Genomic DNA, 114,409 nt, shown 5'->3' on the forward strand with positions numbered 1-114,409 from the left:
GCAGGATGGCGCCGCGCAGCGTGAGCGGGTCCGGATCGGCCCAGGCGACCAGCGCGAACCCGGCCCCGGTGGTGACGACCCAGGCCAAAGGCGCCCACCACCAACCGCCAGGACCGGACCGCCGTAGCGGCGGCCCCGCCAAGGGGCGGGCAACGACGGGTATGGCGTGCGTTGTCACGCGGTCAGCGTCGCAACGCCGGAGTTCGGGCGCGGCGCGCACGGCAGCCCCTAAACCTTGCCCCGGGCAAAGCTTGACCTTTGCCCGGGGCTGCCGAGCGCACGAAAACCCCGCCTAGCGCACGAAGATCCGGCCTAGCGCACGAAGACCCGGCCCGCCACCCGTGCCGCCGCCCCGCCGTCGTCGAGCCGGCAGAAGCGCTCCTTGAAACTCCGGTACGGCCCGGCGTAGGCGGCCGCCACGCCGTCCAGCCCGGCCAGGGCGGCGGCCAGTTCCCCGGAGTCGCGCACCAGCGGCCCCGGCAGGTCGAAGCTGCTGTGGCACTCCAGGTCGGAGCCGAAGAACACCATGGGCCGGCCCGTCAGCGCGAAGTCGAACATCGCGGTGGAGTAGCCGGTGACCAGCACGTCAGCCGCCAGAAACAACTCCGCCATATCCGGAAATTTCGTGACATCGATGGCGGGCCCCACCTCGTCGTGTCCCCGCACCAGCACGACCGCGTCCGGCACCGCCTCGGCCAGGCCGGGATCGAACTCGTCCGCCAGGTACAACACCACCCGCCTGCCCTCCGGCACGCCGAGCTTGACCCGCGCGGCCCGCCCGCGCTCGTCCGCGCCGGGCGCCAGCAGCACGTCGTTGCGCGGCGACCCGCACTCCAGGACCTCGCCCGGGTAACGGAAGGCCCGGCGCAGCATGGGCGTGCTGAACGCATTGGGCGAGAGCAGGTAGTCCCACTGCCTGACGTCGGCGGCCAGCCGCGCGGACCCGGCGGCGTCCTCCGGCGGCGCGCCGTGCCAGGTCTGCAGGTACGTCTGGCCCGGCCGCTTGCGGAACCACGCGGGCAGCAGGCCGTCGGCCACGATGTAGCGGGCCGTGGCCAGCGCCTCGACGTGCGCCCTGCTGTCGCGCACCACCGAGCGCGCGCCCTCGGGTACGGCGAAGCGTCCCTCGCTGCGCACCCACACGAGGTCGAGCCTGCTGCCCGCCAGGTGCTCGAACAGGGCGCGCGGATCGCCGGCGCACCGCGTGCCCGCGCCGCTGTCGAAGACCACGCACGGGCGCAGGGGCTCGCGCCGCAACTTCGGGTAGACCGTGCGCTCCAGGACTCGGCGGGCGTATCGGCCGCGCTCGTCGTCGGCCAGCGCCTGCCGTACGCCGAGCAGCAGCGCGCCGGTCTCGCCCGGCCGCAGGTCGAACTCCAGGTCGTCGCGCACGTGCGCGGCGGGCAGGCAGCCGGGCCCGTCGACGACGACCGGGCGGCCGTTCCCGTCCAGCAGTTCCCAGACTCCGGTGGGCAGCCCGGCGGGATCCAGCTCGGCGCGGAACCGGTCGTCCTCCCACGTGACCGCGAACGGGCGGCAGTCCCCCTCGACCCGCCTGCGCACGCTCAGCCCGGTGGGCTCGCCGAGGTGGCGGCCGGTGAGCACCAGGCCGCCTCCTGCCGACCAGCGCGCGTCCACGATCACCGGCAGGCAGGGGCGCAGCAGGATGTCGGCGGCGCCGTACCGGCCGTGGGTGAGCACGGCCTCCCCTCCGGCGGCGCGCACGTGAACGGCGGAAAGGTCGTCGGCGGCCAGCGGGAAACGCTCCCCGCCCGCCTCGAACTGCAGGCCCCAGCGGCTCTCCTCGCCCTCCCACAGCAGGGGCTCGCCGAGCGGGCTCCGAGGCGGGTCGGCGAGCTCACCGACCGGAATCGTCACGGTGAAGCGCTGGTGCCGCTCGTCCTCGGCGACCAGCTCCAGCGCGCGGCGCACCTCGGCGCCGTCCCGCCTCCTGACCGCGACCAGCACCGGCGGCTCCGGGGCGGCGAACCGCTTGATCCACCCTTCGACCCGCACCCCCTCGTCCACGGTACGGCAGGCCGAGACGGCCGCCTTCGGCTTGCGCACCCGGATCTGGAAGCGCCCGGCCTCGGTGAACAACGGCCGGACCCAGCAGCGCTCGGCCACCGCGCGGGCGGCGGGCCGGTGTTCCCTCAGATCGGCCGGCGGACCGGTCGGGCCCTGCTTGTGCTGCCCCCCGGCGTTGACGGCCACGCGCAGCTCCCACACGCGCGTCTGCCAGCGCCCGCCGCTCTGCAGCTCCTTGGCGGCGACCTCGGCGCGGAACCCGGCCCAGTCGTGGCACACGCGGGACTGGCCGGAGGCGGCGGTGACGTCCGGGCGCCGCTCGCGGGTGAGCTTCAGGGGGATGCGCGCGCCTGAGCGGGTGTCCTGCAACCAGGCGCGCAGCCGGTCGCGCCGGCCCATCTCCAGCCGGTCGAGATAGGCGTGACCGGTGACGATCAGGCTCTCGCCCCGCCAGGCGACCGAGTCCACCTTGGCGCGCAGCGTCAGGTCGCGTTCGGCGCGGAAGAGGCCGTCGGGCAGCTTGACGCCGACCTCCGGCACGTCGTGGTACAGCCGCCGGCGCAGCAGGCCCCGGCGGACGATGCCCGGCGGCTCCTCGGCCGCGCCGGCCTTGAGCAGCGCGGCCAGCTCGCCCTCCCTGGCCAGCGTGAGCGCCAGCCGATGGGCGGCGCCGACCTCGGCGTAGACGGAGGCGTCCACCCGCCGCAGATATCCGGCGGCGAGCTCGAGCAGGTCCTCCCGCGGGACGGCGGCGAGCTCTTCCAGGATCAGCCGGATCTCGCCGAGCAGCACGGTCTTGTCGAAGGCGTTCTTCAGCTCGGGCGCCTCGGCCTCGAAGAAGCAGGCCGCGTGGTGCAGCCCGTCGATCCGGGCGCGCAGGTCGTCCGGGCGGCGGCGCCGGTAGTAGACGACCTCCCTGACCACGTCCACGCCCTGCGCCCGCACGTGGGCGCGCATGGTGAGGGGGATCTCCCCGCCCGGCCCCGGCGGCGCGACCTCCCAGGTGGCGCGGCGGAAGACCTTGTTCCACAGCGAGCGGTCCCACAGCAGGCGGTGGTCCTTGCCCACGTGCGTGCGGGTGCGGTTGGAGGTGAACAGCCCGGCCGGCAGCCACGAACGGCGCAGGCCCTCCACCCCGAACGTGCGCACGTCACCCGAGACCAGATCCGACCCCGTGCTCTCCAGCGAGCCGACGAGCAGGTCGTACGCCTGGGGCGGCAGCAGGTCGGCGCCGTCGGCGAAGGCGAGGTACTCCCCGCGGGCCAGGCGCGCGCCCGCGTCACGCGCCGGGCCGAGACCCTGGTTCTCCTGCTGGATGAGGCGGAAGCGGGAGTCGAGGGCGGCGACGTCCTTGGCGACGACGGCGCTCAGGTCCGTCGAGCCGTCGTCGACCATGACGACCTCGAAGTCGGTCAGTGTCTGCCGGGCGAGCGTGTCCAGGCAGCCCCGGAGCCACTGCTCCACGTTGTGGAAGGGGACGACGATGCTGATCTTCGGGGTGCCCATGGGTCCTAGCATCCTGAGCACACCGGTGGCGCGGCGCTCGCATCGCGATCACCCGGGACTACCGTTGCCGAGATTTGGCAACCGGTCCACGACCCGGGCGGCGGCATGGCCGTCCTCCAGCGGGCAGAACCTGTCCAGGAAGGCTTTGCCGTACCCCGCCCGCGCCTGCCTGACCGCCGCGGCCACCTCGGCCGTCGTGCCGGCCACCGGGCCCGGGACCTCGGCGGCGTAGTCGAGGTAGAGCCCGCGCACGTGGTCGCGGTAGTCGGCCAGGTCCGGGGCGAAGAACACCATCGGCCGGCCCGTCACGGCGAAGTCGAACATGGCCGCGGAGTAGTCCGTGACCAGCACGTCCGCCAGCGCCAGCAGGTGGGCCATCTCCGGGTAACCGGTGACGTCGATCGCGAAACCCGGCTGGCCCAGCGGCTGCGTCGTGCCCGCCGGCCGGGCGTGGGCGCGGACCAGGAGCACGTGGTCCCTGCCCAGCTCGGCGCGGAGCGCGGGCAGGTCCAGGCGCAGGTTCATCCGGTACAGCTCGCCCCGGCCGATCTCGTCGTCACGCCAGGTGGGCGCGTACAGCACCACCTTCTTGCCGGCCGGGACGCCGAGCCGTTCCCTGAGCCCTTCCGGCGGCGGCCGGAACAACTGGTCGTTGCGCGGCAGGCCGGTCTCGGCGATCTCGCCCCGGTAGTCGAAGCCGGCGCGGAAGATCCGGCTGGCGTACGGGCTGGGCGACACCAGCAGGTCCCACAGGGTCACGTCCCTGGCCAGGCGGCGGCCGTAGTCGATGGAGGCCAGGAAGGTGTGGCGCTTGACGTCGTGGCCGATCGTCTTCATCGGGGTGCCGTGCCACGTCTGCACGTACGTCTGCCCCTCGCGCTTGACGAACCACGCGGGCGCGCAGTCGTTGGCGACGATGAGCGCGGCGCGGGCCAGCGCGGCCACGTGCGCGGCGCTGTCGCTGAGCACCGTGCGCACGCCGGGCGGCGGCTCGAACTGGCCGTCCCTGGTGACCCAGACGCATTCGCGCCCGTCGCCCCTGCGCCGCAGCTCCTCGAAGACCGCCCGCGGGTCGTCCGAGCAGTGCCGTCCCTGCCACGACTCGAAGACGGCCAGGTTGAGCAGGGGCAGCGTGCGCAGCCGCGGATAGTCGTGCTCCAGCACCCGCTGCAGCGCCGCCTCACCGGACCCGGCCGCCAGACGCACCCGCAGCTCAGCCGCGTCGTCGCCGCCCGCCTGCAGGCACACGTCGTGCATGCCCACCGTGACCTCGCCCGCGGCCTCCCGCAACGCGCCCTGCGTGATCCGCACCCGCGCCCGGCCCTCGTCGGCCGGAGCGGTGAGGCGCCAGGTCCCCGAGGCCAGCGGGAGCTCCTCGCCGAAGACCGGCACGGCCCCCGGGCAGAACTCCACGGTGAACCACTGTCCCTCCCAGCTCGCCCGCAGCTCGTGCACGCCACCGCCGCCCGCGCGTTCCAGCCGGAAGGTGTACGGCCGGGCCGTACCGAGATAGCGGCCCCGGAGCCGGAGCGTCTGCCCGCCCGCCCATTCGGCGCCGAGGATGACGGGGCGGCGCTTCCGGTTGTCCACGGCGAGCACGCCCCACCGGTTGACGGTCAGCCAGCGTTCGCCGCCGGTGGTGGCGCCGGAGCTCTCGGCCCAGTCCTCGGCGGCGAACACCTTGAACCGCTCCTTGCCGTTCTCCAGCCACAGAGCGCCGGAGAAGGCGGTGCCGCCGGGGATGAACACCCGGAAGGCGCCGCGCGTGAACTCGACGGGCAGGCGGGCGGGGCTCTCGGCGGCGGTCAGCTCGGCGGTGCGCAGCGCGGTGTAGACGCGGCCGCGCACTTCGAGGCCGTCCAGCCGCTCGACGCAGCGCTCGGCGACCACCAGGACCGTGCGGGCGGTGATGATCAGGTTGCCCTTGCTCCTGCTGGCCTCGACCTTGGCCGACGGCGACAGCCAGTGGTTGAGGGCGTTGGCGGGCAGCACGCGCGCCTGCAGCGGCAGGGCGCGCTCGCTCCTGGCCCAGCCGTTGCGGACCTCGACCAGCACCTCCCAGGAAGCCTGGTGCGGCGGCGTCCACAGGCCGCTGACATCGATGTCGGCCGAGAATCCCGAGTCGTCGTAGACCCCGGCGGCGTGACCGTAGGCGTCGGTGACGTCCGGCCGGGCGACCCTGCGCACCGGCACCTCCACGCGCCTGCCGTCCGGCCCGCGCAGCCACATGCGGATCTTGGAGGCGCGGGCGTCGAGCCCGGCGAGGTAGGCGTGGCCGAGGATCCGGAACCCGGCGCCCTCGGCGAGCACCTGGTCCGCCCGCGCGATCAGCGACAACTCCGCCGAACGCATGCGAAACAGCCGCGACGGCGCCCCGCCGTGGCCGCGCAGCGGATGGTCGGCGTAGAAGCGGGTCCAGCCGCGCCTGATGCCGAAGGCCCGGCCGATGCGCCGGTCGGCCAGCAGGGTGGCCAGCTCGTCGCCGTCACGGGCCCGGACCAGGTGGTAGGCCAGCCGGTCCATCCACGGCAGTCCCATGTGGACCTGGCGCGGGATCGCCTCCAGCAGCGGCGCCACCTGGTCGAAGAACCTCGCGCGGTAGCCGCCGGCGTCCGCCCCGGCGAACTCGAACGCCTTGAGGAACGGCAGGAGGTCGCCGCTCAGCACGCCGCGGTCGTAGGAGGGCAGCAGCTCGGCGTGGTCGAGACGCAGGAACTCGCGCACGGTGCGCACGGTGGAGATCCGGTCCTCGAGATGGCCGGGTTCCAGGAGGGATCGTGTGCCGCAGTCCCGCTGCCGCCAGTGGTAGACCACGTCACTCAGCACGTCCACCGAGTCCGCGAGCACGTGGGCGGGGATCACGACCGGCGTGTCCTCGCAGAATCCCCGGGGGAAGGCGAGCCCGGCCGCCTCCCAGAACGCCCGCCGGTACACCTTGTTCCACACGGTGTGGTCGGTGAGCAGGGCGGGCAGGCGGCTGACGTGCGTGCGTTCGACGGTCTCGGCGAACATCTCGGCGTGCGCCGGAGAGCGCCAGGTGTTCGCCGCGTCGAACCAGCACACGTTGCCGCAGGCCAGATCCGACCCCGTGCGCTGCAGGCTGGCCACCAGCGTCGCGTACGCCTGCGGCGGCACCCAGTCGTCGCCGTCGGCGAAGGCCAGCAGGTCGCCGGCGGCCAGCGCGATCCCGGTGTTGCGCGCCTGCCCGGGGCCGCTCTGCTCCTGCTGGACCAGCGTGAAACGCCGGTCACGGGCGGCGAAGTCCTTGGCGATCACCGGGCTGAGGTCCGTCGAGCCGTCGTCGACGCAGACCACCTGAAGGTCGGCGAACTCCTGTGCCGCCAGCGAGGACAGGCAGTGCTCCAGATACGGCTCGACGTTGCGGAACGGCACGACAACACTGAGCACAGGCGCCACGAAGCTACCTCCCCGATGGACGTGCCCTTCAGCATGTCCAACGGCGGCGGACTCGCCTGCTCGGTTGGCCGGGAGCTACGGCAACGCAGACGATCAATTGACCATCCTCGGCAGGCGGCGGGCGGGACTTCCTCAATCTCGGAAATGTCCGGGACATGCCACACTTGCGGGGGTGACAGGGAGGTGGTGCCCGGTGGTCGGGCGTGGCGTGCTGATGGCTCTGGTGGTGTCGGGAGCCCTTCTCCCCGCGGTCCCCGCTCAGGCGGCGGCCAAGGCCGACTGCGCGAAGGTCAAGTGCCTGGCGCTGACCTTCGACGACGGTCCCGGGCAGCCGACGGCCCACCTGCTCACCACGCTCAGGAAGGCCAGGGCCAAGGCCACGTTCTTCGTCACCGGCAAACGGGTCGAGGAGCGGCCCGCCGTACTGAAGAAGGCCGTCGCCGACGGGCACGCCATCGGCAATCACACCTACGGCCACCCGTCGCTGACCGCGCTGAGCGACGACGAGATCAGCGCCGAGATCCAGTCGACGCAGGAGATCGTCCGCCGGGTCGCCGGGTTCCGGCCCGTGATGTTCCGCCCGCCGTACGGTGACACCGACGATCGCGTCCTGGGCCTCGCGGCGCGTGAGGGCCTGGCGCAGATCATGTGGACCGGCACCACGCTCGACTGGCAGTCCCGCGACCCCAAGAAGATCAAATCGGCGGTGCTCCGGCTGGCCAAGCGCAACGGCGTCATCCTGATGCACGACGTCGTCCCGGCGACCGCCAAGGCCATGCCGGAGATCATCAAGGAGCTGCGGAAGCGCGGCTACCACCTCGTCACCGTGCCTGAGCTGGCCGGTCGCGACAGGTTGGAGCCGGGGGCGGTATTTCCCTGATGTCCGGGTAGGTTGGCACCCTCTCACACCCTCACCGGCCTAAGGACTCATGCACCGGCTCCGATCCACGTTCCTCCCCATCCAGATCGTCCTGTTGTGCTGGTGGGCGGCCTTCTACCCCGGCCTGTTCAGCCGGGACTCGGTCCTCTACCTGAGCCATACCTTGGCGGGGCCGTGGATCAGCGACCACTCGGTGCTCTACGACTCGGTGGTCTGGGTCAGCGTGCGCACCACCGGCGACCTGGGCGCGGTCACGCTCCTGCAGACGACCGCGATGGCGCTGACCCTCACCTTCCTCGCCCGCGCCCTGATCGCCCTCGGGGCGCCCCGGCGCTCGACCAACGCCGTCGCCGTCCTCCTGCCGTTCCTGCCACCGTTCGGCGCCTTCGCCGTGGCGCTGTGGAAGGACGTCCCCTTCACGATCTGCGCCCTGGCGATCGCCGGCGTCTGCGCCCGCGTGGCCGCCGACCGCTCCCTCACGACCGGCCGGCTGTCCGCGCTTTTCACCCTGTTCGTCCTGCTCGGCCTCTTCCGGGCCAACGGCTTCCTCGTCGTGGCCGTCGCCGTCGCCGCCCTCATGCTCGTCGTGACCGTCATGAGAGTACGGCTGGCGCTCCTGGGCACCGCGGCCGCCGCCATCCCCCTGCTGCTCAGCAACCTGATCTTCCCCGTGATCGGAATCCAGGCGCCCAGCAAGACGTACGTCTACCACACCGCCTTCGGCGACCTGGCCGTCGCGTTCAGCCTGCGCCCCGACCTGTTCGACAACCGCGACCGCGCCATGCTGGCCACCGTGGCGCCCCTGAAACGCTGGGAACGCGGCGGCACCTGCCACACCATCAACCCGCTCATCTGGCGCGGCGACTTCAGCTGGCCACAGGCCGACGCCCACGCCACCGAACTGCTCACCCTGTGGCAGCGCATCCTCCTGAAGGAGCCCGGCCTCGTCATCAGCACCCGCCTGTGCAGAGGGGCCATCGCCTGGCAGCTCTGGGCCGACGACGCCGAAACCGGCGGCGACACCTACCGGTTCTCCCGGCGGCCCAACGCCGACACCTACATCGGCCCCGACCAGGTGCCCGACTACGCGGGTCGGGAGGTCTTCACCCTCCGCCCGCTCAACGAGGGCCTGCACACCGCCGCCTCGTGGTGGCTGGACGTCACGCTGAACAAGGCCGTGGACTGGCTGCTGTGGCGAGGAGCCCTGTGGGCCTACCTCTCGTACCTGACCGTGGCCCTGGCCGCATGGTCCCTCCGCAACCGGTACGTCCTGGGCGTGGCCGCCATCGTCCTCGGCCAGCAACTGGCCGTCCTGGCCAACATCTCCGCCCAGGACTTCCGGTACATGGCTCCGCCGATCTTCATCGGCATCATGCTGGTACCCCTCCTGATCTCGTCCTTCCGGTCGCGCCGTTGACCCCCTGGCCTGGCTGGTGGGTCAGCTCACGCTCTTGATCGGCAGGACGGACAGGGCGCCGCCCGCGGCGACCAGGGTGACGGCCACGTACAGGGCGTCGTAGCCGCCGAAGGTGGTCACGATGGTGCCGGAGGCCACGGGGGCGATGATGTTCGGCAGGGTCGCGGCGATGTTGATGACGCCCAGGTCCTTGCCGTAGCTGTCCTTGTCGGGCAGTACCTCGGAGATCAGCGCACCGTCCACGGCCATGAACGCGCCGAAGCCGACGGTCAGCAGGATGACGCTGATGGTCAGCCCGGCCACGCTGGGCAGGAAGAAGGGGATGATGGCCGAGCAGACGATGACGAGCCCGCCGGTCAGCACGATGGGTTTGCGCCTGCCGAGCCGATCCGACAGTGAGCCCGCGATCACGGTGGAGGCCAGGAAGCCGGGCAGCCCGGCCAGGCCGGTCAGCGGCACGATGTGCGCGGCCTCCTCCCGGGTGAGCCCGATGTAGTCCTGGGCGATGTAGAGGTTGAAGGAGTTGGTCATGGCGAAGCTGGCGAACAGCAGGAGCCGGCCCAGGAAGGCCCAGAAGAAGTCGGGGTGGCGCACCGGGTTGACCCAGAACGCCTTGGCGAAGGTCAGCGCCGAGAACGCGGGCCGGGCGGCGCGCCGGTTGTCGGCGCCGGGGTTGAGGACGACGAAGGCGACGATGACCAGCAGGATGACGCCGCCGATGGCGATGTAGCCGACGGGGATGCGGGAGGCGAAGGCGGAGGCCAGCAGGGGGCCGAGAAGCGCGGCCAGGATGGTGCCGAGTCCGATGAGCGCCGAGAAGCGTCCGCGTCGTTCGACGGGTACGCGGTCGGGCAGGATCGACGACAGCGGCCCCTGGTAGGCGTTGAAGCCGAACTGCAGCACCATGAAGGCGATGACGAGGCCGCCGATGGTGGCCGAGAGCGCCGCCGCGCACATGGCCGTCGCACCCACGACGGCGCCGACGAGCATCCAGGGGGTGCGGGCGCCGTAGCGGGTGCGGGTGCGGTCGGACAGGACGCCGACCAGGGGCTGGGCGATCATCGCGGCGACCGCGCTGAGCGCCTGGACGAAGCCGAGGTTCTCGACCTTGGCGCTGTCGTCGATGGCCTGGATCTGCAGGGGCAGGAAGTAGGCGGCGGCCGCGTAGGCGAGGGGCGCCGCCGCGCTCGCGTACGGGATGGTGCGGAACAGGCGTCGCATACCGGCCGCTTCGTCGACGGCGGGTACGGCGGGCGGCTGGGCGGGGGTGGCGGTCATGGCGGGCTAGATCCAGGCCACTTCGGTGGAACGCAGGAAGGTCAGCCCCCGCTGCTCCCACAGGCGGCCACTGGCCGCCAGCTGGGCTCGGGCCTGTGGCCAGGCGGGCGGCCGGCCGTACCAGGCGATCTCGGCGATGGCCGCCAGGCGCGGGAGCAGCATGACGGTCAGGTCGTCGAAGCTGCGCAGTGACTCGCTCCACACGGCCGCCTCCACGCCCGCCACGTTCTCCTGCGGCAGGCCGTACGCCGAGGGGGACCAGTCGGCGGCGTGGCGGACGGTGCGCGGCCGGTAGATGTGGCCGAGCCGCCCGGCGTGCTCCTGTTCGGCCGGGATGATCTGGCGCTCGTAGGGGCGATCCAGGTAGAGGTGCGACTGGGGTGAGAGCAGCACTCTGCCGCCCGCCTGGATGATCCGGTCCAGGTCGCCGGCCGAGGGGGCGAAGTGCTCGCGGATCTTGCCCAGCAGCTCGTCGGTCAAGCCCGCCGCGGCGAGGGCCGGGTTGCCCTCGGTGGAGGCGGGCAGGTCCATCATCGACGGATCGACCCACCATTGGGCCACGTCCCCGGGCTCCAGCCCGGCCCGCGCCGACTCCTGCCAGCCCAGCGGCTTCTTCCCGGCGGCCCGGATGACCTCGCGCGCCAGCCGTACGGCCTGGCGGAACAGCTCCTCGTCCATGCCGAACGCCTCGTCGCCGCCGAAGTGCACGTACGGGCCGTCGGTCAGGTGACACACCTCGGTCAGCACCCGGGTGATGAACGCCCGCGTGGCCTCGTCGCGGGGGTCCAGGGCGGCGAACGGCAGGCCGTCCCATCCGTGGGGGTCGCACGCGTTGGGCAGGGCGGGATCGGCGGCCAGGGCGGCGGCCGCGTGGCCGGGCAGGTCGATCTCCGGGACGATCACCACGTGCCGGGCGGCGGCGTGGCGTTGCAGGTCGGCGTACTCTTCGATCTTGTAGTGGGCGTGGCCGGCGGTCAGGTGGGGCAGGCCCGGGATCTCGATGCGCCAGCCCTCGTTGTCGGTCAGGTGCAGGTGCAGCACGTTGAGCCGGTGCAGGGCGGCCAGGTCGATGATCCGTTTGACCTCTGGCACGCTCCAGAAAGTGCGGGCGGTATCGAGCGACAGTCCGCGCCAGGCGTAGCGGGGGCCGCTCTCGATGACTCCGGGGTGGCCCGGCGTGCCGTACAGGGCGGCCTGAAGGGCGGCGCGGAAGACGCCTTGGGGGGTGCGGGCCTGGCAGGTGATCGCGCCGGGGGTGGACGTGATCCGGTAGCACTCGTCGGCGCCGCTTACGGCCACGCCCAGCGCGTCCGGCTGGAGGGTGACCTGGCCGAGTGTCAGGCGGAGGTCGGCGGACAGGGGCGGGTGTGGGTGGAGGAGTTCTGTCACCACGTCCGCGACGGGCTGAAGGGAAGGGTCCTCGGTGAGGATGCGGGGGTTGTGCATGGGGGCGCCTTCCGGTGGGGTGTGGCGCCTCAGCGTAACCGCGAAAACCTTGGACCTCAATGGTTTGCCTGGGGTGCGTGACGGACGGCGATCAAGCCGCTGGTGCGGCCTTGCTGACGAAGTCGGCTACCGATTCCGGCGCGATCTGCGGGTACCTGGCGTTGTCCAGGGTGTCGAACTTGCCCTTTCCGGTCACCATGCACCACTGGTACTGAAGAGCGACGTAGTCGAACGGGTTCTCGGTGCGGGCGGCCTGACGCCCGATCTCCGCCCGGAGTTCGTCGGCGGTGCCGAGGTGGCGCAGCCGCAGGGTACGGCCCGAGGCGCGCTGGACCGCGTCGTGGAACTGCCGCATCGACAGGACCTCACCGGCGAAACGCAGGGTGCCGGTGGCCTTCGGGTCGAGGGCGACCGCGGCGGTGTAGGCGGCGGCGTCCTGGACCGAGGTCACGTCCATTGGCTGGTCCGGGTCGCCCCAGTGGGCCACGGTGCCCTGCTCCCAGTCGACGAGCCCCATGAAGCCGAGCATCACCTCGTAGAACGCGCCGTTGAGGACCGACACGACGTCCAGACCGGTGCCGGCCCACGCGGTCCGGCTCTGCCGGCGCCAGTCGATCATGAAGTTGTCGCCGTCCTCCAGCTTGGTGATGTCGACGGCGAAATCGGAGGGGATGAAGCGTACGGCACCGGCCTTCTCGGCGGCGTGCGCCAGATTGGCCTGGCCGTCCACGATCACCTCGGGGCCGCCCTGCACGGCCGAGATGACGGTGGCGGCGTCGCCGACCGCCTCGGCCAGCGACTCGACGGGACCGGTGAGGTCGCCCTCGACCAGTTCCAGGCCACGTGCCCGCAGCGCAGCGAGCCCGGGCTTCCGGTCGCTGCCCGGCCGTACCAGGGCGCGTACCGGCGCACCACGGTCAAGGAGGGCGTTGACGATCTGGCCGCCGAGCATGCCGGTGGCGCCGGCCACAAGAATCTTGGGGGAATGGGGCATGTGCGTGACTCCTAGAGTTCGTTCACTTCTGGGGATCCGGTCAGGAGGGTCTTGTCTTGTCTTGTCGACGGAGGCGTGGGCGGTCTTCTCGAGCGGAAACCGTTGGCCGATCACCGGTGTGAGGTGACCGGCTGCGGCCAGGTGAGCGCCTCGGTCACCAGCGCTCGGGCGAGGACATCTGGCCGGGCTCGGAACGCTCCTCGATGATCAAGCTGGCCGGTGGCGCGAATTCACACAGCACGCTCCTTTCCATGCTGGAACGCTCCATTGGCGCCTCGACCACCGGCCCCGCCTGGCAGAGCGGGCCGGTGACCGGCTCATGTGTTCTTCTTGATCGCCGCGGCGAAAGCGGCGAGACCGGCGGCCAGATCCTCGATCTCGGCCGGGTCCCAGTCCTCGATGAGGGCGGCGACGGTACTCGCGCGCGCCTTCCAGAGTTCGCGGATGGCGAGCTTCCCCGCCCGCGTGACGCTCACCAACTGCGCCCGGCCGTCGTCCGGATCGGACTGCCGCTCGATGAATCCACGCGACTCCAGCCGCCTGGCCGGAGGTGAGAGCGTGGACTTGTCCACGTCCATCAGCTCGGCCAGGGCCGACAGGCGCACCGGAGCGTGCAGCGAGATCTGCGCGAGCACCGTGTAGTCCCCGAGCGACAACTCCAGCCCCGAGGCCGCCATGATCCGGCGCCGGGTGGACGGGGCGAACATCCAGTTGCCGACCGTGGCCAGTGCCGCCGACACCCGGCCGACCGCCTCTTCCCGGCTCTTCGACGCGCGTTCCATACCGCTACCATCCGCCCCATTGGTTGGTTGGACACAACCAACTATATGGACGGCAAGGGCTCCATGCAAGTGCATTCATTTCTGAAACTCGGTAGCCGTTCGGGCCCAGCTCTGCATACGTTCGGCCGCATGGCTGACGACTGCTTCGCGCATCCGCGACTCGCCGCGATCTACGACCCGCTCGACCCCGACCGCAGTGACCTCGACGCATACCTGCGCATGACAGGAGAGTTCGCGGCACGACGAGTGCTGGACATCGGCTGCGGCACAGGGGTGTTCGCCCTTCTCCTGGCCGAGCGCGGGATCGAGGTCGTCGGCGTGGATCCCGCCCGAGCGTCCATCGACGTCGCTCGGGCCAAACCGGGAAGTGCGCGAGTGCGCTGGATCTGCGGTGACGCGACAGACCTGCCACCGCTGCAGGTTGACCTCGCGACGATGACGGCGAACGTCGCCCAGGCCATCGCCGATCCGCAGACCTGGCAGAAGACGCTACAGGGAGCCTGGGAAGCACTGCGGCCTGGCGGGCGGCTGGTCTTCGAGACACGCGATCCGGCCAGACGCGCCTGGGAGGAGTGGACTCGCGAGAAGTCCTATCGGGTCACCGAGATCCCCGGTGTCGGGGCCGTGGAGAGCTGGTTTGAGCTGATCGAGGTGAGCCTGCCTCTGGTGACGTTCCGTCAGACCTGCGCGTTCGCGGCGGATGGACAGGTGCTGACGTCGGATTCGACGCTGCGTTTCCGCGAGCGGGAGGAAGTCGAGCGGGACCTGGTCGCGCACGGATACGTCGTGGACGACGTTCGCGATGCGCCCGACCGCCCGGGAAGGGAATTCGTCTTCCTGGCACGACGTCCGTGATCTCCGCGCTTCGACGACCGCACAAGGTCCATAAGCTCTTTCGCGACGGGCGGCTCACCTCGTACGAGGTCGGCAGGTTGCGCCGGGATCCAGCGCGGCCTACCTGAACGCGGTCCGAGAGGAAACGAAGCTCATGGCGGACGACGCACCCAGCTTCCCTGGCGGCTCCGCAACACCGTGATCAAGGCCGGCATCCTCTCCCTCCTCGCCCGAAACCGCCTCGTCCCCACATCCGCAACGGCCGCAAAGTCGGCTGGACCGAGGCGCAACTCGCCGAAGTCATCGAATACCTGGCGAAACAGTCCCTCGGCAGCGAGCCCATAGCCGAGTAACCACCCGAGACCCAGCAGAAGCGCAACCCCCTGACGCAACCGTACTAATCACCTGCCGAATCCAGCTCGGCCAGGACGCGCACAGCCGCTCGGCGTATCTTCCAACCATGGCCAAGGACGACGATTCAGCCGAACGCCTGGTCTGTGCTGCCTGCCTCGGCGAACGAGGCAACTGGGAGGACGTCAACGGCACCGACGACAACAAAGGCCGCCACTGGCTCGAGTGCCGCGCGTGTGGTGGGAAGGGCTATCAGTGACCGACCCGATCACCTGCCCCCAATGCCGGGGCCGAGGGTGGGAGCCTTTCGGCACCTTCGATCTGGAGTGCCGCTGCTGCCGCGGCCGAGGCACGGTCGGCGGACCGGACGACCCAGTGGAGAACCCGCCGCCACCCCCTACCGAGCCGCCGCCGGTGTGGGAGCACAAGGCGTGGCGGGACCCGGCGTTGACAGGGACGCTGACGTGCCGCTACTGCCTGGGGGCCCGGGTCGTCACGCACTTCAACAAGGAGCGCCGCACACTCACCAGCGCCGGATGCCCTGCCTGCTCACCTAACTAACCGAGGGGTCCGCAGTCCGTTTCGCCCCTCAGAAAACCCACGTCACCGGCTCTCTGACCCCGCAGCAATCCATCACGCACGAACCAGAGCAAGTCGGCGCAATCCAGGAAACCCACGACGACGATTCCCGAGCAAAGATCACCTTAATCAGAGTGCGAGCGCTCAATCCCGTGGCGCCGGGACTCTCACGCCGCGGCTACCGAATCATGGGCGTCGAGGCGAAGGCATGCGCGATCGAAAACACCGCACCAGAAGAGATCCAGATCTCGTCAGCGCCCTGGGCCATCGCCATGTCAGACGACGCGCTCGCCGAGACGGCGGTCTACAGCTCGAACGCGTTCGATGAACCCAGGTACCCGGATTACCGAATCGTCCGCCCTGGCAGATGCGTACGCGGATGGATCACCTTCGATCCCGCAGCAAGAAGCCGAAAACCGTTCACGATCAGCCCAGCGGCGGAAACGCGCTGGAATGGCAGATCAAATAGCCGACCTACGAGGGAGGACCGGTGGCATAAGTGAGCCCTGCACCATAGCCTGAGAATGCGACTCCTCAGAAAAGGTGCAGGGCTTATGGACGAGATTACCATCGGACTCCGCCTACGAACTCTCCGCCGGTGGCGGCGAATGACGCAGCAGGAGCTCGCCAGCCAAGCGAAGGTCAGTCAGAGCTTCCTCTCCATGGCCGAACAGGGACTACGGGCGCTGACCAACCGAGAGATCCTCGGAAATCTGGCCGCAGCACTGTCAATCTCGGAATCCGATCTCATCGATCGCCCCCATCTCACCCGCGACCCCGTGCAGTCTGAACCGCACACAACGATCCCGCTGATCAGAGAGGCCGTGCTCGCGAACACGCTCACGGCCCCCATCGTCGACAGAGCGCGCCCCCTTGCGGAACTCGTGACCGAGATGCGCAGGATCGACCAGAGCGAGGTCAAGTTCCGTGAAGTGGGCGAGAAGCTTCCACGTCTGATCAGCGAGCTGCATGTTCATGCCTGCGAGCCAGCCGACGAGGCCGCCCACCGTCTGGCGCTGGAGACGCTGATCGAGGCATTCCAGACCGCGACGTTCAACGCGAAGGACCTCGGCTACAGCGACCTCGCCCACATAGCGGCGATGCGCGCCGTGGAAGCGGCGGCCATCCTGGGCGACCCGATCGCCGCTGGCAAGGCGGCTTCGCTGCGCATCCACACGATGCCGACGACGTCGTGGACAGCGCGGCTTACAGAGGCGGAACGCGCGGCGAACGCGCTGGAACCGCACGCAACCGAGGCTCACGATATCCAGGTACTCGGCATGCTGACGCTAGCCGCCGCCTTGGCCGCGACCGTTGCGACGAACAAGGATCGCGCGAAGCACTGGCTGAAAGAGGCCGGGGAGTTGGCCAAGCGAGTCCCCGACACGCCACGTGAGAACTGGGGAGCCTTCTCCAAGACGAACGTCGGAGTGTGGAACGTCGCCCTGGCAGTCGAACGAGGCGAGGCGGGCGGCGACGTGCTCACCCTCGCCCACGATGTCAACGAGGACGTCCTCGCCGGCCGACGCGGTCGCCATGCCGCGTTCGTCGCAGACGTGGGCCGTGGGCTAGCAAAGGACATCCGAACCAGGAGTAAGGCCATCAAATGGCTAAGGAGGGCAGAAGGTATCGCACCACACAAAATTCGCAATGACACTCGCGTTCATGAGACGGTAGCGGTGATGCTCAGGCAGGCCAAGGCGGAAGCGGTGAGTCGCGAGCTGCGTGGAATGGCCGCTCGCATGGGAATTCCTCACTGAGTTTTCGGCGATATCACTGTGGTGATATTTCGCGGATCGTTTGGCTCTACCGTCCGGTCTCATGGAGACCGACACGGCCTTGGAGCCCCAGGCGCACCTTGAGCAGCTGCGTGCCGCGCTGGCTGAGCGCGGCTGGCCTGCCGAATTCGTGGGTACTGCCCAGCGCCTGGCGTTGCGCGTCCGGAATCCCGACGACGGCGGACTGAACATCGACATCGTCAGCCGCGACGGCCGGTATCGCTGGTCTCAAGAATGCGAGATCGAGGGCCCTGGTGTCGAAGCGATCATGGCCGCCATCCAGGACATCCTGCGCGGGGTCTCATGACCGCGCCGGCCAAGGGGCGCAACGTCTTCAGCTGGACGCTGGAGCAGGGTCCCCAGGAGATCGGCCGAGCCCGCAACGAGGTTCGCAAAGCCCTGGTCTCCTACGAGCTGCCCAATGACCTCCTCGATGACACCGTGCTCGTGTTCTCCGAGCTCGTCACCAACGCCGTCCAGCACGGGTCTGGGCCTATCGAGTTCGTGGTGCATGTGCTGTTCGACCGGATCCGCCTTTGTGTGGCCGATGCCTCACCCCGTCCACTCGTGCCCGTCCAGCCCGGCAGCCACGACGAGCGCGGCCGCGGTCTGGCGATCGTGGCCTCCTGCAGCACGCGCTGGTGGGTCTGCACCCGCCACCCCGGCAAAGAAGTCTGGGCCGAGTTCCGCAGACCGGCCACCGTGCTGCCCTCCTGGCTGCTGGCGGGCGTGCCCGGCTACACCGGCGAGGGGCGCGACCTGCCCACTTCCATCTTCACCCAAGGCCATTGAGCAGCCCGCCCATCCCTCTACCGGCAGGACAAAGCGGACGGGTGCCCCGAGCGTATGGCTGGGGAGCACCGACCGGGGCCACCCACCACCACGAGGATTCGATGCAGACACACGAGCACCCCAACAGCGACGCCGACCTCCTGGACTACCTCCACCAGACGAGACCCTGGAGGACACGCACCCACTTCCACGGCTACACCTGGACCGGCCCCAGCGCCCTGCCCCGCCACCCCGAGACTCCGCGCCACCCTGGCGACGACGGCTTCACCACCTGCCCGGCGCCCCCAGCTGTGATCGGCGACTGGCTGCTCAAAGAACCCGGGCTGATCGCCGACAACTGCCCGACTGCGACGCAGGCCGCCACCTGGATGACCGAGGTGTGGCTCAAGCACCAGGCGCTCGCGCTCTGTCCCGACTGGGTCGATGTGAACAGGCGCGTCCACATCGCAACGGGCACGCTTCGGGCCCGCCTTGATGCCCGCTGGGAGGACTACCTTCACGATGGGAGATTCCTACACATCGCGGCCGTCGCCTGCCCGCAACGCATCCTCCCCCACCCCTGCCCGCTTGAGCGGGCCGAGGACGCCGGGCCAGGCGCGGTGCCCGGCGGTCACCGCCCCGCCCTCCGGGTTGGTGGGGCGGTCACTATCCCTTGGTATCCGCCTCCGTGGACGGTCGGCTAGCCATGCTGAGGAAGGATCACCGCGTACCGCACCATCGCCTACATGCGGTGCGTCGGCGGCCCCGGCCAGAAGGTGATCGACAACCGGGCGCACATCATCGTCAACGAGGTCGAGGCGAGCCGACAGCACGCAACCACCAAACGGACCACGACCAGCGGTAACCCTCATCCAAGCCAGCCGGACACCACCTCGCTGACCAGAGGTCCTAGAGCGTATCCATTAGATCTTTCCTCGCCCGCCCCTGCCAAGGTGGGGCGCAAGTCCGCCGTCGCGTGGCGAGGACCTTCCCCAGGGCCGGGAGGCCAGCGGCGAGGGGGTGCGGGGGGCTCGACTCCCCCGTGAGACCAGCCTGAGCGCATAAGCGCGAAGACCTAGCCCTTACTCCCACTCTCGTCAGCGCCCTGGGCCATCGCCATGTCAGACGACACGCTCGCCGAGGCGACGGTCCACGGTTCGAACGCGTTCGATGAACCCATGTACCCGGATTACCGAATCATCCGCGGATGGATCACCTGGCCAGCGACCTCGCTGCCCCTGGTTGCGGGCCGGGCACGCATTGTCGTGGAACCAGGCTCAGGCACATTCGTGAAGGCAGGTCAAGTGTTCAGCACTGCCGGCGAATCAAGGTTAAACCGTCAACCTCCCACGGATTTCTGCCGAATATTGAGCGGCCCTAGGCCGCTTCGCTCACTGTCTCTTCGATTAGGCTTAACCGGGGTGTGCTGTTCGTTCCCGCTGTAAGCGCGCAGCGCGGATACCCGCTGCGCGTGTGGCCTCTGACAATCACACTGACGAAAGGTCCATTCGTGAACCCCCTTTTCCCGGACAACTACTACACGCCCGTTATCGGACTCGTCATCTTCCTCGTCACCCTGTTCGTCATCGGCAAACTGCTCGTACCACGCTTGCAGAAGACGTTAGCCGAGCGGGCCGACGCGATTGACGGCGGAATCATGAGGGCGGAGAAGGCCCAAGCCGAGGTCCGGAATCTGGAGCGGCAATACCATGAGCAGTTGGAGGAGGCTCGGCGCGACGCGGCGCTGCTGCGGCAGGAGGCACGCGAGCAGGGCGCCCAAATCAGGGCCGAGCTCCGCGCGCAGTCCCAGGCACAGGCTCGCCACCTCATCGCTATGGCGCACGCCCAGATCGAGGCCGACAGACAGGCGGCGTTCGCTCAAATCCGCACGGAGATTGGCCGTCTGTCGACCGACTTAGCGAGCCGCATCATTGGGGAGTCATTGGAGGAAGATGTGCGGCATAGCGGCATCGTGGAGCGATTCCAAAACGAACTGGAGAACCGAACGGTCTCGTGAGGTAACGAGCTGACCGTTGGCCAAGATGTCGGCATGAATGGCTTACTACCGCTAATTTCCCAGCGGCAATTTTCGATCTTGACGGTTGTGGCAGACACTGAGACGGTATCGCCACGGACGGTCACCATCCCCTGGTATCCGCCTCCGTGGACGGTCGGCTAGCCATGCTGAGGATCACCACCCCGCGAACCACGATCAGCGGTAACCCTGATCCAGGCCAGCCGGACACCACCTCGCTGACCAGAGGTCCTAGCCCGGGCCACCGACAAGGAGAGCCACCACCCTCAGCGCCGCTGTCGCCTTCAGCCGAGCCACCGCCCTCAGCGCCGCTGCCTTCTTCACCTGCCCCTGCCAAGGTGGGGCGCAAGCTCGGATAAAAGTCAGCCCTCGCGCAGCGAGGGCCTTCCCCAGGGGGACCGGGGGTCGGGAGGCCGCCGGCGAGGGGGTGCGGGGGAGCTCGGCTCCACCGTGAGACCAGCCTGAGCGCGTAAGCGCGAAGACCTAGCCCTTACTCCCACTCAATCGTGCCCGGAGGCTTGCTGGTGACGTCGACGACGACCCGGTTGACCTCTCGGACCTCGTTGGTGATTCGGGTGGAGATGCGGGACAGGACGTCGTACGGGACCCTGGCCCAGTCTGCCGTCATCGCGTCTTCCGACGTTACCGGGCGCAGGACCACCGGGTGGCCGTAGGTGCGGCCGTCTCCCTGGACTCCTACCGAGCGGACGTCGGCCAGGAGTACTACCGGGCACTGCCAGATCTCCCGGTCCAGGCCCGCTCGGGACAGTTCCTCGCGGGCGATGGCGTCGGCTTCGCGGAGGATGTCCAGGCGGTCCCTGGTTACCGCGCCGATGATGCGGATGCCCAGGCCGGGGCCCGGGAACGGCTGCCGCCATACCATCGCCGCGGGGAGGCCGAGTTCTTCGCCGGCCCGCCGTACCTCGTCCTTGAACAGGGTGCGCAGTGGTTCTACCAGCTGGAACTGCAGGTCTTCCGGCAGGCCGCCGACGTTGTGGTGGGATTTGATGTTGGCTGTGCCGGTGCCGCCGCCGGATTCCACCACATCCGGATAAAGCGTCCCCTGGACCAGGAAGTCGACGGGGCCATCGGCCAGGATGGCGCGCTGCTCGTCCTCGAAGACGCGGATGAACTCGCGGCCGATGATCTTCCGCTTCTCCTCCGGGTCCGTCACGCCGTCGAGGGCCTTCAGGAAACGGTCGGCGGCTTCGACCACGCGCAGCTTGACGCCGGTGACGGCCACGAAGTCGCGTTCGACCTGCTCGGCCTCGCCCTTGCGCAGGAGGCCGTGGTCGACGAAGACGCAGGTGAGGCGGTCGCCGATGGCGCGCTGGACGATGGCGGCGGCCACGGCGGAGTCAACGCCGCCGGACAGCGCGCAGATGGCGCGGCCGTCGCCCACCTGGCGGCGGACGGCCTCGACGGCGTCCTCGACGATGTTGAGCATGGTCCAGCTCGGGCGGCAGCCGGCGGCGTCGAGGAAGTGCTTGAGTACGGCCTGGCCGTGCTCGGAGTGGAGGACCTCGGGGTGGAACTGCACGCCGTACAGGCTGCGGGAGGTGTCTTCGAAGGCGGCGACCGGGGTCTCGGAGGTGGAGGCGGTGACGATGAATCCGGCGGGCGCCGCGGCGACGCTGTCGCCGTGGGACATCCACACCTTCTGCTTGTCGGGCAGGCCCGCGAACAGCTTGCCTTCGGCCAGCACGTCCAGGGCGGTGCCGCCGTATTCGGCCACGCCGGTGCGGGCGACCTCGCCGCCGAGGGCGCGGGCCATGGCCTGGAAGCCGTAGCAGATGCCGAAGGTGGGGACGCCGGTCTCGAAGAGGCCGTCGGGCACCTCGGGGGCGCCTTCGGCGTACACCGAGGACGGGCCGCCGGACAGGATGATCGCCTTCGGGTTCTTGGCCAGCATCTCCTCGACAGGCATCGTCGAGGGGACGATTTCCGAGTAGACGTGGCATTCGCGGACGCGCCTGGCGATGAGCTGCGCATACTGCGCACCGAAGTCGACCACGAGCACAGTGTCGAACTCAGACACGAGACAGACCCTCCCAAGGCAAATGCGGTGCCCACAGTGTATCGGCACCGTCCTCAAGAGCAGTTGTGGATCACTCGTAGTCAGGCAGCTTCGGCAGGCCGCCGTCGAGCAGGGCCTCGACCTGCTCACGCAGGCCCTTGGCGTACTCGGGGTGAGTGAGCAGCAGGAACCGCTCCTCGCGGATGGCCACCACGACCTGGCGGGCCACCTCGCCGGGGTCGATGCCCTTCTCCACGATGGACTCGATGATGGCCTGGGCCCGGCGGTCGTCGCGGGTGCGGCCGACGACGAGGTCGGCCGGCCGTACGCGCTCGGAATCGTCGATGCGGGTGCGCACGCCGCCGGGGCACAGGGCGGTGACCTTGAGCTTGGCGCCGGTCAGCGCGAGGTCCTGGGCCAGGGTCTGCGAGGCGGCGAGCGCCGCGTACTTGCTGACGCCGTATCCACCCATGTACGGCGTGGCGAACAGGCCGGCGACCGAGACGGTGTTGACGATGTGGCCTTCGGTGTCCTGTTCGATCATGCGGGGGACGAAGGACTGGATGCCGTGGAGCACGCCCCACAGGTTGACGCCGAGCAGCCAGGTGAAGTCCTCGGGGGTGCGGGTCCAGATGTGGCCGCCCTGGAAGACTCCGGCGTTGTTGCACAGCACGTGGACGGCGCCCAGTTCGCCGAAGGTGCGCGCGGCCAGGTGCTGGACGGCGGCGGCGTCGGAGACGTCGGTGATCTGCGTGAGCACCCGCGCGGGCCGGGCCAGGGCGGCGGTCTCGGCCAGACCGCTGGGGTCCACGTCGGCGAGCATGAGGTGCATGCCCTCGTCCGCGAACCGGAGCGCCAGGGCGCGGCCGATGCCGCTCGCCGCGCCGGTGACCACTGCGACCTTGCCGGAGAACTCCCGCACACCAGCCTCCCGAGCGCTCGCTTGGTACCCAGAAAACGGTATCAGAGGGGATGGCTCACCCAGATGTTCGGTTCCACGTATACCGCGTGATTGTGCGCCACATCCACGTGTACCGGCACGAGCGCTCCGGGCACCTCGACGGCGCCGCCGACGTCGAAGGGGAGGCCGGTCCACTCCCGCCATTCGCCCAGCGTGCCGGAGATCGTCATCGAGCGGGTGGCCACCTTCACCACCCTCCCGCCGGCCCGGGCATGCACCCGCAGCCAGGCATCGTACGGCAGGCCGTCCTGACGGGTGCGGAAGGCGTACTCCTCGGCGGACGTGCGGGGTTCCAGGTGCTTCTGGTTGGGCCGGACCGGCGCGACCAGTTCGCCGAAGCCCAACTCCTTGGCATGGGCCCGCATGGCCGCGATCATGTGGGCCGACAGGCCGTTGCCGAGCATGTCCTTCCTGATCGAGACCTCCAGGGCGGAGATGGCGTCCGGCTCGGTTCCCCGCTGCCGGGCCAGCCAGCCGCGCCGGATCACCGCGTCCCAGCCGTCCTCGGGCAGTTCGCCGTCGTCGCGCGAGATGAAGGGGATCATGCAGGCGCGGGCCACCTGGTCGCCCCGATCGTCGGTGGCCACGAGCACGTAGTCGGCGTACTGGCTGGTCGCGACCGCGTAGAAGAGGTCGGCGATCGGGTCGTTGAACATGAACTCCGGCCAGGCGGTGTCCATGTCCCACAACGTGTCGGCGAGTTCCGGACGGTCGGCAAGAGTGGTGATCCGCAAGGACATGGCGGACATTCTCACACCTCGGATGGACGCTGCACCGCCTGTTTCTCGGTCTTGAAGATCAGGGTGGTCTGGAGATGGACGATTTCCGGCCGGACCAGAAACTGATCCAGCACGAGCCGGTGCAGGCTGGTGGCATCGGCGACCGCGACGTGGACGAGGAAGTCCTCGGGCCCCGCGACGTGGAAGAGCGTGATGGTCTCCGGCAGCGCGAGGACGATGCGGCGCAACGGGTCGGCGATCGTGGAGGTGTGCGGGCGGACCCGCAGGGACAGCAGCGCCTGCAGCGGCCGGCCGAGCCGGGCGATGTCCACGTCGGCGCGGAAGGCGGAGATCACGCCCCGGCGGCGCAGCGCGCGCACGCGTTCGAGGGCGGTGGAGGGGGCGACCCCGAGTTTGTCGGCGAGGTCCTTGTTGGGCAGCCGGGCGTCGTTCTGCAGCTCGGCCAGAATGGCCAGGTCGATCGAATCCAGTTCGGCCGATAGGGGCAATGCTTCCTTCATGTTCGGTGAATCTAGTCAGGCGCCTGGCTTATCGCCGATATTCCGTGCATGTGGAACATTGAGGATTTCACCACGGCGGCCGGCATCACGGTCGGCGAGCTCGCCGCGTACGTCGGCGAGAGCCAGCTCGGCGACGTCCCCGTGATCCGGCGCCGCCCGCCCGGCGAGCTGGCCCGCGAGCTCCGGCTGGCGGAGTTGATCCGGAAGGGCGGGATGACCGCCGGGACGTACCGGGATTTCCTGCACGCCTTCCTCAATGAGGGCACCCGGCTGCACCACCCCGCCTTTCTCGCCCACCAGACCGCCTCACCCGACTTCCCTGCCGCGCTGGCCGACTTCATCCACGGCGCCACGAACAATTCCATGGCCATCTACGAGATGGGCGCGGCGGCGGCCACGGTGGAGTTCGAGGTGGTGCGGTGGATGCTGGAGAAGGTGGGCCTCCCGCGGGGCGCCGGGGTGCTCACCCACGGCGGTTCCCTGGCGAACCTGACCGCGCTGCTGGCCGCCCGCGCGCACGCCGCGCCCGGGGCGTGGACGGATGGGACACCCGGCGACCTGGTGATCCTGGCGCCGCCGTCCGCGCACTACTCGGTCTCCCGGGCCGCCTCCATCATGGGCCTGGGCCAGAAGGCGATCGTGGAGCTGCCGACGGACGAGCTGGGCCGCCTCGATGTCACGAAATTTCCGGACTTCTGGGGCCCCACCTCCGTGGGCGGGCCCTTGGAGAGGGCAAGCGCCTCCGTGGGCGGGCCCTTGGAGAGGGCAGGCGCCTCCGGTGACCGGCCGGCCGAGGGGGTGGGCGGCTCGTCGCGCTTGGCGGGCAGGCCGATCGCCCTTGTGGCCTCCGCCTGTGCGACCGGCACCGGGCTCCACGACGACCTGCGCGCCGTCGGCCAATGGTGCCGCGAGCGCGGCATCTGGTTCCACGTGGACGCCGCCCACGGCGCCTCCGCGCTGCTCAGCCCGGCCCACCGGCACCTGCTCGACGGCATCGACCTGGCCGACTCCGTCGTCTGGGACGCGCACAAGATGCTCCGCACCTCGTCCCTGTCGGCCGCCGTGCTCGTGCGCCGCGAAGGCGCCCTGGATGCCGCCTTCCGCCAGGACGCCGGCTACATCTTCTACGGCGACCAGGCCCTGGACCTGATCGGCAGAACCGTCGAATGCACCAAGTCCGAACTCGGCCTGAAGATCTTCCTGAACCTGGCCTGGCGCGGCGAAAAGGGCCTGGGCGACTACGTGGCCGCCCGCTACGCCACCGCCCATCGCTTCTGGGAGCTGGCGAGCAGGCGGCCCGGCTTCGCCCTGCCGTACGAGCCCGAGAGCAACATCGTCTGCTTCCGGTACGGCACGGCCGACCAGGCCGCGATCCGCGAGCGCATGATGGCCGACGGCAGCTTCTACCTGTCCTCGACCCTGCTGAACGGGGTGCGCCACCTCCGCGTGACCGTGATGAGCCCGGCCACCGACGACAAGCACCTGGAGCTGCTCCTGGACGAGATCGTCAGATCCACCCCTCCAGACCCGTCATGAACTCCTCGAACAGGTGCCGGTGGATGGTGTGCTCGGCCCCCTTGACCACGCGCACCTCGAATCCCAGCCGGACCAGTTCCTCCTGAAAGGCGGGCGGCACCAGGAACGACGGGTCGGCCACCTGCACCAGCGACGGTACGGCGACCGGCGGCGTCAGGTCGGCGCCCGCCGACTTGCCGAGCGACAGCGCGGTGCGCGGGTCCCAGAGCTTGAGCATCTCGACCTCGACGGCCACCTCCTCGGCGGAGAAGCCGGGGTGCATGGCGACGATCTGCTCTGCGGTCAGCCCGGCGGCACGGGCCATCAGGTCGGTCATGGGTTCGCCGGTGTCGAGCACGGGCAGGCGGAAGGCGGGGTCGGAGTAGACGGCGCGGCGGGGCCGGAGGCGTTCGACGGCGCGGCCGAGGGTGAGGCCGCCGAGTGAGTGGCCGATGGCCAGGTCGGGTTCCGGCGGGACCGATTCGAGCACGGAGGCGGCCAGAAGCTCGGGCGTGTAGTCGTCGGCGCGCGGGCTGCCGCCGTGCCCCGGCAGGTCTGCGGCGATGACGCGGTAGCCGCGCTCGGCCAGTGCGGGACCGACTCTCCACCAGCACTGGGAGTCGGCCATGATGCCGTGGATGAGGACGGCGACCCGGTCGCCCGAGCCCCATTCCCTGGTGTGCAGCTGCATACTCGCCTCACGTGGAAGTTATACGTATAAGCGCTTGATAGCATCCCATCGATGGACGGGACAAGACTGTGACCGAAAACACCGCACCACGGCCGCCGACCAGCGTGGACGTGGCCCGCGCCGCAGGAGTATCCCAGGCCACGGTCTCCTACGTGCTCAACGACAACCCCAACGCCAGGGTGAGTGAGGAGACCAGGCAGCGCGTGCGCGACGCGGCCGCCCGGCTGGGGTACGTCCCCGACGCCAGCGCCCGCACGCTGCGCACCGGCCGCAGCGGCATCGTGCTGGTCCCGCTCTCCCCCGCCCGGACCGGCGGGCTGGTCCGCGATCTGCTGGACGACATGGGCGAGGAGCTCCGGCCGCGCGGCTACACCCTGGTCCAGTACGGCGAGCGCCACCTCAAGGGCGTGGCCGCGGCCAAGGTCTGGGCGGCGCTGCGCCCGTCGGCGATCATCGTCGAGGCCGACCGGCTCACCAGGGCCTCGGTCGACCTGCTCCGCGCCTCCGGCACCCACACCGTGATCGGCTTCGCCGACGCCCCGTCGCCATTGGTGCCCACGGTCGTCATGGACCACGAGGCCGTGGGCGCCTGCGCCGCCCGCCACCTGCTGGAGCGCGGCCGGCGGCGGCTGGCGGCGGTGGTCCCCCGCGAGGAGGTCGTCGACGCGATGGGCCTGGGCCGCCTGCGCGGCGTGCGCCAGGTGGCGCCGGAGGCCGAACGCATCGACCTGGCCTTCACCGAGGAGGCCGCCCGCACGGTCGCGACCAGGGGCGACCTGCCCGACGGCGTCTTCGCCTACAACGACGAGTACGCGCTGCTGCTGATGAGCGCGCTGCAGGATGCCGGGATCCGGGTTCCCGAGGACGTGGCGATCGTCGGCGCCGACGACCTGCTGCTCGCCTCGCTGGTGCGCCCGAGGCTGACCAGCGTGCACTTCGACACCACGGCCACCCCGGCGGGCATGGCCGCCTACATCGACGCGGTGGTGCGGGGCGAGCGCGCCGCCGAGCCCGGCTCGGTGCTCAGCAGGTACGGCCCGCGCCTGGTGGTCCGGTCCAGCTCGTAACAACTTGGCCGCGTGTCTTGTCACGTGGGAGTCGGCGACCTACAGTCCAGAGCAATCGTCGGTGATACGTATCACCACAGCTGAAAGGTCCTGATCCCATGGCTCAACTCCAGGACGACGCCACCAAGGTAGTCGAGGATCGCGGATTCCGTCTCGGCCCGCTGTATCTCACCCTCCCCCTCGCCAACGTCGCGGTCATGTTCTTGTGGGTAGGCGTGGGGGCGTTCCTGCTCCCCCGCCACGTTCAGCTGATCACCGGCACCAACGACGTGGCCGCGCTCGGCCTGGCCAACTCCATCGGCCCGCTCATGGCCACGATCGCCAACCCCGTCTTCGGCCAGATCTCCGACCGGACCCGCTCCCGGTTCGGCCGCCGCTCCCCCTGGATCCTCGGCTGCGTGGCCATCGGCGTCCTGGCCCTGCTCGCCCAGGCGAACGCCGCCAGCGTGCTCATGCTCGGCATCAGCTGGGCCGGCGTCCAGCTCATCATGAACGGCTACCAGGCGGCGATCACCGCCATCCTGCCCGACCGGGTCCCCGACCGCCGCTACGGCACCTTCTCGGCGTTGTTCGGCCTCGGCACCCCGCTGGCCACGATCGGCGCCGCGATCATGTTCATGACCATGCCGCAACTGGCCGACGGCGGCGCCTACTACGTGGTGATGGCCGTCCTGGCCGCGGCCGCCCTGCTCATCGTCTTCGCCAGCCCCGACCGCGACTCCACCGGCCTGCCGCGCCAGCCGTTCCACCTCGGCGCCTTCCTGACCGCGTTCGTGCGTCCGCTGCGCCACCGGGACTTCTTCTGGGCCTTCGCCGGCCGCTTCGGTCTCATGCTCGGCTACATGATGATCTTCACCTTCAACCTCTTCCTGCTCGAGGACTTCATCAAGATCCCCAAGGGTGAGGTCGTCGCCAAGATGGGCCTGCTCATGCTGGTCGGCCAGGTCGCGACCTTCCTCGCGGTGATCCTGGTCGGCCCGCTGTCGGACAAGGTGGCCCGATTTCGGCTCTTCGCCCTCATCTCCGGCCTGGCCTCGGCGGTCACGCTGGCCATCCCGCTGGTCATGCCGACCTTCGAGGGCATGCTCGTCTACAACGTCCTGCACGGCATCGCCTTCGGCATCTTCATGGCCGTGGACATGGCGCTGGTGACCAAGGTCCTGCCGAACAAGGAAGAGGTGGGCAAGGACATGGGCGTGCTCAACATCGCCAACGCCGGCCCGCAGATCGCCGCCCCGGCCATCGCCGCGTTCCTGGTGACCGCGGGCGGCTACACCACCCTCTTCCTGACCGGCATCGCGGTGTCGCTGATCGCGTCGCTGGCCGTACTGAAGATCAGAGGGGTGCGCTAGCGGATGCTCCTGATGGGCAGTACGGCCAGCGCGCCGACGAGCGAGATGCAGACACCCGCGACGAACAAGGCCGCGTAGCCGCCGAAGGCCGTGATGACGAGAGAGGCGAGCGCCGGCGCCGCGATCTGCGGGCCGGCGTTCGCGATGTTGAGTATCCCCATGTCGCGGGCGGCGTCACCCTGGCTGGGCAGCACCAGGGTGACGATGGCGATGTCCACCGCGCCGTAGACGCCGAAGGCGGCGCCGTGGACCACGCCGTAGACGATCATCGCCGGCCACGTGGGGGCGAACAGCGGGATCAGCATCGCCAGCGCGGCCACCACGCCGGCGACGACCACGAACGCCTTGCGGCGGTCCATCCGGTCGGAGAGCGGGCCAGCGATGATCATGGCGATGGCGCCGGTGACCACGGAGGTCACGGTCAGCAGCGCCACGGCGGTGGCCGGGGCCAGGCCGGCGGGCAGCTTGATGTAGTCGGTGAAGATGAACAGCGTGTACAGGAAGATCATGAAGTAGCCGAGCATGAACGTCGCGCGGCCCAGGAAGACCCACAGGAAGTCGTGGTGCCCGAGCGCGGAGACGAAGTCGGCCAGTTGCCGCCCCAGGCCGCCGCTCCGCCGTACGGACGTGTCGTACTCGCCGGGCCGCGGGTCGTGCGTGGACAGCGTGACGACGATCGCCCCGGCCACCACCGCGGCGCCGAAGATCAGGTAGCCGAGCGGGATGTCGGTGACGAAGGCCGCCGCCACGACGGAACCGAGGATGAGTCCGGCGTTGGTGGCCAGGCCCACGACGGCCGAGGCGGTGCCCCTGCGGTTCTCCGGGACCCGGTCGGGCACGATCGCGGTCAGCGCGGCCTGGTAGAGGTTCATCACGGACTGGCCCGCGCACCAGGCCAGCAGCACGAGCAGCACCGAGTCGGCCTGGCCGAGCAGCGCCATCGCGCCCAGGGCGGCCAGCGCGCCGCCGATCATCCACGGGTTGCGGCGGCCGAAGCGGGAGCGGGTGCGGTCGGACAGCGTGCCGCCGATCGGGTTGAACACGGTGGCGAAGATCGCGCTGACGCCAGCGACCAGGCCGACGTTGGCGACCTTGTTGGCCGGGTCGATCTCGGCGAGATGGCTCTGGATGAGGATGCCGGCCACGCCCACGTACAGGGCGAGCATCACGGTGTTGCCGAAGAACAGGGCGGTGAGCAGCCTCGGCAGGGAGTCGTGCGCGGTCTTGGCGACGGTCATGCGGGCACCTCGCGGCCTCGCCCCACGTGGGGTTGTTATACGTATAAGCGGTTGATAACATCGCCTGCCCGCGCTGGCAAGATAGCGTCGGGCCCATGAACGAACTCGATGCCAGGATCCGTGCCGTCATCGATCTGAACGTGGCCGAGGCCCGCGAATACGGCGGCCGCCACGAATACGACGGCCGCATCCAGGACCTCTCCCCCGAAGGCGTTCGATCCGGCCTGTCCCGTCTGGGCGAGGGAACTCCGCCCGCCGACCCCTACGACGCCGACCACCTGACGGTCTTCGAGGCCGGGCTGCGCGTGCAGTTCGGCGAGCTGGAGCTGTACCGCCGCAACCCGTTGTTCCACCTGTCCAACCTGGATCTCGCCTGCTACGACCGCGACTACGCGCCCGCGGAGGAACGGGCCGCCGCCAAGGCCGCGCACCTGAAGCTCTGGCCCGAGGCCGTGCGGCACGCGATCGCCGCGCTCGACCAGGTCAGCGCCCCGACGGCGGCCACGGTCGCCCAGGCGGCCAAGGGCCTGGCCGCGGGCGTGCACGACCCCGGCGCCCTGGAGGCCCACCGGCTGCTGGTCGCCCACATCGAGCGGGCCGCCGCGGTCGGCGACCCCGACGCCTCGCTGGGCGGCCCGGCGCTGGCCAGGCTCATGGGCGCCGGAGAAGGTCTCGAGGTCGATCTCGGCCGGCTGGCCGAGCGCGCCGACGCCGAACGCGACCGCCTGTCCGCGCTGCTGGCCGAGGCCGTGGCCAAGCTGGGCCGCCCGGGCCGGCCGCTGGACGTGGCGCGGGAGCTGGTCAAGCAGCATCCCGACGCCGACGGGGTGCTGGAGGCCGCCAGGGTCGGCACGGAGAAGGCCATCGCGTTCACCCGTGAGAAGGACCTGGTGCCCTACCACGACGGCGAGTGCCTGGTCGGCCTGGCCCCCGAGTCTCGCCGCTGGGCGATGGCGATGCTGAGCTGGAACGCCCCGGGCGAGCCCGAGGGTCCCTCGTGGTACCACATCACCCCGCCCGACCCCTCGTGGCCGATCGAGGAGCAGGAGGAGTGGCTGGAGATCTTCAGCGACACCACGCTGCCCGCGATCAACGTGCACGAGGTCGCGCCCGGCCACTTCTCCCACGGGCGGGCGCTGCGCCACGTGAACGGGGACGTGCGCAGGCTGCTGCAGTCGGTGTCGTTCATCGAGGGCTGGGCCCACTACGCCGAGGAGCTCTGCGTCGAGGAGGGCTTCGAGGCCGGCGACCCGCGCTTCGAGATCGGCGTCTGGCTGGAGGCGCTGCTGCGGGTGACCCGGCTGGCCTGCGCGATCGGCGTGCACACCGGGCAGATGACGGTCGAGGAGGGCGCCCGCCGCTTCGCGGCCGACACCCACCTCTCCGGTCCCGGCGCCCTGTCGGAGGCCCGCCGGGCCACCATCGACCCCACCTATGGGCGCTACACGTGGGGCAAGTTGATGATCATGGATCTGCGTGAGCGGGCGCGCAAGGAGTGGGGCTCCGGCTTCACGCTGCAGCGCTTCCACAAGGCCATGCTCGACCTCGGCTCCCCGCCGCTGGGCCTGCTCCACACGATCCTGTAGCTCAGCCGACGTCCACGTGCTCGCCGGGCGTGAGCACGTGGACGCTGCCGTGCTCGGCGAACGGCTCGGCCAGCGTCTCACGGCCCTGGGTGAAGTGGGTCCAGTGCTCGAAGTGCAGCGGCACCACGTGCCCGGCGCCCAGGATGCGGGCGGCCTCGGCGGCGTCGCGGCTGTTGAGCGTGAGGTCGGCGCCGGGGATCAGCGGCGTCCGCGCGGCGCCGGCGAACAGCAGTGCCACGTCCACCTGGCCGATCCGGCCGGCGATCTCCCTGACGACGTCGAGCGAGGCGTTGTCGCCGCTGACGTAGACCGTGGGCAGGCCGTCACCGCGCAGCACGAACCCGGTGACCTCGCCGACCAGGTGCTCGGTGCCGGGCGGCCCGTGCACGGCGGGGACACCGGTGATCGTCAGCGGGCCCAGCTCGGTCTCGGCCCAGTTGGGCAGCGCCCGCACGCCGATGCGATCGGCCGCGCTCTGCGTGGACAGCACCAGCGGGACCGAGGCCAGCATCTCCCGCCCGGAGGTGTCGAGGTTGTCGGGGTGCTGGTCGTGGGAGAGCAGGACGGCGTCGATCGGCCCGATCTCGTCCAGGGCCACGCCGGGGCCGGACGTCTTGGTCAGCCCGCTGCCGACCGGGTAGTGACCCGGCTCGTCGAAGGTCGGGTCGGTCAGAAGCCGCAGCCCGCCGAGTTCCAGGATCGCCGTCGGACCGCTCACGTATCGGATGCGCATGGTCTCTTATGACCCTTCCGGTCTCGGTGATATTCCGTAGAGACGCAACGCGGCAGGCGCTGTGTCCGGAACCACCGGACTCCGCGGCGCGACGGGCGCCAGCCGTACATAGGGCATACCCAGCGGGGGGCGGGGATCCTCGTCACCGGCGTTGGGCCAGAGCGAGATCGCCCGCTCGGCCTGCGCGGTGATCGTGAGCGACGGGTTCACGCCGGGGTTGGCGGATATGGCGGAGCCGTCGATCACGTGCAGGCCCGCGTAGCCGTGGACCCGGTGGTAGGCGTCGATGACGCCTTCCTCCGCCGAGGGGCCGATCGCGCAGCCGCCCAGGAAGTGCGCGGTCGCCGGGATGTCGAACAGGTCCAGCCAGGAGCCGCCCGGCATGCCGCCGATCTCCTCGGCCGCGTGCCGTACCGCCTCGTGGCCGGCGGGGATCCACGTCGGGTTGGGCGCGCCGTGCCCGGGCGCCGCGCGCAGGCCCCAGCGGGTGCGCGTGACCGTGATCGAGTTGTCCTTGGCCTGCATGACCAGGGCGATGAGGGTGCGCTCCGACCAGCGGCGCAGGTTGAGCAGGCGCAGCGCCTTCAACGGCTGGGCGGCCAGTTCGCGGCCGAAGGCGCGCCACCGGTTCTGGCCGCCGTCGATGAGCAGCGTGCGCAGCAGGGCCATGGCGTTGGAGCCGTTGCCGTAGCGCACCGGCTCGATGTGGGTCTCGGCGTCGGGGTGGATCGAGGAGGTGATCGCCACGCCGCCGTTGAGCTTCTCGCCGTGCGTCTCCAGGCGTTCGAAGCCGAGGAGGGCCTCGGAGTTCGTTCTGGTCAGGACGCCCAGCCGGGGTGAGATGCGGGGGAGAGTCCCGGTGTCGCGGAGTTTGTGCAGCAGCCGCTGGGTGCCGTAGGTGCCGGCCGCGAAGATCACCTGCCGGGCGGTGAAGGTACGGCGCCGCCGTACCGAACCCGTCTTGCGGACCTCCACCGCGTAACCGCCTGAAGGGCGGGGACGGATGGAGGTGACCGTGCACTCCGGGTAGACGCGGGCGCCGGCCTTCTCGGCCAGGAACAGGTAGTTCTCGGTGAGCATGTTCTTGGCGCCGTGGCGGCAGCCGGTCATGCACTCGCCGCATTCGATGCAGCCGTTGCGGCTCGGGCCCGCGCCGCCGAAGTAGGGGTCCACGCCGTCGGCGCCGAAGTAGACGCCCACCGGGGCCAGGCGGAAGGTCTCGCCCACGCCCATCCGGTCGGCGACCTTCTTCATGATCTCGTCGGCGCGGGTGGCGGTCGGGTTCGTCACCGCACCGAGCATGCGTTTGGCCTGGTCGTAGTGGGGCGCGAGCTCGGCCTTCCAGTCGGTGATCGCCGACCACTGGGGATCGGCGAAGAACGGGTCGAGCGGCTCGTAGAGGGTGTTGGCGTACACCAGCGAGCCGCCGCCCACCCCTGCCCCGGCCAGCACCATCACCCGGGTGCCGCGGTCGCCGCCGAGCACGTGGATGCGCTGGATGCCCTTGAGCCCGAGCCAGGGCGCCCACAGGAAGTCGCGCGCCCGCCAGGACGTCCTGGGCAGGGTGGCCCGGCCGAAGCGGCGCCCGGCCTCCAGGACGCCGACCTCGTACCCCTTCTCGGTCAGGCGCAGCGCGCTGACGCTGCCGCCGAAGCCGGAGCCGATGACCAGGACGTCGAAGTCGCTCATGTGAGGCGCAGCCTCCGCATGGTCTTGAGCGCGGCGGCCATGACCTCGGCCCAGGTGTCGTTGGCCAGGCCGAAGGGCGCCTCGAAGCCCAGCAGGGTGCTCTGGGAGGCGACGGTCTGCACCTCGGTGTAGCGCAGCAGGCCCTCGGCGCCGTGCCTGCGGCCGAGGCCGGAGGACTTCATGCCGCCCATGGGCGCGTCGTAGGAGGCGTAGGCGGCGGCGTACCCCTCGTTGACGTTGACCGTCCCGGCTCGGAGCCGGGTGGCCACGGCCCGGCCGCGGGCGGGGTCGCGGGTCCAGACGGAGGCGTTGAGGCCGTAGACGGTGTCGTTGGCCAAGGCGATGGCCTGCTCGTCGGTGGCGTAGGGGTACAGGGCGACGACCGGGCCGAACGTCTCGTTGCGGCACAGGTCCATGGTCTCGGTGACGCCGGTGAGGATCGTCGGCTCGTAGAAGAACGGGCCCAGGTCGGGGCGGGCCTTGCCGCCGGTCAGCACGGTGGCGCCCTTGGCGACGGCGTCGTCCACGTGCGCGCTGACCGCGTCGAGCTGGCGCCGCGAGGTGAGCGAGCCCATCTGCACCGACCAGTCGAAGCCGGCGCCGAGCTTCAGGTTCCTGGCCTGCTTGGCGAAGCGCTCGGCGAAGTCGTCGAAGCGCGACTCGTGCACGTAGAGCCGCTCGATGGACAGGCAGAGCTGGCCGGCGTTGGTGAAGGCGGCCCGGACGGCGCCGTGGGCGGCCACGTCGAGGTCGGCGTCGTCCAGCACGATCATCGGGTTCTTGCCGCCGAGCTCGAGGGAGCAGCCGATGAGCCGCTTGGCCGCCTCTTCGGCGATCTTGCGGCCGCCCCGGGTGGAGCCGGTGAAGGCCACGTAGTCGGCGCCGTCGAGCAGCGCGTCGCCGATGTCCTCCGGGTCGCCGACGACCACCTGCCAGATCTCGCGCGGCATGCCCAGCTCGGCCAGCAGGTCCACGGTCCACATGGTCGACAGCGCGGTCTGGGTGTCGGGCTTGTGCACGAGCGCGTTGCCGGCCAGCAGCGCGGGCGCCGCGTCGGTCACGCCCAGCGACAGGGGGTAGTTCCACGGGGTGATCAGGGCGACGACGCCTTTGGGCTGGCGTACCTCGGTGACCTGGGTGGCCAAGGGGAAGATCCCCTTGCGGCCCTTGGGCGCGAGCAGGCGGGCGGCCCGGCGGGCGTAGTACAGGGCGCAGCCGGCCACGTCGAGCACCTCTTCGAAGGCGTGCTTCCTGGCCTTGCCGGTCTCGTTCTGCACGATGTCGAGGATCTCGTCGCGACGGTTGAGGATCTCGTCGTGCAGGCGCAGGAAGGGCCGGGCCCGCTCGGCGGGCGGCACCGCCGCCCAGGACTCCTGCGCCTGTCTCGCCTTCTCGTAGGCGGCGCGCACGTGGTCGCTGTCGGAGATGGCCAGGTCGGCGATCGGCTCGCCGGTGAAGGGGGCGGTGATCTGCCGGGTCGCATGCATGACCGAATGATATTCCGTGGAGCTACTGGCCGGTAGTTTTGTTCTTTATCGCAATAAGAGGCCAGAATTTTACCCATGCCGTCTTTCTCGCCGCTCAGACCAGGAGATCCGGAAGGGCTGGGGCCGTACCGGTTGCTCGGCAGGCTGGGCGAGGGCGGGCAGGGCGTCGTCTATCTCGCCAACGACCCCGCCGGGACGCACGTCGCCGTCAAGTGGCTGCGCGCCGAACTGGCCGGCGACAAGGTCAGCATCGAGCGGTTCATGCGCGAGGTCCAGGTCGCCGAGCAGGTGGCGCCGTTCTGCACCGCCGCCGTCCTGGCCAAGGGCGTCGAGCACGAACGGCCCTACATCGTCAGCGAGTTCATCGACGGCCCCACCCTCCACCGGATCGTCCAGGAGCAGGGGCCACGCACCGGATCGGCGCTGCACCGCCTGGCCATCGGCACCGCCACCGCGCTGGCCGCCATCCACCAGGCCGGGATCGTCCACCGCGACCTCAAACCCGCCAACGTGATCATCGGCTCCGACGGGCCACGCGTGATCGACTTCGGCATCGCCCGCGCGCTCAACGCCACCTCGACGCTGACCAGCATGGCCGTCGGCACGCCGTCCTACATGCCGCCCGAGCAGTTCATGGGCCACCAGGTCGGGCCCTCGGCGGACATGTTCTCCTGGGGCGCCACGATGGTCTACGCGGCCACCGGCCGGGCCCCGTTCGGCAGCGACACCATGCCCGCGGTCATCAACCGGGTCCTCAACCAGCCGCCCGACCTCGGCACGCTGGACGGCGCGCTGCGCGAGGTGGTCACCGCCTGCCTGCAGAAGGACCCGGCGCTGCGGCCCACCGCCGAGCAGGCGATGATGCGCCTGCTGCAGCACCCGGTGCCCTCGGCGGGCGGCATGCTCGCCCAGGGAGCCGCCGCCGCGGGAGTTCGTACGGCGCCGCCGCCCACCCCGGTCACCGGGCAGGGATGGGCGCCGCCCAGCGGCGCCGGGCACGGCTGGCCGCCACCGCACACGCCGATGACCAACCAGCCGCCGCCCCGGCGCAGGCGTGGGCCGCTGCTCATCGGCATCTCCGTGGGCGTCGCGCTCCTGCTGCTGGGCGGCGTGGCGCTGGCCGTACCGTGGCAGCAGCAACGGACCGGCGCCCAGGCGAGCCCCACGGCGGCGCCGAGGTCCGCGGAACGCTCGTCGAAGGCCCCGCGCACGAACGAGATCAGCCGCAAGAAGCTCCCCGGCGGCGCCATCTCGCTGTACGAGCGCCCCGACGACCAGGTCACGCTGACCAGCTACGAGGTCTACGCCAAGAAGGCCAAGAACTGGGACGACTACGCCAGGGACGGCCTCGACGGCGACTTCCGGCGCTACCCGAACAACGAGGAGACCATGTTGTCTCCCGACGGCACCATGATGGCCAGCCGCGGCCAGGAGTACACCGACGACGGCTACGACTACATCATCATCCACGAGCGGTCCGGCGGCGGCAGGACGACGATCAAGACCGTGCGCAAGCCCGAGATCAGCAGCATCGCGAGCTGGTCGCGCGACAGCAAGCGGATCCTGCTCAACCTGGAGAAGAAGGTCGGCGGCAAGTGGCGTTACCAGGGCTTCGCCGTCGTCGACGTCGAGAGCGGCAAGGCCAGGATCGCCTACGTCGCCGACGAGCAGGTCCGGGAGTCGGGCTTCGGCTGGGACGGCCAGGAGAAGGGGGTGATCTCCGTCTACGGCAAGGACGCGGGCCTGCGCTTCTTCGGCCCGTCGGGCAAGGCCGTGCGCGACGCCCCCGAGGTGGGCAAGCTGCCCTCGGGCATGCAGGACGTCTTCTCCCCCGACGGCAGCACCTTCGTGACCATCTGCCCGGGCGGTGAGGACGGCGACCACTGCCTGTGGGACGCCGAGACCGGCAAGCAGGTGCGCACGTTCACCTCCGCCTGCGACAAGGTGCTCGGCTGGTGGGACACCAAGCACCTGTTCTGCTGGGAACAGGACGACGCGCCGCTCGACGAGATCCAGGTGGTGGGCTTCGACGGCCAGCTCATCCGGAAACTGCTCGACGTCGGGGACGGCGTGGAGTTCAGCCCGGCATTCACCCTCAATCCCTCCAGAGGGTCCTGAACCACTCCGACCGGCCATCCGTCATGGAGGGCATGAAGACGCTGATCCGCACGGCGCTGACCGCCGCAGCACTCGCGACGGCCGCCGCCGCCTGCACCTCCTCAGCCCAGGCTCCCGTGCCCGGGAAGCTGGACCTGAGCAAGGACGTGCGCCTGGTCGCCTACTCCAGCTGCGACGACATGCTCGCCGGGCTGCGCCAGAAGGCGGCGGAGAACGTCGGCCCCTGGGGGTTCGGCGGCGGGATCCAGCCGTTCGCCGCCCGCGAGATGTTGCAGTCCGACACCGCCGCCACCGGCAAGGCCGCGCCCGAGCACTCGACGACCAACGTGCACGAGGCCGGCGTGGACGAGCCCGACCTGGTCAAGACCGACGGCAACCGCGTCTTCACCGTCACCAACGGCACGCTGCGCGTCATCGACACCGCGACCAAGAAGGTCACCGCCAAGCTCGACCTGATCGAGAAGAAGGGCCGCGACGGCGGCTACATGGGCGGCGCCGACCTGCTCGTCTCCGGCGACCGCGCCCTGGTCGTCTTCCGCGGCGCCATGCCGATGTACAAGAGCTTCGCCCCGCAGATGACCACTTCCTACATCCTCGTGGACCTCGCCGGCGAGCCCAAGGTGATCGGCACCGTGCGCCCCCAGGGCGAGCACGTGGACGCCCGCATGGTCGGCTCGACCGTGCGCATCGTCACCCGGAGCCAGCCCGACATCAAGTTCCCCCAGCCGAAGGACCAGATCGGCGAGGAGCAGCTCAAGAAGATCAACCAAGAGGTGGTACGGCAGGCGCCCGCCGACGCCTGGCTGCCCAAGATCGAGATCACCGGCGCGGACGGGACCGTCAAGAAGGACGCGGTGGCCTGCGAGCGGGTCAGCCACCCGGCCGAGTACACCGGCACCTCGCTGCTGACCGTGCACTCGCTCGACCTGGCCCAGGGGCTGACCTCGGCCGGGACGGACCCGATCAGCCTGGCGGCCGACGGCGACACCGTGTACGGCACCGGCCAGGCGTTGTACGTGGCCAGCAACCCGCGCTGGTGGTGGCCGATCGAGCCGGTGATGATCGACGACGCGCCCACTTCTTCTGAGCAGGCGCCGGTGGACCCGACCAGGCCGGCCGACCCGACCCCCAGTCCCTCGAAGCCGGTGATCCCGCCGGAGGAGACCGAGCTGCACCGCTTCGACGTCTCCCAGGCCGGCGCCCCCCGCTACGTGGCCTCCGGCAAGGTGCCGGGCCGGCTGCTGAACCAGTACTCGCTGTCGGAGTTCGAGGGCAACCTGCGCGTGGCCACCACGCTGGCCGACCAGAAGACCAGCTCCAGCAGCGTCTACGTGCTCAAGGCCGACTCCCTGCAGAAGGTCGGCGAGGCCGGCGGCCTGGGCAAGGGCGAGCGCATCTACTCCGTGCGCTTCATCGGCCCGATCGGCTACGTGGTGACCTTCCGCCAGGTGGACCCGCTCTACACGCTCGACCTGCGCGACCCGGCCGCGCCGAAGGTGACCGGCGAGCTGAAGATCACCGGCTACTCGGCGTACCTGCATCCGGCGGGCGACGGCCGGCTCATCGGCGTGGGCCAGGAGGCCAGCGACAAGGGCCGCACGCTCGGCACCCAGCTGTCGTTGTTCGACGTCAGCGACCCGGCGGCGCCGCGCCGCCTGTCGCAGATGTTCCAGAAGGACACCGGCTCCGAGGCCGAGTGGGACCCGCACGCCTTCCTGTACTGGCCCAAGACCGGCCTGACCGTGATCCCGGTGACCGGCTACCAGGAGGGCAAGTCCGGCGCGATGGTCATGAAGGTGGACCAGAACGGCGTCACTCAGGTGGGCATGGTCAAGCACCCGAAGCAGCAGCAGAAGGACTACGCCTACCAGCCCGGCATCCAGCGCTCGATGGTGATCGGTGACGAACTCTGGACCTTCTCCTACGAAGGCGTCCAGGTGAACGACATGGCCTCGCTGGACAGCAAGTCCTGGATTCCGTTGACCTAGCCAGATCTGGACAGCCCCCAACTAATGGTGAAAAATCCACTGACACCGTGATGTTGGGGGTGCGGATGCCTTTTGTGGGACGGGAGCGCGAACTACTTCACCTGACGACCCTGCTCGCCCGCCCACCTGCGGTCGTCCTGATCGACGGCGAAGCGGGCGTGGGCAAGACACGCCTGCTCCGCGAGCTGGCCACGCCCACGCTCGCCGGCAACTGCCACCCCATGCGCTTCCCCTTCGGCCCCATCGTCGAAGCCCTGCGCAACGCCACGCTCCCCATCAGCCTCAACCCGGTCACCGGCGCCTTACGCCCCTTGTTACCGGAGTTCGCCCACCAGTTGCCGTTCGACCCGCCTCCTGTCCAGGATCCGCAGGTCGAGCGGCATCGTTTGTTCCGGGCGGTGTTATCCCTTCTGGGGTCGCTGGCCCCGGTCACCCTGGTCCTCGAGGACGTGCACTGGATCGATCCCGACACGCGCGAGCTGCTGGCCTTCCTCTCCCGCTGCCTGCCCGACGGGGTCAACCTCCTGCTCACCTACCGGCCCGAGGACACCTGCTACCCCGTCGCCGCGCTCCGCTCGCACCTGCCGCCGCACATCCGCCACGACCAGATCTCCCTGGCGCCGCTGGACGCCGAGGAGACCGCGCTGCTGGCCAAGCACCTGCTCACCGATCCGCCCGACCTGTGGCCGCTCACGCTCGGGCTGCCGTTCGCCATCGAGGAACTGGCCCGCATGCTGGCCGAAGGCCGTGGGTGCGGCACGCCGCCGGCCGTACGCGACGCCGTCCTGCTGAAGATCGAGGCGCTGCCCGTCGCGGCGCGGCGCATGGTCCAGGCCGCGGCAGTGCTCGACCAGCCGGCCTCGGAGCGGTCGCTGGTCACCGTCGCGGGCGTCCCGCCCGAGCAGGGCGAGCGCGGCCTGGCGGAGGCGGTACGGCGCGGCCTGCTGCACCAGGCCGCCCCCGGAAGGTACGGCCTGCGCCAGCCGCTGGCCAGGCAGGCGGTCTACGACTCGATCACGCCCGGCATCCGGCGGCGGCTGCACCGCAGGGTGGAGACGCCGGCCGAGCCCAAGGGCGCCGTCTCGCCCCGCGAGGAGCAGGTGATCAAACTGGCCGCGCAGGGGTTGACGAACCGGGAGATCGCCGAGAGTCTTTTCCTGTCGCCGCGGACGGTCGAGGTGCACGTGGCCAACGCCCTGCGCAAACTCGGTCTCACCTCGCGCAGGCAACTCCCCAGAAGCACTACGTAGTTACATTACGTGGCCATCACGTATGGCGGAATGTCTGATTTGGGCTCATGTTTCGTGTGATCCCGATCAGGAGGACACCATGCGAACATCCACACCATGGCTCGCATCGCTGGTCGGCGCGCTCGCATTACTCTCCTTGCCCGCGCCCGTCAGCGCCACCACCGCCGCCGCGCAGACCCAGAGCTACATCGTCGAGCTCAACCCTCACCTCAAGACCGCGCCCAGGACCGCCGCCGCCGAGCAGGTCGGGCAGTACGGCGGTGAGGTGGTCGGGGTCTACCAGCACGCCTTCAAGGGATACACCGCCAAGCTCACCCCGGCCGCGGCCAAGGCGCTGCGCAGGAGCCCGAACGTGCTGAGCGTCGAACCCGACGCCGTCGTCAGCGCCTTCCCGCAGACCGTCCCCACGGGAGTGAAGCGCATCTTCGCCCCGAACAACCCCAACCTCGACATCGACGGCACCGACGACGTCCGCATCAACGTGGACGTGGCCGTGGTCGACACCGGCGTCGACTTCGACCACCCCGACCTCAACGTGGCCGGTCGGGCCAACTGCCAGACCGGCGCATGCGTGGACAACTCCGGTGACGACGACAACGGCCACGGCTCCCACGTCGCCGGCACCGTCGGCGCCCTCGACAACGCCATCGGCCCGGTGGGCGTCGCCCCCGGCGCCCGCATCTGGGGCGTCAAGGTGCTCAACTCCGCCGGCTCCGGCACGCTGTCGGCCATCGCCGCCGGCCTCGACTGGGTCGTCGCCCGCGCCTCCACCATCGAGGTCATCAACATGAGCCTCGGCTGCAACGGCTGCACGAGCAGCGCGATCAGCAACGCGATCACGAACGCCACCAACGCCGGCGTCGTGGTCGTCGTGGCCGCCGGCAACAGCACCGCCAACGCCTCCACCTTCTTCCCGGCCAACCACGCCGACGTCGTCACCGTCTCGGCGATGACCGACTTCGACGGGCTGCCCGGCGGGCTGGGCGGGACGAACATCCTGGTGCCCTGCCGTACCGACGGGGCGCGCGACACCGACGACACGCTCGCCTGGTTCTCCAACTTCGGCACCACGATCGAGATCACCGCGCCGGGCACCTGCATCTACTCGACGTGGATGAACGGCGGCTACAACACCATCAGCGGCACCTCGATGGCCAGCCCGCACGTCGCGGGCGCCGCGGGCATCCTCACCTCCGGCGCCAACAAGCCGACGAACCGGACCGGTGCGCTGGCCGTACGCGCGAAACTCATCGCGACCGGCAACCAGAACTGGACCGACGACGCCACGGACGGCGTCAAGGAACCCCTCCTGGACGTGCACGACTCCACCCAGTACCCGCCGGGACCCGGTGGCAACCAGCCGCCGATCGCCGGCTACACCAACACCTGCTCCGGCCTGAGCTGCAGCTTCGACGGCAGCGGCTCCTCCGACCCGGACGGCAGCATCACCGCCTACGCCTGGGACTTCGGTGACGGCGGCACCGGCACCGGCGCCAACGCCGGCCACACCTACGCGGCCGCGGGCACGTACTCGGTGAAGCTGACCGTGACCGACAACGGCGGCGCCAGCGGCACCGTGACCAAGTCCATCACCGTGGGCACCGGCTCCAACCAGCCGCCCACCGCCGACTTCACCCAGACCTGCCGGGTGATCTTCATCTTCCGCTGGTGCGACTTCAACGGCACCGCCAGCTCCGACCCCGACGGCACGATCAGCTCGTACGCGTGGGAGTTCGGCGACGGCACCACCGGCACCGGCGCCACCGTCCGCCACTTCTACAACACCGCCGGGGCCAGGAACGTGAAGCTCACGGTCACCGACGACAAGGGCGCGACCGGCTCGGTCACCAAGCCGGTCACCGTACCCTGACCCGCCATCAACCATGGAGCCCCCGCCGGTTCGCGGCGGGGGCTCCGTCGGCTAGCGGGAGAACGCCTGCAGTTCGGCGGCCCTGATCTGGCCGGCGAGCGGGCTGGCGGTCGTGCAGTCGGTGTTGGAGTTCGGGTCCTGGTCCTGCTCACCGGCGTAGACCGGGTTGCCGGTGCACTGGCTGGACACCGTACGCAGAATCAGGTGGGTGGCCTTCGACGGCTTCACGCGGAACGACTCGATCAGCAGGTCGGCGCCGCGCGGGCGGGGGCGGGACGTCTGGAAGGCGTCCTTCGGGCTGGTGTAGACCGAGGTGTAACTGGCCGGGTTGGCGCAGTCGGCGCCGGTGGCGGCGTTGCAGGACAGAACCTCGAAGGCGCGCAGGGCGCTGAAGCGGTTCTGGCCGCCCGGGTCGGCCGGGTCGCCGATGTTGGGCCGCAGCATCGCGCTGACCTGGACGCGAGACACCTTCACGGGCTCGGTTCCGGCCAGGTCGACGATGACGTTCCGGCCGGCGACGGGCCCGGTCAGCGAAGCCCAGTTGGTGGCCTCGGTCTCGTCGATGAGCTTGGCCTGGTTGACGCCGTCGCCGGAAGCCGTGGCGCCGGACGCCGCCGACGCGTGGTTGCGGCTCAGGAGCAGCGGGATCGGGAGCTTCAGGCCAGGCAGGACGGGCAGCGAGAAGCGCGTGTGGCCGAAGCCCTGCGCGACCGCCAGGAAGGTGTACTTGCCGGGCACGATCTCGAAGCTCTCGTCGATCGGCGTGGCCGGGTCGGTGTCGGCTACCGGGACCACGCGGCCCTCGTAGTCGCCCACGTACAGCCGGACCGCCGCGTCCTTGGCCTCGCCGAGCGGCTTCAGCGTCAGCGTGGCGTTCTTGGCGTAGTCGGAGGAGAAGCTCGGGACCGGGTCGGGGTCGGCGGTGCCGTTGCTGGTGGCGCCCTTTCCGAGACCGTGCTCGGCGAAGGCGTTCCACATGATGTCCTGGTTCTTGCCGCCGAAGCGCATCTGGTCGGCGGCCAGCATGGCATCGCGCATGTCGATGTAGCTGAGCGTGCCGACCGCGGTCAGCAGGAACGCGTCGAAGTGCAGCTGGATCCAGCGGCGGTTGCCCGGGCAGCGGTCAAGGGCCCGGCGGCCTTCGGCGCAGTCACGCTGGACGCGGACCGAGGCGTCGCCGTACCTCTTGAGGAAGGCGGCGCGGACGTCGAACTGGGTCGCCGACCAGATCTCGCCGTCGGCGTGCACCTGCTGGCCGACCAGGTCGTAGGCGATGTTGCTGTAGTTCAGGGTCGACTTCGACATGTCGTAGTTGCGGATGCCGCGCTGGGCGTCGCCGGTGGCGTAACCGCCGGTGACGTACGGGGTGTCGCCGCGCGGGCGGAAGCCGTTCTCGTACAGGTACTCCATCGCGAACAGGTCGGACATGCTCTCGCCCATGGCGCCGGCCTGCGCACCGCTGAGACCGGCGTTCGGGCCGGCGACCATACGGTTGCTGATGGCGTGCGTGTACTCGTGCCCGATGACCGACATGTCGTAATCACCGTCGACACACGGCGAGTAGAACGAACCGGCGATCGGCTGCCACATGTACATGTTCGTGATCGGCGCGGTCCCGTCGGGCGGCGTGATCTGGTTGGCGTTGTCGCGCACGCTCAGGATCCGGGCGCCCGCCTGGGCGTTGCCCTGCTCGGGGTCGCCGCCGAGGCCGCCGCGGCCGCCGTTGTCGGTCTGCATGTTCCACGCGGTCTCGGTGAAGCCGAGCCGGTAGGACCAGTCGTGCATGCGGTTGTGCATGACGCCCAGGTTCGAGATCGCCGCCTCGAGGTCGGCCTCACCCGGCTGGTCCAGGACCGCGGGGTTGCATCCCGCCTTGTACCAGGCGTTCGTCCACGGGTAGACGTACTTGCGGCTCGGCGTCAGCACGTTGCTGCGGGTGCCGACCGTGAACGGGTCACCGGAGGCGCGGTTCTCGAACGTGCGCGCCGCGTTGCCGAGGCTGGTGTTGGTGGCCGCGTTCGTCGCGTGGTCCACGTCCCACGCCTTGCCCGTGGCCGGGTCGCCGCCGACCACGAGGTCACAGCCGGGTCCGGCGACGTAGCACCAGCGCTGCCGGTTGTCGGTCGAGGAGAAGTCGGCCGGCGGGTTGGCCGGGAAGACCGACCACTCCGGGTCGAACTGGTCGGCCAGGTTCTCGCGCAGGAGGACCTCGCCGGTCACCGCGTCCACGTGCGTGGTGTAGCCGGTGTCCTTGCCGACGAGCACCACCTGGAAGGCCCGGTGCACCTTGTCACCGGACGGCACCGCCACCTCGCTCACCTTCTTGGTGCTCGCGGTGGCCAGGTCGATCTCGGCGTCCTTGGCGGCGATCTCCAGCGCACGATCCTGCGTGATGGCCGCGGCGGGCGGCGCCTCCGTGGAGCGTGACAGCGACGAGGACACGTAGACGGCCTTGCCGTCCTTGACGCCGACGACCACCATGCCGTCCGCGCCGGCCGGCAGGTCGCCGAACTTCTGCCTCAGCAGTACGGCGTGGCCGGAGCCGATCGGGTTGACCGCGACCTTCTCCAGGGCGCCGACGGCCTCGCCGAACAGGCCCTTGTTGTTCTCCAGGTAGGCGCGGGCCGCCTGCTCGGGGTCGGCCGGCAGCCCTTCGGCCAGCGGCTCTGGCGCCGTGACGACGGCAGGGGTGCCGAGATCGTTCCAGCGGATCTTCGCCGGACCGGCCTGGCGCGCGAGGGAGGGCGGGCTGACCTGCCCCTTTCGATGGTCGATATCGGGCTTGCCATGATCGTCACCGTGGACGGCCGGCGTCTTACGAGGCTCGAGTGGCGCCTCTTCACCGACAGCGACGCCCGCGCCGGATAAGGCGAGGGCGCCGGCGATTAACACGGTGACCGGAATGCGTCGTCGCATGGAGGTCCTCCTGATCGGGAACAAGCAAAAACATCGATCACGATCAGGCACGACGTATATACGTAGGACCTACGTATTACGAATACTTACTCATCCCACCTGGCCATCGCATTCATGATCTTTCCGGGACGGGGACGATCTCGGGAGCACCCAGGCGGATGGCGTCGGCCGCGTGGTCGGTGTCCTGCTCCTGCGAGAGCCGCTCGGCCTCCACCCGCTTGGTGTAGTACTCCACCTCCCGCTTGACCTGCTCGTCGTCCCAGCCCAGCGGCCCGGCCAGCAGCTCGGCCGACTCCTGGGCCACGGCCGCGCCGCGGTGGAAGGTCTCGATGGAGATGTGCGTGCGCCGGGTCAGCACGTCGTTGAGGTGCCGGGCGCCCTCGTGGGTGGCGGCGTAGACGATCTCGGCGCGCAGGTAGTCGTCGGCCCCGTTGAGCGGGCGGCCCAGCGACGGGTCGGCTTCGATCAGGGCGAGAACCTCGTCGATGAGCGAGCCGTACCTCTGCAGCAGGTGTTCGATCCTGGCCACGTGCAGGCCGGACTCGGCGGCCAGGCGGTGGCGGGCGTTCCACAGCGCCTGGTAGCCCTCGGCGCCGACGAGTGGAATGCGGTCGGTGCACGAGCGCGGCACCCGCTGATCGAGTCCGTGGGCGACGGCGTCGACGGCGTCCTTGGCCATGACCCGGTAGGTCGTGTACTTGCCGCCGGCGATCATGACCAGTCCCGGGACCGGATGCGCGACGACGTGCTCACGCGAGAGCTTGGAGGTCTCCTCCGACTCCCCCGACAGCAGCGGCCGCAGCCCCGCATACACGCCTTCCACGTCGTCGCGGGTCAGCGGCACCGACAGCACCTCGTTGACGTGGTCGAGCAGGTAGTCGATGTCCACCCGCGAGGCCGCCGGGTGCGCCTTGTCGAGCGTCCACTCGGTGTCAGTGGTGCCGATGATCCAGTGGCGGCCCCACGGGATGACGAACAACACCGACTTCTCGGTGCGCAGGATGATCCCGGTCAGCGAGTGGATCCGGTCGCGCGGCACGACGAGGTGAATGCCCTTGGACGCCCGCACGTGGATCTGCCCGCGCCCGCCCACGAGCTCCTGGATGTCGTCGGTCCACACGCCCGTGGCGTTGACCACCTGCTGGGCGCGCACGTCCAGCTCGGCACCGCTCTCCAGGTCGCGCACCCGCACGCCGGTGACCCGCTCGCCCTCCCGCAGAAACCCGATGACCTGCGCGCGCTGCGCCACATGCGCGCCGTAGGAGGCCGCCGTGCGCAGCAGCGTCATCACGTACCGGGCGTCGTCCACCTGGGCGTCCCAGTACTGCACCGCGCCGGTGAAGGACGTCTTCTTGAGAGCCGGAGCCAGCCGCAGCGCCCGGCTGCGCGACAGGTGCCGATGCCCCGGCACGCCCCGGGTGAGCCCCGACGCGAACCCGAGCGTGTCATACAGCGCCACGCCCGCGCCCACATACGGCCGCTCCCACCCGAAATGCGTCATCGGGAACAGGAACGGCACCGGCCGCACCAGATGCGGGGCGATCCGCTGCAGCAGCAGCCCCCGCTCCTGCAGGGCCTCGCGGACCAGGTCGAAGTTGAGCTGCTCCAGGTAGCGCAGGCCGCCGTGGATCAGCTTCGACGAGCGCGACGAGGTGCCGGAGGCGAAGTCGCGCGCCTCCACGATCCCGACCCGCAACCCCCGGGTGACCGCGTCCAGCGCCACGCCGGCCCCGACCACCCCGCCACCTACGACGACGAGGTCGAGCTCACGCTCCTCCATGGCCGCAAGCGCCGCCGCCCGGTCATCTGGCCCGAGTGCGCCCTTACCCGCAGACATCCATCCCCCTGCTGACTCTTGCGCCGCTCCACACTCTGTCCTCTCCGACCCTATTCCCCGCCCGCTGTCCCTTTACGGCCTTTCCTTTCACGTCACCGCCCCGCCCGCCGCAGGGGGCCGGCGGTATTCCGGGGAAACAGTCGTTCACCGCGCGGGGCCGGCCGCCGGGTCCTCAGGGAGCGGTCAGGATCCTGAGCAGGTGTTCCACCTCGCGGGTGACCGCGTCGCGGCCCGCCCTGAGGTACTTGCGGGAGTCGACCACCTTCTCATCCCCTGCCAGGTAGTCGCGGACGGCGCCGGTGAACGCCTTGTTCAGGTGCGTGGCAATGTTGATCTTCTTCATGCCCTGCCGTACCGCCGCGCCGAGGGTCTCGTCGGGCACCCCGGACGAGCCGTGCAGCACCAGCGGGACCGGCACCGCGGCGTGCAGCTCGGCGATCAGGCCGAGGTCGAGGACGGCGTCCTTCGTGGTCATGGCGTGCGAACTGCCCACGGCCACCGCCAGGGCGTCCACGCCGGTGCGGGCCACGTAGTCCACCGCCTCGTGCGGCTTCGTCCGCGCGCCCGGCGCGTGAACGCCGTCCTTGCCGCCCACCTCGCCCAGCTCGGCCTCCACCCAGACGCCGCGCGCGTGGCAGTAGGCCGCCACCTCGGCCGTGGCCCGCACGTTCTCCTCGTCGGGCAGCGCCGAGGCGTCGAACATCACCGAGCCCAGGCCCAGCTCCACCGCCTCCTCCACCAGGGTGCGCCGGGTCGCGTGATCCAGATGCACGGCGACCGGCACCGCCGCCGCCCGCGCCACGGCCAGCGACGCCTGCGCGATCGGGGCCAGGGCGCCGTGGTAGCGGACGCAGTTCTCACTGATCTGCAGCACCACCGGCACGCCCAGGGCCTCGGCCCCGGCCACGATCCCGGTGGCGTGCTCGAGCTGGATCACGTTGAACGCGCCGACGCCGGCGGGGGAGCTGGCGATGATGTCACCGATTCCGGCGAGGGGCATAACGGGCTCCTTCGGAGAGGTCAGGTCTGCGGGTGCCGCAGTGGGCGATGGGTCGGCCGCGTCATGGCAAGCGGCGTAGCCGGGTCGGTCGTCTTGGCGAACGGCTTTATGGGCAGCCGTCCTGGCAATCGGCTTGGTGATGGGGGGGGGTTCTGGAGTTAGGTGATGGTGATTTTGTGGTGGATGTCGGCATAGACGGCGTGGTCGAAGTCGCCGGCCACCGGGGCCGCCACGGCGGCGGCGCCGAGGGCCGCAGCGCGGCGCAGTCGCTCCGGCCACGGCGTCGCCTCGACCAGGCCCAGGGCCAGCCCGGCCACGAGCGCGTCACCGGCCCCCGTCGGGTTGCCGTCCACGGTGTACGGCATGCGGGCCCGGAAGTCGCCGTCCGGCGTGACGGCCAGGAGGCCGTCCTTGCCCATGGAGACCACCACGGACCCGGCCCCCCGGGAGCGCAGCACCTGAGCGGCCTCGACCGGGGCGCCGCCCGGCACCGCCCTGGCCAGTTCCTCGTGGTTGGGCTTGAGGATCGCGGGCCTGCCTGCGGGAGCGTGGCGCAGGGGCGCACCGTCGGCGTCCACGATGACCGGGACACCGTACCCGGCTGCCACGCGGGCCAGGGTGGCGTAGAAGTCCACCGGGACGCCTCTGGGCAGGCTCCCCGACATCACCACGGCGTCGGCCGCCTTGACCCGCGCCTCCCACGATGTCAGGAAATTTCCCAGCTCTTCGTCTGTGACCTCCGGCCCCGGCTCGTTGAACAACGCCGTCCGCCCAGCGCCACCACCACCCCGGAACTCCCCACCGCCACCCTGGAAGCCGCCGCGCGGCTCCGCCGTACCATCCCCCATTTCACCGGCTCCGCCCGGCACCGTCTCACCCACGTCGGCCGTACCAGCTCGAGGCGGCCCCGCCGTGTCACCGCCGGCCGTACCGGCGTCACCCCCCACGACCGACGAGATCACCAGCGTGGCCCGGGACTCCCCCGCGATCGGCGTGAAGGCGTGGGGGAGCCCGGCGGCGTCCAGGTCGGCGAGGATGGCCTGGCCGGTGGGGCCGCCTGCCAGGCCGGTGGCCAGGATGTCGTGGCCGAGGGAGGACAGGACGCGGGCGACGTTCACGCCCTTGCCACCCGCGCGCCGGTGTACCTGGTGGACTCGGTTGACTCCGTCCCAGTCCACGTCCCCGACCCGGTAGGTGGTGTCGAGCGCGGCGTTGAGGGTGACGGTGACGATCATCAGGGCTCCGTGATCCAGATGCCGCGCCGCATGACACCGTCCACTTCCAGGTCGGAGGAGAGGACGACCAGGTCCGCGAAGCGGCCCGCGGCAATGGTGCCGAGGCGGTCGCTCAGGCCGAGGACGCGCGCCGGGGTGGTGGCCGTGACCTGGACGGCCTCCGGCAGGGTCAGGCCGACCTCGCGGACCGCGCGGCGGAAGGCGGCGTCCATGGTCAAGGTGCTGCCGGCGATGGAACCGCCTTCGACCAGGCGGGCCTGGCCGTTGGTGACGTCCACGTCCATGGCGCCGAGCTGGTAGACGCCGTCGGACAGGCCGGTGGCCACCATGGCGTCGGTGATGAGGGCGGTGCGCCCGGGGCCGGCGACGTCGAAGGCCAGTTTGATCATCGCGGGGTGCACGTGGAAGCCGTCGTTGATGAGTTCGACGGTCACCCGCTCGTCCTCCAGCAGGGCGGCGATCGGGCCGGGGGCGCGGTGGCCGAGGGCGGGCATCGCGTTGTAGAGGTGGGTGGCGACGGTGCCGCCCGCCTCGATGCCGGCGCGGGTCTGGTCGAAGGTGGCGTCGCTGTGGCCGATGGCGGCGATGACGCCTGAGGCGACCGCCTCGCGGATGGTGTCGAGGGCGCCGGGGAGTTCGGCGGCGATCGTCAGCATGCGCACGTGCCCGCGCCCGGCCTTCACCAGCCCCGCGAACTCCTCCGGCGACGGGTCGTGCAGCGCGCCGGGGTCGTGGGCGCCGCAGCGGTCCTTGGAGATGTAGGGGCCTTCGAAGTGGATGCCGGCCAGCAGGCCGTCCTCGCACAGGTCGGCCAGGGAGGAGGCCGCGGCGGCGAGGCTGGGGATGGGGCCGCTGACCAGGCTGGCGACGAGGGTGGTGGTGCCGTGCCGCTGGTGCAGGGCGATCGCGTCCCTGGCGGTCTCCTGGTCGCCGGTCGGGAAGGAACCGCCCGCGCCGCCGTGGTTGTGGATGTCCACGAACCCGGGCACGACGTGGCGTCCGCCCAGGCTGTGGCCGTCGCGGGGGGCCGGGCCCTGCCCGACGTGCGTGATGCGGCCGTCCTCGATGGTCAGCCACCCGTCGTGAACCCCGTCGGGGCCCACGATTCGGGCGTCGGACAGAGTGACGGCCCCGGTCACATGCGATGCGGAGATGCTCATGAAGAAAGGATCACAGATCGCGTGAGGTGCAGGGGCTCGTCCGGGTTGAGCCCGCGAGCGAAGGCCCGGGCGACCGCCACGCGCTGGGCGCGGATGAGCTCGGCCATCGGGTCGAGTGCGGATTCGACGAAGGCGCCGCCGGTGGCCTCGACCTGCTCGCGCAGGCCCTCCGGGGCGGTGCCGAGCATCCAGGTGACGCGGCCGGGGCCGGCGATGCTGATGGGGCCGTGGCGGTACTCCATGGCCGGGTACGCCTCGGTCCAGGAGCGGGACGCCTCGCGCATCTTCAGCGCCGCCTCCTGCGCCAGGCCCACCGACCAGCCGGCGCCGAGGAAGCTGAACTGCTCGGCCTCGACGAGCTGCTCGGACAGCGGTGTGGCGACCGCCTGCTCGGCGTCGGCGATGGCCCGGGTGAGGTCCTCGCCCAGGCTCGCGCGGAGCATGGCGAGCTGGGTGGTGGCGAACCGGGTCTGCACGACGGACTTCTCGTCGGCGTAGTCGAGCACGATCACCTGGTCGGCGGCGCTCATGACCGGGGTGTCCGGGTCGGCGGTGATGGCCGTGGTCCGGATGTCGTGCACCTTGCCCAGCAGCTCCAGGACCTCGGTGGTGGTGCCGGAGCGGGTGAGCGCGAGCACGCGGTCGTAGCGGCGGCCGGTGGGCGCCTCGGAGGCGGCGAACGCGTCGGTCTCGCCCAGCCCGGCACGCTCGCGCAGCGTGGCGTAGGCCATGGCGATGAACCAGGAGGTCCCGCAGCCGACGACGGCGACGCGCTCCCCCGGCCGCGGCAGCGCGTCGACCGGAACGTTCTCCACGGCACGGCGCCAGCAGTCGGGCTGAGAGGCGATCTCGGCCTCGGTGTGGGTGGTCACCACTTACCTCCCGAAGGATTGATTGTTTCTGCGCTTTTTATACCAGAATGCTGCATGAAACTGCACTGGTGGCTCTGGCCTCCAAGGTTGTGCCACGCTTGCTCCTGACAGATCACCGAGGAGGCAATCGTGTCCAGATACGACAGATGGAACGCGATTCTCGAGCTGCTCGCCCAGGAGGGGCGTCTCTCCGTGGAAGAGGCAGCCCAGGCGCTCGAGGTCTCCACCGCGACCATCCGCCGTGACTTCGACCAACTCGCCCAGCAGCAGATGCTCATGCGCACCCGCGGCGGCGCCGTTGCCCAGAGCGTCAGCTACGACTTGCCCCTCCGATACAAAACTGCCCGGCACGCCGACGAGAAACACCGCATCGCCGCCGCTGCCGCCGAACTCGTCAACCCCGGCGCCGTCATCGGCCTCAACGGTGGCACCACCACCTCAGAACTGGCCCGCACGCTCGCCACCCGCTCCACACTCGAGTCCGGCTTCACGATCGTCACCAACGCGCTGAACATCGCCTCGGAACTCACCGTCCGCCAGCACGTCAAGATCGTGGTGACCGGCGGCGTGGCCCGCCAGCAGTCCTACGAGCTCATCGGCCCGCTGGCCGGAGGCGTCCTGGAGCAGGTCACCCTGGACGTGGCCTTCCTGGGCGTGGACGCCCTGGACATCGAACTCGGCGCCTCGGCCCACCACGAGGGCGAGGCCAGCGTCAACCACCTCCTCGTCAGCCGCGCCGCCCAGGTGGTCGTGGTGGCCGACTCGTCCAAGATCGGCAAGCGCGCGTTCGCCCGCATCTGCCCGTTGTCCCAGATCGACACCCTGGTGACCGACGAGCAACTCTCCGACCACCTCACCGCCCAGATCACCGAAGCGGGCGTGAAGGTGGTTCGCGCCTGACTCATTACGGCGTGGCCGCCCCCACCCCACCCGCCGCCGCGCGCGGGCGCCGATCGTGGGGATCGCTTCTCACGTCGGACCAACGCGCCACCGCAACGGCCCACCTTGACCACCTGGGCGGGCAAGGCGGGCCGGAGCGCTAGAACGGCAGAACCGGGGCCGGAGGCGGGTCGGGGAGTTTCACGTTGCCCGGGAGCAGGTGCCGGCAGGCCCTGACCGCCTCGCCGTACACCTTGGACATGACGTCCACGCGCTCCCCCTTCACCGTCAGGTTGACCAGGCCCTCCGCCGAGACCGTGACCTCGGGGAAGCCGGGCAGCCCATGGGAGCGCATGCACTGCGTGAAGGTCTTGCCCCTGTCGCGGTCGGGGCTGGCGGCGGCGGGTATGGCGGCGGCGGCGGGTATGGCGGCGGTGGGCAGCGTGGTGGCGATGAGCGCGGCAGCCACGAGGGCTGCTTTCAGGGTGGGTCCTGGCATGGTGTTCTCCTTTCGGGTTGGTCCCAGGAAAACGGGCAGGCGGTTACCGGGCGGGAACGGAGGCGGTTACCCCGCTGTAACCGGTTTGTGGGCATGCTGGGGGATCATGCGGGTGCTGCTGGTCGAGGATCACGAGGAGCTGGCGCTGACGGTCGCCGCCGGGTTGCGCCGTGAGGGCATGGCGGTGGACGTGGTGTTCGACGGCCGGGCGGCGCTGGAGCGGACGGCGGCCAACGACTATGACGTGGTCGTCCTGGATCGGGATCTGCCCGAGGTGCATGGGGACGAGGTGTGCCGGGCGCTGGCAGGCGGCGGGTCGCGGGTCCGGGTGATCATGCTGACGGCGGCCGGAGCCGTGTCGGACAAGGTGAGCGGACTGGGGATCGGGGCCGATGACTATCTGGCGAAGCCGTTCGCGTTCGCGGAGCTGGTGGCCCGGGTCCGGGCGCTGGGGCGGCGGTCGGCCCCGGCGCTGCCGCCGGTGCTGGAGCACGAGGGGCTGCGGCTGGATCCCGGCCTCCGGATCGCCACGCGTGACGGGCGGCGGCTGGCGTTGAGCCCGAAGGAGTTCGCGGTGCTGGAACTGCTGCTGGCGGCGCGGGGGGCGGTGGTTTCCACGGAGCAGTTGCTGGAGCGGGGCTGGGACGAGTTCGCCGACCCGTTCACGCAGACGGTGAAGGTGACGGTCAGCCGATTACGCCGCAAGCTGGGCGACCCACCGCTGATCGAGACGGTTCCGCAGGCCGGGTACCGGATATGAGGAGAACCGTCCGGCTCCGTCTCACCCTGCTCTACAGCGGGCTGTTTCTGGTGGCCGGGGCGCTCCTGGTCGGGCTCATCTACGTCCTGGTCGAGCTGAGCCCCTTCCCCAGCGCGCCTCCGGCGCCGAGTGTGCCCGGCGGCGGGCTGACGGTTCCCGAGCCTGCCGTCCCGGCCGGTCGGGACGCGGCCGGTCTGCGCCGCCTGCTGGTGAACTCGCTGATCGCGTTGCCGGTGATGGCGCTGGCCTCCATGTGGCTGGGGTGGGTCATGGCCGGGCGGGTGCTGCGGCCGCTGGGTGCGATGACCGCGACCGTGCGCCGGATCACGGCCGACCGTCTCGACCGGCGGCTCGCGGCCGGCGGGCCGGACGACGAGTTGAAGGAGCTGTCCGACACCTTCGACCAGCTCCTCGACCGCCTGGAGGCGGCCTTCACCGCGCAGCGGCGTTTCGTGGCCAACGCCTCGCACGAGTTGCGCACCCCGCTGACGGTGCAGCGCACGATGGCCGAGGTGGCGCTGTCCGATCCGGACGCCGATGCGGGGGCGCTGCGGGCCGTACTGGAGCGGCTGCTGGCCGCGGGCCTGCACCAGGAGCGGCTCATCGAGGCTCTGCTCACGCTCGCCCGCGGCTACCAGGGGCTGGCGCGGAGCGACCCGCTGGACCTGGCCGTCGTCGCCGAGCACTGCCTGCCGCCGACCGGTCTCCGGGTCACGGCGGAGCTGGAGCACGCCTGGGTGCGGGGGGATCGTGATCTGCTGGAGCGGCTGGTGACCAACGTTCTGGACAACGCCGTGCAGCACAACCGGCCCGACGGCTGGATCACCGTCTGGACCGGTCTTCGGCAGGGGCGTCCCGCGCTCCGGATACAGAACAGCGGCCCGGTGATCGCACCGGACCGCGTTCCCGCCTTGCTGCAGCCCTTCCAGCGCCTGGCCCCCGGCCGCCGCGCGCTGGGCGACGGCCTGGGGCTCGGGCTGTCGATCGTGGCCGCGGTCGCCGAGGCGCATCGCGGCGACCTGGACGTGGCCGCCCTGCCGGAGGGCGGGCTCAGCGTCACCGTCACCTTTCCTTGAGGTGCTCGTGGGCCTCGTCCCATCCGGCGGGGGCGGCAGCCGTCCAGAACTCGAACTGTGAGCCGGCCATCGCCGAACGGTAGGCCCGGATGATGCCGCGGTGCGGCTGGGCGGCGGCGAAGGCGCCGAGCGCGTCGCGGTCCGTCCACGCCGACAACGTCCAGAACGTCTTCTTCAACGGCGCCGCCTTCAATGCGGCGCCTACCGCGCCACCGCTGCGCCGTACCTGCAGCAGGATGCGGACCGCCTGCACCAGGAATCCGGGCACCTGGGCGAAGCTCCTCAGCTCGAACCTGGAGGCCATCACCTCCACATCGGTCTGGTGGCCGGCCGCCGGTCCGGGGACCCAGGGGGTCGTCAACGCCATCTCGCACCTCGCCTCTCGCGCATCTTGTTAGATAGTACTGCTATCCAACAATCGGTCAAGGGCGTTCATTCCCGCACGAGGCGCTCCACCAGAACGTCCACCAGGTCGTGGGCCTCCTTGTCGGTGAACACGCCGGGCAGCGTCAGCCGTTCCACGATCAGCCAGTTGAGGGAGAGCATGAGCAGCACGACCGCGGTCGAGTCGCCGGGCAGGCCGGAGGCGGCGTGGTAGTCGACGTTGTCCTGGATGTCGGCCCGGATGCGCCGGGTCAGGACCTCGCGCAGCTCCGGGCGGCGGGTGGATTCCAGGCGGAGTTCGAGCAGAGCCAGGAAGCCGGTGTTGAAGGCGATGATCCGGTCGACGAGCTCGTGCATGAGGGCGGCGTAGCGGGCCCGGTCCTGCGGGCCCGACCTGGCCTCGGCCAGGGTGGCCTCGTCGGGCAGCAACCGCTCGTAGATGCGGCCGCCGGCCTGGGTCAGCAGGTCGTCACGGCTGGCGAAGTAGTTGGAGGCGGTACCGATGGGCACCTCGGCCTGCGCGTCCACGGCGCGGAAGGTCAGGCCCCTGGCCCCCTCCCCGGCCAGGACCTCGATGGCCGCGTCCACCAGAGCCTGCCTGCGCTCGGGATTCTTCCTCACTTGACACCACTCCAGATGTAGTACTACGTTAAGACCACTTCAATCAGAGTACTACATACGGAGTTACCAGATGCGAAAGCTTGTCTACTACGTCGGCGTCTCCATCGACGGCTACATCGCCGGTCCCGGCGGCGAGATCGACTTCTACCCCCTGGGCGACGACATGGCGGCGTGGATCAACGCCCGCTACCCCGAGACCCTCCCCACCCACGTGCGCGAACTCGTCGGGCTCGACGGCACGCCGAACCAGGTTTTCGACACTCTGGTGATGGGCCGCGGCACCTACGAGCCCGCGCTCGACATCCCCTCCACCAGCCCCTATTCACACCTGCGGCAGTACGTGGTCTCCACGACCATCCAGATCGACGACCCGACCGTGGACGTATGGCGCGACGACCCGATCGAGCTCGTGCGCCGGCTCAAGGCGGAGGACTCCGAGCTGGACGTCTACCTCTGCGGCGGCGGCAAGCTGGCGGCCTCGCTGCTGCCGGAGATCGACGAGCTCATCATCAAGAGCTACCCGGTGGTCGCCGGGACCGGGATCCCCGCCTTCACCGGCGCGTTCGACCCCACCCTGTTCACCCCGACCAGGCGCGAGGCGTTCGGCAACGGCGCCCAGGTCACCTGGTTCACCCGTGCGTAGAACGACTCAACCGAAAAGAGGGCCCGCGTGAGCGGGCCCTCTTCCGTGTCCAGACGTCAGCGCTGCACCGGCGCGACCACGACCTCCACGCGCTGGAACTCCTTGATGTCGGAGTAACCGGTCGAGGCCATCGTGCGCTTCAGCGCGCCCATGAGGTTCATCGAGCCGTCGGCCACGCTGGACGGGCCGTGAAGGATCTGGGCCAGCGTGCCCACCGTGCCGAACTCCACCCGGCGCCCGCGCGGCAGGTCGGGGTGGTGCGCCTCAGAACCCCAGTGGAAGCCGTGCCCCGGCGCCTCGGCCGCCCTGGCCAGCGGCGAGCCGACCATGACCGCGTCCGCGCCGCAGGCGATGGCCTTGGCGATGTCGCCGGAGGTGCCCATGCCGCCGTCGGCGATCACGTGGACGTAGCGACCGCCGGACTCGTCCATGTAGTCGCGGCGGGCCGCGGCCACGTCGGAGATCGCGGTCGCCATCGGCACCGCCACCCCCAGCACGTTGCGCGTGGTGTGGGAGGCGCCGCCGCCGAAGCCGACCAGCACGCCCGCCGCGCCCGTGCGCATCAGGTGCAGGGCCGCGGTGTGGGTGGCGCATCCGCCGACGATCACCGGGACGTCGAGCTCGTAGATGAACTGCTTGAGGTTGAGCGGCTCGGCCTTGCCCGAGACGTGCTCGGCCGAGACCGTGGTGCCGCGGATGACGAAGATGTCGACGCCCGCGTCGATGACCGCCTTGTGGTACTGCACGGTCCGCTGCGGCGACAGCCGTACGGCGGCGGTGACGTTGGCGGCGCGGATCTCCTCGATGCGGCGGCCGATCAGCTCTTCCTTGATCGGCGCCGCGTAGATCTCCTGCAGCCGCTTCGTGGCCGCGGCCGCGTCGAGGCTGGCGCACTCCTCCAGCAGCGGCGACGGGTCCTCGTAGCGGGTCCAGAGCCCTTCGAGGTCGAGCGGGGCCAGCCCGCCGAGGCGGCCGATCTCGATCGCGGTGGCCGGGGAGACCACGCTGTCCATGGGCGCGACCACGACGGGCAGCTCGAAGCGGTAAGCGTCGATCTGCCAGGCGATCGAGACCTCCTCCGGGTCACGGGTGCGCCGCGAGGGCACGAGGCCGATCTCGTCGAGCGCATACGCCCGGCGGCCCGTCTTGCCCCGGCCGATCTCCACCTGAGTCATGTTTTACCTTCTGTGGTAGTTGGGAGCCTCAACGGTCATCTGGATGTCGTGCGGGTGGCTCTCCTTGAGGCCCGCCGCGGTGATCGGCATGAGCTCGCAGTCGGAGTGCATCTGCCCGATCGTGCGGCAGCCTGAATACCACATACCCTGGCGCAAACCGCCCACGAGCTGGTGGGCCACCGCGGCGACCGGGCCGCGGTAGGGGACCTGGCCCTCGATGCCCTCGGGGATGTACTTGTCCTCGCCGCCGACGTCCGCCTGCGCGTAGCGGTCCTTGCTGAAGGACGTGCCGCCGCGCTCGCGGTTGCGGACCGCGCCGAGCGAGCCCATGCCGCGATACGACTTGAACTGCTTGCCGTTGATGAAGATCAGCTCGCCCGGGGACTCCTCGCACCCGGCCAGCAGCGAGCCCAGCATGACCGTGTCGGCGCCCGCCGCGATGGCCTTGGCGATGTCGCCGGAGTACTGCAGGCCGCCGTCGCCGATGACCGGCACGCCCGCCGGGCCGCAGGCCAGCGACGCCTGGTGGATCGCGGTGACCTGGGGCGCGCCCACGCCGGCCACGACGCGGGTGGTGCAGATGGAGCCGGGGCCCACGCCCACCTTGACGGCGTCGGCGCCCGCGTCGACCAGCATCTGGGCGCCCGCCCTGGTGGCGATGTTGCCGCCGATGACATCGACCTTGCTGTTGGCCTTGACCAGGGCGATCATGTCGGCCAGGCCCCTGGAGTGACCGTGGGCCACGTCCACCACGAGCGCGTCCACGCCCGCCTCGATCAGCGCCTTGGCCCGCACCTCGGCGTCGGGCCCGACGCCCACCGCGGCGCCCACGACCAGCCGGCCGCCGGCGTCCTTGGTGGCCAGGGGGTACTGCTCGCTCTTGGTGAAGTCCTTGACCGTGATGAGGCCGCGCAGCCGTCCGTCGGCGTCGATGAGCGGCAGCTTCTCGATCTTGTTGCTGCGCAGGAGGGAGAACGCCTCGTCACGGGAGACGCCCACGGGCGCGGTCACCAGCGGCATCGCGGTCATGACCTCGCGCACCGGCCGGCTGTGGTCGGTCTCGAAGCGCATGTCGCGGTTGGTGACGATGCCCACGAGGATGCCGTCGCGGTCGGTGACCGGGACGCCCGAGATGCGGTAGGTGGCGCACAGCCGCTCGACGTCGGCCAGCGTGTCGTCCGGGGTGCACGTGACCGGGTTGGTCACCATGCCCGCCTCGGAGCGCTTGACCAGGTCGACCTGCTGCGCCTGCTCCTCGATCGACAGGTTGCGGTGCAGGACGCCGATGCCGCCCTGGCGGGCCATGGCCACCGCCATGCGCGCCTCGGTCACGGTGTCCATGGCGGCCGAGACCAGCGGGATGGCCAGCGTGATGGTGCGCGAGAGGCGGGAGGTCGTGTCGGCGTCGCCCGGCTGGAGATCGGAATACCCGGGCACCAGCAGCACATCATCAAAGGTCAACCCTGTTTCGGTGAATTTGGACATGCTGCGGCCCCCTCCTGCCGATGCGCTGATGCGACAAGTTTAGGGCCTGGCTCCAAACGGCACCGCGCGGGTCCGCGAAGACCGGGTTGCGGGGAAAAGTTTCAGGCGCCGGAGGGACGATGACCCCCACGGCCCGCCGTCTCCCCGGCGCCCCGGAGTAGCACAAAGTGCCGAAGGAACCGGGCGGTCGGTGATCCGCCCGGTTCCCCCGGCCACCGGCATCTGGTACGGCGGGCCTTACGCCACCGAACCCCCCTCCGCGTCCTGATGGCCGCCGCCCTACCTGTGATGCCGACGCTGGGTTAAGCCTGCGTTACTCATGGGCACATCGCAATGTGAAAACGTGCAATTGCACGAAGTTGCACCCCCGCCGAAGTTGTCACAGCAACACCCGGACAGAGGTCGGATGCCGGGTTATCCTCACGGCACGCCCGTGTCCCCCTACGGAGCCCCCCATATGCGCAACGAGCCCGACACCGTTTCCGACCCACTCGAGACGCTGGGCCTGGACCCGGCACAGACCGCCCTGTACACCGCGGTCCTCCGTCTCCACCGCGCCACCCTGGCCGAGCTGGCCGAGGCGATGGACGGCCCGATGGACAAGGTCGGCAGGCAGCTCGAGGATCTCGTCAGGCTGGGCGTGGTCGACGAGCGCTCCGGCAAGTACCTCGCCAGGCACCCGGCCGCCGCCCTCGGCCGGTTGATCGCCGAACGGCTGGACCGGCTGGCCGAGGAGAGCCGCCGCATCGACTCCGCGCTCGGGTCCATCCGCAGCCTCATCCGTGACTACGACGCCGGCCGCGACTACCAATCCGGCCCCTTCCCGGTCGAGCTGGTCAGCGGCGCAGACGTGCTCTACGAGAGCGTGATCGGCATGGCCCTGCAGACGCCGCCGCTGAGGCTGCTCACCGCCATCCCCGACGAGCGCACGATGGTCGACTTCGTGCGCAAGTTCGCCGACCCGTGGATCGACGCCCAGCGCCGCCGGCTGCTCGACATGCGCGCCGTGATCCCGGTCTCCACGCTGACCCTGCCGGGCGTCCGCGACCAGCTGACCCGCCTGCTGGAGTCGGGCGGCCGCGTCCGCACCCTGGACCGCGTCCCGAGCTGGTTCATGACCGCGGGCCCCGACGCCGCCGGTCTGCCCGCGTCGTGGGGCGGCAACCTGCCCGACCACGCCTACAACTTCTACTTGATGCGCGCCCCGATCGTGGTGGGCGTCCTGAGGTCGCTGTTCGAGGAGCTGTGGGGCCGCTCGGTCCCCCTGCCGTGGGGCCGCCGCGGCGACGGCATGGTCCAGGTCCTGCGCCTGGCTGCCCAGGGCATGTGCGACGACTCGATCGCCCGCCAGCTCGGCGTCTCGGTGCGCACGGTCCGGGCCAGGTTCGCCGACGCGATGGCCGAGCTGGGCGCCCAGTCGCGCTTCCACGCCGGGGTCGAGGCCGCCCGCCGCGGCTGGCTGGGCTGATCTTTCCCTTTTGCCTGGTACGGCGGAGCCGACGAAACAGGCACAAGACGCGGGTGCCGTGCTTATTAGTGCTCAGGAGTCGTTCGGTCACTATGGTGGAAAGGTGCTGGAAGACGTCCCCCGCGACCCGTTCGCGGACGATCCGAACGATCCTTCCTCGGCGATGGGCGCATTCGACGACCCCGAGCCGCTGACGGCGGCCGAGCGCGACGAGGCCATCACCGACCTGGCCGACGTGGAGGTCTTTCGCTCCCTGCTGGAGCCCCAGGGCGTCCTGGGACTTGTCCTCGACTGCCCGGAATGCGGTGAACAGCATTTCTTCGACTGGGCCCTGCTGCGCGGCAACCTGCGCCAGATGATCGACAAGGGCCAGCCGCAGGTCCACGAACCCGCCTTCCACCCCGACCCGGCCGACTACGTCAGCTGGGAGTACGCCAGGGGCTACGTGGACGGCGTCATGGACACCGAAGAACGACGCTGATCGTCGGCGTCCCGGACGTCGTGCCGGAGCGCGGCCAGCAGCCGCAGCGCCGGGTCGTTCGCGTCGGGCAGGTGCCCCAGCGCCAGCGCGTCCACGAACGCGTCCGTCTGCTCCTCGGGCGTGAGCCCCACAGGGTCGTTCTCAGGCGCCGCGCCGCCCGGGAAGGTGGCCTCGCCCGCGTTGCTTCCCTCCGGCGTCAAGCCGACTCCAGCTCGGCCATCTGCCGCAACCTCGCCAGCGCCCGATGCTGGGCGACCCGGACCGCACCTGGTGACATGCCCAGTACATTACCGGTCTCCTCGGCGGACAGCCCCGACACCACCCGCAGCAGCAGCAGCTCGCGCTGGTTGGCCGGCAACCGGGCCAGCAGCCTGCGCGCGTGCTCGACCTCGATGTAACGGACCACGGTCTCCTCCGGCCCCGGACCCTCGTCGGGCCCGTCGGGGAGATCCTGCGTGGGTACGGCGGAGCGCACGGAACTGCGCAGCGCGTCGGCGACCTTGTGGGAGGCGATCCCGAAGACGAACGAGGCGAAGGGCCGGCCCATGTCCCGGTACCGCGGCAGCGCGGACAGCACCGCGATGCAGACCTCCTGGGCCACGTCATCGGCGATGTGATATTGCCCGGAAACCCGGCCCAGCCTGGCACGGCAATAGCGGACCACCATCGGCCGCAACTCGCCGAGCAGGGATTCGATCGCAGATCGATCGCCCGCAACGGCGAGGCTCGTCAGTTCTCTTAGGTCGGAGTCATCCGTCCGTGCCGGAAGTCTCGACGCGAGCCTTACCCCAATTTTGGCGTCGGCGACGCTTCCCTCGCTCACGATAGGCATGATGCCCGCACTGATCCTGCCTGTCGTCATGGCGAACGGCTACGGATTGGTCACATTGAAGAGACGATAACGCCCCGTAATCGACTGATCACACTAAGCCTTTCTGCGGAGTCGGAATATTTCATCTGATTCCCTGAAATGAGCAGAAATTGTCATGGCTGCTCACGACGCTTTAGCCCTTAGGTCGGTTTACCGCAATAAGCCAACTTTCCGCATCCGGACATCCTCCGGCCGCCGCCTCCACACTTAAGATCGCCCAACCATCCCCAGTCGCTACATGAACCCCACATGTGACGGATGGCCAGATACCACCCAGACGGCCGGCCGGGCGCGCGTAACGGCGGCCCGCCCCGCATCACCGGAGGAGCGTCACCCTGGACGGAGCCCGGCCACGTGCGGCGGGCGGGGTGGGGGCGGCCTGCCGTACCTCCTGAAGCCACGTACGACGGGCTGGGACGTACGGCGGCCGGCCGGAACAGGGAACGGCGGGCTGGGACGTGCGGCGGCCCGCCGGAGAAGGGAACGGCGGGCTGGGACGTGCGGCGGCCCGCCGGAGAAGGGAACGGCGGGCTGGGACGTGCGGCGGCCCGCCGGAGAAGGGAACGGCGGGCTGGGACACGCGGCGGCCCGCTGGAACGCGGAACCCCCGCCGGAACGCGGAACGGCCCGCACCCAGATGGGTACGGGCCGTCCGGACTGCCGGAGAGCGGGCGGGTCAGTGGCCGTGGCCGTGACCGTGACCCTGGCCACCGGCGGCAGCCTCCTCCTCGGGCTTGTCGACCACGAGGGCCTCGGTCGTGAGCAGCATGCCGGCGATGGACGCGGCGTTCTGCACGGCCGAGCGGGTGACCTTGACGGGGTCGATGACGCCCTGGGCGATCAGGTCGCCGTACTCGCCGGTCGCGGCGTTGAGGCCGTGGCCCGCGGGCAGCTCCGCCACCTTGTGGGTGACGACGTAGCCCTCGAGGCCGGCGTTCTCGGCGATCCAGCGGGCGGGCTCGACCAGCGCGCGGCGGACGACGCCCACGCCAGTGGCCTCGTCCCCGGTCAGGCCGAGGTCGTCGACCTCCTTGCCGACGTGGACCAGCGCGGCGCCACCGCCGGAGACGATGCCCTCCTCGATCGCGGCGCGCGTCGCGGAGATCGCGTCCTCGAGGCGGTGCTTCTTCTCCTTGAGCTCGACCTCGGTGGCGGCGCCGACACGCAGCACGCACACACCGCCGGCCAGCTTGGCCAGGCGCTCCTGCAGCTTCTCGCGGTCCCAGTCGGAGTCGGACTGCTCGATGGCGAGCTTGATCTCCTTGACGCGGTCCTCGATGGCCTGCGCGTCGCCGGCGCCGTCGACGATGGTGGTGTTGTCCTTCGTCACCACGATGCGGCGGGCGGTGCCGAGCACCTCCAGGCCGACGTGCTCCAGCTTGAGGCCGACCTCCTCGGAGACGACCTGGCCGCCGGTGAGGATGGCCATGTCCTGGAGCATCGCCTTGCGGCGGTCACCGAAGCCCGGGGCCTTGACGGCCACGGAGGTGAAGGTGCCGCGGATCTTGTTGGTGACCAGGACGGCCAGGGCTTCGCCCTCGACGTCCTCGGCGACCACGAACAGCGCCTTCTTGGTCTGGGCGACCTTCTCCAGCAGCGGCAGGAAGTCCGCGATGGAGGAGATCTTGCTCTGCGTGAGCAGCACGTAGGCGTCCTCCAGGACGGCCTCCATGCGCTCGGGGTCGGTCACCATGTACTGCGACAGGTAACCCTTGTCGAACTGCATGCCCTCGGTGAACTCGAGCTCCATGCCCATGGCGTTGGACTCTTCGACGGTGAGGACGCCGTCCTTGCCCACCTTGTCGAACGCCTCGGCGATCAGCTCGCCGATCCTGGCGTCCTGGGCGGAGATCGTCGCGACGTTGGCGATCTCCTTCTTGTCGCCGACCTCGCGGGCGCTGGCCAGCAGCTTGTCGCTGATGGCCTTGGCGGCCTTGTCGATGCCGCGCTTGAGCGACAGCGGCGAGGCGCCGGCGGCGACGTTGCGCAGACCTTCGCGGACCATGGCCTGGGCCAGGACGGTCGCGGTGGTCGTGCCGTCACCCGCGATGTCGTTGGTCTTGGTGGCCACTTCCTTGGCGAGCTGGGCGCCGAGGTTCTCGTAACGCTCTTCCAGCTCGATCTCACGAGCGATGGTCACGCCGTCGTTCGTGATCGTCGGGGCACCGAACTTCTTGTCGATGACGACGTTGCGGCCGCGGGGGCCGAGGGTAACCTTCACGGCGTCCGCGAGGGCGTTGACGCCGCGCTCAAGAGCGCGCCGGGCGTCCTCGTCGAACTCCAGGATCTTCGCCATTTGGTTGAAAGTCCTCTCCTAGCGTCGAAAGCCCCGGTCGCCTCTGCTGAGAGCTGCGCCCGGGGCCCGACACATACCGGCTTACTTCTCGATGATCGCGAGAACGTCGCGGGCGGAGAGCACGAGGTACTCCTCGCCGCCGTACTTGACCTCGGTGCCGCCGTACTTGCTGTAGAGGACGATGTCGCCCTCGGAGACGTCGAGCGGAATCCGCTTGTCGCCGTCCTCGTCCCAGTTGCCGGGGCCCACCGCGAGGACCTTGCCCTCTTGCGGCTTCTCCTTGGCGGTGTCCGGGATGACCAGGCCGGAAGCGGTGGTCTGCTCGGCCTCAAGCGGCTGAACCACGATGCGGTCGCCGAGCGGCTTAACGGGAACCTTAGTGGCGGTCGTCACGATCGGACCTCCCCTTCAGATTTGAATGATCTAGAAGAGGCGACCAGCGGGGCCTGCCGTCGCGGGTGGTAGACCTGCCTCGTCGCACGTTGGCACTCTCAAGGGGAGAGTGCCAACAGGAAACATATGCAAGAGGGCCTTGACAGTCAACATGAACCGGTTCAGCGCGTGTAAGAGCCTTCCAACAGCTCGGACACGATGCCCGGCCTGCTGGGGGCCCATCCGAGGGCCGCTTTGGTTCGCGCAGAGCTGACACGCTGGCTGAGCGCCAGCGCTTCGGCGAACGGCAGGCCCACGAGCTGGGCCGCCTCGGCGACCGGCAGCACGCGCACCTCCCCGTCCACCCCCGCCGACCGCGCCGCCGCCGCGGCCACCTCCGCCAGCGGCACGTGCTCCTCGCTCACCCCGTGGTAGACGGTACCCGGCCTGCCCTTCTCCACGGCCGTCACGACGAGCTCGGCCAGGTCGTCCACGTGCACGAACGCCGACCCCTCCCCGCCCTCGCCCACGTGCACGCCGTTGCCGCGCTCGGCCGCCCAGCCGCGCAGCAGCGCCGGGATCCCGCCGCCGCGTCCGTGCACGAGCCCCGGCCGCACCACCACCCCGCCCGCGCCGAGCACCAGGTCCTCCACCTTGGGCCGGTACCCCACGATCGCGATCGGCTCGGTCGCGCTCTCCTCGTGCCCGTCGCCGGTGGCCCCGAGCACCCAGACGCCGCTGACGTACACCACGGGCTTGCCGGCGTCCAGGAGCCGCCCGACGACGGCGAGGTCGACGGTCTCGTCGCCGGTGAGCAGCGCCGCGTGCACCACGGCGTCGACGTCCGGCGTCACGGCCGCCACGACCGACGCCGCGTCGGCCAGGTCCCCATACCGCTCGTCCGGTACGGCGGGCAGCCGCCTGCCCCCGTCTGCGGCCGGCCGTACCAGAACGGCGACCTCGTGCCCGCGCCTGGCGAGCTCCTCCACAACCGCGCCCCCGATGTACCCCGTCGCACCCAGGACCAGCACCTTCATGATTTTCCACCCCAAACACTTCAACGTCGAACCTTTCGACGCGGAGGACAGTAACCGCTCGCGTCGAACATTTCAACCTCAAAATTTTTGATATGCTGCGACCCATGCAGGACGCAGTGGACGCGATCGCGCAGCAGTGGGCCGCCGCCCGCCCCGACGTGGACGTGAGCCCGATGGGCGTGGTGGGCCGCCTCTCCCGCGCCTCACGGCTCCTCGAGCGGGGCATCAAGGAGTTCTTCGCCGAGCACGGGCTCGAACCGTGGGAGTTCGACATGCTCGCCACACTGCTGCGCGGCAACCCCGAGCACACCATGTGCATGAAGGACCTGGGCACCTCCGCCCTGGTCAGCCCCGGAGCCCTGACCAACCGCATGGACCGCCTGGTCGAACGCGGCCTGGTGAAACGCTGGCCACTGGAGAGCAACCGCCGCATGGTCATGGTCGCGCTGACCGAGGACGGCGAACGCCTGGCCGGCGACCTGCTCGGCGCCCACATGGCCAACGAGGCCCGCCTCCTGTCCGCCCTGTCCCCGGAGGAGCAGGCGGCTTTGACGGGCACGCTCCGCAAACTCCTGGTCTCCCTGGGCGACACGGACCTGTGAATGGGGAAGACTTCCCCTAGCGAGACAACCGGCAGAACGTGGTTCGAAGACCACGAACGGTGACCATACCTACATTACAGTGAGTGATGTGATCGCCACGATGGAGCGCACACGAGACGTACTGGCGAACTGGCCCTTCCCCCCCGACGGCGGCTGGACAGCCGACGACCTGGACCTGCTTCCCTTGGACGGGCCCAACGGAGAGCTGGACCTCTTCAAGCGCGTCGAACTCATTGACGGAGCCCTCATCCTCACGTCCCCCCAGCGCCGCTTCCACGATCGTGTCATACGACGCCTGGCCAATCTCTTGGAGCAGCAAGCGCCCGACTCCGCGGCCGTGGCCACGCAAATGGACATCAAGATCGCCGAGCGCCAGCGTCCCTGTCCCGACATCCTTGTCATCGATGCCGCGATCGACGACAACAGCGCCACGTCCTATCCGCCAGAAGCAGTCCACCTGGCAGTCGAGGTGATCTCCCCCGAGTCCCAGCATCGCGACCGGCGCGTCAAGCCAAGGATCTACGCGGAGGCGGGCATCAAGCACTTCTGGCTCGTCGAAGAAGAGGCGGGCCAGGCCGTCATCCGCGCATACGTGCTGGACAAGGTGACGAACTTCTACGCCGCCGAGGAAACCCGCCATGGCAAGCTAGTGGCCCAGTCCCCGTTCCCCATCGAGGTCGACTTCACCGACTTGATGCGCTGACCGGGTGCACTAACGTCAGATGACGTGGACCTCGACGCCTTCCTCGACCTCCTGACCCCGCGCGGCCGAAAGGCGCTGGACGAGGCCGTCGAGTTGACCGGGGCCGATCCGGTCAAAGCCGCCACCCAGCTCAGGAAGACCTACGACAGCGCCCTCACCTCGGCCGCCCTCACCCAGGCCGGGCTCAGGGAGCGGGCGGTGGCGAAGTTCGGGGACGACGCCCGCGTCATGTACTTCACCCCGCACGGCCTGGAGCAGTCCACCCGCGCCGAGGTGGCGGCGCATCGGGCGGCGCGGCTGACCGAGGCGGCCGGGGGGCCGGTCCGGGTGGTGGACGCCTGCTGCGGGATCGGCGGGGACGCCCTCGCGCTCGCGCGTGCCGGGCACACCGTGGACGCGGTCGAACTGGATCCGCTCACCGCGGCGGTGGCGCGGGCCAACGCCGACGCCCTGGGGCTCGGGGAGCGGATCTCCGTGCGGGTGGGGGACGCCGGTGGCGTGGCGCCCGAGGATTACGGGGCGCTGTTCGCCGATCCCGCCCGCCGTACCTCCAAGGGGCGCACGTTCGATCCGCAGGCGTACTCGCCGCCCTGGCCGGTGGTCATGGATCTCGTGGGGCGGGCGCGGCGGTCGTGTCTCAAGGTGGCGCCGGGGATCCCGTATGAGTACATCCCGGAGGCGGCCGAGGCCGAGTGGGTGTCGTTCAAGGGCGAGGTCAAGGAGGCGGCGCTCTGGACGCCCGGGCGGGCCGGGCGGCGGGCGACGATCCTGCCCGGTGGGCACACGCTCACCTCCACGGGGGTACGGCCGGCGGTCGGGGAGCTCGGGCGGTACGTGTACGAACCCGACGGGGCGGCGATCAGGGCGCATCTCGTGGGCGAGGTGGCCGAGATGGTGGGCGGGCGGCTGCTCGACCCGATGATCGCGTACATCGCCGGGGACGCGGCCGTGGCGACGCCGTGGGCGGCGCGGTACGAGGTGGAGGAGGCGCTGCCGTTCTCGCTGAAGCGGCTCCGGGCGGCGCTCCGGGAACGCGAAATAGGAAATGTCACCATCAAGAAGCGTGGCTCTGCCGTGGACATCGAGCGATTGCGGCGAGACCTGAGACTTTCCGGCGACAAATCCGGAGTAATCATCCTCACGCGGATTATGAACCATCCTTTCGTTCTCATCTGCCTGGGGCTCCCACCTGCATAAATGACAAAACAGGATCTTTTTCAGTCAGCCCGACGGATCTTGGTCCAAAGGCTAAGGTAGACGCGCGGGAGTTCTCCCCTCTACAGCGGATTACCGCGTTCTCCTTCAGTCATTGCAAACCGGACCAATCCCACCGCTGCGCGGCACTCCGTCGGCGAGTGAAGGAGTTTTCGGTGGATCATTCCAACCACACCACCCTCCTCCAGGCAGGCGGCCAGACCGCCATCTCCGACAGAATGCGGGAGCTGCTCGCGCGCGCCGCCCAGGATCACGTCTATGAGCAGCGCACCCAGGGCGCGGTCCTCGACGAGATCCGCCAGCGCCTCGAAGGCATGGAGTGGCTGCTGCGCGAGGTGCGGGAGCGCGAGCTCGGCGGCCTCAGCGGCACCCTCGAGACCGTCAACGGCCGCCTCGACGACATCGCGGCCAAGCCGCCGATCTGGGCCGAGGGCCTGGCCCAGCACGTCGAGGCCGTCCGCGACCACGTCGACGCCGTCGGCGCGCAGGTCGGCGGCGTGGACGCCCGCGTCGAGAACGTTCACCAGCGGGTCAGCCCGGTGATCGAGCTGCCGAGCCTCTGGGCCGACATCGGCACCGTCGGCGAGAGCGTCGACGAGGCGCTCAAGCGCCTGCAGAGCCTGCTCGACGGCGCCGAAGGCATGACCAAGCGGCTGGGCGACTTCGCCGGCAAGATCGGCCAGCTCAACTCCAGCATGGAGGCGGCCGCCAACCGCTTCACCAGGCTCGACAAGTCCATGGCCGAGCTCACCGCGCGCACCGACCGCGTCGAGAGCGGCGTGGTCGAGCTGGCCGACACCCTCGCCTCCACCGCCGACACCCTCACCGAGCACATCGGCGCCGCGACCGACACCCTCGGCGCCCGCCTCAGCACCGCCACCGACACCCTCAACGCCCGCCTCAGCACCGCGGCCGACACCCTCAACGCCCGCATCGGCGCCGCCACCGACGAGCTCAAGACCGCCGTCGGCCAGGTCGGAGACCGGGTCGAGGAGTCCGAGGAGCGCCTGACCGGCCGCATGGACGGCCTCGACAGCCGCGTCGACCGGGTGGACGGCCGCCTCATCGCCGTCGACGGCAGGCTCAGCAGCGTGGACGGCCGCATCGAGACCGCCGACGAATGCCTGGCCGACATCGACACCCGCCTCGACGGCGTCGACAGCAGGATGGGCAACCTCGACAGCCGCCTGGCCAGCCTCGACAAGCTCCTGGTCGCCGTCGACACCCGCCTCGGCGGCCTCGACAAGCAGATGGGCGGCGTCAACAACCGGCTGGGCGGCGTGGACACCCGCCTGGGCGGGGTGGACAGCCGCCTGGGCGGCGTCGACAAACACCTCACCGACCAGGACACCCTGCTCGACACCCGCTTCGACGCCCTTGACGGCCGGGTGGACAGCCACTTCACCGTCCTCGACGAGCGCGTGGCCGCCGCCGACCAGCACCTGTCGGAGAGCGCCAACCGCAACGAAGGCCGCTTCAACAAGCTCGACAACAGCCTCGAATCCCTGGACGAGCGCCTGGGCGAGGTCGAAGAGCACGTGACCGGGCGCTTCGACGGCATCGACGCCAAGCTCGCCAAGGGCGCCGAACACCTGGAGAGCGTGGACGACCACGTCGAAGCGGTCAACCAGCGCGTCGGCCAGCTCCCCGCGACCCTGGCCGTCTCCGACCGCGTGGGCGAACTGCTCGACTCCCAGACCACCGAACACGTCAAGCGCCTGGACTCCATCGACGAACGCCTGGCCGCCGCCTCGGCCGAACTCGCCGCCACCGTCGAGGCCCGCCCCGACCGCGACGAACTCAACCAGTCGATCACCGACGTCACCAAGCGCCTCGGCGCCCTGGAAGAAACCATGCTCGCCCTGGCCGAAGCCCTCCTGCGCCCCACCCGGGCCAAGGACTGACCCCATTTCCCGGTACGGCGGGGCCGGCCCCGCCGTACCCCACACCGGCAGGGCCGCTCTGGTGTCCACGCCACACACCACTCCGGTACGGCCCCGCCGCACCTTCCTGGCCACTCGGGTACGGCCCCGCCGTACCCCCATAAGCCGCTCCCGCACGCCCCGAAGTCCTCTCCCAACCCCCTGGCCCGCGCTGCCCGCCGTGCTGCGCGGCGCCGGAGGGGTTGGCTGGAGGTGATGTCACATCGCCCCTGTCCCGGTCCGTCTGTGGCGTGACAGCGGACTTCAGGGAAAGGGACGGAACGATGCGGGATCTGTTCATCAAGATCGCACTCGTGATCTCGGCGGCCACCATGCTCGTCACCGGCGTGTGGATGCGCATCGACCCGGCCGGTTTCGCCGAGTGGGCGAAGTGGCCGTTGCATGTGCATTTCCTGCACGATGCCGGGGTCTTCCAGATGGGCATCGCGCTGATGATGCTGAGCGCCCTGTGGTGGCGGGACGTGATCACCGTGGTGCTGGTCGGGTTCGTATTCGCCAACACCTTTCACGCGGTGAACCACCTGATCGACCACGCGACCCTGGGCGGCGGCCGCGGCTCGGACTGGTGGGCTCTGGGGGTGTTCTCGCTGCTGGCGGGTGCCGCGCTGGTCGCGCGGGTCCGGGTGCTCCGTTCCCGGGCGAAGGCCGTGGTGCCCCCTGACCGGCGGATCCGGTCAGAAGGCCAGTGCCGCGGTGGGGGCGAGGCGGGCGGCTCGGATGGCGGGGTAGATGCCGGCCGTGCCGCCGACCAGCAGCGTGGCGGCGAAGGCGCCGCCGAGTACCCAGGCGGGCACCGTGGGCGGCCAGCCCTGTGACAGGGCGTACCCGGTGGTGACCAGCGCGCCTAGGAGAAGCCCGGCGAACCCGCCCAGCGCCGACAGCAACAGCGACTCGGCGAGGAACTGGATGCGGATCTGTCCCCGGGTGGCGCCGAGCGCCCGGCGCAGGCCGATCTCCTTCCGGCGTTCCAGCACAGAGATGATCATCGTGTTGGCCACCCCGACGCCGCCCACGAGCAGGGCCACGGCGCCGAGTCCCAGCAGCAGGTTGGTGAAGGTGCCCGCGGCGGCCGCGCGTGCGGCCAGCGCGTCCGAGGGGCGCGAGACCGCGACCTCGTGTGGCCGCTCCGGGCTGACGGTGCGGGCGAGCAACCCGCGCACCCGCTCGACCGACTCCTCCGTGGACCGCTCGTACACCGTGGTGGGGTGGCCGTCGAAGTCCAGGCGTTCCCTGGCTGCGGATACGCCGACCAGCGCGGCCCGGTCGATCTCGGGGGCGAGCGGGAGCGGGGCGAGGATGCCGGTCACGGTGAACCACCGCTCCCCCGCCCACACCATCACTCCGGTACGGCTGACGCCGAGCCGCTGGGCGGCCACCGCCCCGAGCACGACGGCCGGCTGGGCGGACAGCGCCCGGTCGAGCCAGCGGCCGGTGTCCACGCGGCCGTCGAGGGTGGCGAGCAGGTTCAGGTCGGTGGCCTGGACGGTGAGGCCGCCGGTGTCCTCCTTGGGGATGCGGTCGGTCCTGCGGACGGTGGCCCGGGTGTCGCCGGTGGCGGCTGCGGCGGTGACGCCGTCGATGCGCCCGACCATCAGGGCGGCGTCCGGGTGGAGTTTCACCGGTCCGCCCATGAGCGCCTTGCCGGGTTCGACGCGCAGCAGGTTGGTGCCGAGGCGGTCGAGCTGGCGCAGGAGTTGTTCCTGGCCGGAGGCGGAGATGCCGATCACGGCGATCATGGTGGCGATGCCGATGGCGATGCCCAGCGCGGACATCACCACCCGCGAACCCCTGGCCCGCAGCCCGGCCGCGCCGACCCGGGCCAGGTCACGCGGACCCAGACGCGCGGGGGTGAGCGCGGTCATCGGGCCTCCCGGGATGCGATCCGGAAATCGGCCATCGAACCGCCCAGGCCCCGGCCGCCCAAGGCCGGGCTGTCCGGGATCGGATCATCCTCACCCCGACCATCCTCACCCCGACCATCCCGGCCCAGACCATCCCGGCCCGGACCATCCTGGATGCGGCCGTCCTGGATGCGGATGCGGCGGGGGCACCACTCGGCGATGTCCATGTCGTGCGTGATCATGACGATGGTGGTTCCCGAGCCGTGGAACTCGCGCAGAAGGTCGAGGACCTGGCGCCCCGCGGCGCTGTCGAGGTTGCCGGTCGGCTCGTCGGCCAGGAGCAGGGGCGGGTCGCCGACCACGGCGCGGGCGATGGCGGCCCGCTGTTGTTCGCCGCCGGACAACTGGCTGGGCCGGTGGCCGAGGCGGTGGGCCAGGCCGACGCGTTCCAGGGCGGCGCGGGCGCGTTCGCGGCGTTCGGTGGCCGGGCGGCCGGCGTAGAGGAGGCCGTCGGCCACGCTGTCGAGGATCGGCACGCCGACCGCCAGGTGGAACTGCTGGAAGACGAAGCCCAGGTGGCGGGCGCGCAGGGCGGAGAGCCGCCGGTCGGTCAGGGTGCTGACGTCGTGTCCGGCGATGCGGACGACGCCCGAGGTGGGGCGGTCCAGGGTGCCGAGGAGGTTGAGGAGGGTTGACTTGCCCGAGCCCGACGGGCCGATGACGGCCACGAGCTCGCCCTCGGCGACGGTCAGGCTGACGCCGCGCAGGGCTTCGACGGTGTCGTTGTGGCGCTTGGTGACGTTCTCCACCTCGATGATCATTTGACCGGCACCCCGGCCTTCATGCCCGCGGCCAGGCCGGGGCCGCTGATCTCGACGCGGCCGCCGCCGTACACCCCGGTGGTGACCGGGACGGTGCGTCCGCCGATCTCCAGGCCGTAACCCCCGCCGGGGGTGGCCAGCAGCGCCTCCACGGGGACGCTGAGGACGTCGCGGCGGGTGACGCTCTCCAGGGTGACGGTGACCGGCGTCTGGTCGAGGAGCCTGACCTTGGCTCCGGCGAGGCGGACGCCGACGTCCACGGTGGTGACGCCCTCGCGGGTCCTGGCGGTGGCGCCCACGGAGACGACGGTTCCGCGGGCGGTGGCGCCGCCGGGCAGTTCCACCTCGACCTTGGCTCCCCTTCGGGCGAGGGCCTGGTCGGCGACGTCCAGGTTGAGGTGGACGCGACGGCCGGTGCGGGTGACGGTGAGCACGGGGGCGCCGTGGGCGACGCTGTCGCCGGGCGCCACCGCGGCCTTGGCGATTCTGACCTCGGCGGGCAGGAAGACGGCCTGGGCCGCGTCGACGCTTCCGGTTCCGGGCAGGCCCGCGTGTTTCTGCCAGGCCCGTACGGCCAGCGTCGTAGCCCAGGTGAAGTGGTCATCCACGGTGACGTCCTCGGCGTGCCCGAGCGCCTTGAGCGCGGTCTCGAGCTGGCGGACGTCGGGGCCGTCCTTGACCCCTTGGCCGAGGGGCCGGTAGAGGGGCAGCCTGCCGTACAGGAGCACGACGGGCTTGCGGTCGACGCGGTAGAGCGCCTGACCCTGGCGGACGACGGCGCCGGGGGCGGGCAGGGCGGTGACGGTGCCGGCGGCGCGGGCGCGGACGGTCCGCCCACCGGGAAGGCCGTCGAAACCGGCGAAAACGACCTTGCCGGAGAGTGAAAGGGTGTCGGTGAGATCGCCGCGGACGATGTCGGCGGTGGCCCGGGGCGGCGGGGTGGCGGCGGCTTCCGGGCGGCCGCAGCCGCTCACGCAGAGGGCGGCGGCCAGCAGGCAGGTGAGTGTGCGCTTCATCGCGGCAGGTGCGTGACGCACGCGTTCTGCGCCTTCTCGAAGGCGGCCCGGTCGGTGTCGTTGACCTTGACCTGGTACTGGCCGGTCTTGGGGTCGGGGTCGGCGACCTGCATGCCGCGTTCGCGCATGCATCGGGCGAACTTGGTGACGGCGTCGACGTAGGCCGCGTCGATCTTCTTGGCCTGGCCGCCGGCTTCGCGCCACTTGGCGCAGGCGTCCTGGGCCTTGTTGAAGGCGGCGGGGTCCTTGACGGCGTAGCCCGCCTCGCCGATGGCGTCGGGGAAGTCGCCGATGCCGTTGTCGCGCATGCACCGGGCGAACTTCACCTCGGCGTCCGCGGCGGCCAGCGTGGGCGGGGCGGCGGCCCCGGTCTGGGACGAGCACGCGGTGACGGCGATGCCCAGCAGGAGCAGGGCGGCGAGTCGTTTCACGGTTCCTCATTTCGGTCGGTTGTGGTCGCGAAATCGAGTTGACCGGAATCGCTTTAACATGGCGGTTACGTGGTCCGGTTATGCCGGTGTTACGAAGGTTCCTGCAGGTTGAGGCGGGTCAACCGGAGGAGGATTGCCTTGCGCGTACTGGTCGTCGAGGACGAGGAGATGCTCGCGGACTCGATCGCCGAAGGGCTGCGTGCCGAGGCGCTCGCCGTGGACGTGGCCTACGACGGCGAGAGCGCGCTGGAGCGGCTCGGCGTCAATGCCTACGACGTGCTCGTGCTCGACCGGGACCTGCCCGGCGTCCACGGCGACGACGTCGCCAGGACCGTCGCCGGCTCCGGGGCGGAGGTGCGGGTGCTCATGCTGACCGCCGCCGCGGACGTGCCCTCGCGCGTCTCCGGGCTGAGCCTGGGCGCCGACGACTACCTGACCAAGCCGTTCGCCTTCGAGGAACTGCTGGCGCGCGTCCACGCTCTGGGCCGCCGGGCACAGCGCCCCTCGCCGCCGCTGCTGGAGCGTGCCGGGATCCGGCTGGATCCCGCGCGGCGGGAGGTCTTCCGCGACGGCCGCCACGTCGCGCTGGCCCGCAAGGAGTTCGCGCTGCTGGCCGAGCTGCTGAAGGCTGAGGGCGCCGTCGTCTCGGCCGAGGACCTGCTGGAGAGGGCCTGGGACGAGAACGCCGACCCCTTCACCAACACCGTCCGCGTCACGCTGATGCGCCTGCGCCGCAAGCTGGGTGAGCCGCAGGTCATCGAGACCGTCCAGGGAACGGGGTACCGCATCCCATGAAGCCGACCATCCGCGTGCGGCTCACGCTGCTGTACGGCGGCGTCTTCTTCGCCGCGGGCCTCATCCTGCTCGGCCTCACCTACCTGACCGTGCGCGGCGTCCTGGAGGACACCCGCGACCGGACCGCGGGCACCGGCCAGTACATGGCCAACCACGCCATCCAGGAGGCCGACGGCACCCAGTGGTTCGTCAGGGTGCCGACCATCAGCCAGAAGGCCGCCCAGGCGGACTACGAGCGCAACACCGTCACCGGACTGCTCACCCAGGGCGCGATCTCGCTGACCCTGCTCGGCGCGCTCGCCATGGGCGCGGGCTGGCTGGTCAGCGGACGAGTCCTGCGGCCGCTCTACCAGGTCACCGAGACCGCCCGCCGCGTCGCCAACGGCACCAACCTGAGCGAGCGCATCGCCTACACCGGCGCCCACCACGACGTGAAGGAGCTGGCCGACACCTTCGACGTCATGCTCTCCCGCCTGGCCGCCGCCTTCGACGTGCAGAAACGGTTCGTCGCCAACGCCTCCCACGAGCTGCGCACCCCGCTGACGATCAACCGCACGCTCGTGGACGTGGCGTTGCGCCGCGCCGACGCCAGCCAGGACGCCCAGCGGCTGGGCGAGTCGCTGCTCGTGGTCAACACCCGGCACGAGCGCCTCATCGACGGCCTGCTCGCCCTGGCCGAGAGCGAGAACCCGGTCCTGGAGCGCCGCCTGCCCGTCGACCTGGCGGAGATCGCCGGCTACGTCGCCGACCAGGCGGTCGCCGAGGCCGGGCGCAAGCCCGTCGTCCTGCACCACGCGCTGGCGCCCGCGCCGTCGGCCGGCGACCCCATGCTGCTCGAACGGCTGGCGCAGAACCTCGTGGAGAACGCCATCCGGCACAACGTGGCCGACGGCGAGGTCTGGATCACCACCCGGCGCACCGGCGACGACGCCGAACTGGTCGTCGCCAACACCGGACCGGTCGTGCCCGCCTACGACCTGGAGGCCATCTTCGAGCCGTTCCGGCGGCTGCGCACCGACCGGGTGCGCTCCGATCGGGGCAGCGGCCTGGGCCTGTCGATCGTGCGGGCCACCGCCCGCGCCCACGGCGGCACGGTGGTGGCCGAGCCGCGCGAGGAGGGCGGGCTCACCGTCACCGTCCGGCTCCCGGCCTCACACGTGGACGGTCGTGATGGGCAGCGACGAGTCGGCCGGGATGTCCAGGGCTGACGGCGCGACCCCGGCTGCCACCAGGTCGGCGCCGAGCGCGGCCACCATGGCGCCGTTGTCGGTGCACAGCCCCGGCCGCGGCACGCGCAGCCGTACCCCTGCCTTGTCGCAGCGCTCCTGAGCCAGGGCGCGCAGCCGCGAGTTGGCCGCCACCCCGCCGCCGATGAGCAGGTCCTTGACGTCGTACTTCTTGCACGCCTGCAGCGCCTTGCGGGTCAGCACGTCGACCACGGCCTCCTGGAAGGAGGCGGCCACGTCGGGCACGTGGATGGTCTCGCCGGCGGTCTCGCGGGCCTCGACCCAGCGGGCGACCGCGGTCTTCAGGCCGGAGAAGGAGAAGTCGAGCGTGCCGTCGTCGAGCTTGCCGCGGGGGAAGGAGATCGCGGCGCCGGAGCCCTCGCGGGCGGCGCGGTCGATGTAGGGGCCGCCGGGGAAGGGCAGGCCGAGCACCCGCGCCACCTTGTCGAACGCCTCGCCGGCGGCGTCGTCGACCGTGGCGCCCAGCGAGATCACGTCCTGGGCGACGTCGGGCACCAGCAGCAGCGAGGAGTGCCCGCCGGAGACCAGCATGGCGATGCACGGCTTGGGCAGCGGCCCGTGCTCGAGCTGGTCGACGGCGACGTGCGCGGCCAGGTGGTTGACGCCGTAGAGGGGGACGCCGAGGCCGAGCGCGTAGGACTTGGCCGCCGCCACCCCGACCAGCAGCGCCCCGGCCAGGCCGGGACCGGCGGTGACCGCGACCGCGTCGATGTCGGAGAACGTCAGCCCGGCCTCGGCCAGCGCGCCCTCGACGACCGGCGTCATGGCCTCGAGGTGAGCCCGCGAGGCCACCTCGGGCACCACGCCGCCGAACCTGGCGTGTTCCTGCATGCTGGAGGCGATCGTGTTGGCCAGCAGCGTGTGCCCGCGCACGATTCCGACGCCGGTCTCGTCGCACGAGGTTTCGATGCCGAGGACCAGCGGCGCGTCCTTGTCAGCCATCCAGCTTCCTTCTCATCATGACCGCGTCGGTGCCGTCGTCGTAGTAACGCCGGCGCACGCCGATCTCCTCGAATCCGAACCGTTCGTAAACCGCCTTGGCCCGCGGGTTGTCGGACCGGACCTCCAGGAAGATCTCCCGGGCGCCCCGCCTGCGCGCCTCCCCGAGCAGCTCGGTCAGCATGGCGCTGCCGATGCCGCGGCTCTGGTGGTCGTGCAGCACGGCGATGGTCTGCACATCGGCCTGATCACCGGCCGCGGCCAGCCCCGCGTAGCCGACGATCCGCCCGTCGTCGAGCACGGCGACGACATAGTGCCTGGTGCGCGGCTGGTCGGCCAGCTCGCCGCGCATCATGCCCTCGCTCCACGCGTCGCGCGGGAACGTGGTCCGCTCGATGACCATGACCGCCGGCAGATCCGCCTCGGTCATCTGCCGCAACCTCACCCGTGCTCCAGGGTCGAGTCCGCCTCGGCTTGCACCGTGCTCTGCGGGATCGCATCCCTCGGTGTCCGCTTCGGCTCTCTCTCCGTCACCCTTTTGGGCGCCTTCGGCACGACCGCATCCGGCCGCCGCAGGTAGATCGGGCGCGGCTCGCCGAGCTTCTCCCCCGCCGCCAGCCGTTCGGCCGCCAGCGCGGCCAGAAACCCCGCCAGAGGGTACGGCGGAGCCGCCGCGTGCCCCAGGATCTCGGGATAGAGGTCGGCCCCGGCCACCGGCAGCCCGTCGAGCGGGATGTCGGCGGGCTTGTCCACGAACGGCCCGGCGGCCCGGGTGCGGGCGTCGTCGTAGCGGGCCCAGAACAGCTCCTTGCGCCGGGCGTCGGTCACCGCCAGGAACGGCTCCTCGCGGCGGGTGCCGTAGGCGAGGGCGTCGAGCGTGCAGATGCCGTAGACCTCCGCCAGCCCGAGCGCGGTGCCGAGCCCCTGGGCGGTCATGAGCCCGACGCGCAGCCCGGTGTAGGGGCCGGGGCCGGTGCCGGCCACGATCGTGGTCACCTGGCGCAGCGGGACGCCCGCCTCGGCCAGGACCTTCTGGATCGTGGGCACGAGCAGCTCGCCGTGGCGGCGGGCGTCGACCGTGGTGGACTCGGCGAGCACCCGGTGGCCGTCGTGGAGGGCGGCGGTGACGGCGGGTGTCGCGGTATCGAAAGCCAGGACCAGCACGACAATCAAGCCTACCGGCCCGGCGTCATGCCCATCCTGTTCGCCGGCGAAGCCAGTCGAGCGCGATCTCCCCCTGCGCCGCCTGGAAGGCCCGGACGGTGGGGATTCCGGGGGGCGGGGGCCGGCGGCTCTGCCGTACGAAATAGCCGGTGAGCGCGGCCAGGACGCAGGTCATGGCGGGGTCGGGGTCGGGGAGCAGCTCGCCGGGGTGGGGACCGCCCTGAAGGGCGACGGAGGGCAGCATGCCGAGGCGGTCGAACCAGGGGGCGCCCAGGCAAGCGTAGGGCCAGTCGACGACGTAGACGCGGTCGGCGGTGAGCAGGACGTTGTCGGCGCGCAGGTCGGCGTGTACGAGGGTGTCGCCCGCGGCGGCCTGCGCCCAGCCGGACTCCAGTTCGGCCAGGGCGTCGAGGTTGCGGGTGATCCACGGGTCGAGGCCCTGTTTGTCCTCCTCGAGCAGCAGCCGCCAGCCGCGGAACATCTCGCCGAAGACCTTGCCTATGGGCGGGACGGCGAGAGGGGAGGGGGTGAGCTCGGCGGCGAGCCGGTCGACGGCGGCCAGGACGCGGTCGAGCTCGTCGCGGCGCCAGGGCGTGGCGGGCGGGTGGCCGTCGACGTTCTCGAAGAGGAGCACGACCCAGCCGTCGTGTTCGAAGGAGGTCAGCAGGCGCGGCGCGGGCACGGCGGCGGGCAGCGCGGCGGACACGCGCGCCTCGGCCCGGTAGAGCTCGGTCGACCGGTCGTTGACGCCGGGGGCGACGGCTTTGACGAAGGCCCGCTCGCCGGTGTCGAGCAGCAGGCGGGCGGCGGTGGCCGGGGAGAAGCCGCCGGTCTGGGTCACGGCCTCGACGACCCGGCCGCCGAGGTACTCCTCGACCCGGGCGCGCACCGGCGCGGCCACCTCCTGCCAGGGGACGCGTGCGGAAGACATCATGCGCGGGAAGCGTAGACGATGACGTTGTCGTCGTACTCGCCCTTGACGGTGTCGAAGCGCCCGCCGCAGGTGACCAGCTTGAGCCCTTCGTCAACGTAGACCCGCTTGGCCGGGAAGTCGTTCTTGTGTACCTGCTCGACCGAGTCGACTTTGTACTCCACGGTCTTGCCGTCGCTGCGCGCCACCCGGACGAGCTGTCCCTTGCGCAGGTGGCGCAGCTTGTAGAAGACGGCCGGGGCGTCCTTGGTGTCCACGTGGCCGACGATGACCGAGGCGCCCTTGTCCCCGGGCACCGCGCTCTTGGAGTACCACCCGGCCATCTTGGGCTTCTCGTACGGCGGCAGCTCGACCTCGCCGTCCTTGGTCAGGCCGAGCTTCATCAGCGGCGCGTCCACCTCGATCGAGGGGATGTCGATGCTCTCGGGGACGATCGCCTCGGGCTTTCGTTCCACGGTCCTGCCGAACGCCACCAGCACCAGGCCGGTGATCGCCCCCGCCAGCACGACCCGTCCGGCACGGGCCACGGCTAGGCTCGGCGGCGCTTGAGGAGCAGTACGGCGCCGCCGGCCAGAGCCAGGCCCACGATCACGCCGACCGGCCCGATCGGCGTCGAGGAGTCGTCCCCGGCCTCCTTGCCGGCCATGCCGCCGCCGCCCGCCCTGGGCGCCCTGGTGGGCAGGCCGGTGGGAGTGTCCTCGGCGGCCCTGACCACGCGCAGCCTGGCCCGGCCGGTGTGGTTGGTGCCGTCGCACTTGACGTCCACGGTGTAGGTGCCGCGCTTGACGGTGCCGGAGACCTGCGCCTGCCCGCGTACCCAGGGCACGGCCGGGGGCGGGGCGGTGGAGGTGGGCGTGGCGCTGGGCGTGGTGGGCGGCACGGGGTTGAGCGTCACGCCGGACAGGAAGGCGTTGGAGGAGGCGGTGCCGACGTGCGTGGGGCCGCCGGTGGGCACGGGGCAGTTGGCCAGGATCCACACCCGGGAGGTCTCACCGGCGGTGACCCGGTCGGGGTTGAGCTGGACGTCGACGGAGGCGCGGGTGGTCGTCGGGGACGTCGTGGCGGTCGCGGTGGGGCTGCCCGTCGCGGCTGTGGGCGTCGGTGAGCCCGTGGGGGTGGTGGAGGCGTCGGCTGTGCAGCCGACGACACCGACCATGACGATGGCTCCTGCGCACGCGACTTGCCTGACCCTGAGCACGGCCGCACCCCACTCCGCCGACTTTCCTCAGCATCCACCAGAAATGCGGATACTTTCCCCACCTGATACCCAGAAAATCTGGGGAAATCCATGACCAATGATCATGATTTCCGCCAATCTCGATACCCGTCAAGGGTGCCAGGGTCGCCGGAGCCAGGGCGGGGTTTTACTCTTCTTCGCGATCAGACGGCGTGTCGGCCCACCGGGCGCCCACGCCGCGCAGGCTGACCAGGCGGGCGTCGTCGCCGCCCTCGCGGTCGATGTGGATCTCCAGCCGGTCCTCCGCCAGGCCCTCCACCAGGCCCTCGCCCCACTCGACCACGGTCACCGACTCCTCCAGCGAGGCGTCCAGGTCGAGGTCGTCGACCTCCAGGTCGCCGCCCAGCCGGTAGGCGTCCACGTGCACCAGCGGCGGGCCTTCGCACAGCGAGGGGTGCACGCGGGCGATGACGAAGGTCGGCGAGGTGATCGGGCCGCGCACCTTCAGCCCTTCGGCCAGGCCCTGAACCAGCGTGGTCTTCCCGGCGCCCAGCGGGCCGGACAACACCAGCAGATCCCCCGCGCGCAGCCGGGCCGACAGCCGCGCGCCGTACGCACGCATGTCCTCGGCGGTGGCGAGCCTTTCCACTAGACCTCCTTGATCAGGTCGCGCAGCGCCTCGTTGACCACGGCCGGACGCTCGAGCTGGATGAGATGGGAGGTGTCGGGCACCTCGGTGAAGCTCGCCTTGGGCAGCGCCTCGGCCATGGCCCTGCCGTGGTCGGGCGGGGTCAGCCAGTCCTTGTCGCCCACCAGGATCGCCGTCGGCACCGGGTCGAGCACGTGCAGCGCGGAGAGCTTGTCGTGGTTCATCAGCGCCGGGTAGAAGTTCGCGAACACCTCGGTCGGGGTGGCGCGGATCATGGACTCGGCGAAGTCCACCAGCGTCGGGCTGACGTTCTTGGAGTCGCCGAAGCCGATGAGGCGGGTGATGAGGAAGGCGATGTCGCTGCCGGCGTGGCGGGTCTTGTCGATGAGGCTGCCGCCGCGCCTGCCCAGCAGCGAGATCGTGCCGGGCGCGACCTTGTGGACCGCCTTGGAGACCACCGCGGGCAGGCCCAGGGTCAGCTCGGCCAGCTTGCCCGCGCTGGTGGCCATGAGGCAGACCGCGCGGATCTTCTCGCCGAACAACTCCGGGTGGCGATCGGCCAGCGCCATGATGGTCATGCCGCCCATCGAGTGGCCGACCAGCACGCACGGCCCGGGCACGAAGCGCTCCAGCACCTCGGCCAGGTCGTCGCCGAGCCGGTCGATCGTGCTGTCCTCGGCGGCGGCGCGCTGGGAGCGGCCGTGAGAGCGCTGGTCCCACAGCACGATGCGGTAGTCCTCGCGCAGGTCACGGCGCTGGTAGTGCCAGGACTCCAGGTTGAGGCAGTAGCCGTGACAGAACACGATGGTCAGCGGCGCGTCCTCGGGGCCGTCGACCTGCACGTGCAGGTCGACGCCGTCGGAGGTGGTGAGGGTGCGCTCCCTGCCGCGAAGCTCGCCGAAGGGCTCGCTGGCCTCGGCGTCGGGGCGCAGCCTGATCCGGCCCACCGCCAGGCGCTTGGCCAGGGCCAGCCCCGCGACGCCCGCGGACGCGGCGCCGACGATCGCGCCGGCGATCCCTACCTTCCGCCGTGTTGTCGTCGTCATGTCCCCTCATAAACTCTCGGCACCCGTGCGCCGATCTTCGTCACGATCTCGTGCGTGATCGTGCCGAGGTTATCCGCCCATTCCTGCAAGGTCGGCTCCCCGTCCTTGCCTGGACCGAACAGGATGACCTCGTCCCCTGAGCCGATGACGTCGTCGTCGACGTCGATCACGAACTGGTCCATGCAGACCCGGCCGGCGATCGCCCTGCGGCGTCCCCCGGCCAGGACCTCGACCCGCCCCGTCGCGTGCCTGAGTATCCCGTCGGCGTACCCGAGGGGTACCAGGCCAAGCGTGGTCTCCTGATCTGTGACATAAAGGTGTCCATAGGACACTCCGGAATTATCCGGCACGCGCTTGACCAGGGCCAGCCTGGCCACCAGCGTCATCGCCTGGCGCAGGCCGAAGTCACCCTGCTCGGGGATCGGGCTCAGGCCGTACATGGCGATGCCCGGCCGTGCCAGGTCGAAGCGCGCCCGCGGCAGGCTCACCAGCGCGGCCGAGTTGGCGACGTGCCTGATCACCTGCGAGCCGCCCAGCCCGGCCTGCTCGGCCAGCTTGAGCGCCTGCTCGAAGGCGTCGAGCTGGCCCTCCACCGACGGATGCCCCGGGATGTCGGCGCAGGCGAAGTGCGACCAGAGCCCGACGACCTCGACCGCGCCCTCGGCCTGCAGCCTGGCCGCGCGGGCCAGCAGCTCCGGCCACGCGGCCGGCGGGGCGCCGCCCCTGCTCATCCCGGTGTCGGCCTCCAGGTGCACCTTCGCGGTGACGCCGGTGGCCCGCGCCGCCGCGGCGAACTCCTCCAGCGACGCCACCCCCGCCGCCGACAGCTCGAGGTCCGCGCGCAGGGCCTGGCCGTACGGCTCGCCCGGCGTCAGCAGCCACGACAGGATCGGCGCGGTGACGCCCGCGGCCCGCAACGCCAGGCCCTCGCTCAGCGTGGCGGTGCCGAGCCGGGAGACGCCGGCGTCCAGGATCGTCTCGGAGACCCTCACCAGCCCGTGCCCATAGGCGTCGGCCTTGACCGCGCCCATCAGCTCGGCGCCCGCGGCGTGCTCCTTGAGCAGCGCGATGTTGTGCCGGATGGCGGACAGGTCGATGCGGGCCTCGGCGGGAGTCGTCATCCTTCCAGTGTGTCAGCTTGACCAGGTGCTTGAGCGGGGTTCGCCGGGGAGGCTAGGACAGCGACCTGATGGCCGCCGGGATCGCGGCGGCCACGTCCGCGGTCACCGGCGGCGCCCCGTCTGCGGCCAGGCCGCCGGCCAGCCCGTGCAGGTAGGCGGCGCAGGATCCGGCGTCGTAACAGCTCAGCCCCTGGGCCAGAAGCACCCCGGCCACCCCGGCCAGCACGTCCCCGGTGCCGGCCGTGGCCAGCCAGGGTGAGCCGGTGCGGTTGACCCGGACCGGGCGTTCCTCCTCGGCCACCAGCGTCGTGGCGCCCTTGAGCAGCACGGTCACGCCCAGTTCGGCGGCGGCCCGGCGCGCGTGCTCCAGCCGGTCGGCCTCGACGCGCTCGCGCGGCACCCGGGTCAGCCGCGCCAGCTCGCCCGCGTGCGGCGTGACGAGCACCGGCGCGCTGCGGCGTAGCAGCGCGGCATCGCGTGAGACCAGAGTCAGCGCGTCGGCGTCCACGAGCACCGGGACGTCACTGGCCAGCACCTTCCTGGCCAGCTCGTGGGCGAAGTCATCGGTGCCGAGCCCCGGCCCCAGCACCCACGCCTGCACCCGGCCGACGCCGTCGAGCGAGGGCCGGTCCAGCTCGGTGATGACCGCCTCGGGCCAGTGGGCGCGCACCTGGGCGACGGGCGCGGCGGTGCCGACGTAGCGGACCATGCCCGCGCCTGCGTGCAGCGCCCCGCCCACGGCCAGGACGGCGGCGCCGGTGTACTCCCGGCCGCCCGCGGCGATGCCCACCACGCCCCTGCGGTACTTGTCGGATTCCGCGTCCGGCATCGGCAGCAGGTCGGCCACGTCGCCGCCGGTGAGCGCGGCCACGTCGGGGTCGGGCAGGAACGCGCCGAGGCCGATGTCGACGAGCTCCAGCCGTCCGGTGTGCCCGGCGCCGGGGTCCACGAGCAGCCCGGTCTTGCAGGCGCCCATGGTGACGGTCAGGTGCGCGCGCACCGCCGCGCCGGCCACCCGGCCCGTGCTCGCGTCCACCCCGGACGGCACGTCCACCGCGACGACCAGCCCTGGGCCGCGGTTGACGCGCTCGGCGAGGGTCGCGTACGGCTCGCGCAACGCCCCTGAGGCCCCGATGCCGACCAGCCCGTCCACGACCAGATCGGCCCGGTCCACCGCCTCGGGACCGGCGATCCGCCCGCCGGCCAGCTTGAGCGCGGCCAGCCCCGCCTCGTGCACGCGGCTCCCGGCCAGGACCGCCTCGACCCTGGCGCCGCGCCGCGCCAGCCGTACCCCTGCGTAGAGGGCGTCGCCGCCGTTGTCGCCGCTGCCGGCGAGCAGGACCACCCGGGAGCCGTAGACGCGCCCGAGCAGCCCGGCGCAGCGTGCGGCCAGCCCGGCGGCGGCGCGCTGCATCAGGGTGCCCTCGGGCAGCCGTGCCATGAGCGCTTGTTCTGCGGTCCTGATCTGATCGGCGGTGTAGGCGGTAAGCATGATCCGAAGCTATCCCTCCGCGATCACGTAGGCCATCGCCACTCCGGCGTCGTGGGACATGGACAGGTGCCAGCGTTTGACGCCCAGGCCGTAGGCCACTTCGGCGGCCTTGCCGGTGATGCGGAGTTCGGGGCGGCCGGTGTCGTCGCAGACGACCTCGGCTTCCAGGTGGCCGAGGCCGCGGGGGGCGCCCAGCGCCTTGGCCACGGCCTCCTTGGCGGCGAAGCGGGCGGCCAGGGAGTGGATCGCGCGGCCCTCCTGCTCCTGCGCGGTGAACAGCCGGTCGCGCAACCCGGTCGTGCGCTCCAGCGCAGCCTCCAAGCGCGCGACGTCCACCACGTCCACCCCGATGCCCAGGATCATCCTCTCAGGCTAACGGCCGGGTCAGAGGCGGGTTGCCAGGCCGTCCAGGATGCGGTCCACGCCGTAGCGGAAGTCACGGTCGCGGATCTTGGACGGGTCGTCGTTCAGCAGTTGCTCGTCGAGCTCCTGCAGCCGGGGGAGTTCGCGGTTGGCGTGCATGGCGGCCTCGCGGACCTGGACGACGAGCTCCTCCTCGGTCTGGCCGAGCCTGGCCAGCATGGACAGCAGCGCGGCCTCGCTGGTCGTCATGCCGACGACGTAGGAGATGAGGGTGCCCATGGCCTGGTTGGCCTCGCTGAGCTCGAAGCCGGCGGCCTGGAAGAGGGCGAGCATGCGGTCGCTCTGGCGCATCAGGTTGGGCCCGAGCTCGGCCAGGCCGACCTGTCCGAAGACGGAGGCCACCCACGGGTGGCGCAGGATCATGGAGCGCAGGCTGTCGGCGCATCCGGACGCGGCCTCCCGCCAGTCGCCCGGCCCGGTGGCTTCAGGTACCCGCAGCTCGCCGTACACCTCGTCGACGACGAGCTCGATGAGCTCGTCCTTGTTGGCCACGTGGCGGTAGAGGGAGGTGGCGCCGGCGTTGAGCCGGGTGCCGAGGGTGCGCATGCTGAGGTTGTCGATGCCCTCCTCGTCGAGGAGTTTCACCGCCTCGGCGACGATGCGTTCGCGGCTGAGCGCGGGTGGTTGTTGCTGACGGCGGGGGCGGGTCCAGACCGACGGAATAGGCTGCTTCTGGGCGGGCATGCGGATCTCCTCTCGACCTTATCCGTCCAGCGTAGCGCACATTGTTCGCGATGGCGAACATAAAGCATGCCCGCGAACGACGTTCCCGCCGGAAGGCCCTCAGAAGCCTCCGCGCTGCCAGGGCCCCCAGATGGCGAACGACACGCCCCGGCTCGACTGCACGTTGACATACAACGTCTGCCCGCCGGGACCGAACGTCGAACCGGCGAACTCCGCGCCCGGATCGTCCGGCACCGGCGCCAGGCGGCAGAAGTCGAAGATCTCGCCGCGCCACGTCAGGCCGCGCAGGAAGTTGTCGCCGCCGCCGTCCTCGCAGAGCACCAGCGTCCCGCGCGGGCTGGCGGTGACGTTGTCGGGCAGGTCGAGCACGACCGCGCCCGGCGACTCGTAGACGAGCCCGAGCCGCCCGCTCCACGTCTCGTACGCCCAGACCTGCCCGCGCCCCTTGCCGAAGCCCGACGGCGGCTGGTCGCCCGTGGCCGTCGCGCCGCCCTGGGTGGAGACGAAGTAGACGGTGCCGTGGTGATAGACCGCGCCCTCCAGCCTGGAGAAGATCGCCGCCCCCTTGGCCAGCCCCTGCCTGCCGACCGCCCGGACGGCCTCGTCGTTGCTCGGCTTGCCGGTGAACTGCGGGTTGGGGTCGTCGATGTCCACCCACCGGGTCGTGTACGCGGCCCCGCGCGGCTGCCCCGCCGACAGGTCCTTGCCGTCCTGTTCGCGTACGGCCAGCATCTGCAACCGGCCGCCGTCCAGGATGCGCCCGGCCTGCCAGGGATGCCGCGGCGGCAGGTAGCGGTAGAACCCGGACGGGAAGGTGAAGTTGTCCTCGGTGAGGTAGAGCGCCCCGCTGACCTGGTCGAAGGCGGCCGATTCGTGCGCGAAGCGCCCCGCGGCCCGGATCGGCTCCGGCCTGGCCGCGCCGGTGACGGGCACCTCGAAGATGTAGCCGTGCTTGCGGGTCAGCTTGGAGTTGTCGCCACCGGAGAAGTCGTTGCCCACGTCCGGGCCGTTGACCGTCTCCTCGCAGGTCACCCAGGCGCCCCAGGGCATGGGCCCGCCGGAGCAGTTCATCATGGTGCCGGTGAGCGACGGGCCGCTGCTGAGCACCTCGCCGCGGCGGGTCACCCGCAGCGTGGCGGTGCCGCCGCCGGCCGCCCGGTCGTAGGCGTTCTCCGGGTCGCCGAACGCCCCGACGGGGCCGTTGACCTCGTGGTTGCGTACCAGGATCGTGCTGCCGCGCGGGCCGCGGAAGGCGGCCATGCCGTCGTGCCGGCCCGGCACCGGGCTGCCGTCGGAGAAGCGCTCCCCGGCCGCGTTGAACGAGCGGTATCTGAATCCGTCCGGCAGGAAGAGCCTGACCATGCCGTCCCGGGCGTCCTTGACCGGCTTGAGCGGGCCGTACCCGCCGCCCGGACGCGGCGGGCCGGCGGCGAGACCGGCGAACGGACCTGCTGCGAGGGCTCCGAGGAGAAAGCGGCGACGATCCATACTGCAGACCTTCCGTGAAGGTGTTCACAGAATGTTAAGGTCCGCGGAAGTTCGGGGTAAATGTTGAATCTCGCCAGAGCGGTACATCATTCCCCGGACCAAGCGACGGTAATCCCAGGATGTTATCCACAGGCTGTGGACTCACCCCCGACGAGCCCGGTTTGTACGGCGTCGCTACGCTGCCAAGGTGAATAACGGCTACGTGGAACTGAGCAGGGAGCAGTGGCGGGACCTCCGCAAGAACACGCCCTTGACTCTCACCGCAGACGAGCTGGAAGACCTGCGCGGTGTCGATGATCCCATCGACCTCACCGAGGTCACCGACATCTATCTCCCTCTGACCCGCCTGCTCAACCTGCACTACACGGGCTCCAAGCAACGCAGCAACGTGCTCAGCGCCTTCCTCGGCAAGCCCGGCCCGCGCGTGCCGTACATCCTGGGGATCGCCGGAAGCGTCGCGGTCGGCAAGTCGACCACGGCGCGGTTGCTGCACACGCTGCTGGCCCGCTGGCCCGAGCACCCGGACGTCGCGCTGCTGACCACCGACAGCTTCCTCTACCCCAACACCATCCTGGAAGCCAAGGGCATCATGCACCGCAAGGGGTTCCCCGAGAGTTACGACCGGCGGGCGCTGGTGCGGTTCGTGGCCGAGGTCAAGGCGGGCGCGAGCGAGGTCCGGGCGCCGGTCTACAGTCACCTCGAGTACGACATCGTCCCGGGTGCCCACCAGGTCGTGAAAAATCCGGATATCTTGATCATCGAGGGGTTGAACGTCCTCCAGCCCGCTCCCCCGACCGCGCTGGCCGTCACCGACTACTTCGACTACTCCATCTACGTGGACGCCAAGGTCGAAGACGTCAGGTCCTGGTACGTGGACCGGTTCCACAAACTGCGCAGAACAGCGTTCGAAGATCCCAAGTCGTACTTCAAGTACATCGCCGAACTCTCCTACGAAGAGGCCACCGACTTCGCCGTGAAGGTCTGGCACGACATCAACGAGCGCAACCTGGTGGACAACATCCTGCCCACCCGCGGGCGTGCCGACCTCGTGCTCCAGAAGGGCGCAGACCACGCCATCCGGCGTGTACGGCTTCGCCGTACGTGACGCCCCCGCTCTCCTCCAGGATGTAGACCCCGAACCGGCCCTGGCAGCCTTGGTCGTCGATGTCGGCGAACCAGCAGTCTTCGCCCTCGACATGACAGATACGAATCGCCATGGACACAGCCTTGCGAGCACCTATCAAAGGAGTGTCAACGTCGAATCTATAAGAATGGCACCGTGCTTCATCTTCGACTGATCGTTCCTCCCGCCCGCACCGACGAGGCGGTGCAGGTGCTCGAAGAGTGCCCGGGCATCACCAACATCGTGGTGCTGCCCGGCGCCGCCCGCGAACCCGCGGGCGACCTCGTGCTCTGCGACACCGCCAGGGAATCGGCCAACGAGGCCCTGGGCAAGCTCAAATGGCTGGAGGAAGAGGGCTCGATCACGATCGAGCAGGTCGATCTGGCGCTGTCCAGGGTCGCCAGGGAAGCGGTCGAGGAGGCGCCGGGCGACCCCGACGACGCGGTGGTGTGGGAAGAGCTGGAGCACCGGGTCCAGGCCGACTCCCGCATCACCTGGGCCTACCTGGCCTTCCTCGCCATCGCCACCCAGCTCGCCGGGATCGGCGTGCTGCAGAACTCGCCCATCCTCATCGTCGGGGCCATGGTGCTCGGGCCCGAGTTCGGCGCGGTCGCCGCGATCTGCTTCGGCCTGCTCGGCCGCCGCTGGCGCCTGGTCGTCGAGGCCATGCGCACGCTGATGGTCGGCTTCACGATCGCCATCGCGATCACCTTCGCCTGCGCGCTGATCTCCCACTGGCCGCTCGGCTGGATCGACATCACCAACCTCAACGCCAACGACGAGGTGAAGTTCATCGTCAAACCGGACCGCTGGTCGTTCATCGTCGCGTTGCTGGCCGGGGTCGCGGGCGTGCTGTCGATCACCTCGGGCAAGTCCTCGGCCCTGGTCGGCGTCTTCATCTCGGTCACCACCATCCCGGCCGCCGGGTACGTGGCGGTGGCGCTGGCCGTCGGCGACTGGGCGGAGGTGGCCGGGCCGGTCTGGCAGCTCGCGGTCAACATCGCCGGCATGGTGGTGGCCGGCACGGTCACCCTGATGATCCAGAAACGATTCTGGCCCCGAGAAGTAGGACAACGATCCTCCGTGTGAAGGAGGCCGGTTGACGAGCCCGGGGGGTAGTGTCCGGCACATGCACATCCTCGCTACCGAGGGGCTGACCAAACGCTTCCCGACCGTCACCGCGCTCGACAGTCTCACCGTCGGCGTCGGCACCGGCGTCACCGGACTGGTCGGCGCCAACGGCGCGGGCAAGTCGACGCTGATCAAGATCCTTCTTGGTCTTCTGCCGCCCACCTCGGGCGGAGCCAAGGTGCTCGATCTCGATGTGCTCACGCAGGGCACGGAGATCCGGCGCCTCGTCGGCTACATGCCCGAGCACGAAGCCCTGCCACCCGACGTGTCGGCGACCGAGTTCGTCGTCCACCTCGCACGCATGTCCGGGCTCCCGCGCACCGCGGCCCGCGAACGCGCCGCAGACGTCCTGCGCCACGTCGGGCTGGCCGAAGAGCGCTACCGGGCGATGGGCGGCTACTCCACCGGCATGAAGCAGCGGGTCAAACTCGCCCAGGCGCTCGTCCACGACCCCAAGCTGGTCTTCCTCGACGAGCCCACCAACGGCCTCGACCCGCGCGGCCGCGACGAGATGCTGGCGCTGATCCGCCGCATCGGCACCGACTTCGGCATCAGCGTGCTGGTCACCAGCCACCTGCTCGGCGAGCTGGAGCGCATCTGCGACCACGTCATCGTCATCGACGCCGGCCGCCTGCTGCGCTCCTCGGCCATCACCGAGTTCACCCAGGCCACCCAGAGCCTCACCGTCGAGGTCGAGGAGGGCATGCAGCCCCTGGCCGAGCGCCTGACCTCGCGCGGCGGGCAGGTCACCCAGCACGGCCGCCTGCTGCTGGTCAAGGTCGACGGGCCGGAGACCTTCGACGAGATCCGCGACGCCGTGGTCGACCTGGACCTGTGCCTCATCCGGCTGGAGCAGGGCCGCCACCGCATCGAGGACGTCTTCAGGGAGGAGGCCGCGGGTGTCGACTGAGATCTACGACATCGGCTACCGCCGCTACGACGGGCCGCGCCTGGGCTCCGGGCACACCAACCGGGCCCTCATCGTGCACAGCCTGCGCGGCGTCTTCGGCCTCGGGCGGGCGGCGCGCAGCAAGATCGTGCCAGTCGCGCTGGCCGTCATCATGCTCCTGCCCGCGGTCGTGACCATCGCCATGATGGCCCTGCTCAAGGAGCGCGACCTGGCCTACAGCGCCTACGCGGTCATCATGCAGCCGGTCATCGCCATCTTCATGGCCGCGCAGGCGCCCACCCTGGTCGGGCCCGACCTGCGCTACCGCGTGCTGCCGTTGTACATGTCGCGGCCGGTCTCGGTCCTGTCCTACATCGGCGCCAAGGTCGTCGCGATGACGGTGGCGCTGTTCCTGATCGTGGCGGTGCCGCTGGTCCTGATGTTCGCCGGCGAACTGCTCGTCGACATGCCGGGGCCGCCGGCGACCGGGGAGTTCCTCGGCGCCCTGACCACGGCGTTGGTGCTGGCCGTCCTGCTGGCCACCGTGAGCCTGGCGATCGCCTCGCTGACGCCCAGGCGGGGCCTCGGCGTCGCCTCCGTCAGCGCCGTGTACCTGCTCTCGCTGGCCGCCGTCCCGGTCATCTACGGCACCCTGCAGTCGATGAACGAGAGCGCGCTGGCCAAGTGGGCGTGGCTGCTGAACCCGTTCTGGCTGGTGGACGCGGTGCAGGTGTGGTTGTTCAACAGCACGCCGAGCTCCGAGGGCGGTTACCCGGCCGGACCGGTGCCCGCGCTGCTCACGCTCGCGTTCATCGCGATCGGCCTCGGTGTGCTGGCCCTGCGCTATCGGAAGGCGGCGGCCCAGTGAAACTCGAGCTTTCCCAGGTTTCGCGTTGGTACGGCAACGTGGTGGCGGTCAACGACGTCACCATGATGATCGGGCCGGGGGTGACCGGCCTGCTCGGGCCCAACGGGGCGGGCAAGTCGACGCTCCTGCACATGATGGCCGGGTTCCTCGCGCCGTCCGGGGGTGACGTCACGCTCGACGGCCAGCGGATCTGGAAGAACCACCATATTTATCGAAAAATCGGGTTGGTTCCTGAGCGGGAGGGCGTCTACGGCTTCCTGACCGGCTGGCAGTTCGTGCTCTCGGCCGCCAAGCTCCACGGCCTGCCCGACCCCGTCAGCGCCGCCCAGAAGGCGCTGGCCACCGTCGAGATGGAAGAGCCCAAGGACCGCCGCGTCGAGACCTACTCCAAAGGCATGCGCCAGCGCGTCAAGGTCGCCGCCGCCCTCGTGCACGACCCGGACGTCCTGCTGCTCGACGAACCGTTCAACGGCATGGACCCGCGCCAGCGCATGCACCTGATGGACCTCATCCGGGCCATGGGCGCCGAGGGCAAGACCATCCTGTTCAGCTCGCACATCCTCGAAGAGGTCGAGCGGGTCGCCCAGCACATCGAGGTCCTGGTGGCCGGCCGGCACGCCGCCTCGGGCGACTTCCGGCAGATCCGCCGCCTCATGACCGACCGGCCGCACCTGTTCCGGATCAGGTCCAGCGACGACCGCCGCCTGGCCGCCGCGCTCATCGTCGACGACTCCTCCGGCGGCGTCACCCTCGGCCGCGACGGCCTGGAGGTCCAGGCGGTCGAGTTCCGCCGCTTCGCCTGGCTCCTGCCTCGCCTCGCCCGTGCGGAGGGCATCCACCTGCACGAGGTGTCCCCCGCCGACGAGGACCTGGAGAGCGTCTTCTCCTATCTGATCAACCGGAGCACCTGACATGAACACAGTTGTTGCGGGGATTACCTACCGCGCGCTGCTCGGCCGGCGGCGCATCCTGCTGCTGCTCCTGCTGCCGCTCGCGCTCATCGGCCTGGCCGTGCTGCTGCGCCTGACCGGCAGCGCCGACCAGCGCTCGACCATTCTGCTCATGCAGAACTTCGCCATCACCACCATGCTGCCGCTGCTCGGCCTCATCGCCGGGACCGGCGTCATCGCGCCCGAGATCGACGACGGCACCATCATCCACCTGATGTCCAAGCCGATCTCCCGGCCGGTGATCGCGCAGACCAAGTTCCTGGTGGCCGCCTCCCTGCTGGCGCTGTTCGCCGCCGTGCCCACCTACGCCGCCGCCTGGCTGCTGGTCAGCAACGAGGACGGCATCGCCGCCGGGTTCGCCCTGGGCTCCCTGCTCGGCGGCATCGCCTACGCCGCCGTCTTCCTCCTGCTGGGCGTGATCACGCGGCACGCGGTCACGATCGGCATCATCTACGCGCTGATCTGGGAAGGCATGGTGGGCACCTTCGTCCAGGGCGCCAGGAACTTCTCCATCCAGCAGTGGGCCAAGTCCATCGCCGACCAGTTGTCCACCTCGGCGTTCGTCGAGAAAGCCTCGGTGAGCATCGGCTTCGCCGTACCGGCTGTCGTGATCGTCACGATCGGCGCGGTCTTCTGGGCGGGCGTGCGCCTGCGCGCCTTCTCCCTCACCGGCGACGAATGAGAAACTCCCCGCATGGGGACGGAGATCATCGTTGCGCTGATCGGCTTGGCCGGCGGTCTCGTGACCGCCGGCCTCGGCTTTTACCAGTGGCGTAAGACCCACCGGGCCACGCACGAGCCCGCCCCCGCCAAGCGGACCCGGTCCGCGGAGAAGGCGCTCGGCCGCCGGCGCACCGGCCTGCTGAACCGGCTCACCGACGACATGCGCCACATCACCCTGCTCAACCGGCCCAAGCCGCTCAACATCGAGAGCCTGTACGTGCAGGTGCGTGTCCATGACCAGCGGCCGCTGCGGTTCATGCACCACGAGGAGCTGCAGGAGCTGCGCGGCAGGCAGCTGGACGACCTCATCGAGCTCACCCGGGCCCGCGAGGACGAGCGGGAGGCCGAGGAGCTCACCCCCGAGGAGGCGCTGGCCCGCTTCCGCCGGATCGTGGTGCTCGGCGACCCGGGCGCGGGCAAGACCACCATGCTGCGCTACCTGGGCTTCAAGGCTGCGCAGGACGGGATCCTGCCGGTCTTCGTGGAGCTGCGCCGCCTGGCCGAGGGCTCCGTGCTGGACTACGTCGGCGCCCGCTGGGCCGAGCGGTACGGCGAGCCGGACGCCGCCGAACTCGTCGAGCACGCGCTCACCTCCGGCGCCGCCGTCCTGCTCGTCGACGGACTGGACGAGGTCCAGGGCGGCGACGCGGCCGAGGCCGCCTACCAGCGCGTCATCCAGGAGATCGACCGGCTGGCCGCCCGCTACCCCGCCGCCGCCATCGCCGTCACCTGCCGCCGGGCCGGATGGCGCGGGCAGTTGCCCGCCTTCAGGACGCTGGAGGTGCTCGACTTCGACAACGCGCAGATCAACCAGTTCGTCGGCAACTGGTTCGACGACGATCCGGCCAAGCGGGACAAGCTCGGGGCCGCGTTACGGCGCAGCACCCGCATGCAGACGCTCAGTGCCAACCCGCTGCTGCTCTCCCTCATCGCCATCGTCTTCGAATCCGACCTCGAACTGCCCGAGCGCCGCTCCAAGCTCTACGCCCGCACGATCGAGGTGCTGCTCAGCGAGTGGGACAGCAGGCGCGACATCAACCGGTTCCCCCGCTTCACCGCCGACCGCAAGCGCGACCTCCTGGAGGAGATCGCCTGGCACTACCAGCGCGAACGCCTGGCCTACTTCCCCAAGGACGAACTGCTCGGCATGATCGCCGAGTTCCTGCCCTCCGTGGACCTGGACCCGGCCGACGCGCCCGCGATCCTCGGCGAGATCTGCGAGCACTACGGCCTGCTCAAGGAGCAGGCGCACGAGGTGTACGGATTCCTGCACCTGACCGTCCAGGAGTACTTCGCCGCCGCGGTCGCCGCCAGGATCGGGGCGCCGGCCATCGAGGAGATCGCCCTCGTGCGGCACGACCCCTGGTGGGAGGAGGTCATCCTGCTGCTGGCCGGCCAACTGCACGACGCCACCCCGCTGCTGCTGGCCCTGCTGGGCCGGGGACCCGACCAGGCCGAGACCGCCGAGTGGCTGGCGGCCGACGACGACATGTTCCACAACGACCTGCTGCTGGCCGGGCAGTGCCTGGTGAGCACGCCCCGGATCAGGGCTGCCTGGCTGCGCGGGCGCATCGTGGAGCAGGTGGGCGAGCTGATGCTCACCTCGCCGCACGAGCCGGTGAGCAAGCGGGCGGCCGAGCTGTTCAAGGAGCTCGGCCAGGCCGGCCGGATCGAGACGCGGCCGCAGGACGCGGAGACGCCAGGCCCGGACTTCCTCGAGGAATGGGACGAACTGATCCTGGACGACCCCGCGCTCGTCCTGGAGTGGCTGGAACGGCTGGCGCCCCACGCCACGCATTCCGCCGGCCTGGAGCCTCTTCACCAGCTCATGAGCCGAGCCGACGAGCGGGCGATCCCCCTGCTGTGGCGGCTGCACGACCTGGCCCGCGAGGACATCCGGGCCGTCGACCTGCTCGGCGACTGCTGGCGGGCCCTGCTCCGGCTCGGCGAGATCCGGGAAGAGCAGTTGTGGGAGCTGACCGACCGCGACATGGCCGAGATCCCCTACGCCGTCCTCCATATTCTGACCACGCATAGCGACCAGCACCGCCGGCTTGCGGCGCTGATCGACCCGCGCACCCATCGGGTGGCCGCCGCCGAGCTGTTCTTCTCCCTGCGCGAGAGCGCCACGTCCGCGCTCGTCGAACCCGTCCTCGGCCACCTGCGCGACGAGACCATTCCCTGGCCGACCCGCTGGATGCTCACCGAGCTGCTCGACCGCTTCGACACCGACCTCATCGGCATACTCGCCGACGAGCGGGTGCACCCCATGGTCAGGACCGGCGTCGCGGCCACGCTCGCCGTCCAGGGGCGCAAGGAAGGACTCCCCCGGCTGCTCGAATCCCTGCCGCATGGCCTCACCCAGGTGGCCACGTCCGCGCACCCGAACGGCCACCGGCTGGCGACCTTCCGCCAGAACGTCTTCCCGCAGAAGCGCGTCTACACCTGCCTGGCCAGGAGCGGCGACACCGACGCGATCAACGTGCTGCTCGCCCGCTTCGACTCCCTGGCCACGACCCAGTCACCCACGCATCCAAGACTCAAGGGCCGCGCGGAGCTCATGCTGGACGGCCTCGCCGTGGCGGCACCGGAACACACCACGCGGCGCCTGCTGGAGGTGTTCGAAGGGATGCCCGCGATCACCAGCTGGCCCGGCAACGACAGCCTTCTGGCGAACCTGACCACCGTGCTCCCGCCGGGTCTCACCGCCGAGACCCTGCGCCGCGTGCGAGCGTTGAGCCTGCCCCCCAAGGCCGCCGGCGACGCGGCGAAGCTGATCAAACGGATCGGCGAGATCGCCGAGGACCCGGAGACCGTCCGGGAGCTCCTGAAGATCGTCGACCAGCCGGGCCGGGTCTGGGATCCCGCCGACGCCATGGCCGCGCTCCCCCAAGTGTGCGCCCGCGCCCGGGTCCGCGTCTTCCCCGACGGCCGCGTGGCATGACAAAGGGGTACGGCACCGCCGTACCCCCTGTGCCTTTCACACGCAGGACGTGCGCACCACGTCGGCCAGGCGGCCCGCGACCTGCGAGGCCTGGTCCTCCGACGACGCCTCGACCATCACGCGGATCATCGGCTCCGTGCCGCTCGGCCGGATCAGCACCCGGCCCGTCTCACCCAGCTCGGCCTCGGCCTCCGCGACCGCGGCGGCGAGCTCGGGCACCGACGCCTTGCCCTTGTCCACGTCCTTGACGTTGATCAGGATCTGCGGCAGCGCCGTCATCGCCGAGGCCAGCTCGCGCAGCGACCTGCCCGAGCGCGCGACCACCGACAGCAGGTGCAGCGAGGTCAGCAGGCCGTCGCCGGTGGTGGCGTGGTCGAGCATGATGACGTGGCCCGACTGCTCACCGCCCAGGTTGAAGCCGCCGGACTTCATCCGCTCCAGCACGTACCGGTCGCCGACCGCGGTCTCGACCACGTTGATCCCGGCCTCGCGCATCGCCAGCTTGAAGCCGAGGTTCGACATGACCGTCGCCACCACGGTGCCGCCCGCCAGCTTGCCCTCGGTGTGCATCGCCCTGGCCAGCACCGCCATGATGCGGTCGCCGTCGACGATCGCGCCCGTGTGGTCCACCGCCAGGCAGCGGTCGGCGTCGCCGTCGTAGGCCACGCCCAGGTCGGCGCCGCGTGAGACGACCACCTGCTGGAGCTTGTCCAGGTGGGTCGAGCCGTAGCCGTTGTTGATGTTGAGCCCGTCCGGCCGGGCGCCGATCGCCTCCACCCGGGCGCCCGCGCGCACCAGCGCCTCCGGCGCCACCATGTGCGCCGCGCCGTGCGCGCAGTCGACCACCACGTTCAGCCCGTCGAGGCTGCCCTCCATGGTGGTCAGCAGGTGGGAGATGTAGCGGTCGGCCTCGCCGTAGGCGTCTCTGACCCGGCCCACGGCCGAGCCGACGGGCCTGTTCCATTCCTCACCGAGCCGCCGCTCGATCTCGTCCTCGACCGCGTCGGACAGCTTGAAGCCGCCCCTGGCCAGGAACTTGATGCCGTTGTCCGGCGCCGCGTTGTGCGAGGCGGACAACATGACGCCGAGGTCGGCGCCGAGTGCGGCCGTGAGGTGGGCGACGGCCGGAGTGGGCAGCACGCCGAGGCGCAGCACATCCACTCCAGACGACGCAAGGCCGGCGACCACCGCGGCCTCCAGGAATTCTCCTGAAGCCCGGGGGTCCCGGCCTACGACCGCGACAGGCCTCTTGTGGCCTGTCGCGGCGAACGCGCCTGCATCGCCGAGGACGTGAGCCGCCGCGACCGAGAGGTCCATGGCGAGCTCGGCCGTGAGGTCGCGACCCGCGACCCCACGTACCCCGTCGGTGCCGAAAAGGCGCCCCAACTTAGCGCTTGCTGTACTGCGGAGCCTTGCGGGCCTTCTTGAGGCCGTACTTCTTCCGCTCCGTGGCGCGGGCGTCACGGGTGAGGAAGCCGGCCTTCTTCAGCGGCGGGCGGTTGTTCTCGACGTCCAGGATCGCCAGCGCGCGGGACAGGCCCATGCGCAGGGCGCCGGCCTGGCCGGTCACGCCGCCGCCGTCGATGCGGGCGATGACGTCGAAGGCTTCCTCAGCGCCGAGCACCACGAAGGGCTCGTTCACGATCTGCTGGTGGACCTTGTTCGGGAAGTAGGCGTCCAGCGAACGACCGTTGATCGTCCACTTGCCGGTGCCGGGGACGATGCGCACGCGGGCGATCGCCTCCTTGCGGCGGCCGGTGCCGTACGAGTTGCCCGTGGTGACGGGCTTGCGCACGGGGGCGTCGGCGCTGGCGGCGGATTCGGTGGTGTACTCGGACGGGAACTCCTCGCCGGAGGGGAATTCCTCCAGCTCGGCCTCGACGACGGCCGTCTCGACACCGGTGGGCTCAGCCACGGTTCTCCTCTAAATCTTTCGAACTACTACTGGGCGATCTGGGTGATCTCGAACGGCACGGGCTGCTGGGCCTGGTGCGGGTGCTCGGCACCCGCGTAGACCTTGAGCTTCTTGGCCATCTTCCGGCCGAGGGAGTTCTTGGGGAGCATGCCCTTGACGGCCTTCTCGACCGCCCTCTCGGGACGCTTCTCCATGAGCTCGCCGTAGGTCACGGAACGCAGACCGCCCGGGTAGCCCGAGTGACGGTACGCCTTCTTCTGCTCGAGCTTGTTGCCGCTGAGCGCGATCTTGTCCGCGTTGATGACGATGACGAAGTCACCGGTGTCGACGTGGTTGGCGAAGATCGGCTTGTGCTTGCCGCGAAGCAGGGTCGCGACGTGGCTGGCCAGCCGGCCCAGCACGACATCGGTCGCGTCGATGACGTACCACTGACGTTCGACGTCAGCGGGCTTCGGTGAGTACGTGCGCACGGTCGTAAGCCTTATCTTGCTCGGCGTCTTCTGGTTGCCACCCGGATCGGGCGGCCACTTGTCGGTCGGTGCGGGCGCACGACAGCCCGACCTCCCGTCTCCCTGCCCGATGGGCCTACGGGAGATGACGCCGGACGCGCCGCGCAATGGTCGCTCAGGACCAGTGCACACAACGATTGACTAGGCTACCTCACTTCAAGAGCTACCGGTAACCAGCGCCGAGTCTACCGGACACAGAACGGTTCTATTTCGTTTCCCGGCATTCCCTTCTTTACCACCACTGCTCATCCCTATCGTTGGCTGCGGCATGTGGCAGACCCTTCACACCCGGCTCACCCAGCGGACCTCCCGTCGCCGGAACCACCTGGGGCTGCTGGCGTGCCTGTGCGCCGCCGTCTTCACCGGCGTGCTGATCGGCCGCCTGAGCGACCAGCCGCCGCAACAGGCCCAGCTCTACCTCAACGAGGCCGTGCCGCCCGCCGCCGCGACCGTCGCGCCGACCCGCAAGAAGCAGCCCTTCGCAGCCCCGATCCCCCGCGAGACCACCACGCTCTCCCAGCCCCACGCGCGCACGACGGCGCAGCCCCTGCCGACGCCGTCCACGGAGATCTCCGGCTTCTTCCCGGAGGGCACGCCCACGCAGATGCTGGGCGACCCCGTCGTACGACTGGTGCCCGAGATGGCCGGAGAGGTGGTCTCCCTCACCAACAAGGCGCGCGCCAGGAAGGGCTGCCGGCCCTTACGCGTCGACGCGCGGCTGACCCGCTCGGCGCGCACCCACTCGATGGAGATGGCCACCAAGGGCAAGCTCGACCACGTCTCCCCCGACGGCTCCTCGCCCTGGGAGCGCATGGAGCGCGCCGGATACCGCCAGGGCGCCGCGGAGAACATCGGCAGCGGCTACACCACCCCCTCCGAGGCGGTCAGCGGCTGGCTCGGCAACCGCTCCCATCGCGGCAACATCCTCAACTGCGACATCGTCGCCATCGGCGTGGGCGTCGCGTCCGGCCCCACCGGCCTCTGGTGGACCCAAGACTTCGGGTACGGCTGACGCGGTAACCTCCCGGCATGGGTTTTCCCAAGAAGCGATCATCCGGCGGCGACGACGAGGTCACGACAGAGACCTCTCAACCCACGCAGAGCACGCAGAAGAGCGCAATGTGGAGCCCCTATGACGAGGGTCCCCGTTCGCGCGGGCCACTCTTGTTCGTCGTGGGCGGCCTGGCCGTGCTCGGCCTGCTCGTCGGCGGCCTCGTCGTCATGTGGAACGCGGGCGGCCCCTCCCCCGTCTCCACCAGCACGCGCACGTCCGCGCCGTTGCCGTCGGCCCCGCCCGGCAAGTTCGGCTACGCGGGCGAGCGCAAGACCGACCCGAAGCCGATGACGGTCAAGGAGATCTTCGGCGAGAAGAAGTTCACGGTGAGCGGCCGGTCCTACGAGATGACCATCACCAAGTCGGACAAGAAATGCGGCGACGCCGCCAACGGCGACAAGCTCGCGAAGGCCCTCAAGTCCGGCAAGTGCACCCAGGTGATCCGGGCCACCTTCCGCGACAAGAGCGGCAAGATCATCGGGACCGTCGGCGTGGCCAACCTCGACACCACCCCGTCGGCCGAGAAGGTGGCCTCGGCGGGCGCCAAGGGCAAGCGGTCGGTGTACGTCAAGGCGCTGCCCGGCAAGGACTCGGTGACCAAGTACGTCGGCTCCGGCTCCGGGGCGGCCGACATCTGGACGCACGGGCACTACGCGATCATGGTCTGGTTCCAGAACAAGGACGGCTCCAAGGCGGACAAGAAGGCCGCCAAGAAGCTCGCCGAGGCGGCTGACGACGTCACGAAGGCGACGGTGTTCAAGGCTCTGGACGGGCGCTCCGTGAACGGTTTCCCCAACAGCTGAACCCACCCAGTCAGGTCCGGACCGACACAAACAGGGCGGTCGATCCGGCCGGGAACGCCCATACCGGCATGACGATCTCGGGACTCTCGCTAGGCTCGGGCTTATGCGTGGCCAGGAACCCGGGTCGGAGCACGAGCGCGCCGAGACCGACAGCTCGCTCCCTCCGGCGCCGACCCCGCCGCCCAGCTTCGGCCAGACCCTCCCGCCGCCCGGCAACGGGCCGGAAGGGGACGCCCAGGAGACGTCGGCGCACCTGCCCTGGCCTGCCGCACCCATCCCCGTGTACCCGGGGCCACCGCCCGGTCTCCCTGAGCCACCGTCCGAGCCCTGGGCCGAGACGCCAGGCGGGCGTGCCGGGGAACTGCCGGAGCTTCCGGCGTTCCCCGGGGCCAAGCCGTGGGAGGTGCCGGGGGAGGATGCGGCGCCCTACGACTGGTTCGCGGGGCCTGAGGGCGGGGCGCCCTGGGGGAGGTCCGCTCCTGAAGGGGCCGGCGCTCCTGGTTCGCCTACTGGGGCTGGTTTGCCTTCCGAGGCTGGTTCGCCTTCCGGGCCTGGTTCGCCTTCTGGGGCTGGTTTGCCTTCTGGGGCTGGTTTGCCTTCTGGGGCTGGTTCGCCTTCTGGGTCTGGTTTGCCCGTGCACCCGGCCGGTCCGGATGCGCCCATGCATGGCGGTTCGCCCGGTCCGGGCATGCCCGCGCATCATGCTGATCATGGCGCCGGTGGCCATGGGCAGCCGGTCGTGCCAGGTGCGCCGCCGTGGGAGCCGCCTCCCGGGTTCACCGCCGCGGCCGCCGACATGCAGGTCTGGCCGTCTCCGGTTTCCGATTCGCCCGCCACGACGCCGTGGCCGGCGGCGACCGGGGAGCCCATTCCGGGTGCCGACTTCGACAGACTCGACCCGGGCCTGCCCGGCAACTGGCCCTCGGGCCAGCCTTCGAACGTCTCGCCTCCGGATACACCGGTCATGCCACCCTGGCCCGAGCTACCCGAACCCGGCCCGCGAGGGCCCATGACGCCTCCGGCTCACGCCACCCCAGGCGCCCCCGGCCCGGCGCCGGCCCCCGGCACACCGGGTCTGCCCGGCAGGCTTGACGCCTCCGGCCACGCCACCGATCCCGGCGCATCCGGCCTTCCCGGAAGGCTTGACCCTCCCGGGTTCCCCACGGACCCCAACGCCTCCGGTTACACCACGGACCCAGCCGCCTCCGGTTACACCACGGACCCAGCCGCCTCCGGTTACACCACGGACCCGGTCGGCTCCAGCTACACCACGGACCCCAACGCCTCCGGCCTTGCCGGCGGTCCTGGCATGTCCGGAAACCCGAGCGCCCCCGGCCGTCCCGCTGCCTTCGGCACTCCTGACGGCCACGCCGGTTCCGGCGCCCCGGCCAACCTGGGCACTCCGGGCCACCCCGGCGCCTCGGCCAACTTCGGCACACCAGGCCACGACGGCGTCCCGGCCAACCTAGGCAACCCCGGTGCCCCGGCCAACCTAGGGACGCCTGGCCACCCTGGCCACCCTGGTGGCCCAGCCGGCCTGGGCACGCCGGGCAACCCCGGCGCCCCGGCCGCTTCGGGCACGCCGGGCCACGCCGGCGCCTCCGGCCACCCCCAGGCCGGGAACGGTCCGCATGCCGCTGGCCAGCCCGGCGGCGCCGTACCGGGGAATGCCGGACCCGAGCCGGGCGGGCACGAACCCTACGACCCCAGCCTGACCATCCCCGTGGTCAACTCCGGTGACCTGCCGGTCTGGCCACCGCAGGACGCCGCCGGGAACTCCGGCGACACCGGACCCCACCAGCTGCCCGAGCTCCCCTTCCCGCCGGACGTGTGGGGCCCGAAGCCCGCGCTGCCCGCGCCCCGGCCGCCCGTGGCGCTGCCGTCCTCCGACACCGACACCCCGCCCCACGGGTTCCCGGCACTGCCCGGCCCGCGACAGCCGGAGGCCGCGTTCGGGACGGGGGCGCCACCGCCATCCGGGTTCGGGACGGGATCCCCGCCACCGCCGGGATTCGGGACGGGACCCGGGCTCGGCGGGCCCCAGCCGCCCGGGCGGGCGGGGAGCCTGTTCACCCCTGGCGGTCCGCTGCCGCCTCCCGAGCCGGTCGCCCCGGTGCCCACGCCCCCTGCCAAGGGGAAGAAGGTGCTCCTGGCCACCCTCGGCGTGCTGGTGCTGGTAGGCGTGGGGACGGGAGCGTTCTTCGCCTACCGGTCGATCAACAGCTCCAAGCCCGCCGACGCGGCCGCCTCCCAGCCGCCGACGGCCCCGACCAGCCAGCCGACCACCACCGTGCCGACGGACGACCCAGGGGACACCTCGGTCCTCAACTCCGAGCAGACCGACCCCAAGAAGCTCTCGCTCACCGAGGCGTTCCCGGCCAAGAAGATCAAGGTCGGCGGCAAGTCGTTCACCAGGGTCAAGGTCAACATGGCCGCGAGCTGTGAGAAGGCCGCCTCCGGTCCGTTCGCCGACGCGCTGCGCTCGCAGAAGTGCAGCCGGGTCCTCCGGGCCACGTACGTCGACAGCAAGCGCGACTACGCCGTCACCACCGGCATCGCCGTACTCCCCGACAAGGACGCCGCGGTCGAGGCCGACCAGGCGAAGAACCTCAGCCGCAACCTGTGGTTCCGTGCCCTTCCCGGCGAGGCGGGCAGCGGCGGCGACCGCGTGCACATCGCCGGCGGCTACGCGGCCGGGCTCGTCTGGGGTCGTTACATCGTCTTCAGCTACGCCACGTACGCCGACGGCCACACCCCGACCGCCGAGGAAACCGGCCTGGGCAAGATCAGCGGCGGCTTCCGCGACCAGACCGCCAAGGTCCTGGAACGCCGCATCGCCGCCAGCTAGCCGCTCTGACCCGAAAGGAGCGGCTAGCCGAGCGTCCGTACCCGTCGCGTGGCCGCCGCCCTGGCGGCCAGCTCCCCCGCGTCCGGATATGTCACCTCTTCCAGGCACAACCCATGCGCAGGCGCCACATGCACCCCAGAGTCGCGTACGGCTGCCGCCAGCACCTGCCCGGGCCACTCCACAGGCCGGCGCCCATCACCGGCCGCCATGAGCGACCCGACGAGCGCCCGCACCATCGAGTGGCAGAACGCGTCCGCGACCACCGTGGCCACGAGCAGCCCCCGCTCGTCCCGGACCCAGTCGAGCCGCTGCAGCGCCCGGATCGTGGTGGCACCCTCCCGCTTCTTGCAGAAGGCCGCGAAGTCGTGCTCCCCCAGCAGGTGTACGGCTGCCGTGTTCATGGCGTCCACGTCCAGCGCCCGGGCATGCCACACCACTTCGCGCCGCAGCAAGGGGTCCACACCCCCCGGCGCATCGCACACCCGATACGCATACCGCCGCGCCATAGCCGAGAACCGTGCGTCAAAGCCCCCAGGAGCCACGGAGACGCGAAATATCCGCACATCCGACCCCAGAACCCCAGCCAGCCTCCGCACCAACGCAGCCAGCCTCTCAGCCCCCGCCACGCTCGAAGCCCCGGCCACGCTCGAAGCCCCGGCCACGCTCGAAGCCCCGGCCACGCTCGAAGCCCCGGCCGCATCCGCCGCGGTCTCCGGCCCCAGCGCGCCGGCCGCCGCTGCCCGCTTCCCCCGCGGGTCCAGCTCCGCCAGGGCCTCCGCCGGCAGGTCCACGTGCGCCACCTGCCCCCGGGCATGCACCCCCGCGTCCGTACGGCCGGCCACGGTCAGCTGGGGTTCCTCCGGCAGCCGGAGAATCCGCCCCAGCGCCGCCTCGATCTCCCCCTGAACCGTCCGCCGCCCGGGCTGACGCGCCCAGCCGGAGAAGTCCGTGCCGTCATAGCCCAGGTCGAGGCGGAGCCGTACCACGATGTCATCCTCCCGCACTGCCGTAACTCCCGCCGGAACGCGAAACGGGCCCGTCCCCCCAACGCGCAGGGGTCCGGGCCCGTCGGGCCTGAAAGATCAGGCCTCGTCCTTCTTGGCCTCGGTCTCCTCGGCCTTGGCCTCCTCCGAGGTCTCCGCGGACGCCTCGGCGGCCTCAGGGGCCTCGCTCTCGGCGTCGTTGGCCTCGGTGGTCTCCTCCACGACCTCCTCCGCGGCCTCAGCGGCAGCGGCGGCCGGAGCCGCGGTGGTGCGGGAGACGGTGACCGGGTTCAGCTGCTCGGTGACCAGCTCGATGACCGCCATGGGCGCGTTGTCGCCCTTGCGGTTACCGATCTTGGTGATCCGCGTGTAGCCACCGGGACGCTCGGCGAAGGTCACCGCGATCTCGGTGAAGAGGTGGTGGACGACGCCCTTGTCGCGAACGACGGACAGCACCTGGCGACGGTTGTGGATGTCGCCCTTCTTGGCCTTGGTGATCAGGCGCTCCGCCAGCGGGCGGACGCGCTTGGCCTTGGTCACGGTGGTGGTGAGACGGCCGTGGCGGAACAGATCGGTGGCGAGGTTCGCCAGGATCAGCCGCTCGTGGGCCGGGCTGCCGCCGAGACGCGCACCCTTGGTGGGCTTGGGCATGGTGGTTCTCCTTGTGAGTTAACCCGCCCCGGCCGTGCCAGGTACCGGAGTCGGGCCGGTCGCGCGGACAGCGCGCCCGTTCGTGGACCCGCGCCGGGTGCATGCGACACCCGGCGCGGGCTGGGACCCCAGGCAGGGGTCTTAGTACTGCTCGGTCTCCACGTAAGCGGAGTCGTCATCGTCGTAGCCGCCGCCGGCCACCGCGCTCGGGTCGAACCCGGGCGGGGAGTCCTTGAGCGCCAGCGACATCTCGTGCAGCTTCTGCTTGACCTCTTCGATGGACTTCGCGCCGAAATTCCTTATATCGAGAAGGTCCTGCTCGCTGCGGGCGACGAGCTCACCCACGGTGTGGATGCCCTCGCGCTTGAGGCAGTTGTAGGAACGAACCGTGAGGTTCAGCTCCTCGATCGGCAGCGCCAGATCGGCGGCCAGGGCCGCGTCGGTCGGGGACGGGCCGATGTCGATGCCCTCGGCCTCGACGTTCAGCTCGCGGGCCAGGCCGAACAGCTCGACCAGCGTCTTGCCGGCGGAGGCCACGGCGTCGCGCGGCTTCATGGCGGCCTTGGTCTCGACGTCCAGGATGAGGCGGTCGAAGTCGGTGCGCTGCTCGACTCGGGTGGCCTCGACCTTGTAGGTGACCTTGAGGACCGGCGAGTAGATCGAGTCGATCGGAATGCGGCCGATCTCCTGGCCGGGCTGCTTGTTCTGCGCCGCGGAGACGTAGCCGCGACCGCGCTCGACGGTCAGCTCCATCTCCAGCTTCGCCTTGCCGTTGAGCGTGGCGATGCGCAGTTCGGGGTTGTGCACCTCGACGCCGGCGGGCGGCGCGATGTCGGCGGCAGTGACCTCGCCCGGGCCCTGCTTGCGCAGGTACATGACGACCGGCTCGTCGTGCTCGGAGGAGACGACCAGTTCCTTGAGGTTCAGGATGATGTCGGTGACATCCTCCTTGACCCCCGGCACGGTCGAGAACTCGTGGAGCACGCCCTCGATGCGGATGCTGGTGACGGCCGCGCCCGGAATGGACGACAGCAGCGTGCGCCGCACCGCGTTGCCGATGGTGTAGCCGAAGCCCGGCTCCAGCGGCTCGATGACGAAGCGGGACCGGGTCTCGTCGATCGACTCTTCGAGAAGAGTCGGACGCTGAGCGATCAGCATGTGGGATCTCCCCTTGTAGTGCGGCGACCGCTATATGACGCCGCTCTGCATAACAGCCTAAATGGCGTACGGCATGCCGTACGCCATTTAGCAGCGAGTGACTACTTGGAGTAGTACTCGACGATCAGCTGCTCCTGGACCTGGGTGTCAATCTGACCGCGGACGGGCAGCTGGTGGACCAGGACACGGAGCTTCTCCGGCACGACGCCGAGCCACGCGGGAACGGTGCGCTCGCCGGCGGTGGCGCGGGCCACCTCGTACGGCATCAGGTTGCGCTTGTTCTCGCGGACCTCGATGATGTCGTGCTCGCGCACGCGGTAGGACGGGATGTCGACCTTCTTGCCGTTCACCAGGATGTGGCCGTGGCGCACCTGCTGGCGGGCGGCGTCGCGCGACTGGGCGAACCCGGCGCGGAAGACGACGTTGTCGAGGCGGCTCTCCAGGATCTGGAGCAGCACCTCACCGGACTTGCCGGTCTTGCCGGTGGCTTCCTCGTAGTAGTTGCGGAACTGCTTCTCGAGGACGCCGTAGATGCGGCGGGTCTTCTGCTTCTCACGGAGCTGGAGCTGGTACTCCGACTCCTTCGGACGACCGCGACCGTGCTCACCCGGCGGGTAAGGACGAATCTCGATGGGGCACTTCGCGGACTCGCACTTGCTGCCCTTGAGGAAGAGCTTGGTCTTCTCACGACGGCAAAGCTTGCAGTCCGCACCCGTGTAACGAGCCATTTCTCTCTATCTCCTGGGTGTCAGACGCGGCGGCGCTTCGGCGGACGGCAGCCGTTGTGCGGAACCGGGGTCACGTCCTGGATGGAACCGACCTCGAGCCCGGTCGCCTGCAGCGAACGGATCGCGGTCTCACGGCCGGAGCCGGGGCCCTTGACGAAGACGTCGACCTTGCGCATGCCGTGCTCCATGGCGCGGCGAGCGGCGTTCTCGGCGGCCATCTGCGCGGCGAACGGGGTGGACTTGCGGGAGCCCTTGAAACCCACGTGGCCGGCGCTGGCCCAGGAGATCACGTTCCCGTTGGGGTCGGTGATCGAGACGATCGTGTTGTTGAACGTGCTCTTGATGTGGGCGTGCCCGTGAGCGACGTTCTTCTTTTCCTTGCGGCGCACCTTCTTCGGGGCGCCCTGACGGCTCTTAGGAGGCATTGTTTGCCATTACTCCTGAGGTCTTCGGTCCGCGGCTGCGCGAACTACTTCTTACCGGGCTTCTTCTTACCGGCGACGGTCTTCTTCTTGCCCTTGCGGGTGCGCGCGTTGGTCTGCGTGCGCTGGCCGTGGACGGGAAGACCCTTGCGGTGACGGATGCCCTGGTAGCAACCGATCTCGATCTTGCGGCGGATGTCGGCCTGGACCTCACGGCGCAGGTCACCCTCGATCTTGAAGTTCGCCTCGATGTAGTCACGCATCGGGACGAGCTCGGCGTCGGAGAGCTGGTGCACGCGCAGGTCGCCGCTCACGCCGGTGGCCTTGAGGACCTCAAGGGCGCGGGTGCGGCCGATTCCGAAAATGTAGGTGAGAGCGATCTCCAGCCGCTTGTCGCGGGGGAGGTCGACGCCAACCAGGCGAGCCATGGTCGGGCATTCTCCTTCTCTGTGGCGGAGGTCTGGCACACCACTTCCCCTCCCCATGCCCGGGGCGAGGGCCTCGGCCTCCGACCGAGGGTGTTCCGCTGATGCGGGTGTGGCACGCGATTACTTCGCAGGCTGCTCATGCGTCGAGCCCGCCACCCTCACGGGTGTCGGACTCGGAGAAGCCTTTCCGCGACTAGCCCTGGCGCTGCTTGTGGCGCAGGTTGTCGCAGATCACCATGACGCGACCGTGCCGGCGGATCACCTTGCACTTGTCGCAGATCTTCTTGACGCTCGGCTTAACCTTCATTGTCCTTCGTAATCCTCAGACGCACTGCCGGCCGGCTCCGCAGGAGCCCGCCGCGCATTACTTGTATCGGTAGACGATCCGCCCGCGACTCAGGTCGTAGGGGCTCAGTTCAACGACTACCCGGTCGTCAGGAAGGATCCGGATGTAGTGCATCCGCATCCGTCCGCTGATGTGGGCCAGGACCTTATGGCCGTTGTCGAGCTGCACCCGGAACATGGCGTTCGGGAGCGACTCAACCACAGTGCCCTCGATCTCGATGGCGCCGTCTTTCTTGGCCAAAATCCCTCGCGTTTCACTGATCGGTCGTCTGAGGTTTCGGTTCACTGCAGCCGCGACTTCACGCTTCGAAGAGAGCGGCGACCGGCAAAGGCCGCCGACGCGCGATAGTCAAAGTGAGCCGACTAAGGAGTGTACGACACCTGACCTCAAAACGCGAAACGCGTGCCAGGTGTCCTGACACAACCATGCGCCAGCTTACCGCAAGTCTGCGGCGGAGTAGGCCGCCCGGAAGCTCGCCCGGACGAGAAGATTGTGACTGCAGGCGGCCTTGGCCTGGTCGAAGCTCCCCGCGCAGGTCACCAGCCACAACCACCGCTCCCGGGTCCGCCCGTAGACCTGACCGGCGGGGAAGCGCTGCTTCGCCACCCGCGACAGCCGTTCCACCGCGAACACCGCCACCGTCCCGTCGCCGCGCGCCACCCCCACGACGTCGCCTTTCTGCAGTTCCCCCAGCCTGCCGAAGACGGCGGGCCCGGTCCGCGTGTCCAACTGCCCGGCGATCACCGCCGATCCACGCTCGCCCGGTGTGACCCCGCCGCCGTACCATCCCGCCACATTCGCGTGCTCCTGCGGTGGTACGGCCGGCGTCCCGTCCGTCCCGGTCCCGAGCACCACCAGCGGCGCGCTCACCCGGAGACGGGGGATCAGCACGCGGGTCGGCTCAGCCCTGGCCAGCTCCCCTGCGAGCGGTCTCGGCCACTTTGACGGCGCATCTCCGCCAGGCGGCGGCTTCCCGCCAGGAACGGGTCCCAGCGCCGGGGCCTCCAGGGGCAACCCGAGACCCGGCGCCTCCACGGGCAGCCGGAACATCTCATCCGGCTGGGCCGTACAGGAGGTGAGGACCACCACGGCGGCGATCACGTGCCCGCCCAGCGCCGACAGCCGCCGACACGCGGCGCCGGACGGGCACGGGTCCCTAGGGCGCGGCATCACGCGAGCCGCGCCTGCGCCTCCACACGGCCAGGGCGCACGCCCCAGCCGCCGCCAGAAGCACGCTCAGGGCGCCGGCCAGCCAGACCGCCCGGGCCGCCATGCCCGGCTGCCCACCGCCGATCTCAGCCACGCCGATCCCGGCCACGTCGATCTCAGCCGCCTCAGCCCCAGCTGCCCCAGCCCCAGCCGCCTCGGCCCCAGCCGCGTCGAGCAGCGCGAGGCTGCCGCCTGTGCCGGGCCCCTGGCCCGGATGCCCCGGGCGCACGGTCAGGTAGGCGCGCGCCAGCCGGTCGGTGCATTGCACGGTCACCTCGTGCGCCGAGGAGATCGCCTCGTCGTGCACCGCCACGCTGCCCGCCCAGCCTCCCGGGCCGCCGTTGCGCGCCAGCCGTACGTGCCGGCCCGCGAAGGCCATCGACGAGGCGACGACACTGCCGCCGGCGGTTGTCTGGCACTCGTGCACGTAGACGTCGACCCGGTCACCGGGCTGGGCGCTGGACGGGTACACGGTCACCCGCGGCTCGCCCGCGGATGCCGCAGTAGTGCAGAACATGGTCACCAGCACACCGAGCAGGACACGTCTCATCTGTCCCCCTAAAGCATCGGTTGGCCGGTCAAAGATCATCTACCCCTCGTGATCTCCGCCAACTATCACCAGCAGTAAAGAGTGCGTCTTTTGCCCTTCGCTCCGGATATAGGGCAAAGCCCGTCGGTGACCAGGTCACCGACGGGCTTCACGGAGAGGGACGTTCTAGTAGATGCGGTGCTTACCACCGCAGTACGCCTTCGCGTGGCCGCCCCAGCAGGTGTAGGTGTAGATCTTCTTGATCCCCTTGTCCTTCCAGGTGTTGCCGCCGAAGCCGTCCCACTTGCGGTAGAAGCTGTGCCACTTACCGCTCTTGTAGTAGTCGAACCAGACGTAGCCGTACTTCTTGTCGCCCTTGAACTTCTCCTTGCCCGACCACGAGGTGTAGACGTAGCCGCCGCGCTTGAAGGTGCTGCCCTTCGCGTAGGCCTTGCCGTTGCTGGAGAAGTACGGGCCCCAGGAGCCGGCCGAGGTAGCCGTCTCGGTTGCCGCCTGGGCGGCGGGGGCGAAGGCGAGACCGGTCGCGACGGAACCGGCGAGAGCTGCTGCTACGAGAAACTTACGCATCTGTCTTCCTCCGGGAGTTCTGGCCGGCTGTCGCCGACACGCTCACGGTAGGAAGCGGCGTTCTTACGTTCTGCGCAGGAATGCACAGTCCGTACTTTTACGTACGGCGGGGCCCAGACCCGAAGATCGTGCTCATCAGCAGGATGACGCCCCACGGCCCCATCACCCACAGCGGCCAGGGGTAGACGAGGTCGCCGGAGGTCACGCTCACGATCAGCCAGATCACCCAGTTGATGCCGCTGGCCGCCGCCCACGCGCCCCAGGCCGCTCGCATGCCCGGGTGCATCCCGGCGCGCTCGGCGGGCGCCGGGCCGACCGCCTTGGCCGGGCGTGCCCTCAGATCCACGTCGGGCAGGTCCGCGGTGAGCCTGGCCAGCTCGCCATAGGTCTTGCTCTTGTAGAGCTGCTCCAGCCGCTCGTTGAACTCGTCCATGGTGATGCGGCCCTGCGCCGTGTGCTCGCGCAGGACGGCGGCCACCCGATCGCGGTCGACGTCCGAGGCTCGCATCTCAGGGCTGTTCGCCATCACCCTCAACTCCCGCCTAGTTCAGCTGCGCCAGGCGCTCTTTGCCCCCATCGAGGGCAGTTAGCACCCAAGGACCATTATGTGTCACGGCGACGCTGTGCTCGAAGTGCGCCGACGGCTTACCGTCGATCGTCACCACGGTCCACTCGTCGGCCAGCACCCGGGTCCGCGCCCCGCCCAGGTTGACCATGGGCTCGATCGCCAGGCACATGCCCTCTTCCAGCATCGGCCCGCGGCCCGGCTTGCCGTGATTGGCGATCCACGGGTCCATGTGCATCTCGGTGCCGATGCCGTGCCCGCCGTACTCCTGAGGGATGCCGTACCGCCCCTGGGACTTGACGTACTTCTCCACCTGGTGACCGATGTCGGACAGGTTCGCGCCCACCTTCAGGGCGGCGATGCCCCGCCACATCGACTCCTCGGTCACCCGCATGAGCTCGATCAGCTCCGGCGCCACCTCACCGACCGGGACCGTCACCGCCGAGTCGCCGTGCCAGCCGTCCAGGATCGCGCCGCAGTCGATCGAGATGATGTCGCCCTCGCGCAGCTTGCGGGCGGCCGTCGGGATGCCGTGCACGACCTCGTCGTTGACCGAGGCGCAGATCGTCGCCGGGAAGCCCTGGTAGCCCTTGAACGACGGGATGGCGCCCTCGCCCCTGATCGCCTTCTCCGCGATGCCGTCGAGGTCCAGCGGCGTCATGCCGGGCTCCACGGAGCGCTTCAGCAGGTCGAGCGTACGCCCGACCACCAGACCGGCCGCGCGCATCTTCTCGAGCTGCTTGGGCGATTTGATCTGGATTCCATGCCTGTTCTTCTTGAACACGTGTGGCACCCCCCAGGGTGTTTCAACGGGCGGACGCGGGAGGTCAATTCCCCAACAATAGCCGCGAGGTGGCACGGAATCCCGCGCCACCTCGCATACCTAGTCTGCTATCCCATGAAGGGGCGAATGGCCTCCATGGCGCGCTGCGTGACCTCTTCCACGGGCCCGGTGGCATCCACCCCCACCAGAATGTCCTCTTCGACGTAGAAGGACACCAGCGGAGCCGTCTGCTCCTGGTAGACCTCCAGGCGGTGCCGTACGGTCTCTTCCTTGTCGTCGTCACGCTGGAAGAGCCGGCCGCCACACGCGTCGCAGATGTCATCCTTCTTGTCGTCGAACTCGACATGCCAGATGCGGCCGCACTGGCTGCACGTGCGCCGACCGGCCAGCCGGCGCACCACCTCCTCGTCGTCGACCACGAGCTCCAGCACCAGGTCGAGTGCCTGTCCCCAGTCCTTGAGCATGTCGCGCAGCACCTCGGCCTGCGACACGTTCCTGGGGAAGCCGTCGAGCAGGAAGCCGTCCTGCGCGTCGTCCTCGGCGAGCCGGTCACGGACCATCGCGATCGTGACCTCGTCAGGAACGAGGTCGCCGCGATCCATATAGGTCTTGGCGAGTTTGCCGAGTTCCGTGCCGCCCGAAACGTTGGCACGGAAGATGTCACCTGTCGAAATCTTCGGGATTGACAGGTTTGATGCGATGTACTGGGCCTGTGTCCCCTTACCCGCTCCGGGGGGCCCGACCAGAACCAGCCTCACTAGCGCAGGAAACCTTCGTAGTTGCGCTGCTGAAGCTGGCTTTCGATCTGCTTCACCGTGTCCAGGCCGACACCAACCATGATCAGAATGCTCGTCCCTCCGAACGGGAAGTTCTGGCTCGCGCCGGCGATGGCCAGCGCGACGATCGGGACCATGGAGATCAGACCCAGGTAGAGCGCGCCGGGCGCGGTGAGCCGGGTAAGCACGAAGTTGAGGTACTCGGCCGTCGGCCGTCCCGGACGGATGCCCGGAATGAACCCACCGTACTTCTTCATGTTGTCGGCGACTTCAGCGGGGTTGAAGGTGATCGACACATAGAAGTAGGTGAAGAACACGATCAACAGGAAGAACGTGATCATGTAGATCGGCGTGTCGCCGGTGACCAGGTTCTGCGAGATCCACTGCACGACCGCGTTGGGGTTCTCGGCGTTGGCGAACAACGAGGTGAACAGCTGCGGCAGGTAGAGCAGGGAGGACGCGAAGATGACCGGGATGATGCCCGCCTGGTTCACCTTCAGCGGGATGTAGGTGGAAGTGCCGCCATACATCCGGCGCCCGACCATCCGCTTGGCGTACTGCACGGGGATGCGGCGCTGAGCCTGCTCGACGAAGACCACCGCGGCGATCATGAAGACACCGACCACCAGAACGGCGGCGAAGGTGAACTTGTTCGCCTGGAAGATGTTGGCCAGCTCGGACGGGAAGACCGCGACGACCTGCGTGAAGATCAGGATGGACATGCCGTTGCCGACACCGCGGTCCGTGATCAGCTCGCCGAGCCACATGATCACCGAGGTGCCCGCGGTCATGATGATGACCATCGTGACGATCCCGAAAATGTCATTCGGGTTGAGCAGAATCTCCTGCTGGCACTGCGGGAACAGCTGGCCGGTGCGGGCCAGGGCGATGAAGGCGGTCGACTGCAGAATGCCAAGACCGATCGTCAGATAACGCGTGTACTGCGTAATCTTGGTCTGGCCCGCCTGGCCCTCCTTCTTGAGGGCCTCTAGTCGGGGAATCACGACGACGAGCAGCTGCAGAATAATGCTCGCGGTGATGTACGGCATGATGCCCAGCGCGAACACCGACAACTTCAGGAGGGCGCCGCCGCTGAACAGCTGCACCATTCCGTAGATGTTGCCGGCGGAGCTGTCTCGGGCCTGGTCGAGACAGGTCGCGAGATTCTGGACGTGGACTCCCGGGGTCGGAAGAACCGAGCCGAGTCGGAACAGCGCGATGATGCCCAGCGTGAAGAGCAACTTCTTGCGCAGGTCCGGCGTCCGGAACGCCCGGGTAAACGCGGTCAGCACGGTCCCTCCTGCGCGCCGTAAAGGCGGTATGAGTAAGCGATGGTGCGGGGATCTGCCATCTGAAGGTCTCAAGTCAAACGAGCCGGGCAGAAAGCCTGCCGTCTCGCGAACTCTAACGCACTACGGGCGTGAGGGCCCATTGTCGGAACCCCCACGCCTCGTCATAGCGGTGCTACAGCTCGGTAACGGTGCCGCCGGCGGCGGTGATCTTCTCCTTCGCGGAGGCCGAGAAGGCGTGCGCCTCCACGTTCACCGCGACGGAGATCTCACCGGTGCCGAGGACCTTGACCGGCTGGTTCTTGCGGACCGCGCCCTTGGCGACCAGGTTCTCGACGGTGACAGCGCCACCCTCGGGGAACAGCTCGCCGAGCTTGTCCAGGTTGACGACCTGGTAGGTCGTCTTGAACAGCGCGTTGGAGAAGCCCTTCAGCTTCGGCAGACGGCGCTGCAGCGGCACCTGGCCACCCTCGAAACCGAGGTGGACCGTGGTACGGGCGTGC

107 protein-coding genes (2 of these 107 running past the window's edge) are annotated in these 114,409 nt (G+C 70.2%); 39 read left to right on the forward strand and 68 right to left on the reverse strand.

Going from position 1 to position 114,409, the window contains the following annotated elements:
- The 3 genes from FVE25_RS38515 to FVE25_RS38525 all read right to left on the reverse strand — a co-directional run.
- Nucleotides 1–88: the 5' end (the start) of an arabinofuranosyltransferase gene (locus tag FVE25_RS38515; RefSeq protein WP_157252430.1), read on the reverse strand. It extends 1,586 nt beyond the left edge of the window; 88 of the gene's 1,674 nt are visible here — the first part of the coding sequence; it begins with the start codon at nt 86–88; its stop codon lies off the left edge, out of view.
- Nucleotides 89–312: 224 nt separating this feature from the next.
- Nucleotides 313–3,534 carry a bifunctional glycosyltransferase/CDP-glycerol:glycerophosphate glycerophosphotransferase gene (locus FVE25_RS38520; RefSeq protein ID WP_181019858.1) on the reverse strand — a complete coding sequence of 1,074 codons (3,222 nt, stop codon included), beginning with the start codon at nt 3,532–3,534 and terminating at the stop codon, nt 313–315.
- 48 nt (nt 3,535–3,582) lie between these two features.
- A complete protein-coding gene (locus FVE25_RS38525; protein ID WP_157252432.1) occupies nt 3,583–6,951 on the reverse strand; it encodes a bifunctional glycosyltransferase/CDP-glycerol:glycerophosphate glycerophosphotransferase in 3,369 nt (1,122 codons plus the stop codon).
- Nucleotides 6,952–7,123: 172 nt separating this feature from the next.
- Here FVE25_RS38525 and FVE25_RS38530 point away from each other — a divergent pair, with 172 nt between their 5' ends.
- Both FVE25_RS38530 and FVE25_RS38535 read left to right on the forward strand, forming a co-directional pair.
- Nucleotides 7,124–7,831: a polysaccharide deacetylase family protein gene (locus FVE25_RS38530; protein ID WP_157252433.1), complete on the forward strand. Its 708-nt coding sequence runs from the start codon at nt 7,124–7,126 to the stop codon at nt 7,829–7,831.
- A 49-nt stretch (nt 7,832–7,880) separates the two neighbouring features.
- Nucleotides 7,881–9,248 (forward strand): hypothetical protein, encoded by a 1,368-nt coding sequence (locus tag FVE25_RS38535; RefSeq protein ID WP_157252434.1) that lies wholly within the window; start codon nt 7,881–7,883, stop codon nt 9,246–9,248.
- Nucleotides 9,249–9,269: 21 nt separating this feature from the next.
- Here FVE25_RS38535 and FVE25_RS38540 read toward each other — a convergent pair whose 3' ends face one another.
- From FVE25_RS38540 to FVE25_RS38555, 4 genes are all read right to left on the reverse strand, one after another.
- Nucleotides 9,270–10,526: an MFS transporter gene (locus FVE25_RS38540; RefSeq protein WP_157252435.1), complete on the reverse strand. Its 1,257-nt coding sequence runs from the start codon at nt 10,524–10,526 to the stop codon at nt 9,270–9,272.
- A gap of 6 nt (nt 10,527–10,532) precedes the next feature.
- Entirely contained in the window at nt 10,533–11,972 is a 1,440-nt protein-coding gene (locus FVE25_RS38545; protein WP_157252436.1) for a family 20 glycosylhydrolase, read from the reverse strand.
- 91 nt (nt 11,973–12,063) lie between these two features.
- Nucleotides 12,064–12,966, reverse strand: coding sequence for an NmrA family NAD(P)-binding protein (locus FVE25_RS38550; RefSeq protein WP_157252437.1), 903 nt, complete (start codon nt 12,964–12,966; stop codon nt 12,064–12,066).
- A gap of 317 nt (nt 12,967–13,283) precedes the next feature.
- Entirely contained in the window at nt 13,284–13,748 is a 465-nt protein-coding gene (locus tag FVE25_RS38555; protein WP_157252438.1) for a MarR family winged helix-turn-helix transcriptional regulator, read from the reverse strand.
- Between the two features lie 129 nt (nt 13,749–13,877).
- Between FVE25_RS38555 and FVE25_RS38560 the strand changes: the two genes are divergently transcribed.
- The 7 genes from FVE25_RS38560 to FVE25_RS38590 all read left to right on the forward strand — a co-directional run bounded on the left by FVE25_RS38560 (nt 13,878) and on the right by FVE25_RS38590 (nt 20,078).
- Nucleotides 13,878–14,603 (forward strand): class I SAM-dependent methyltransferase, encoded by a 726-nt coding sequence (locus tag FVE25_RS38560; RefSeq protein ID WP_157252439.1) that lies wholly within the window; start codon nt 13,878–13,880, stop codon nt 14,601–14,603.
- Between the two features lie 439 nt (nt 14,604–15,042).
- Nucleotides 15,043–15,192 carry a hypothetical protein gene (locus FVE25_RS38565; RefSeq protein ID WP_157252440.1) on the forward strand — a complete coding sequence of 50 codons (150 nt, stop codon included), beginning with the start codon at nt 15,043–15,045 and terminating at the stop codon, nt 15,190–15,192.
- Nucleotides 15,193–16,066: 874 nt separating this feature from the next.
- On the forward strand, nt 16,067–17,272 hold the full coding sequence (locus FVE25_RS38570) for a helix-turn-helix domain-containing protein (RefSeq protein ID WP_281367951.1): 1,206 nt from the start codon (nt 16,067–16,069) through the stop codon (nt 17,270–17,272).
- A gap of 61 nt (nt 17,273–17,333) precedes the next feature.
- Entirely contained in the window at nt 17,334–17,597 is a 264-nt protein-coding gene (locus FVE25_RS38575) for a hypothetical protein (RefSeq protein WP_157252442.1), read from the forward strand.
- Nucleotides 17,594–18,082: an ATP-binding protein gene (locus FVE25_RS38580; protein ID WP_157252443.1), complete on the forward strand. Its 489-nt coding sequence runs from the start codon at nt 17,594–17,596 to the stop codon at nt 18,080–18,082. Before FVE25_RS38575 ends, FVE25_RS38580 begins: the two co-directional genes overlap by 4 nt.
- A gap of 101 nt (nt 18,083–18,183) precedes the next feature.
- A complete protein-coding gene (locus tag FVE25_RS38585; protein WP_157252444.1) occupies nt 18,184–18,765 on the forward strand; it encodes a hypothetical protein in 582 nt (193 codons plus the stop codon).
- Between the two features lie 788 nt (nt 18,766–19,553).
- The gene (locus FVE25_RS38590; protein WP_219825838.1) at nt 19,554–20,078 is read left to right on the forward strand and encodes a F0F1 ATP synthase subunit B; all 525 of its coding nucleotides are present in this window, start codon (nt 19,554–19,556) and stop codon (nt 20,076–20,078) included.
- A gap of 508 nt (nt 20,079–20,586) precedes the next feature.
- Here the strand turns inward: FVE25_RS38590 and guaA are convergent.
- The 4 genes from guaA to FVE25_RS38610 form a co-directional block, all read right to left on the reverse strand.
- Nucleotides 20,587–22,134 carry a glutamine-hydrolyzing GMP synthase gene (gene guaA / locus FVE25_RS38595; protein ID WP_157252445.1) on the reverse strand — a complete coding sequence of 516 codons (1,548 nt, stop codon included), beginning with the start codon at nt 22,132–22,134 and terminating at the stop codon, nt 20,587–20,589.
- A 70-nt stretch (nt 22,135–22,204) separates the two neighbouring features.
- Nucleotides 22,205–23,035, reverse strand: coding sequence for an SDR family NAD(P)-dependent oxidoreductase (locus FVE25_RS38600; protein ID WP_157252446.1), 831 nt, complete (start codon nt 23,033–23,035; stop codon nt 22,205–22,207).
- Between the two features lie 41 nt (nt 23,036–23,076).
- Nucleotides 23,077–23,814 (reverse strand): N-acetyltransferase, encoded by a 738-nt coding sequence (locus tag FVE25_RS38605; protein WP_181019867.1) that lies wholly within the window; start codon nt 23,812–23,814, stop codon nt 23,077–23,079.
- A gap of 11 nt (nt 23,815–23,825) precedes the next feature.
- A complete protein-coding gene (locus FVE25_RS38610; RefSeq protein WP_157252448.1) occupies nt 23,826–24,314 on the reverse strand; it encodes an Lrp/AsnC family transcriptional regulator in 489 nt (162 codons plus the stop codon).
- A 48-nt stretch (nt 24,315–24,362) separates the two neighbouring features.
- Between FVE25_RS38610 and FVE25_RS38615 the strand changes: the two genes are divergently transcribed.
- Nucleotides 24,363–25,850 (forward strand): pyridoxal phosphate-dependent decarboxylase family protein, encoded by a 1,488-nt coding sequence (locus FVE25_RS38615; protein ID WP_157252449.1) that lies wholly within the window; start codon nt 24,363–24,365, stop codon nt 25,848–25,850.
- Here FVE25_RS38615 and FVE25_RS38620 read toward each other — a convergent pair.
- On the reverse strand, nt 25,822–26,520 hold the full coding sequence (locus FVE25_RS38620) for an alpha/beta fold hydrolase (RefSeq protein ID WP_157252450.1): 699 nt from the start codon (nt 26,518–26,520) through the stop codon (nt 25,822–25,824). The genes FVE25_RS38615 and FVE25_RS38620 overlap by 29 nt on opposite strands.
- A gap of 68 nt (nt 26,521–26,588) precedes the next feature.
- Here FVE25_RS38620 and FVE25_RS38625 point away from each other — a divergent pair, with 68 nt between their 5' ends.
- Both FVE25_RS38625 and FVE25_RS38630 read left to right on the forward strand, forming a co-directional pair.
- Entirely contained in the window at nt 26,589–27,587 is a 999-nt protein-coding gene (locus tag FVE25_RS38625; protein ID WP_157252451.1) for a LacI family DNA-binding transcriptional regulator, read from the forward strand.
- Between the two features lie 98 nt (nt 27,588–27,685).
- Complete coding sequence (locus tag FVE25_RS38630; protein WP_157252452.1) at nt 27,686–28,939, forward strand: MFS transporter; 1,254 nt, start codon at nt 27,686–27,688, stop codon at nt 28,937–28,939.
- Here the strand turns inward: FVE25_RS38630 and FVE25_RS38635 are convergent.
- Nucleotides 28,936–30,177 carry an MFS transporter gene (locus tag FVE25_RS38635; RefSeq protein ID WP_219825835.1) on the reverse strand — a complete coding sequence of 414 codons (1,242 nt, stop codon included), beginning with the start codon at nt 30,175–30,177 and terminating at the stop codon, nt 28,936–28,938. The genes FVE25_RS38630 and FVE25_RS38635 overlap by 4 nt on opposite strands.
- Before the next feature lie 95 nt (nt 30,178–30,272).
- Here FVE25_RS38635 and FVE25_RS38640 point away from each other — a divergent pair, with 95 nt between their 5' ends.
- Nucleotides 30,273–31,763: a DUF885 family protein gene (locus FVE25_RS38640; protein WP_157252453.1), complete on the forward strand. Its 1,491-nt coding sequence runs from the start codon at nt 30,273–30,275 to the stop codon at nt 31,761–31,763.
- 1 nt (nt 31,764) lies between these two features.
- Here FVE25_RS38640 and FVE25_RS38645 read toward each other — a convergent pair whose 3' ends face one another.
- Genes FVE25_RS38645 through FVE25_RS38655 form a run of 3 tightly spaced genes read right to left on the reverse strand, consistent with a single transcriptional unit; the run spans nt 31,765 to nt 35,672 of the window.
- Entirely contained in the window at nt 31,765–32,496 is a 732-nt protein-coding gene (locus FVE25_RS38645) for an MBL fold metallo-hydrolase (protein ID WP_157252454.1), read from the reverse strand.
- A 6-nt stretch (nt 32,497–32,502) separates the two neighbouring features.
- Nucleotides 32,503–34,185, reverse strand: a complete 1,683-nt coding sequence (locus FVE25_RS38650; protein ID WP_157252455.1) for an FAD-dependent oxidoreductase — start codon at nt 34,183–34,185, stop codon at nt 32,503–32,505.
- On the reverse strand, nt 34,182–35,672 hold the full coding sequence (locus tag FVE25_RS38655; RefSeq protein ID WP_157252456.1) for a succinic semialdehyde dehydrogenase: 1,491 nt from the start codon (nt 35,670–35,672) through the stop codon (nt 34,182–34,184). The genes FVE25_RS38650 and FVE25_RS38655 overlap by 4 nt, the downstream gene beginning before the upstream one ends.
- A gap of 75 nt (nt 35,673–35,747) precedes the next feature.
- Between FVE25_RS38655 and FVE25_RS38660 the strand changes: the two genes are divergently transcribed.
- From FVE25_RS38660 to FVE25_RS38675, 4 genes are all read left to right on the forward strand, one after another.
- A complete protein-coding gene (locus tag FVE25_RS38660; RefSeq protein WP_157252457.1) occupies nt 35,748–37,790 on the forward strand; it encodes a serine/threonine-protein kinase in 2,043 nt (680 codons plus the stop codon).
- Nucleotides 37,791–37,822: 32 nt separating this feature from the next.
- On the forward strand, nt 37,823–39,778 hold the full coding sequence (locus tag FVE25_RS38665; protein ID WP_157252458.1) for a beta-propeller domain-containing protein: 1,956 nt from the start codon (nt 37,823–37,825) through the stop codon (nt 39,776–39,778).
- A 65-nt stretch (nt 39,779–39,843) separates the two neighbouring features.
- Nucleotides 39,844–41,028 carry a helix-turn-helix transcriptional regulator gene (locus tag FVE25_RS38670; RefSeq protein WP_181019859.1) on the forward strand — a complete coding sequence of 395 codons (1,185 nt, stop codon included), beginning with the start codon at nt 39,844–39,846 and terminating at the stop codon, nt 41,026–41,028.
- 79 nt (nt 41,029–41,107) lie between these two features.
- Nucleotides 41,108–42,898: a S8 family serine peptidase gene (locus FVE25_RS38675; RefSeq protein WP_157252460.1), complete on the forward strand. Its 1,791-nt coding sequence runs from the start codon at nt 41,108–41,110 to the stop codon at nt 42,896–42,898.
- Nucleotides 42,899–42,949: 51 nt separating this feature from the next.
- On the opposite strand, the gene FVE25_RS38680 is transcribed toward FVE25_RS38675, so the two are convergent.
- The 6 genes from FVE25_RS38680 to FVE25_RS38705 form a co-directional block, all read right to left on the reverse strand.
- The gene (locus FVE25_RS38680; RefSeq protein ID WP_157252461.1) at nt 42,950–45,814 is read right to left on the reverse strand and encodes a M36 family metallopeptidase; all 2,865 of its coding nucleotides are present in this window, start codon (nt 45,812–45,814) and stop codon (nt 42,950–42,952) included.
- Between the two features lie 112 nt (nt 45,815–45,926).
- The gene (locus FVE25_RS38685; protein ID WP_157252462.1) at nt 45,927–47,651 is read right to left on the reverse strand and encodes a glycerol-3-phosphate dehydrogenase/oxidase; all 1,725 of its coding nucleotides are present in this window, start codon (nt 47,649–47,651) and stop codon (nt 45,927–45,929) included.
- 172 nt (nt 47,652–47,823) lie between these two features.
- The gene (locus FVE25_RS38690) at nt 47,824–48,651 is read right to left on the reverse strand and encodes a class II fructose-bisphosphate aldolase (RefSeq protein WP_157252463.1); all 828 of its coding nucleotides are present in this window, start codon (nt 48,649–48,651) and stop codon (nt 47,824–47,826) included.
- Between the two features lie 158 nt (nt 48,652–48,809).
- Entirely contained in the window at nt 48,810–49,886 is a 1,077-nt protein-coding gene (locus tag FVE25_RS38695) for a 1-phosphofructokinase family hexose kinase (RefSeq protein ID WP_157252464.1), read from the reverse strand.
- Nucleotides 49,886–51,046, reverse strand: coding sequence for an N-acetylglucosamine-6-phosphate deacetylase (gene nagA / locus FVE25_RS38700; RefSeq protein ID WP_181019861.1), 1,161 nt, complete (start codon nt 51,044–51,046; stop codon nt 49,886–49,888). Before nagA ends, FVE25_RS38695 begins: the two co-directional genes overlap by 1 nt.
- On the reverse strand, nt 51,043–51,918 hold the full coding sequence (locus FVE25_RS38705) for an SIS domain-containing protein (RefSeq protein ID WP_157252465.1): 876 nt from the start codon (nt 51,916–51,918) through the stop codon (nt 51,043–51,045). The genes nagA and FVE25_RS38705 overlap by 4 nt, the downstream gene beginning before the upstream one ends.
- A gap of 129 nt (nt 51,919–52,047) precedes the next feature.
- Here FVE25_RS38705 and FVE25_RS38710 point away from each other — a divergent pair, with 129 nt between their 5' ends.
- Entirely contained in the window at nt 52,048–52,818 is a 771-nt protein-coding gene (locus FVE25_RS38710) for a DeoR/GlpR family DNA-binding transcription regulator (RefSeq protein ID WP_157252466.1), read from the forward strand.
- A gap of 139 nt (nt 52,819–52,957) precedes the next feature.
- On the opposite strand, the gene FVE25_RS38715 is transcribed toward FVE25_RS38710, so the two are convergent.
- Nucleotides 52,958–53,296: a hypothetical protein gene (locus FVE25_RS38715; protein ID WP_157252467.1), complete on the reverse strand. Its 339-nt coding sequence runs from the start codon at nt 53,294–53,296 to the stop codon at nt 52,958–52,960.
- 106 nt (nt 53,297–53,402) lie between these two features.
- Between FVE25_RS38715 and FVE25_RS38720 the strand changes: the two genes are divergently transcribed.
- Together FVE25_RS38720 and FVE25_RS38725 are read left to right on the forward strand one after the other, a co-directional pair.
- Entirely contained in the window at nt 53,403–54,056 is a 654-nt protein-coding gene (locus tag FVE25_RS38720; RefSeq protein ID WP_157252468.1) for a response regulator transcription factor, read from the forward strand.
- Nucleotides 54,053–55,132: a sensor histidine kinase gene (locus tag FVE25_RS38725; protein ID WP_157252469.1), complete on the forward strand. Its 1,080-nt coding sequence runs from the start codon at nt 54,053–54,055 to the stop codon at nt 55,130–55,132. Before FVE25_RS38720 ends, FVE25_RS38725 begins: the two co-directional genes overlap by 4 nt.
- Here the strand turns inward: FVE25_RS38725 and FVE25_RS38730 are convergent.
- Both FVE25_RS38730 and FVE25_RS38735 read right to left on the reverse strand, forming a co-directional pair.
- Entirely contained in the window at nt 55,119–55,499 is a 381-nt protein-coding gene (locus FVE25_RS38730) for a DUF3291 domain-containing protein (protein WP_157252470.1), read from the reverse strand. The genes FVE25_RS38725 and FVE25_RS38730 overlap by 14 nt on opposite strands.
- Nucleotides 55,500–55,564: 65 nt before the next feature.
- Nucleotides 55,565–56,137 (reverse strand): TetR/AcrR family transcriptional regulator, encoded by a 573-nt coding sequence (locus FVE25_RS38735; protein WP_157252471.1) that lies wholly within the window; start codon nt 56,135–56,137, stop codon nt 55,565–55,567.
- Between the two features lie 70 nt (nt 56,138–56,207).
- Here FVE25_RS38735 and FVE25_RS38740 point away from each other — a divergent pair, with 70 nt between their 5' ends.
- A complete protein-coding gene (locus tag FVE25_RS38740; RefSeq protein ID WP_157252472.1) occupies nt 56,208–56,780 on the forward strand; it encodes a dihydrofolate reductase family protein in 573 nt (190 codons plus the stop codon).
- Nucleotides 56,781–56,836: 56 nt separating this feature from the next.
- On the opposite strand, the gene FVE25_RS38745 is transcribed toward FVE25_RS38740, so the two are convergent.
- Nucleotides 56,837–57,955 carry a GuaB3 family IMP dehydrogenase-related protein gene (locus FVE25_RS38745; RefSeq protein WP_181019862.1) on the reverse strand — a complete coding sequence of 373 codons (1,119 nt, stop codon included), beginning with the start codon at nt 57,953–57,955 and terminating at the stop codon, nt 56,837–56,839.
- 3 nt (nt 57,956–57,958) lie between these two features.
- Nucleotides 57,959–59,440 carry an IMP dehydrogenase gene (gene guaB, locus FVE25_RS38750; protein ID WP_157252473.1) on the reverse strand — a complete coding sequence of 494 codons (1,482 nt, stop codon included), beginning with the start codon at nt 59,438–59,440 and terminating at the stop codon, nt 57,959–57,961.
- Between the two features lie 457 nt (nt 59,441–59,897).
- On the opposite strand from guaB, the gene FVE25_RS38755 reads away from it, so the two are divergent.
- Together FVE25_RS38755 and FVE25_RS38760 are read left to right on the forward strand one after the other, a co-directional pair.
- Nucleotides 59,898–60,908, forward strand: a complete 1,011-nt coding sequence (locus FVE25_RS38755) for a helix-turn-helix transcriptional regulator (RefSeq protein ID WP_157252474.1) — start codon at nt 59,898–59,900, stop codon at nt 60,906–60,908.
- Between the two features lie 103 nt (nt 60,909–61,011).
- Complete coding sequence (locus tag FVE25_RS38760) at nt 61,012–61,389, forward strand: DUF5319 domain-containing protein (protein ID WP_157252475.1); 378 nt, start codon at nt 61,012–61,014, stop codon at nt 61,387–61,389.
- Here the strand turns inward: FVE25_RS38760 and FVE25_RS38765 are convergent.
- From FVE25_RS38765 to FVE25_RS38785, 5 genes are all read right to left on the reverse strand, one after another.
- A complete protein-coding gene (locus FVE25_RS38765; protein WP_157252476.1) occupies nt 61,350–61,589 on the reverse strand; it encodes a hypothetical protein in 240 nt (79 codons plus the stop codon). The two genes, FVE25_RS38760 and FVE25_RS38765, sit on opposite strands and share 40 nt — an antisense overlap.
- On the reverse strand, nt 61,586–62,221 hold the full coding sequence (locus FVE25_RS38770; RefSeq protein ID WP_157252477.1) for a sigma-70 family RNA polymerase sigma factor: 636 nt from the start codon (nt 62,219–62,221) through the stop codon (nt 61,586–61,588). Before FVE25_RS38770 ends, FVE25_RS38765 begins: the two co-directional genes overlap by 4 nt.
- A gap of 715 nt (nt 62,222–62,936) precedes the next feature.
- On the reverse strand, nt 62,937–64,556 hold the full coding sequence (gene groL, locus FVE25_RS38775) for a chaperonin GroEL (RefSeq protein ID WP_157252478.1): 1,620 nt from the start codon (nt 64,554–64,556) through the stop codon (nt 62,937–62,939).
- An 81-nt stretch (nt 64,557–64,637) separates the two neighbouring features.
- Nucleotides 64,638–64,949: a co-chaperone GroES gene (gene groES, locus FVE25_RS38780; protein ID WP_043623565.1), complete on the reverse strand. Its 312-nt coding sequence runs from the start codon at nt 64,947–64,949 to the stop codon at nt 64,638–64,640.
- A 161-nt stretch (nt 64,950–65,110) separates the two neighbouring features.
- On the reverse strand, nt 65,111–65,965 hold the full coding sequence (locus FVE25_RS38785) for an NAD-dependent epimerase/dehydratase family protein (RefSeq protein ID WP_157252479.1): 855 nt from the start codon (nt 65,963–65,965) through the stop codon (nt 65,111–65,113).
- Nucleotides 65,966–66,069: 104 nt separating this feature from the next.
- Between FVE25_RS38785 and FVE25_RS38790 the strand changes: the two genes are divergently transcribed.
- The 4 genes from FVE25_RS38790 to FVE25_RS38805 all read left to right on the forward strand — a co-directional run bounded on the left by FVE25_RS38790 (nt 66,070) and on the right by FVE25_RS38805 (nt 70,389).
- Entirely contained in the window at nt 66,070–66,567 is a 498-nt protein-coding gene (locus FVE25_RS38790) for a MarR family winged helix-turn-helix transcriptional regulator (RefSeq protein WP_181019863.1), read from the forward strand.
- Nucleotides 66,568–66,655: 88 nt separating this feature from the next.
- A complete protein-coding gene (locus tag FVE25_RS38795; RefSeq protein WP_246268117.1) occupies nt 66,656–67,270 on the forward strand; it encodes a Uma2 family endonuclease in 615 nt (204 codons plus the stop codon).
- 24 nt (nt 67,271–67,294) lie between these two features.
- Nucleotides 67,295–68,467: a class I SAM-dependent methyltransferase gene (locus tag FVE25_RS38800; RefSeq protein ID WP_157252481.1), complete on the forward strand. Its 1,173-nt coding sequence runs from the start codon at nt 67,295–67,297 to the stop codon at nt 68,465–68,467.
- A gap of 173 nt (nt 68,468–68,640) precedes the next feature.
- Complete coding sequence (locus FVE25_RS38805; protein WP_157252482.1) at nt 68,641–70,389, forward strand: hypothetical protein; 1,749 nt, start codon at nt 68,641–68,643, stop codon at nt 70,387–70,389.
- A 713-nt stretch (nt 70,390–71,102) separates the two neighbouring features.
- Here the strand turns inward: FVE25_RS38805 and FVE25_RS38815 are convergent.
- The 4 genes from FVE25_RS38815 to FVE25_RS38830 are packed head-to-tail and all read right to left on the reverse strand — an operon-like array spanning nt 71,103 to nt 74,537.
- The gene (locus tag FVE25_RS38815) at nt 71,103–72,290 is read right to left on the reverse strand and encodes an ABC transporter permease (RefSeq protein ID WP_157252483.1); all 1,188 of its coding nucleotides are present in this window, start codon (nt 72,288–72,290) and stop codon (nt 71,103–71,105) included.
- Nucleotides 72,287–73,090, reverse strand: coding sequence for an ABC transporter ATP-binding protein (locus FVE25_RS38820; RefSeq protein WP_157252484.1), 804 nt, complete (start codon nt 73,088–73,090; stop codon nt 72,287–72,289). The genes FVE25_RS38815 and FVE25_RS38820 overlap by 4 nt, the downstream gene beginning before the upstream one ends.
- Entirely contained in the window at nt 73,087–74,106 is a 1,020-nt protein-coding gene (locus FVE25_RS38825) for a peptidoglycan-binding protein (RefSeq protein WP_157252485.1), read from the reverse strand. Before FVE25_RS38825 ends, FVE25_RS38820 begins: the two co-directional genes overlap by 4 nt.
- Complete coding sequence (locus tag FVE25_RS38830; RefSeq protein ID WP_157252486.1) at nt 74,103–74,537, reverse strand: hypothetical protein; 435 nt, start codon at nt 74,535–74,537, stop codon at nt 74,103–74,105. Before FVE25_RS38830 ends, FVE25_RS38825 begins: the two co-directional genes overlap by 4 nt.
- A gap of 138 nt (nt 74,538–74,675) precedes the next feature.
- On the opposite strand from FVE25_RS38830, the gene FVE25_RS38835 reads away from it, so the two are divergent.
- Nucleotides 74,676–75,332 (forward strand): response regulator transcription factor, encoded by a 657-nt coding sequence (locus FVE25_RS38835; protein WP_157252487.1) that lies wholly within the window; start codon nt 74,676–74,678, stop codon nt 75,330–75,332.
- Nucleotides 75,329–76,540 carry a sensor histidine kinase gene (locus FVE25_RS38840; RefSeq protein WP_157252488.1) on the forward strand — a complete coding sequence of 404 codons (1,212 nt, stop codon included), beginning with the start codon at nt 75,329–75,331 and terminating at the stop codon, nt 76,538–76,540. The genes FVE25_RS38835 and FVE25_RS38840 overlap by 4 nt, the downstream gene beginning before the upstream one ends.
- Here the strand turns inward: FVE25_RS38840 and tsaD are convergent.
- From tsaD to FVE25_RS38905, 13 genes are all read right to left on the reverse strand, one after another.
- Nucleotides 76,484–77,521 carry a tRNA (adenosine(37)-N6)-threonylcarbamoyltransferase complex transferase subunit TsaD gene (tsaD, locus tag FVE25_RS38845; protein ID WP_157252489.1) on the reverse strand — a complete coding sequence of 346 codons (1,038 nt, stop codon included), beginning with the start codon at nt 77,519–77,521 and terminating at the stop codon, nt 76,484–76,486. The genes FVE25_RS38840 and tsaD overlap by 57 nt on opposite strands.
- Entirely contained in the window at nt 77,514–77,948 is a 435-nt protein-coding gene (gene rimI / locus FVE25_RS38850; protein ID WP_246268119.1) for a ribosomal protein S18-alanine N-acetyltransferase, read from the reverse strand. The genes tsaD and rimI overlap by 8 nt, the downstream gene beginning before the upstream one ends.
- Nucleotides 77,949–77,959: 11 nt before the next feature.
- Complete coding sequence (gene tsaB / locus FVE25_RS38855; protein WP_157252491.1) at nt 77,960–78,682, reverse strand: tRNA (adenosine(37)-N6)-threonylcarbamoyltransferase complex dimerization subunit type 1 TsaB; 723 nt, start codon at nt 78,680–78,682, stop codon at nt 77,960–77,962.
- A 25-nt stretch (nt 78,683–78,707) separates the two neighbouring features.
- Nucleotides 78,708–79,616, reverse strand: coding sequence for an aminoglycoside phosphotransferase family protein (locus FVE25_RS38860; protein ID WP_157252492.1), 909 nt, complete (start codon nt 79,614–79,616; stop codon nt 78,708–78,710).
- Nucleotides 79,613–80,140 (reverse strand): class F sortase, encoded by a 528-nt coding sequence (locus FVE25_RS38865; RefSeq protein ID WP_246268125.1) that lies wholly within the window; start codon nt 80,138–80,140, stop codon nt 79,613–79,615. Before FVE25_RS38865 ends, FVE25_RS38860 begins: the two co-directional genes overlap by 4 nt.
- Nucleotides 80,141–80,142: 2 nt before the next feature.
- Nucleotides 80,143–80,769, reverse strand: coding sequence for a hypothetical protein (locus tag FVE25_RS38870; RefSeq protein ID WP_157252493.1), 627 nt, complete (start codon nt 80,767–80,769; stop codon nt 80,143–80,145).
- A gap of 208 nt (nt 80,770–80,977) precedes the next feature.
- Nucleotides 80,978–81,439 (reverse strand): tRNA (adenosine(37)-N6)-threonylcarbamoyltransferase complex ATPase subunit type 1 TsaE, encoded by a 462-nt coding sequence (gene tsaE, locus FVE25_RS38875; protein WP_281367952.1) that lies wholly within the window; start codon nt 81,437–81,439, stop codon nt 80,978–80,980.
- Complete coding sequence (locus FVE25_RS38880; RefSeq protein WP_157252494.1) at nt 81,439–82,485, reverse strand: alpha/beta fold hydrolase; 1,047 nt, start codon at nt 82,483–82,485, stop codon at nt 81,439–81,441. The genes tsaE and FVE25_RS38880 overlap by 1 nt, the downstream gene beginning before the upstream one ends.
- Nucleotides 82,482–83,606: an alanine racemase gene (gene alr, locus FVE25_RS38885; protein ID WP_157252495.1), complete on the reverse strand. Its 1,125-nt coding sequence runs from the start codon at nt 83,604–83,606 to the stop codon at nt 82,482–82,484. The genes FVE25_RS38880 and alr overlap by 4 nt, the downstream gene beginning before the upstream one ends.
- Nucleotides 83,607–83,658: 52 nt before the next feature.
- Nucleotides 83,659–85,098, reverse strand: coding sequence for an NAD(P)H-hydrate dehydratase (locus tag FVE25_RS38890; RefSeq protein WP_157252496.1), 1,440 nt, complete (start codon nt 85,096–85,098; stop codon nt 83,659–83,661).
- Nucleotides 85,099–85,107: 9 nt separating this feature from the next.
- Nucleotides 85,108–85,461, reverse strand: a complete 354-nt coding sequence (locus FVE25_RS38895; RefSeq protein ID WP_157252497.1) for a holo-ACP synthase — start codon at nt 85,459–85,461, stop codon at nt 85,108–85,110.
- A 21-nt stretch (nt 85,462–85,482) separates the two neighbouring features.
- Nucleotides 85,483–86,205 (reverse strand): TetR/AcrR family transcriptional regulator, encoded by a 723-nt coding sequence (locus tag FVE25_RS38900; RefSeq protein ID WP_157252498.1) that lies wholly within the window; start codon nt 86,203–86,205, stop codon nt 85,483–85,485.
- A 99-nt stretch (nt 86,206–86,304) separates the two neighbouring features.
- Entirely contained in the window at nt 86,305–87,693 is a 1,389-nt protein-coding gene (locus FVE25_RS38905; protein ID WP_157252499.1) for a PhoX family protein, read from the reverse strand.
- A 202-nt stretch (nt 87,694–87,895) separates the two neighbouring features.
- Between FVE25_RS38905 and coaA the strand changes: the two genes are divergently transcribed.
- From coaA to FVE25_RS38940, 7 genes are all read left to right on the forward strand, one after another.
- Nucleotides 87,896–88,798, forward strand: a complete 903-nt coding sequence (gene coaA / locus FVE25_RS38910) for a type I pantothenate kinase (RefSeq protein ID WP_219825841.1) — start codon at nt 87,896–87,898, stop codon at nt 88,796–88,798.
- A gap of 174 nt (nt 88,799–88,972) precedes the next feature.
- Nucleotides 88,973–89,905, forward strand: a complete 933-nt coding sequence (locus tag FVE25_RS38915; RefSeq protein ID WP_157252501.1) for a DUF389 domain-containing protein — start codon at nt 88,973–88,975, stop codon at nt 89,903–89,905.
- Nucleotides 89,906–89,945: 40 nt separating this feature from the next.
- Nucleotides 89,946–90,857, forward strand: a complete 912-nt coding sequence (locus FVE25_RS38920) for an ABC transporter ATP-binding protein (RefSeq protein WP_157252502.1) — start codon at nt 89,946–89,948, stop codon at nt 90,855–90,857.
- A complete protein-coding gene (locus FVE25_RS38925; RefSeq protein ID WP_157252503.1) occupies nt 90,847–91,704 on the forward strand; it encodes an ABC transporter permease in 858 nt (285 codons plus the stop codon). Before FVE25_RS38920 ends, FVE25_RS38925 begins: the two co-directional genes overlap by 11 nt.
- Nucleotides 91,701–92,615, forward strand: a complete 915-nt coding sequence (locus FVE25_RS38930) for an ABC transporter ATP-binding protein (RefSeq protein ID WP_181019864.1) — start codon at nt 91,701–91,703, stop codon at nt 92,613–92,615. Before FVE25_RS38925 ends, FVE25_RS38930 begins: the two co-directional genes overlap by 4 nt.
- A gap of 1 nt (nt 92,616) precedes the next feature.
- Nucleotides 92,617–93,336: an ABC transporter permease subunit gene (locus FVE25_RS38935; protein ID WP_157252504.1), complete on the forward strand. Its 720-nt coding sequence runs from the start codon at nt 92,617–92,619 to the stop codon at nt 93,334–93,336.
- Between the two features lie 12 nt (nt 93,337–93,348).
- Nucleotides 93,349–96,321 carry an NACHT domain-containing protein gene (locus tag FVE25_RS38940; protein WP_157252505.1) on the forward strand — a complete coding sequence of 991 codons (2,973 nt, stop codon included), beginning with the start codon at nt 93,349–93,351 and terminating at the stop codon, nt 96,319–96,321.
- Nucleotides 96,322–96,357: 36 nt separating this feature from the next.
- Here FVE25_RS38940 and glmM read toward each other — a convergent pair whose 3' ends face one another.
- From glmM to rplM, 3 genes are read right to left on the reverse strand one after another with little or no spacing between them, the layout of a single operon-like run.
- A complete protein-coding gene (gene glmM, locus FVE25_RS38945) occupies nt 96,358–97,707 on the reverse strand; it encodes a phosphoglucosamine mutase (RefSeq protein WP_157252506.1) in 1,350 nt (449 codons plus the stop codon).
- 1 nt (nt 97,708) lies between these two features.
- A complete protein-coding gene (gene rpsI, locus FVE25_RS38950) occupies nt 97,709–98,236 on the reverse strand; it encodes a 30S ribosomal protein S9 (protein ID WP_157252507.1) in 528 nt (175 codons plus the stop codon).
- A 26-nt stretch (nt 98,237–98,262) separates the two neighbouring features.
- Nucleotides 98,263–98,706: a 50S ribosomal protein L13 gene (gene rplM, locus FVE25_RS38955; protein WP_157252508.1), complete on the reverse strand. Its 444-nt coding sequence runs from the start codon at nt 98,704–98,706 to the stop codon at nt 98,263–98,265.
- Between the two features lie 307 nt (nt 98,707–99,013).
- Between rplM and FVE25_RS38960 the strand changes: the two genes are divergently transcribed.
- The 3 genes from FVE25_RS38960 to FVE25_RS38970 all read left to right on the forward strand — a co-directional run bounded on the left by FVE25_RS38960 (nt 99,014) and on the right by FVE25_RS38970 (nt 103,450).
- Complete coding sequence (locus FVE25_RS38960; RefSeq protein ID WP_157252509.1) at nt 99,014–99,757, forward strand: CAP domain-containing protein; 744 nt, start codon at nt 99,014–99,016, stop codon at nt 99,755–99,757.
- A gap of 17 nt (nt 99,758–99,774) precedes the next feature.
- Nucleotides 99,775–100,602 (forward strand): hypothetical protein, encoded by an 828-nt coding sequence (locus FVE25_RS38965; RefSeq protein ID WP_157252510.1) that lies wholly within the window; start codon nt 99,775–99,777, stop codon nt 100,600–100,602.
- Nucleotides 100,603–101,611: 1,009 nt separating this feature from the next.
- The gene (locus tag FVE25_RS38970) at nt 101,612–103,450 is read left to right on the forward strand and encodes a hypothetical protein (RefSeq protein WP_157252511.1); all 1,839 of its coding nucleotides are present in this window, start codon (nt 101,612–101,614) and stop codon (nt 103,448–103,450) included.
- 23 nt (nt 103,451–103,473) lie between these two features.
- Here FVE25_RS38970 and truA read toward each other — a convergent pair whose 3' ends face one another.
- The 16 genes from truA to rplO all read right to left on the reverse strand — a co-directional run.
- Nucleotides 103,474–104,454, reverse strand: coding sequence for a tRNA pseudouridine(38-40) synthase TruA (gene truA / locus FVE25_RS38975; protein WP_157252512.1), 981 nt, complete (start codon nt 104,452–104,454; stop codon nt 103,474–103,476).
- Between the two features lie 78 nt (nt 104,455–104,532).
- The gene (gene rplQ, locus FVE25_RS38980; protein ID WP_157252513.1) at nt 104,533–105,084 is read right to left on the reverse strand and encodes a 50S ribosomal protein L17; all 552 of its coding nucleotides are present in this window, start codon (nt 105,082–105,084) and stop codon (nt 104,533–104,535) included.
- Nucleotides 105,085–105,225: 141 nt separating this feature from the next.
- Entirely contained in the window at nt 105,226–106,242 is a 1,017-nt protein-coding gene (locus tag FVE25_RS38985) for a DNA-directed RNA polymerase subunit alpha (protein ID WP_157252514.1), read from the reverse strand.
- A gap of 101 nt (nt 106,243–106,343) precedes the next feature.
- A complete protein-coding gene (gene rpsD / locus FVE25_RS38990; protein ID WP_157252515.1) occupies nt 106,344–106,970 on the reverse strand; it encodes a 30S ribosomal protein S4 in 627 nt (208 codons plus the stop codon).
- A 20-nt stretch (nt 106,971–106,990) separates the two neighbouring features.
- The gene (gene rpsK, locus FVE25_RS38995; RefSeq protein ID WP_020542285.1) at nt 106,991–107,395 is read right to left on the reverse strand and encodes a 30S ribosomal protein S11; all 405 of its coding nucleotides are present in this window, start codon (nt 107,393–107,395) and stop codon (nt 106,991–106,993) included.
- A gap of 44 nt (nt 107,396–107,439) precedes the next feature.
- Complete coding sequence (gene rpsM / locus FVE25_RS39000) at nt 107,440–107,820, reverse strand: 30S ribosomal protein S13 (protein ID WP_157252516.1); 381 nt, start codon at nt 107,818–107,820, stop codon at nt 107,440–107,442.
- A 193-nt stretch (nt 107,821–108,013) separates the two neighbouring features.
- On the reverse strand, nt 108,014–108,127 hold the full coding sequence (gene rpmJ, locus FVE25_RS39005) for a 50S ribosomal protein L36 (protein WP_003956441.1): 114 nt from the start codon (nt 108,125–108,127) through the stop codon (nt 108,014–108,016).
- 57 nt (nt 108,128–108,184) lie between these two features.
- A complete protein-coding gene (gene infA / locus FVE25_RS39010; protein ID WP_012887858.1) occupies nt 108,185–108,406 on the reverse strand; it encodes a translation initiation factor IF-1 in 222 nt (73 codons plus the stop codon).
- 195 nt (nt 108,407–108,601) lie between these two features.
- Nucleotides 108,602–109,336, reverse strand: coding sequence for a sortase domain-containing protein (locus FVE25_RS39015; protein ID WP_246268127.1), 735 nt, complete (start codon nt 109,334–109,336; stop codon nt 108,602–108,604).
- Nucleotides 109,323–109,925: a hypothetical protein gene (locus FVE25_RS39020; RefSeq protein WP_157252517.1), complete on the reverse strand. Its 603-nt coding sequence runs from the start codon at nt 109,923–109,925 to the stop codon at nt 109,323–109,325. Before FVE25_RS39020 ends, FVE25_RS39015 begins: the two co-directional genes overlap by 14 nt.
- 165 nt (nt 109,926–110,090) lie before the next feature.
- Nucleotides 110,091–110,492 (reverse strand): hypothetical protein, encoded by a 402-nt coding sequence (locus tag FVE25_RS39025; RefSeq protein WP_157252518.1) that lies wholly within the window; start codon nt 110,490–110,492, stop codon nt 110,091–110,093.
- Nucleotides 110,493–110,589: 97 nt separating this feature from the next.
- Nucleotides 110,590–111,018 (reverse strand): DUF1707 SHOCT-like domain-containing protein, encoded by a 429-nt coding sequence (locus FVE25_RS39030; RefSeq protein ID WP_157252519.1) that lies wholly within the window; start codon nt 111,016–111,018, stop codon nt 110,590–110,592.
- A 16-nt stretch (nt 111,019–111,034) separates the two neighbouring features.
- Complete coding sequence (gene map, locus FVE25_RS39035) at nt 111,035–111,841, reverse strand: type I methionyl aminopeptidase (RefSeq protein ID WP_157252520.1); 807 nt, start codon at nt 111,839–111,841, stop codon at nt 111,035–111,037.
- 107 nt (nt 111,842–111,948) lie between these two features.
- Nucleotides 111,949–112,599 carry an adenylate kinase gene (locus FVE25_RS39040; RefSeq protein ID WP_157252521.1) on the reverse strand — a complete coding sequence of 217 codons (651 nt, stop codon included), beginning with the start codon at nt 112,597–112,599 and terminating at the stop codon, nt 111,949–111,951.
- A complete protein-coding gene (secY, locus tag FVE25_RS39045; RefSeq protein ID WP_157252522.1) occupies nt 112,599–113,909 on the reverse strand; it encodes a preprotein translocase subunit SecY in 1,311 nt (436 codons plus the stop codon). Before secY ends, FVE25_RS39040 begins: the two co-directional genes overlap by 1 nt.
- Nucleotides 113,910–114,081: 172 nt before the next feature.
- A protein-coding gene (gene rplO / locus FVE25_RS39050) for a 50S ribosomal protein L15 (protein WP_157252523.1) crosses the window boundary here: on the reverse strand, nt 114,082–114,409 show its 3' portion. 128 nt of this gene lie beyond the right edge of the window; the window shows 328 of its 456 coding nt (coding positions 129–456); its start codon lies off the right edge, out of view — the gene reads right to left on this strand; its stop codon occupies nt 114,082–114,084.

This window comes from Nonomuraea typhae, from assembly GCF_009760925.1.
GTDB classification, from domain to species: domain Bacteria; phylum Actinomycetota; class Actinomycetes; order Streptosporangiales; family Streptosporangiaceae; genus Nonomuraea; species Nonomuraea typhae.

Coding starts and splice junctions, on each gene's coding strand:
- FVE25_RS38520 (WP_181019858.1), bottom strand. CDS start 3,534: ATGGGCACCCCGAAGATCAGCATCGTCGTCCCCTTCCACAACGTGGAG.
- FVE25_RS38535 (WP_157252434.1), top strand. CDS start 7,881: ATGCACCGGCTCCGATCCACGTTCCTCCCCATCCAGATCGTCCTGTTG.
- FVE25_RS38540 (WP_157252435.1), bottom strand. CDS start 10,526: ATGACCGCCACCCCCGCCCAGCCGCCCGCCGTACCCGCCGTCGACGAA.
- FVE25_RS38545 (WP_157252436.1), bottom strand. CDS start 11,972: ATGCACAACCCCCGCATCCTCACCGAGGACCCTTCCCTTCAGCCCGTC.
- FVE25_RS38550 (WP_157252437.1), bottom strand. CDS start 12,966: ATGCCCCATTCCCCCAAGATTCTTGTGGCCGGCGCCACCGGCATGCTC.
- FVE25_RS38555 (WP_157252438.1), bottom strand. CDS start 13,748: ATGGAACGCGCGTCGAAGAGCCGGGAAGAGGCGGTCGGCCGGGTGTCG.
- FVE25_RS38560 (WP_157252439.1), top strand. CDS start 13,878: ATGGCTGACGACTGCTTCGCGCATCCGCGACTCGCCGCGATCTACGAC.
- FVE25_RS38565 (WP_157252440.1), top strand. CDS start 15,043: ATGGCCAAGGACGACGATTCAGCCGAACGCCTGGTCTGTGCTGCCTGC.
- FVE25_RS38570 (WP_281367951.1), top strand. CDS start 16,067: ATGGACGAGATTACCATCGGACTCCGCCTACGAACTCTCCGCCGGTGG.
- FVE25_RS38575 (WP_157252442.1), top strand. CDS start 17,334: ATGGAGACCGACACGGCCTTGGAGCCCCAGGCGCACCTTGAGCAGCTG.
- FVE25_RS38580 (WP_157252443.1), top strand. CDS start 17,594: ATGACCGCGCCGGCCAAGGGGCGCAACGTCTTCAGCTGGACGCTGGAG.
- FVE25_RS38585 (WP_157252444.1), top strand. CDS start 18,184: ATGCAGACACACGAGCACCCCAACAGCGACGCCGACCTCCTGGACTAC.
- FVE25_RS38605 (WP_181019867.1), bottom strand. CDS start 23,814: ATGTCCTTGCGGATCACCACTCTTGCCGACCGTCCGGAACTCGCCGAC.
- FVE25_RS38610 (WP_157252448.1), bottom strand. CDS start 24,314: ATGAAGGAAGCATTGCCCCTATCGGCCGAACTGGATTCGATCGACCTG.
- FVE25_RS38615 (WP_157252449.1), top strand. CDS start 24,363: ATGTGGAACATTGAGGATTTCACCACGGCGGCCGGCATCACGGTCGGC.
- FVE25_RS38620 (WP_157252450.1), bottom strand. CDS start 26,520: ATGCAGCTGCACACCAGGGAATGGGGCTCGGGCGACCGGGTCGCCGTC.
- FVE25_RS38630 (WP_157252452.1), top strand. CDS start 27,686: ATGGCTCAACTCCAGGACGACGCCACCAAGGTAGTCGAGGATCGCGGA.
- FVE25_RS38635 (WP_219825835.1), bottom strand. CDS start 30,177: ATGACCGTCGCCAAGACCGCGCACGACTCCCTGCCGAGGCTGCTCACC.
- FVE25_RS38640 (WP_157252453.1), top strand. CDS start 30,273: ATGAACGAACTCGATGCCAGGATCCGTGCCGTCATCGATCTGAACGTG.
- FVE25_RS38645 (WP_157252454.1), bottom strand. CDS start 32,496: ATGCGCATCCGATACGTGAGCGGTCCGACGGCGATCCTGGAACTCGGC.
- FVE25_RS38650 (WP_157252455.1), bottom strand. CDS start 34,185: ATGAGCGACTTCGACGTCCTGGTCATCGGCTCCGGCTTCGGCGGCAGC.
- FVE25_RS38655 (WP_157252456.1), bottom strand. CDS start 35,672: ATGCATGCGACCCGGCAGATCACCGCCCCCTTCACCGGCGAGCCGATC.
- FVE25_RS38660 (WP_157252457.1), top strand. CDS start 35,748: ATGCCGTCTTTCTCGCCGCTCAGACCAGGAGATCCGGAAGGGCTGGGG.
- FVE25_RS38665 (WP_157252458.1), top strand. CDS start 37,823: ATGAAGACGCTGATCCGCACGGCGCTGACCGCCGCAGCACTCGCGACG.
- FVE25_RS38670 (WP_181019859.1), top strand. CDS start 39,844: ATGCCTTTTGTGGGACGGGAGCGCGAACTACTTCACCTGACGACCCTG.
- FVE25_RS38675 (WP_157252460.1), top strand. CDS start 41,108: ATGCGAACATCCACACCATGGCTCGCATCGCTGGTCGGCGCGCTCGCA.
- FVE25_RS38680 (WP_157252461.1), bottom strand. CDS start 45,814: ATGCGACGACGCATTCCGGTCACCGTGTTAATCGCCGGCGCCCTCGCC.
- FVE25_RS38685 (WP_157252462.1), bottom strand. CDS start 47,651: ATGTCTGCGGGTAAGGGCGCACTCGGGCCAGATGACCGGGCGGCGGCG.
- FVE25_RS38690 (WP_157252463.1), bottom strand. CDS start 48,651: ATGCCCCTCGCCGGAATCGGTGACATCATCGCCAGCTCCCCCGCCGGC.
- FVE25_RS38695 (WP_157252464.1), bottom strand. CDS start 49,886: ATGATCGTCACCGTCACCCTCAACGCCGCGCTCGACACCACCTACCGG.
- nagA (WP_181019861.1), bottom strand. CDS start 51,046: ATGAGCATCTCCGCATCGCATGTGACCGGGGCCGTCACTCTGTCCGAC.
- FVE25_RS38715 (WP_157252467.1), bottom strand. CDS start 53,296: ATGCCAGGACCCACCCTGAAAGCAGCCCTCGTGGCTGCCGCGCTCATC.
- FVE25_RS38720 (WP_157252468.1), top strand. CDS start 53,403: ATGCGGGTGCTGCTGGTCGAGGATCACGAGGAGCTGGCGCTGACGGTC.
- FVE25_RS38725 (WP_157252469.1), top strand. CDS start 54,053: ATGAGGAGAACCGTCCGGCTCCGTCTCACCCTGCTCTACAGCGGGCTG.
- FVE25_RS38730 (WP_157252470.1), bottom strand. CDS start 55,499: ATGGCGTTGACGACCCCCTGGGTCCCCGGACCGGCGGCCGGCCACCAG.
- FVE25_RS38740 (WP_157252472.1), top strand. CDS start 56,208: ATGCGAAAGCTTGTCTACTACGTCGGCGTCTCCATCGACGGCTACATC.
- FVE25_RS38745 (WP_181019862.1), bottom strand. CDS start 57,955: ATGACTCAGGTGGAGATCGGCCGGGGCAAGACGGGCCGCCGGGCGTAT.
- guaB (WP_157252473.1), bottom strand. CDS start 59,440: ATGTCCAAATTCACCGAAACAGGGTTGACCTTTGATGATGTGCTGCTG.
- FVE25_RS38755 (WP_157252474.1), top strand. CDS start 59,898: ATGCGCAACGAGCCCGACACCGTTTCCGACCCACTCGAGACGCTGGGC.
- FVE25_RS38770 (WP_157252477.1), bottom strand. CDS start 62,221: ATGCCTATCGTGAGCGAGGGAAGCGTCGCCGACGCCAAAATTGGGGTA.
- groL (WP_157252478.1), bottom strand. CDS start 64,556: ATGGCGAAGATCCTGGAGTTCGACGAGGACGCCCGGCGCGCTCTTGAG.
- FVE25_RS38785 (WP_157252479.1), bottom strand. CDS start 65,965: ATGAAGGTGCTGGTCCTGGGTGCGACGGGGTACATCGGGGGCGCGGTT.
- FVE25_RS38790 (WP_181019863.1), top strand. CDS start 66,070: ATGCAGGACGCAGTGGACGCGATCGCGCAGCAGTGGGCCGCCGCCCGC.
- FVE25_RS38815 (WP_157252483.1), bottom strand. CDS start 72,290: ATGACCGCGCTCACCCCCGCGCGTCTGGGTCCGCGTGACCTGGCCCGG.
- FVE25_RS38820 (WP_157252484.1), bottom strand. CDS start 73,090: ATGATCATCGAGGTGGAGAACGTCACCAAGCGCCACAACGACACCGTC.
- FVE25_RS38825 (WP_157252485.1), bottom strand. CDS start 74,106: ATGAAGCGCACACTCACCTGCCTGCTGGCCGCCGCCCTCTGCGTGAGC.
- FVE25_RS38840 (WP_157252488.1), top strand. CDS start 75,329: ATGAAGCCGACCATCCGCGTGCGGCTCACGCTGCTGTACGGCGGCGTC.
- tsaD (WP_157252489.1), bottom strand. CDS start 77,521: ATGGCTGACAAGGACGCGCCGCTGGTCCTCGGCATCGAAACCTCGTGC.
- rimI (WP_246268119.1), bottom strand. CDS start 77,948: ATGACCGAGGCGGATCTGCCGGCGGTCATGGTCATCGAGCGGACCACG.
- FVE25_RS38860 (WP_157252492.1), bottom strand. CDS start 79,616: ATGATGTCTTCCGCACGCGTCCCCTGGCAGGAGGTGGCCGCGCCGGTG.
- FVE25_RS38870 (WP_157252493.1), bottom strand. CDS start 80,769: ATGGTCGGTGTCGTCGGCTGCACAGCCGACGCCTCCACCACCCCCACG.
- FVE25_RS38880 (WP_157252494.1), bottom strand. CDS start 82,485: ATGACGACGACAACACGGCGGAAGGTAGGGATCGCCGGCGCGATCGTC.
- alr (WP_157252495.1), bottom strand. CDS start 83,606: ATGACGACTCCCGCCGAGGCCCGCATCGACCTGTCCGCCATCCGGCAC.
- FVE25_RS38890 (WP_157252496.1), bottom strand. CDS start 85,098: ATGCTTACCGCCTACACCGCCGATCAGATCAGGACCGCAGAACAAGCG.
- FVE25_RS38895 (WP_157252497.1), bottom strand. CDS start 85,461: ATGATCCTGGGCATCGGGGTGGACGTGGTGGACGTCGCGCGCTTGGAG.
- FVE25_RS38900 (WP_157252498.1), bottom strand. CDS start 86,205: ATGCCCGCCCAGAAGCAGCCTATTCCGTCGGTCTGGACCCGCCCCCGC.
- FVE25_RS38905 (WP_157252499.1), bottom strand. CDS start 87,693: ATGGATCGTCGCCGCTTTCTCCTCGGAGCCCTCGCAGCAGGTCCGTTC.
- FVE25_RS38920 (WP_157252502.1), top strand. CDS start 89,946: ATGCACATCCTCGCTACCGAGGGGCTGACCAAACGCTTCCCGACCGTC.
- FVE25_RS38935 (WP_157252504.1), top strand. CDS start 92,617: ATGAACACAGTTGTTGCGGGGATTACCTACCGCGCGCTGCTCGGCCGG.
- FVE25_RS38940 (WP_157252505.1), top strand. CDS start 93,349: ATGGGGACGGAGATCATCGTTGCGCTGATCGGCTTGGCCGGCGGTCTC.
- FVE25_RS38960 (WP_157252509.1), top strand. CDS start 99,014: ATGTGGCAGACCCTTCACACCCGGCTCACCCAGCGGACCTCCCGTCGC.
- FVE25_RS38965 (WP_157252510.1), top strand. CDS start 99,775: ATGGGTTTTCCCAAGAAGCGATCATCCGGCGGCGACGACGAGGTCACG.
- FVE25_RS38970 (WP_157252511.1), top strand. CDS start 101,612: ATGACGCCTCCGGCTCACGCCACCCCAGGCGCCCCCGGCCCGGCGCCG.
- rplQ (WP_157252513.1), bottom strand. CDS start 105,084: ATGCCCAAGCCCACCAAGGGTGCGCGTCTCGGCGGCAGCCCGGCCCAC.
- FVE25_RS38985 (WP_157252514.1), bottom strand. CDS start 106,242: ATGCTGATCGCTCAGCGTCCGACTCTTCTCGAAGAGTCGATCGACGAG.
- rpsD (WP_157252515.1), bottom strand. CDS start 106,970: ATGGCTCGTTACACGGGTGCGGACTGCAAGCTTTGCCGTCGTGAGAAG.
- rpsK (WP_020542285.1), bottom strand. CDS start 107,395: ATGCCTCCTAAGAGCCGTCAGGGCGCCCCGAAGAAGGTGCGCCGCAAG.
- rpsM (WP_157252516.1), bottom strand. CDS start 107,820: ATGGCTCGCCTGGTTGGCGTCGACCTCCCCCGCGACAAGCGGCTGGAG.
- rpmJ (WP_003956441.1), bottom strand. CDS start 108,127: ATGAAGGTTAAGCCGAGCGTCAAGAAGATCTGCGACAAGTGCAAGGTG.
- FVE25_RS39015 (WP_246268127.1), bottom strand. CDS start 109,336: ATGCCGCGCCCTAGGGACCCGTGCCCGTCCGGCGCCGCGTGTCGGCGG.
- FVE25_RS39020 (WP_157252517.1), bottom strand. CDS start 109,925: ATGAGACGTGTCCTGCTCGGTGTGCTGGTGACCATGTTCTGCACTACT.
- FVE25_RS39025 (WP_157252518.1), bottom strand. CDS start 110,492: ATGCGTAAGTTTCTCGTAGCAGCAGCTCTCGCCGGTTCCGTCGCGACC.
- FVE25_RS39030 (WP_157252519.1), bottom strand. CDS start 111,018: ATGGCGAACAGCCCTGAGATGCGAGCCTCGGACGTCGACCGCGATCGG.